The organism is Streptomyces qaidamensis (assembly GCF_001611795.1).
Lineage (GTDB): Bacteria > Actinomycetota > Actinomycetes > Streptomycetales > Streptomycetaceae > Streptomyces > Streptomyces qaidamensis.
The window spans coordinates 3,077,085-3,192,427 of the sequence record NZ_CP015098.1 but is presented as its reverse complement, the minus strand read 5'-3'; the positions used below and the strand labels follow the sequence as shown (position 1 = coordinate 3,192,427).

The 115,343-nt window shown below is 70.7% G+C and carries 95 protein-coding genes, 4 tRNA genes and 2 pseudogenes (2 of these 101 cut by a window edge); 71 read left to right on the top strand and 30 right to left on the bottom strand.

The annotated features are described in order from the left end of the window. Window positions 1-503, bottom strand: partial view of an aminopeptidase N gene (gene pepN / locus A4E84_RS13950; RefSeq protein WP_062926885.1) — the 5' portion only. The gene continues 2,077 nt to the left of window position 1, outside the view; 503 of the gene's 2,580 nt are visible here — the first part of the coding sequence; its start codon is at window positions 501-503; its stop codon lies off the left edge, out of view. A 240-nt stretch (window positions 504-743) separates the two neighbouring features. On the opposite strand from pepN (A4E84_RS13950), the gene A4E84_RS13945 reads away from it, so the two are divergent. Further along, a complete protein-coding gene (locus A4E84_RS13945) occupies window positions 744-1,241 on the top strand; it encodes a DUF1203 domain-containing protein (protein WP_062926884.1) in 498 nt (165 codons plus the stop codon). On the opposite strand, the gene A4E84_RS13940 is transcribed toward A4E84_RS13945, so the two are convergent. After that, a complete protein-coding gene (locus A4E84_RS13940) occupies window positions 1,238-2,254 on the bottom strand; it encodes an aspartate-semialdehyde dehydrogenase (RefSeq protein WP_062926883.1) in 1,017 nt (338 codons plus the stop codon). The genes A4E84_RS13945 and A4E84_RS13940 overlap by 4 nt on opposite strands. 349 nt (window positions 2,255-2,603) lie before the next feature. Here A4E84_RS13940 and A4E84_RS13935 point away from each other — a divergent pair, with 349 nt between their 5' ends. Together A4E84_RS13935 and A4E84_RS13930 are read left to right on the top strand one after the other, a co-directional pair. Further along, window positions 2,604-3,224, top strand: coding sequence for a sigma-70 family RNA polymerase sigma factor (locus tag A4E84_RS13935; protein ID WP_418082259.1), 621 nt, complete (start codon window positions 2,604-2,606; stop codon window positions 3,222-3,224). A 1-nt stretch (window position 3,225) separates the two neighbouring features. Then, on the top strand, window positions 3,226-3,984 hold the full coding sequence (locus A4E84_RS13930) for a hypothetical protein (RefSeq protein WP_062926882.1): 759 nt from the start codon (window positions 3,226-3,228) through the stop codon (window positions 3,982-3,984). Window positions 3,985-4,053: 69 nt separating this feature from the next. On the opposite strand, the gene A4E84_RS13925 is transcribed toward A4E84_RS13930, so the two are convergent. Next, window positions 4,054-7,365, bottom strand: coding sequence for a S8 family serine peptidase (locus A4E84_RS13925; RefSeq protein WP_062926881.1), 3,312 nt, complete (start codon window positions 7,363-7,365; stop codon window positions 4,054-4,056). Window positions 7,366-7,590: 225 nt separating this feature from the next. Here A4E84_RS13925 and A4E84_RS13920 point away from each other — a divergent pair, with 225 nt between their 5' ends. Continuing rightward, window positions 7,591-8,049 (top strand): NUDIX hydrolase, encoded by a 459-nt coding sequence (locus A4E84_RS13920; protein WP_237304905.1) that lies wholly within the window; start codon window positions 7,591-7,593, stop codon window positions 8,047-8,049. 242 nt (window positions 8,050-8,291) lie between these two features. Beyond that, window positions 8,292-10,052, top strand: coding sequence for a TIGR03767 family metallophosphoesterase (locus A4E84_RS13915; protein WP_062926879.1), 1,761 nt, complete (start codon window positions 8,292-8,294; stop codon window positions 10,050-10,052). Window positions 10,053-10,318: 266 nt separating this feature from the next. Here the strand turns inward: A4E84_RS13915 and A4E84_RS13910 are convergent, their stop codons facing one another. Both A4E84_RS13910 and pepN (A4E84_RS13905) read right to left on the bottom strand, forming a co-directional pair. Beyond that, window positions 10,319-11,356, bottom strand: coding sequence for a hypothetical protein (locus A4E84_RS13910; protein WP_062926878.1), 1,038 nt, complete (start codon window positions 11,354-11,356; stop codon window positions 10,319-10,321). A 196-nt stretch (window positions 11,357-11,552) separates the two neighbouring features. Then, window positions 11,553-14,132, bottom strand: coding sequence for an aminopeptidase N (gene pepN / locus A4E84_RS13905; protein WP_062926877.1), 2,580 nt, complete (start codon window positions 14,130-14,132; stop codon window positions 11,553-11,555). 137 nt (window positions 14,133-14,269) lie between these two features. Between pepN (A4E84_RS13905) and A4E84_RS13900 the strand changes: the two genes are divergently transcribed. Next, window positions 14,270-14,908 (top strand): mycothiol-dependent nitroreductase Rv2466c family protein, encoded by a 639-nt coding sequence (locus tag A4E84_RS13900; protein WP_062926876.1) that lies wholly within the window; start codon window positions 14,270-14,272, stop codon window positions 14,906-14,908. Window positions 14,909-14,911: 3 nt separating this feature from the next. Here A4E84_RS13900 and A4E84_RS13895 read toward each other — a convergent pair whose 3' ends face one another. The 10 genes from A4E84_RS13895 to A4E84_RS13850 all read right to left on the bottom strand — a co-directional run bounded on the left by A4E84_RS13895 (window position 14,912) and on the right by A4E84_RS13850 (window position 24,906). Beyond that, window positions 14,912-15,139: a hypothetical protein gene (locus tag A4E84_RS13895; protein WP_063827497.1), complete on the bottom strand. Its 228-nt coding sequence runs from the start codon at window positions 15,137-15,139 to the stop codon at window positions 14,912-14,914. Next, complete coding sequence (locus tag A4E84_RS13890) at window positions 15,139-16,176, bottom strand: glycerophosphodiester phosphodiesterase family protein (RefSeq protein ID WP_062926875.1); 1,038 nt, start codon at window positions 16,174-16,176, stop codon at window positions 15,139-15,141. The genes A4E84_RS13895 and A4E84_RS13890 overlap by 1 nt, the downstream gene beginning before the upstream one ends. Window positions 16,177-16,202: 26 nt before the next feature. Continuing rightward, a complete protein-coding gene (locus A4E84_RS13885) occupies window positions 16,203-17,627 on the bottom strand; it encodes an FGGY-family carbohydrate kinase (protein WP_062926874.1) in 1,425 nt (474 codons plus the stop codon). 19 nt (window positions 17,628-17,646) lie between these two features. Then, a complete protein-coding gene (locus A4E84_RS13880) occupies window positions 17,647-18,678 on the bottom strand; it encodes a 2-hydroxyacid dehydrogenase (RefSeq protein WP_062926873.1) in 1,032 nt (343 codons plus the stop codon). Next, window positions 18,675-19,763 (bottom strand): ABC transporter ATP-binding protein, encoded by a 1,089-nt coding sequence (locus A4E84_RS13875; protein WP_062926872.1) that lies wholly within the window; start codon window positions 19,761-19,763, stop codon window positions 18,675-18,677. Before A4E84_RS13875 ends, A4E84_RS13880 begins: the two co-directional genes overlap by 4 nt. Window positions 19,764-19,880: 117 nt before the next feature. Continuing rightward, the gene (locus A4E84_RS13870; RefSeq protein WP_062926871.1) at window positions 19,881-20,690 is read right to left on the bottom strand and encodes a DeoR/GlpR family DNA-binding transcription regulator; all 810 of its coding nucleotides are present in this window, start codon (window positions 20,688-20,690) and stop codon (window positions 19,881-19,883) included. Continuing rightward, window positions 20,687-21,778 (bottom strand): ABC transporter ATP-binding protein, encoded by a 1,092-nt coding sequence (locus A4E84_RS13865; RefSeq protein WP_062926870.1) that lies wholly within the window; start codon window positions 21,776-21,778, stop codon window positions 20,687-20,689. Before A4E84_RS13865 ends, A4E84_RS13870 begins: the two co-directional genes overlap by 4 nt. Next, window positions 21,775-22,599: a carbohydrate ABC transporter permease gene (locus A4E84_RS13860; protein ID WP_062926869.1), complete on the bottom strand. Its 825-nt coding sequence runs from the start codon at window positions 22,597-22,599 to the stop codon at window positions 21,775-21,777. Before A4E84_RS13860 ends, A4E84_RS13865 begins: the two co-directional genes overlap by 4 nt. Further along, a complete protein-coding gene (locus A4E84_RS13855; protein WP_062926868.1) occupies window positions 22,596-23,480 on the bottom strand; it encodes a carbohydrate ABC transporter permease in 885 nt (294 codons plus the stop codon). Before A4E84_RS13855 ends, A4E84_RS13860 begins: the two co-directional genes overlap by 4 nt. Window positions 23,481-23,484: 4 nt before the next feature. Further along, the gene (locus tag A4E84_RS13850) at window positions 23,485-24,906 is read right to left on the bottom strand and encodes an ABC transporter substrate-binding protein (protein WP_062926867.1); all 1,422 of its coding nucleotides are present in this window, start codon (window positions 24,904-24,906) and stop codon (window positions 23,485-23,487) included. Between the two features lie 156 nt (window positions 24,907-25,062). Between A4E84_RS13850 and A4E84_RS13845 the strand changes: the two genes are divergently transcribed. Genes A4E84_RS13845 through A4E84_RS13835 form a run of 3 tightly spaced genes read left to right on the top strand, consistent with a single transcriptional unit; the run spans window position 25,063 to window position 27,956 of the window. Continuing rightward, window positions 25,063-26,547: an FGGY-family carbohydrate kinase gene (locus A4E84_RS13845; RefSeq protein WP_062926866.1), complete on the top strand. Its 1,485-nt coding sequence runs from the start codon at window positions 25,063-25,065 to the stop codon at window positions 26,545-26,547. Further along, on the top strand, window positions 26,544-27,167 hold the full coding sequence (locus A4E84_RS13840; protein WP_062926865.1) for a histidine phosphatase family protein: 624 nt from the start codon (window positions 26,544-26,546) through the stop codon (window positions 27,165-27,167). The genes A4E84_RS13845 and A4E84_RS13840 overlap by 4 nt, the downstream gene beginning before the upstream one ends. A 12-nt stretch (window positions 27,168-27,179) precedes the next feature. Next, window positions 27,180-27,956: an SAM-dependent methyltransferase gene (locus A4E84_RS13835; protein ID WP_062926864.1), complete on the top strand. Its 777-nt coding sequence runs from the start codon at window positions 27,180-27,182 to the stop codon at window positions 27,954-27,956. Between the two features lie 118 nt (window positions 27,957-28,074). On the opposite strand, the gene A4E84_RS13830 is transcribed toward A4E84_RS13835, so the two are convergent. Further along, window positions 28,075-28,722: a superoxide dismutase gene (locus A4E84_RS13830; RefSeq protein ID WP_062926863.1), complete on the bottom strand. Its 648-nt coding sequence runs from the start codon at window positions 28,720-28,722 to the stop codon at window positions 28,075-28,077. A 148-nt stretch (window positions 28,723-28,870) separates the two neighbouring features. Between A4E84_RS13830 and A4E84_RS13825 the strand changes: the two genes are divergently transcribed. Together A4E84_RS13825 and A4E84_RS13820 are read left to right on the top strand one after the other, a co-directional pair. Beyond that, window positions 28,871-29,290 carry a hypothetical protein gene (locus A4E84_RS13825; protein ID WP_062926862.1) on the top strand — a complete coding sequence of 140 codons (420 nt, stop codon included), beginning with the start codon at window positions 28,871-28,873 and terminating at the stop codon, window positions 29,288-29,290. Continuing rightward, on the top strand, window positions 29,287-30,129 hold the full coding sequence (locus tag A4E84_RS13820) for a tetratricopeptide repeat protein (protein ID WP_079128962.1): 843 nt from the start codon (window positions 29,287-29,289) through the stop codon (window positions 30,127-30,129). Before A4E84_RS13825 ends, A4E84_RS13820 begins: the two co-directional genes overlap by 4 nt. On the opposite strand, the gene A4E84_RS13815 is transcribed toward A4E84_RS13820, so the two are convergent. Continuing rightward, complete coding sequence (locus tag A4E84_RS13815; protein ID WP_062926861.1) at window positions 30,130-31,515, bottom strand: amino acid permease; 1,386 nt, start codon at window positions 31,513-31,515, stop codon at window positions 30,130-30,132. It lies immediately after the preceding gene. A gap of 90 nt (window positions 31,516-31,605) precedes the next feature. After that, window positions 31,606-31,740, bottom strand: a pseudogene (locus A4E84_RS44450) (TauD/TfdA family dioxygenase); the annotation flags it as partial. A gap of 279 nt (window positions 31,741-32,019) precedes the next feature. Between A4E84_RS44450 and A4E84_RS13810 the strand changes: the two are divergent. From A4E84_RS13810 to A4E84_RS13800, 3 genes are all read left to right on the top strand, one after another. After that, on the top strand, window positions 32,020-32,601 hold the full coding sequence (locus tag A4E84_RS13810) for a biotin transporter BioY (RefSeq protein ID WP_062926860.1): 582 nt from the start codon (window positions 32,020-32,022) through the stop codon (window positions 32,599-32,601). Between the two features lie 133 nt (window positions 32,602-32,734). Then, complete coding sequence (locus A4E84_RS13805) at window positions 32,735-34,210, top strand: NF041680 family putative transposase (RefSeq protein WP_237304718.1); 1,476 nt, start codon at window positions 32,735-32,737, stop codon at window positions 34,208-34,210. 32 nt (window positions 34,211-34,242) lie between these two features. After that, window positions 34,243-34,509: a hypothetical protein gene (locus A4E84_RS13800; protein ID WP_062924574.1), complete on the top strand. Its 267-nt coding sequence runs from the start codon at window positions 34,243-34,245 to the stop codon at window positions 34,507-34,509. 96 nt (window positions 34,510-34,605) lie between these two features. Here the strand turns inward: A4E84_RS13800 and A4E84_RS13795 are convergent, their stop codons facing one another. Continuing rightward, window positions 34,606-35,331, bottom strand: coding sequence for a hypothetical protein (locus A4E84_RS13795; RefSeq protein WP_062926859.1), 726 nt, complete (start codon window positions 35,329-35,331; stop codon window positions 34,606-34,608). A 197-nt stretch (window positions 35,332-35,528) separates the two neighbouring features. Between A4E84_RS13795 and A4E84_RS13790 the strand changes: the two genes are divergently transcribed. Beyond that, window positions 35,529-37,478, top strand: coding sequence for a serine/threonine-protein kinase (locus tag A4E84_RS13790; protein WP_470661504.1), 1,950 nt, complete (start codon window positions 35,529-35,531; stop codon window positions 37,476-37,478). Between the two features lie 95 nt (window positions 37,479-37,573). Here A4E84_RS13790 and A4E84_RS13785 read toward each other — a convergent pair whose 3' ends face one another. Continuing rightward, window positions 37,574-39,064 carry an amino acid permease gene (locus tag A4E84_RS13785; protein ID WP_062926857.1) on the bottom strand — a complete coding sequence of 497 codons (1,491 nt, stop codon included), beginning with the start codon at window positions 39,062-39,064 and terminating at the stop codon, window positions 37,574-37,576. A gap of 278 nt (window positions 39,065-39,342) precedes the next feature. On the opposite strand from A4E84_RS13785, the gene A4E84_RS13780 reads away from it, so the two are divergent. Then, window positions 39,343-39,828: a ribose-5-phosphate isomerase gene (locus A4E84_RS13780; protein ID WP_033314244.1), complete on the top strand. Its 486-nt coding sequence runs from the start codon at window positions 39,343-39,345 to the stop codon at window positions 39,826-39,828. A gap of 748 nt (window positions 39,829-40,576) precedes the next feature. After that, window positions 40,577-41,386, top strand: coding sequence for an Fpg/Nei family DNA glycosylase (locus A4E84_RS13775; RefSeq protein WP_062926856.1), 810 nt, complete (start codon window positions 40,577-40,579; stop codon window positions 41,384-41,386). Between the two features lie 28 nt (window positions 41,387-41,414). Here the strand turns inward: A4E84_RS13775 and A4E84_RS13770 are convergent, their stop codons facing one another. Next, window positions 41,415-42,674: a GNAT family N-acetyltransferase gene (locus A4E84_RS13770; RefSeq protein WP_062926855.1), complete on the bottom strand. Its 1,260-nt coding sequence runs from the start codon at window positions 42,672-42,674 to the stop codon at window positions 41,415-41,417. Between the two features lie 162 nt (window positions 42,675-42,836). Between A4E84_RS13770 and A4E84_RS13765 the strand changes: the two genes are divergently transcribed. The 4 genes and pseudogenes from A4E84_RS13765 (at window position 42,837) to A4E84_RS13750 (ending at window position 47,979) form a co-directional block, all read left to right on the top strand. Continuing rightward, window positions 42,837-44,015, top strand: a complete 1,179-nt coding sequence (locus A4E84_RS13765; protein WP_062926854.1) for a PP2C family protein-serine/threonine phosphatase — start codon at window positions 42,837-42,839, stop codon at window positions 44,013-44,015. 120 nt (window positions 44,016-44,135) lie between these two features. Beyond that, a pseudogene (locus A4E84_RS13760) lies at window positions 44,136-44,828 on the top strand (ABC transporter ATP-binding protein); the annotation flags it as partial. A 275-nt stretch (window positions 44,829-45,103) separates the two neighbouring features. Continuing rightward, a complete protein-coding gene (locus A4E84_RS13755) occupies window positions 45,104-47,527 on the top strand; it encodes an ABC transporter permease (RefSeq protein ID WP_062926853.1) in 2,424 nt (807 codons plus the stop codon). A 14-nt stretch (window positions 47,528-47,541) separates the two neighbouring features. Continuing rightward, window positions 47,542-47,979, top strand: coding sequence for an HD domain-containing protein (locus A4E84_RS13750; RefSeq protein WP_062926852.1), 438 nt, complete (start codon window positions 47,542-47,544; stop codon window positions 47,977-47,979). A 15-nt stretch (window positions 47,980-47,994) separates the two neighbouring features. On the opposite strand, the gene A4E84_RS13745 is transcribed toward A4E84_RS13750, so the two are convergent. Then, a complete protein-coding gene (locus A4E84_RS13745) occupies window positions 47,995-49,107 on the bottom strand; it encodes an acyltransferase family protein (protein ID WP_237304904.1) in 1,113 nt (370 codons plus the stop codon). Window positions 49,108-49,806: 699 nt separating this feature from the next. Here A4E84_RS13745 and A4E84_RS13740 point away from each other — a divergent pair. Together A4E84_RS13740 and A4E84_RS13735 are read left to right on the top strand one after the other, a co-directional pair. Further along, on the top strand, window positions 49,807-50,001 hold the full coding sequence (locus A4E84_RS13740) for a hypothetical protein (RefSeq protein WP_030836210.1): 195 nt from the start codon (window positions 49,807-49,809) through the stop codon (window positions 49,999-50,001). 107 nt (window positions 50,002-50,108) lie between these two features. After that, window positions 50,109-52,487, top strand: coding sequence for a protein kinase domain-containing protein (locus A4E84_RS13735; protein WP_062926850.1), 2,379 nt, complete (start codon window positions 50,109-50,111; stop codon window positions 52,485-52,487). Window positions 52,488-52,577: 90 nt separating this feature from the next. Here A4E84_RS13735 and A4E84_RS13730 read toward each other — a convergent pair. Next, window positions 52,578-52,651: transfer RNA gene (locus tag A4E84_RS13730), tRNA-Gly, on the bottom strand. 164 nt (window positions 52,652-52,815) lie between these two features. On the opposite strand from A4E84_RS13730, the gene A4E84_RS13725 reads away from it, so the two are divergent. The 5 genes from A4E84_RS13725 (at window position 52,816) to clpX (ending at window position 57,726) form a co-directional block, all read left to right on the top strand. Continuing rightward, window positions 52,816-52,892: transfer RNA gene (locus tag A4E84_RS13725), tRNA-Pro, on the top strand. 192 nt (window positions 52,893-53,084) lie between these two features. Beyond that, window positions 53,085-54,479, top strand: a complete 1,395-nt coding sequence (tig, locus tag A4E84_RS13720; RefSeq protein WP_062926849.1) for a trigger factor — start codon at window positions 53,085-53,087, stop codon at window positions 54,477-54,479. A 356-nt stretch (window positions 54,480-54,835) separates the two neighbouring features. After that, window positions 54,836-55,441 (top strand): ATP-dependent Clp protease proteolytic subunit, encoded by a 606-nt coding sequence (locus A4E84_RS13715; RefSeq protein ID WP_062931438.1) that lies wholly within the window; start codon window positions 54,836-54,838, stop codon window positions 55,439-55,441. Window positions 55,442-55,551: 110 nt separating this feature from the next. Next, the gene (locus A4E84_RS13710; protein WP_062926848.1) at window positions 55,552-56,259 is read left to right on the top strand and encodes an ATP-dependent Clp protease proteolytic subunit; all 708 of its coding nucleotides are present in this window, start codon (window positions 55,552-55,554) and stop codon (window positions 56,257-56,259) included. Window positions 56,260-56,439: 180 nt separating this feature from the next. Beyond that, window positions 56,440-57,726: an ATP-dependent Clp protease ATP-binding subunit ClpX gene (gene clpX, locus A4E84_RS13705; protein ID WP_062926847.1), complete on the top strand. Its 1,287-nt coding sequence runs from the start codon at window positions 56,440-56,442 to the stop codon at window positions 57,724-57,726. Window positions 57,727-57,792: 66 nt separating this feature from the next. Here clpX and A4E84_RS13700 read toward each other — a convergent pair whose 3' ends face one another. Then, entirely contained in the window at window positions 57,793-58,761 is a 969-nt protein-coding gene (locus A4E84_RS13700) for a hypothetical protein (protein ID WP_062926846.1), read from the bottom strand. Between the two features lie 138 nt (window positions 58,762-58,899). Here A4E84_RS13700 and A4E84_RS13695 point away from each other — a divergent pair, with 138 nt between their 5' ends. From A4E84_RS13695 to A4E84_RS13645, 11 genes are all read left to right on the top strand, one after another. Then, window positions 58,900-61,530: a valine--tRNA ligase gene (locus tag A4E84_RS13695; protein ID WP_062926845.1), complete on the top strand. Its 2,631-nt coding sequence runs from the start codon at window positions 58,900-58,902 to the stop codon at window positions 61,528-61,530. A gap of 167 nt (window positions 61,531-61,697) precedes the next feature. Beyond that, window positions 61,698-63,221 (top strand): bifunctional tetrahydrofolate synthase/dihydrofolate synthase, encoded by a 1,524-nt coding sequence (folC, locus tag A4E84_RS13690; RefSeq protein WP_062926844.1) that lies wholly within the window; start codon window positions 61,698-61,700, stop codon window positions 63,219-63,221. 5 nt (window positions 63,222-63,226) lie between these two features. Next, window positions 63,227-63,583, top strand: coding sequence for a DUF4233 domain-containing protein (locus A4E84_RS13685; RefSeq protein ID WP_062926843.1), 357 nt, complete (start codon window positions 63,227-63,229; stop codon window positions 63,581-63,583). Between the two features lie 65 nt (window positions 63,584-63,648). Next, window positions 63,649-64,062 carry a nucleoside-diphosphate kinase gene (gene ndk / locus A4E84_RS13680; protein WP_062926842.1) on the top strand — a complete coding sequence of 138 codons (414 nt, stop codon included), beginning with the start codon at window positions 63,649-63,651 and terminating at the stop codon, window positions 64,060-64,062. A 275-nt stretch (window positions 64,063-64,337) separates the two neighbouring features. Next, the gene (locus tag A4E84_RS13675) at window positions 64,338-65,357 is read left to right on the top strand and encodes a rod shape-determining protein (protein ID WP_006133575.1); all 1,020 of its coding nucleotides are present in this window, start codon (window positions 64,338-64,340) and stop codon (window positions 65,355-65,357) included. A gap of 144 nt (window positions 65,358-65,501) precedes the next feature. Next, window positions 65,502-66,449 (top strand): rod shape-determining protein MreC, encoded by a 948-nt coding sequence (mreC, locus tag A4E84_RS13670; RefSeq protein ID WP_062926841.1) that lies wholly within the window; start codon window positions 65,502-65,504, stop codon window positions 66,447-66,449. A 13-nt stretch (window positions 66,450-66,462) separates the two neighbouring features. Further along, window positions 66,463-67,134 (top strand): rod shape-determining protein MreD, encoded by a 672-nt coding sequence (gene mreD, locus A4E84_RS13665; RefSeq protein WP_062926840.1) that lies wholly within the window; start codon window positions 66,463-66,465, stop codon window positions 67,132-67,134. 148 nt (window positions 67,135-67,282) lie between these two features. After that, window positions 67,283-69,529 carry a penicillin-binding protein 2 gene (gene mrdA, locus A4E84_RS13660; protein WP_062931437.1) on the top strand — a complete coding sequence of 749 codons (2,247 nt, stop codon included), beginning with the start codon at window positions 67,283-67,285 and terminating at the stop codon, window positions 69,527-69,529. Then, window positions 69,526-70,728 carry a rod shape-determining protein RodA gene (gene rodA / locus A4E84_RS13655; RefSeq protein ID WP_062931436.1) on the top strand — a complete coding sequence of 401 codons (1,203 nt, stop codon included), beginning with the start codon at window positions 69,526-69,528 and terminating at the stop codon, window positions 70,726-70,728. The genes mrdA and rodA overlap by 4 nt, the downstream gene beginning before the upstream one ends. Before the next feature lie 53 nt (window positions 70,729-70,781). Next, on the top strand, window positions 70,782-72,284 hold the full coding sequence (locus tag A4E84_RS13650) for a CYTH and CHAD domain-containing protein (RefSeq protein WP_062926839.1): 1,503 nt from the start codon (window positions 70,782-70,784) through the stop codon (window positions 72,282-72,284). An 87-nt stretch (window positions 72,285-72,371) separates the two neighbouring features. Next, window positions 72,372-74,336: a TIGR03960 family B12-binding radical SAM protein gene (locus tag A4E84_RS13645; RefSeq protein ID WP_062931435.1), complete on the top strand. Its 1,965-nt coding sequence runs from the start codon at window positions 72,372-72,374 to the stop codon at window positions 74,334-74,336. 158 nt (window positions 74,337-74,494) lie between these two features. Here the strand turns inward: A4E84_RS13645 and A4E84_RS13640 are convergent, their stop codons facing one another. After that, the gene (locus A4E84_RS13640; protein ID WP_062926838.1) at window positions 74,495-74,707 is read right to left on the bottom strand and encodes a cytochrome c oxidase assembly protein COX20 family protein; all 213 of its coding nucleotides are present in this window, start codon (window positions 74,705-74,707) and stop codon (window positions 74,495-74,497) included. A 112-nt stretch (window positions 74,708-74,819) separates the two neighbouring features. On the opposite strand from A4E84_RS13640, the gene A4E84_RS45475 reads away from it, so the two are divergent. Beyond that, window positions 74,820-75,239, top strand: a complete 420-nt coding sequence (locus tag A4E84_RS45475; protein ID WP_335340830.1) for a DUF397 domain-containing protein — start codon at window positions 74,820-74,822, stop codon at window positions 75,237-75,239. Here the strand turns inward: A4E84_RS45475 and A4E84_RS13635 are convergent. After that, complete coding sequence (locus tag A4E84_RS13635) at window positions 75,224-76,078, bottom strand: helix-turn-helix domain-containing protein (protein WP_079128960.1); 855 nt, start codon at window positions 76,076-76,078, stop codon at window positions 75,224-75,226. The genes A4E84_RS45475 and A4E84_RS13635 overlap by 16 nt on opposite strands. Before the next feature lie 695 nt (window positions 76,079-76,773). On the opposite strand from A4E84_RS13635, the gene A4E84_RS13630 reads away from it, so the two are divergent. The 14 genes from A4E84_RS13630 (at window position 76,774) to A4E84_RS13565 (ending at window position 94,660) form a co-directional block, all read left to right on the top strand. After that, complete coding sequence (locus tag A4E84_RS13630) at window positions 76,774-77,271, top strand: DUF2975 domain-containing protein (protein ID WP_062926836.1); 498 nt, start codon at window positions 76,774-76,776, stop codon at window positions 77,269-77,271. Continuing rightward, window positions 77,271-77,525: a helix-turn-helix domain-containing protein gene (locus tag A4E84_RS13625; RefSeq protein WP_062926835.1), complete on the top strand. Its 255-nt coding sequence runs from the start codon at window positions 77,271-77,273 to the stop codon at window positions 77,523-77,525. Before A4E84_RS13630 ends, A4E84_RS13625 begins: the two co-directional genes overlap by 1 nt. Next, window positions 77,525-77,992, top strand: a complete 468-nt coding sequence (locus A4E84_RS13620; protein ID WP_062926834.1) for a GNAT family N-acetyltransferase — start codon at window positions 77,525-77,527, stop codon at window positions 77,990-77,992. The genes A4E84_RS13625 and A4E84_RS13620 overlap by 1 nt, the downstream gene beginning before the upstream one ends. A 99-nt stretch (window positions 77,993-78,091) precedes the next feature. After that, complete coding sequence (locus tag A4E84_RS13615; protein ID WP_174569428.1) at window positions 78,092-79,297, top strand: phage tail tape measure protein; 1,206 nt, start codon at window positions 78,092-78,094, stop codon at window positions 79,295-79,297. Window positions 79,298-79,345: 48 nt separating this feature from the next. Then, complete coding sequence (locus A4E84_RS13610) at window positions 79,346-80,122, top strand: TIGR03936 family radical SAM-associated protein (protein WP_062926833.1); 777 nt, start codon at window positions 79,346-79,348, stop codon at window positions 80,120-80,122. 260 nt (window positions 80,123-80,382) lie between these two features. After that, on the top strand, window positions 80,383-84,573 hold the full coding sequence (locus tag A4E84_RS13605; protein WP_062926832.1) for an Rne/Rng family ribonuclease: 4,191 nt from the start codon (window positions 80,383-80,385) through the stop codon (window positions 84,571-84,573). Between the two features lie 228 nt (window positions 84,574-84,801). Continuing rightward, the gene (gene rplU / locus A4E84_RS13600) at window positions 84,802-85,122 is read left to right on the top strand and encodes a 50S ribosomal protein L21 (RefSeq protein ID WP_030836278.1); all 321 of its coding nucleotides are present in this window, start codon (window positions 84,802-84,804) and stop codon (window positions 85,120-85,122) included. Window positions 85,123-85,136: 14 nt separating this feature from the next. Beyond that, complete coding sequence (gene rpmA, locus A4E84_RS13595; RefSeq protein WP_062926831.1) at window positions 85,137-85,391, top strand: 50S ribosomal protein L27; 255 nt, start codon at window positions 85,137-85,139, stop codon at window positions 85,389-85,391. Window positions 85,392-85,493: 102 nt separating this feature from the next. Further along, on the top strand, window positions 85,494-86,930 hold the full coding sequence (gene obgE, locus A4E84_RS13590; RefSeq protein WP_062926830.1) for a GTPase ObgE: 1,437 nt from the start codon (window positions 85,494-85,496) through the stop codon (window positions 86,928-86,930). A 75-nt stretch (window positions 86,931-87,005) separates the two neighbouring features. After that, window positions 87,006-87,308 carry a hypothetical protein gene (locus A4E84_RS13585; RefSeq protein ID WP_159029572.1) on the top strand — a complete coding sequence of 101 codons (303 nt, stop codon included), beginning with the start codon at window positions 87,006-87,008 and terminating at the stop codon, window positions 87,306-87,308. Window positions 87,309-87,487: 179 nt separating this feature from the next. Beyond that, the gene (locus A4E84_RS13580; protein ID WP_062926828.1) at window positions 87,488-89,038 is read left to right on the top strand and encodes an alkaline phosphatase D family protein; all 1,551 of its coding nucleotides are present in this window, start codon (window positions 87,488-87,490) and stop codon (window positions 89,036-89,038) included. Window positions 89,039-89,461: 423 nt separating this feature from the next. Continuing rightward, window positions 89,462-90,958, top strand: a complete 1,497-nt coding sequence (locus A4E84_RS13575) for a bifunctional cytidylyltransferase/SDR family oxidoreductase (protein WP_062926827.1) — start codon at window positions 89,462-89,464, stop codon at window positions 90,956-90,958. A 205-nt stretch (window positions 90,959-91,163) separates the two neighbouring features. Further along, a complete protein-coding gene (locus A4E84_RS13570; protein ID WP_062926826.1) occupies window positions 91,164-93,248 on the top strand; it encodes a hypothetical protein in 2,085 nt (694 codons plus the stop codon). A 203-nt stretch (window positions 93,249-93,451) separates the two neighbouring features. Then, window positions 93,452-94,660, top strand: coding sequence for a glycosyltransferase family 2 protein (locus tag A4E84_RS13565; protein ID WP_062926825.1), 1,209 nt, complete (start codon window positions 93,452-93,454; stop codon window positions 94,658-94,660). 16 nt (window positions 94,661-94,676) lie between these two features. Here the strand turns inward: A4E84_RS13565 and A4E84_RS13560 are convergent, their stop codons facing one another. Continuing rightward, entirely contained in the window at window positions 94,677-96,710 is a 2,034-nt protein-coding gene (locus A4E84_RS13560) for a hypothetical protein (protein WP_062926824.1), read from the bottom strand. 353 nt (window positions 96,711-97,063) lie between these two features. On the opposite strand from A4E84_RS13560, the gene proB reads away from it, so the two are divergent. The 5 genes from proB to A4E84_RS13535 all read left to right on the top strand — a co-directional run bounded on the left by proB (window position 97,064) and on the right by A4E84_RS13535 (window position 102,049). Beyond that, entirely contained in the window at window positions 97,064-98,170 is a 1,107-nt protein-coding gene (gene proB, locus A4E84_RS13555) for a glutamate 5-kinase (protein WP_062926823.1), read from the top strand. A 126-nt stretch (window positions 98,171-98,296) separates the two neighbouring features. Continuing rightward, window positions 98,297-98,764: a hypothetical protein gene (locus tag A4E84_RS13550; protein ID WP_174569427.1), complete on the top strand. Its 468-nt coding sequence runs from the start codon at window positions 98,297-98,299 to the stop codon at window positions 98,762-98,764. 72 nt (window positions 98,765-98,836) lie between these two features. Next, on the top strand, window positions 98,837-100,123 hold the full coding sequence (locus A4E84_RS13545) for a glutamate-5-semialdehyde dehydrogenase (protein WP_062926822.1): 1,287 nt from the start codon (window positions 98,837-98,839) through the stop codon (window positions 100,121-100,123). 193 nt (window positions 100,124-100,316) lie between these two features. Continuing rightward, window positions 100,317-100,889 carry an SCO2584 family spore wall biosynthesis protein gene (locus A4E84_RS13540; RefSeq protein WP_470661501.1) on the top strand — a complete coding sequence of 191 codons (573 nt, stop codon included), beginning with the start codon at window positions 100,317-100,319 and terminating at the stop codon, window positions 100,887-100,889. Between the two features lie 89 nt (window positions 100,890-100,978). Next, window positions 100,979-102,049, top strand: coding sequence for an SCO2583 family membrane protein (locus A4E84_RS13535; protein ID WP_062926820.1), 1,071 nt, complete (start codon window positions 100,979-100,981; stop codon window positions 102,047-102,049). A gap of 15 nt (window positions 102,050-102,064) precedes the next feature. Here A4E84_RS13535 and A4E84_RS13530 read toward each other — a convergent pair whose 3' ends face one another. Beyond that, window positions 102,065-103,186: a M48 family metallopeptidase gene (locus tag A4E84_RS13530; protein ID WP_062926819.1), complete on the bottom strand. Its 1,122-nt coding sequence runs from the start codon at window positions 103,184-103,186 to the stop codon at window positions 102,065-102,067. Between the two features lie 124 nt (window positions 103,187-103,310). Here A4E84_RS13530 and A4E84_RS43430 point away from each other — a divergent pair, with 124 nt between their 5' ends. The 10 genes from A4E84_RS43430 to A4E84_RS13495 all read left to right on the top strand — a co-directional run bounded on the left by A4E84_RS43430 (window position 103,311) and on the right by A4E84_RS13495 (window position 108,517). Next, complete coding sequence (locus A4E84_RS43430; RefSeq protein WP_033306370.1) at window positions 103,311-103,472, top strand: hypothetical protein; 162 nt, start codon at window positions 103,311-103,313, stop codon at window positions 103,470-103,472. A 164-nt stretch (window positions 103,473-103,636) separates the two neighbouring features. Beyond that, the gene (locus tag A4E84_RS43425; RefSeq protein ID WP_003990192.1) at window positions 103,637-103,801 is read left to right on the top strand and encodes a hypothetical protein; all 165 of its coding nucleotides are present in this window, start codon (window positions 103,637-103,639) and stop codon (window positions 103,799-103,801) included. Between the two features lie 85 nt (window positions 103,802-103,886). Beyond that, window positions 103,887-104,630 (top strand): nicotinate-nucleotide adenylyltransferase, encoded by a 744-nt coding sequence (nadD, locus tag A4E84_RS13525; RefSeq protein ID WP_062926818.1) that lies wholly within the window; start codon window positions 103,887-103,889, stop codon window positions 104,628-104,630. Between the two features lie 16 nt (window positions 104,631-104,646). Beyond that, a complete protein-coding gene (locus tag A4E84_RS13520) occupies window positions 104,647-106,350 on the top strand; it encodes an LCP family protein (RefSeq protein WP_062926817.1) in 1,704 nt (567 codons plus the stop codon). A 103-nt stretch (window positions 106,351-106,453) separates the two neighbouring features. Next, window positions 106,454-106,900, top strand: a complete 447-nt coding sequence (rsfS, locus tag A4E84_RS13515) for a ribosome silencing factor (RefSeq protein ID WP_062926816.1) — start codon at window positions 106,454-106,456, stop codon at window positions 106,898-106,900. Continuing rightward, window positions 106,891-107,565, top strand: a complete 675-nt coding sequence (locus A4E84_RS13510) for a histidine phosphatase family protein (RefSeq protein WP_079128958.1) — start codon at window positions 106,891-106,893, stop codon at window positions 107,563-107,565. The genes rsfS and A4E84_RS13510 overlap by 10 nt, the downstream gene beginning before the upstream one ends. A gap of 98 nt (window positions 107,566-107,663) precedes the next feature. After that, window positions 107,664-107,736, top strand: a tRNA-Ala gene (locus tag A4E84_RS13505). A 200-nt stretch (window positions 107,737-107,936) separates the two neighbouring features. Next, window positions 107,937-108,110: a hypothetical protein gene (locus A4E84_RS43420; protein WP_106974245.1), complete on the top strand. Its 174-nt coding sequence runs from the start codon at window positions 107,937-107,939 to the stop codon at window positions 108,108-108,110. A 3-nt stretch (window positions 108,111-108,113) separates the two neighbouring features. Further along, window positions 108,114-108,347 (top strand): hypothetical protein, encoded by a 234-nt coding sequence (locus tag A4E84_RS13500; protein WP_006136074.1) that lies wholly within the window; start codon window positions 108,114-108,116, stop codon window positions 108,345-108,347. 97 nt (window positions 108,348-108,444) lie between these two features. Further along, window positions 108,445-108,517, top strand: a tRNA-Ala gene (locus A4E84_RS13495). A gap of 100 nt (window positions 108,518-108,617) precedes the next feature. On the opposite strand, the gene A4E84_RS13490 is transcribed toward A4E84_RS13495, so the two are convergent. Further along, window positions 108,618-110,228, bottom strand: a complete 1,611-nt coding sequence (locus A4E84_RS13490; protein ID WP_062926814.1) for an NADH-quinone oxidoreductase subunit NuoF family protein — start codon at window positions 110,226-110,228, stop codon at window positions 108,618-108,620. Further along, window positions 110,225-111,490 carry a ferric reductase-like transmembrane domain-containing protein gene (locus A4E84_RS13485; protein ID WP_062926813.1) on the bottom strand — a complete coding sequence of 422 codons (1,266 nt, stop codon included), beginning with the start codon at window positions 111,488-111,490 and terminating at the stop codon, window positions 110,225-110,227. The genes A4E84_RS13490 and A4E84_RS13485 overlap by 4 nt, the downstream gene beginning before the upstream one ends. 470 nt (window positions 111,491-111,960) lie before the next feature. Here A4E84_RS13485 and leuS point away from each other — a divergent pair, with 470 nt between their 5' ends. Beyond that, the gene (gene leuS / locus A4E84_RS13480; protein WP_062926812.1) at window positions 111,961-114,840 is read left to right on the top strand and encodes a leucine--tRNA ligase; all 2,880 of its coding nucleotides are present in this window, start codon (window positions 111,961-111,963) and stop codon (window positions 114,838-114,840) included. Between the two features lie 208 nt (window positions 114,841-115,048). Continuing rightward, window positions 115,049-115,343 carry the start of a hypothetical protein gene (locus A4E84_RS13475; RefSeq protein ID WP_062926811.1) on the top strand. It continues 551 nt past the right edge of the window, so 295 of the gene's 846 nt are visible here — the first part of the coding sequence; its start codon is at window positions 115,049-115,051; its stop codon lies off the right edge, out of view.

Below are 115,343 nucleotides of genomic sequence, written 5' to 3'. Positions count from 1 at the left end.
GGCGAGTTGGAGATGACCGTCCAGCCCTCGGGCGCCCGCACGGTGAACTGGAAGGTCGCCTTGAGGTCCGGCTGCTCGAAGCTCGCGAACACCCGGCGGGCGTCCGGCACCTCGAACTGGGTGTAGAGGTACGCCTGTTCGTCGACCGGGTCGACGAACCGGTGCAGGCCCTCACCCGTGTTGGTGTAGGCGCAGTCGGCGACGACCCGGAGGATGTTGCGGCCCTGGAGCAGACCGGGCAGGGCGATCCGCGAGTCCGCGAAGACCTCGGCCGGGTCGAGGGAGTCCCCGTTCAGGGTCACCTCGTGCACGGCCGGCGCCACCAGGTCGATGAACGACTCCGCGCCGTTCTCGGCCGTCACGTCGAAGCGCACCGTGGTCACGGACCGGTAGGTGCCGCCCTCCTGCGCGCCGGAGAGATCAAGCTCGATCCCGTACGACTCAACGGCGAGCAGCTGCGCCCGCTGCTGCGCCTCTTCGCGGGTCAGGTTTGTGCCAGGCACGCGGTCATCTCCTCGTTATGGGTGGGTTGCGCCATCTTTCCACGGCGGATCGGCGTCAGGCGACGACCCGGGCGTCTCCTAGGGATACCCCTCGGCGGGGACCTTCGAGGGCGACGGTGCACCGGTGTCCAGCGCTCCCGGGGAGCGGTGCCCGGCCTGCCCGCCGGCCGTGCTGAGCGCGGGAGCGCGACGTCCGCATTCCGCTGGTGAGAGCGGATCGCGCGAGTAAGTCTGGTGACCATGACGACCACCGCGTACACCGCACGCCCCATCTCCCCGCGCGCCCTGAAGGAACTGCGTACGACGGACGACGCGGGCCGCCGGACCGACGGCTTCACCGACACCGAGGGCGGCAGCCCGTTGCGCTGCTGCCTGCGCCACAGCGAGCCGGGCGAACGCGTGGCCCTGGTCTCCTACGCCCCCCTCCGCCGCTGGGCGTCGGAAACGGGCGCCGCCCCGGGCCCCTACGACGAACAGGGCCCGGTCTTCATCCACGCCGAGGAGTGCGAGGGGCCGGAGACCGGCGCCCTCCCGTTCACCGGCAGCCATCGCACGTTCCGCCGCTACTCGGCCGAGGGGCACATCCTGGGCGGCCGGCTGGTCGAGGGCCCCACCGGTTTCGACGAGGCCTTCACAGAAGCATTCGACGACCCGGCCGTGGAGCTCGTCCACGTCCGGGCCGTCGAGTACGGCTGCTTCCTCTACGAGGTGCGCAGGGAGGAAGAGGTCGGGGACTAGCCCTTCAGCTCCGCCGCCACCAGTTCCGCGATCTGGATCGCGTTCAGCGCCGCGCCCTTGCGGAGGTTGTCGTTGGAGACGAAGAGGGCCAGGCCGTTGTCCACCGTCTCGTCACTGCGGATGCGGCCGACGTACGACGGGTCCTTGCCGGCGGCCTGGAGGGGGGTCGGGATCTCGGAGAGCTCGACCCCGGGGGCGTCCTTCAGCAGCTCCGTCGCGCGCTCCGGGGAGATCGGGCGGGCGAAGCGGGCGTTGATCTGGAGGGAGTGGCCGGAGAAGACCGGGACGCGCACGCAGGTGCCGGAGACCTTCAGCCCGGGGATCTCCAGGATCTTGCGGGACTCGTTGCGGAGCTTCTGCTCCTCGTCGGTCTCGTTCAGGCCGTCGTCGACGATGCTGCCCGCCAGCGGCAGCACGTTGAAGGCGATGGGGCGCTTGTAGACGCCCGGCTCCGGGAAGTCCACCGCTTCACCGTCATGGGTGAGCTTCTCGGCCTCGGCGACGACCTTCTGCGTCTGGCCGTGCAGCTCGGCGACGCCCGCGAGGCCGGAACCGGAGACCGCCTGGTACGTAGCGACGACCAGGGCTTCCAGGCCCGCCTCGTCGTGCAGCGGACGCAGCACCGGCATCGCGGCCATCGTCGTGCAGTTCGGGTTGGCGATGATGCCCTTGGGGCGGTTCGCGATCGCGTGGGGGTTGACCTCGGAGACGACCAGGGGGACCTCCGGGTGCTTGCGCCACGCGGAGGAGTTGTCGATCACGACCGCGCCCTGGGAGGCGACCTTTTCGGCCAGTGCCTTGGACGTGGCACCGCCCGCGGAGAACAGCACGATGTCCAGGCCGGTGTAGTCGGCGGTCGACGCGTCCTCCACCGTCACGCCGTCCAGCTGCGAGCCCGCCGAGCGGGCCGAGGCGAACAGGCGCAGCTCCGTGACCGGGAAGTTCCGCTCCGTGAGGATCCTGCGCATGACCGTGCCCACCTGTCCGGTGGCTCCGACGATTCCGACCCTCACGGTGACTCCCTCTCGTGCGTCTCTTCACGTACTCGTTGCTTGGCCGAGGCTTTTCCATCATGCGGCCGACCACGGCCCGCCTGTCCACTTCTTTCCCCGTACTGCCCGGAGAGTGGGACGGCGTGTCCCGCCCCATGGTTGCGGACCTGCGGTGTCGACCCCGCTGAGCTGGAGGAATTCGTCCGGCAGGGGTCGTGCGCCGCAAGCTCGCCTGCCCATGCCGGACCCGGACACACGGAAGTGTGATGTACGCCTCGGCGGAGGTCGCCGGAACGTGCCGGGCAGACGGCCGAACGTTCCGGGCCGTCCCGGCGTCGTAGGGGAAACAAGGCGAGGGGGGTGGCTTGTGCTGCTGCGCGGAAGGGCCCGGCGCGGCCGGGAGGCGCACGCCGGGACCGGCGACGATCCGCGGGACGCGGCTGAGCCGCCGAGCGGGGCCGATACGCCGAGTACGTCGAGCGAGGCCGGTCCGCCGACCGCGGCCGATCCGCTGGACGCGGCGCAGGAGCGCCGGGTGCGGGCCGTGCTCGCGCTCGGCGGGGTGCCGCAGGCGGACCTGCCGGACGGGGTGCAGCAGGTCCGCCTGCGGCTGCTGGAGCGGGCCGCGAGCGGCCGGGAGGCGCCGCGGGACGTCTCGGCGTGGGCGGCGGTCGTCGCCTCCAACCTGGCCATGGACTGGCACCGGGCCAAGCGCCGCCAGGAGCGGCTCGGGGAGCGGCTGGCCGCCCTGCGCCAGCCGGCGGAGCATCCCTCCGGCGAGGACAGCAGCGTGCTGTCCGTCGCGGTCGCCCAGGGCCTGGACGAGCTGCCCGACGCCCAGCGGCAGGTCGTCGTCCTGCGCTTCTACGCCGACCTGCCGGTCCGGTCCATCGCCGAGCAGCTGGGCGTCCCGGAGGGCACGGTCAAGAGCCGGCTGCACACGGCGGTACGGGCCCTGCGAGCCCGCCTGCACGAGGACGAGGTGGTGTGACGTGACCGCCGGCCATGACAAGGACGGGCGCGACGAGGCGGCGCTGATGGCGGTGATCACCGGCGATGCGCCACCGGACGACGCCCTCGCGGACGACGCCTTCATGACGGAGTACCGCTCCGCGACCGCCGACGTGGCGCTGCTGCGCGAACAGCTGGACCTCATCGGGCAGACGCTCGCCGAACCCCCGGGGGCTCCCCGACTCCGGACCGGTGGCGGCGCCTCCGTGACGTCGCTGTCCGCGCGCCGCGACCGGCGCAAGCCCTGGGACCTGGCCCTGAAGGGCCTCGTCGCGGCCGTCGGTGCCGGTCTGGTGATCGGTATGGGCTGGCTCGTCGTCCAGAGCGGCGGCATGGACGCCGGGGGCGACCAGGGCGCGTCGTCCGCCGCCGACGGTTCCGCCGGCCGGGAGCACGCCGACGAGGACGCCAAGCTCAGTGATGCCGGGTATCTCGCCTGTGCCCGGATCGTCGTCGAGGGCATCGTCACCGGGGTCGAGACCGTTCCCGGTACCGGCCAGGACCGGATCACCCTGGACGTGACGCGCTACTACAAGCCCGACAAGGGCCGGAAGCGGATCACCTTCCCCCTGGAGACCGGCGCCGAGCCCGCGCTCCGAGCCGGTGACCACATGCTCGTCGGCGTCTCCGGAGAGCAGGCCCACCCGGACATGTGGACCACGGGGGAGAAGGAGATCGCCCGCGACCGGGCGTGGATCACCGAAGCGCTGCCCGCCTCGCGCACGCTCCCGTGCCCGTAGGAACGTGCCCTGGGGAACGGCAGGGGGCGGGCGCCCCAACGGACGCCCGCCCCCAGTGCCGCGATACCGCTACGGCAGGACCTTCTCGATCTTCACGCTGCCCAGGCCCGCGACCGTGCCGCGCGCGTTGACCAGCTGGACCTGGCCGAAGAACTCACGCCCCTCGGGAGCGGCCGCCGCGGCGGTGACGCTGCCCGAGACCGTCGCGGAGTCGCCCGTGCCGAGCTTCACCGGCGCCGACCCGTCGACGCTGACGCTGCCGAGGGAGGGGGAGAAGAACACGTCCTGGTAGTCGTACTCCGTGGTGCCGGCCGGCACCGAGTAGCCGACGACCTCGATCGAGTACTTCCCGGCGGCCGGGGAGGGGAGGGAGACCGACTCCTCCGAGTCGCCGTCGGCGGAGCTGCCGACCTGCGTGCCCGACGCGTCGTACACGGCGAGGTCCAGGTCCGCGGCGTTGTCCGAGACGCCGCCGATCGCGACGTCCAGCGACTTGGCGCCGGCGGGCACCTCGACCGTCGTGGTCTGCGTCTCGCCCTGCTTGATCGAGGGGCGGGTCACGTTGGCCGAGCCCAGCGGGCCGCCCACCAGCTTGCCGTCGAGCGCGGCGAAGCCGTTCGTCACCTTCCAGGAGGCGGTGGCCGGGGTGCCGACCTTCGCCTCGGGCACGGTCACGGTCTCCGGGTCGAAGGCCGCGCCGAGGACGGCGACGTCCAGCTTGTACGGGTTGTCGAGCAGCGGCGACGTACGGCGCGACTCGACCTCGATCTCCCACACGCCCGGCTGCGGGTTCGCGTACGAACGCAGGTCGGGGCGGCAGGTGTTGGCCGGGTTGGAGTAGTTCGGGTAGCAGTTGATCGTCGACGTCGGGTCGGACGGGACGCCGTACGGGTGGATGGAGATGAACCGGGTCTGGCTCTTGTCCTTCAGCCCGCTCATCGCGACCTCGAGGGTCTTCGCGCCCTCCGGGACGGTGACGAAGTAGTGGTGCGAGCTGTTGCGCTGCACCGAGTCCTTCGCGGAGGTCGTGAACTTCAGCGGCGTGGAGACCACGACCGTGCTGAGGACCTGGCGGTCGATGCCCTCGGTCTTCGGGTCGTCGACCTCGAGGATCGCGCTCTTGATGCCCGCGGACTTCGGCGCCGCCTGGACCTTGACGGTCACCGGCTGGTTCAGCGGCAGCTTCACCTCGTCGGAGCCGACGATGCGGAACGTGCCGCCCGCGTTGTTCTCGAAGTGCAGCTCGTGCCGGATCGCCTTGTCGGCGCCGGACGTACGGGTCAGGGTGATCTCGTACGTCTTCTTCTGGCCGGCCTTCAGGCCGCCCTCACGGTCGTAGAGGCCCGTGCCGTAGCCCGGGGTCTTCAGGAACTGGTCGATCGCGGTGTCGACCGGCGCCTTGACCGTGTAGGAGTGCGAGGTGGCGTCGTCGCGGATGGCGTCCCAGGCGTCCTCGATGTTCATGAGGCCCGCGCCCTCCTCGTACGCCTGCACACCCTTGATGTGGTCGGCGGTGGAGGTGAGGGCCGTGCGCAGGGTCGCCGGCGTGAGGTCGATCTTCTTCTGCTTGGCGGCGGAGATCAGCAGCGCCGAGGCACCGGCGGCCTGCGGGGAGGCCATCGAGGTGCCCTGGAGCATGCCGTAGCCGGCCGGCAGGGTGTAGCCCGCCTCGGCGACCGGCTGGCCCGGCATCCAGGTCTGGATGGTGTTGATCGCCGCGCCCGGGGCGACCAGGGTCGGCGTGAAGCCGCCGTCCTCACGCGGGCCGCGGGAGGAGAACGGCATCATCGCGTACTTCTTCTTCACGACCGAGCCGTAGTTGGCGGCCCAGGTCTCCTTGGAGACGGACGCGCCGACCGAGATGACCTTCTCGGCCAGGGCCGGGTCGCCGATGGTGTTGGCGCCGGGGCCGGAGTTGCCCGCGGAGATCACCAGCTGGACGCCGTAGGTGTCGATGAGCCGCGTGTACAGCTCGGCGCGCGCGTTGTTGCCGTCGTTCAGCGCCGGCAGGCCGCCGATGGACATGTTGACGATGTCGACACCGCGCTTGGTGACGAGGTCGATCATGCCCTCGGTGAGCGCCACGTTGGTGCAGCCGCCGGACCAGGTGCAGGCGCGCGAGGAGACCAGCTTGGCGCCCGGAGCGGCACCGTCCATCTTCCCGCCGAACAGGCCGTTGGCGGCGGTGATGCCGGCGACGTGCGTGCCGTGCTCGGACTCGATGACGCCGATGTTGACGAAGTCGGACTTCTTGTCGACCCAGGTGCCGCCCAGCGGGTCCATCGGGACGTCCTTGCGGATCTCCACGACGAACGGCTGCCGCTCGGCGACGTCGGTGGCCGGGTTGTCGGTGCCGAAGTACCCGACCTGGTGGCCGTCCTTGTACGGCTTCATCGGGGCGTCGTCGCCGAAGTCGTTGTTGTTGTTCAGGTCGACCCGGACCGTGCCGGCCGCCGCGTCGTAGAGCACGCCCCAGACGTCGGTGGTGTCGCCGTCCCGGTTGGCGTCGCCCGCCGCATCTCCGCCGGTGGTGTACGACTCCTTGAAGAGGCTGACGGCGTAGGAGCCCGCCGGCGCCTTGTACGACTGGCCCTGGTAGGTGAAGGCCGGGCCGGACACGGCCGAGACCATCGGACGCCAGGTGTTGTCGTTGTCGATGATCGGGTCGGTCGCCGTCACCCAGTCGACGATCTTCCGCTCACCGGTCGTCGTCTTCTGCAGCGCCGGGTGGCCGAGGTCCACGCCGGAGTCCAGGATGCCGATGGTGACGCCGCGGCCGTCCGCCTTCGGGTGGTCCTCGACGAAGTCGACCGCGCCCGTCTCGAAGGACGGGTTGTACGGGTTCTCGGCCGGGGTCTTCTTCCCCGGCGCCGGGTACGTCCCCTTCGCGGCCTTGGCTCCCTTGGCGGTGTCCGCGCTCGGCGTCGGGTCGTCGAGCGGGATCTCCTCGCGCAGGTCGATGCCGTGCACGGAGGACAGCTTGGCGGCGGCGGCGATCGCCGAGTCGGCCTTGGCCGTCGGGACGGTGGCGCGGACGTAGCCGAGCTTGTCGTCGGCCCGGCCGACCGAGCCGCCCTTGACCGCGTCCAGCTGCCCGGCGACCTGCTCGGTCTTCCCGGGCGCGGTGGCGATCATCATCGTGACGGTCTTGTCGCCGTCGGCCTTGGCCTCCGCGAGCAGGTCCGCGTCGTCCGAACCGAGCTTGGCGTGCGCGGACTTGACGCTCGGCTCGGCCGGGGCATCCGCGCCCGGTCCGTCGGCGGAGAACGCCATGGGGATCGGCCCGGCCGCGGAGAGCGCGGCGACGAGACCGGCGGCCACGGCGATGCGTGCCACACGTCTCGGGCCCGATATCTGATCGCGCGGGGTGGGAGGGGTCATCGGCATCCCTTGTAGGTAAAGGAACGAGCGGGAAGCGACCGGGGCCCGATCGGTCCTGGTCGCAGATGGTCCGAACGGCAAGCCCGGACGATCGCACAGCCTTACGCAAGGTGAAGTCCTTTGGGGAGCGTTGACCGAAACGAGATGGATGTATGGGGAAAACCCGCGATGCGATTTGTGAGCATCGGTCCTGAAGGTGGCAAAGAAATCGGTTAACGTCCCGGAGTGCGACAGAAGTTGAGGGTGGCGGCCTACGCCATATGCGTCCGGGACGGACAGCTCCTGCTCGCCCGCTCACCCGCCCAGGACGGCACGCCCGAGTGGGTCGTGCCGGGCGGCGGCATGGAGCACGGCGAGGATCCCTACGACACCGTCCGGCGGGAGGTGGAGGAGGAGACCGGCTACCGCATCGAGGTGACCGGCCTGCTCGGGGTGGACTCCTCCCACCGCGTCTTCCGCAACGGCTTCGGACCCGCCGTCGACCATCACGGCGTCCGGTTCGTCTACGAGGGCCGCATCACCGGCGGCGAACTGCGCAACGAGGTGAACGGCTCCACCGACCTCGCCGCCTGGCACGACCTGGACGCGGTGCCCGGGCTGGTGCGGATCTCGATGGTCGACATCGCCCTGCGGATGTGGCGCGAACGCCCGGTCACCGGACGGCTGGCCGACGTCCCGGAGTAGCACGCCCCCGGGACCGGTACCCCGGAAGGTGAACGCCGCGTGACCGGCTCCGGGCCGTATCCGGAGCAGGCGACGACGCGCAGGGTAGTCCAAGATCCACGTACGGTGATCGGCGCTGCGCGTTGCCGCCTCGTTTACGCGCAGGTCATTCCCGGTGCCAACGATCCAGTACGAGCGGGGTGTTCACGACGTGAACGCCCCGCGACCACTGCCGACGCGTTCGCACTCGGGGAGAGAAGCGCATGTCGCGCACACGCTCAGTCGCCGGCTCCGGCCGGGGCATCCACCGTCGTTCCGTCCTCGCCGCCACCGGCGCGGTCGCCCTCTCCGGGGGCGTCGGCTACGCCCTGCGGCCCAGCGACAGCCAGGCCGCCACGGTCAAGGAGAGCACCGACGCCGCCGTGGCGGCGTCCTCGCGCCGGGCACCGGCCGCGCCGCTGGCCCCCTACACCAAGGGCACCACCCTGGCGTCCGTCGCCGCCCCGCGCGGCAGCTCCGGCTACCGCCGCCTGAACGACGGACCCGGCTGGCGGCGGGTCGTCCGCTCCGACCTGGCCGTGCCCAAGCCCGGCCGGGCCGGCCGCCGTACCCCGCTCGCCGCGTTCGTGCAGCTCACCGACCTGCACATCATCGACGCCCAGCACCCGTTGCGTCTGGAGTACCTGCGCTCGGCCGACATCCACGCCTGGCGGCCGCACGAGGCGCTGACCGTGCAGGGCGCGATCGCGCTGGTGGAGCGGATCAACGCGCTGCGCGGCGCCCCCGTCACCGGCGCCCCGCTGCACTTCGCCATGACCACCGGCGACAACACGGACAACAACGCCAAGTCCGAGCTGGAGTGGTTCCTGAAGATCATGAGCGGTGGGCGCATCACGCCCAACACCGGTGACCCGCGCCGGTACGAGGGTGTCCAGAACAGCGGCCTCAAGCAGTACTGGCAGCCGGACGCCGCGGTTCGCGACAGCGACAAGCAGGCGGGCTTCCCCCACCTCGACGGCTTCCTGAAGGCCGCGATCCGCGAGGTGCGCAGCCCCGGCCTCAACCTGCCCTGGTACTCGACGGTCGGCAATCACGACTCGCTGCCGATGGGCTGCTACGCCTCGCACGGCGACTCGTACCTCACCGAACTCGCCGTCGGCGGCAAGAAGCTGATGGACGTCTCCGCGGCCGAGGCGCGGCGGCTCCAGGCGCAGATCAAGAAGGCCCGCGATCCGCAGGGCGTCCGCTACCACGACTTCCTCACCTCCCAGGCCCGCCGCATGCGTTCGGTCACCCCCGACGAGAGGCGCGCGCCCTTCACCCCGGCCGAGTACCTCCAGGCGCACCTGGACCCCGCCCACCGCGGCGTCGGCCCGGCCGGCCACGGCTACTCCTCCGCCAACCTGGACGCGGGCACCCAGTACTACGCCTTCCGCATCTCCGACGACGTCATCGGCATCAGCCTGGACACCACCGACTCCGGCGGCCACTACGAGGGGTCCATCGGCACCGCCCAGCTGAAGTGGCTCGACAAGACACTGCGGGACAACAAGGACTCCTACGCGGTGATCTTCAGCCACCACACCAGCAAGACGATGACGAACCTCCGCCGCGACCCCGCCCGTCCCGCCGAGCGCCGCCACGACGGCCAGGAGGTCCTCGCCCTGCTCGGCAGCCACCCCAGGGTCCTCGCCTGGGTGAACGGCCACATCCACAAGAACGTCATCACCCCGCACGCCCTGGCGGGCGGCGGCTCCTTCTGGGAGGTCTCCACCGCCTCCCACGTCGACTTCCCGCAGTTGGCCCGGGTCATCGAGCTGACCGACAACAAGGACGGCACGATCTCCCTGTTCACGACACTGGTGGAGTCCTCGGCCCCGCACCGTACGGACTTCTCCGACCTCTCCCAGACCGGCCTCGCGGCCCTCTACCGCGAGTTGTCCCTCAACGCGCCGGGCGCGAGCACGACCCTCGGCGGCGACCCGAGGGACCGCAACACCGAACTGGTGCTCAAGAAGCGCTGAGACCAGCCCAACCTGCCCGGCCCCTCTCAACCCCGGGCAGAGCGGCCCGGGTTCCTTCCCTCGACGCAACTCGACACGCCACGCGGACATGACCAGACGAGCACGGACGACCCTGACGGCCACGACGGCCATGGCCCTGGCCGGGCCCGCGTCGCGATCATCGAGGCGGAGTTCTGCGGCCGGTAACGACGCACGGCGCGAGGAGGGGCCGCCGGTGTGGCCCGGCGGCCCCTCCTCTCCCCTCCTGGTGCTGCCCCGGTCCGTCACTACCGGGGCAGCACCACGACATACGCCGCCGGTTCGCGGTCGGCCGAGGCCATCAGGGCCGTGCGGAGCACCGTCGCCTGCTGCTCGGGGGAGTCGCGGAGCTTGCGCGGCGTGATGTGCACGACCGTGATGCCGAGCCGCTCCAGGTGCTCGCGCTTGCGGGCGTACTCGGACCACAGGGCGTCGTCGTCCTGCCGGGGCGCCCGGGTGTCGAGTTCCACCGCCACCGCCTGGTCGGGCCAGTACGCGTCGAGGCCGCCGAGGTAGGGGCCGCCGGGCAGGCGCAGGTCGACGTTCCAGACCGGGTCGGGCAGGCCGTACTCGCGGACCATCCGGTACAGGCGGTCCTCCGCGCGGGCCCGGCCCTCGGCGAGCAGGGAATCCACCGCGTCCACGACGTGCGGGCGGCTCAGCAGCCGGGCCTGGTTCAGTTCCCGGACGACCGCCGCCGGGTCGCAGTGGCCGCCGCGGACCGCCTCCGTGAGCAGCCGGCGGACGGTGCCGGCGTCCGCGAGTTCGGCCACCGCGTCGGCCAGCGCGCGGGCGACCGGTGCCACGGGAACTCCCGTGACCTGCTCGGGGTCGGGCATGACGGGCGTGCGGACGATGCGCGCGCAGCCCGTGGAGCGCAGCCTCCGCAGCCGCGGGACCAGGACGTCGAGGGTGTCCAGGGACGGCAGCGGGGGAGTGGAGGAGAAGCCGTGCAGGGTCAGCGCGGCCAGGCCCGTGATCATCGCCTCGGGGTAGGCGGGGGTGTGCGGCCGGCTCCCGCCCGGCTGGGCGGGGACCCCGGTGCCGCGCTCCCGCGCCGCGTACATCAGCACCGCGTGCAGCCGCTCCTCGCTGGTCGGCGGGCCCGGGTGGAGCAGGACGACGCCCGGGAGGAGTTGCTGCCAGGGGCCGCCCGCGCGGCACTGCTCGTTCGTCTCGGCCGTGGAGACGCCGTGCGAACGGAGCCGGGCCGTCGTCGTCACACGGGGGCGGCCGCCGGACAGGTCGTGCAGCGGGCGGGGGGAGAGCGGGGTGTTGTGGGTCATGCCCCGCAATTTCCCGCGCTCCGGCCCTCTTTGAACCGCTGTTACAGGTCCGTCGACACATACGGACAATCCGGCCCTAAAGGACGGGTGTTCGGATGCCGAAAGCCCCTGGTCCGTTCGGGTGCGGGCCAGGGGTTACGGCTCACGGGGCGATCGTCTCGTAACGAAGGCGGAACGCCCGAATCTCAGGCCAAAGCTACTGGTCAGGGGCCTCGTCGCACGCCTGTCCGCGCAACGCCCGTGCCAGATCGTCACGGGACTCCAGCACCAGCCGGCGCAGCGCCGGGGCCGCCTCCCGGTGCGCGTCCAGCCAGGCGTCCGTGGCGTCCAGCGTCTCCTTCGACTGCTGGAGCGACGGGAACAGGCCCTGCACCACGTGCATGCCGATCTGGATCGACCGCTCGGCCCAGACCCGCTCGATCGCCGCGAAGTACTTCTCGGCGTACGGCGCGATCAGCTCCCGCTGCGAGCCCTGGGAGAAGCCCGCGATGGTCGCCTCGACCATGGCGTTGGACAGCGCGTCCGACTCCACGACCTGCGCCCACGCCTGCGCCTTCACCGCCTCGGACGGACGGGCGGCCAGGCAGCGCACCTGGTGGCGCTTGCCGGAGGCCGTGTCGTCCCGGGCCAGCTCCTCGGCCAGCGCCTTCTCGTCCACCGCCCCGTGCGCGGCCAGCGGCTCCAGGAAGACCCAGCGCAGCTCCTGGTCCAGGTCCAGGCCCTCGACCGTCGCCGTGCCGGCGAGCAGGTCCCGGAGCAGCTCGAAGTCGGCCCCGGCGGTGGCCGTCCGGGCGAAGAAGCGCGCCCACGCGAGCTGGTGCTCGCTGCCCGCCCCGGCCGCGTACAGCTCGCGCCGGGCGCCTTCGGCGAGCAGCCGGGCGGCCGTCTCACGCCGGGCGGGCGCCGTGTAGTGGGTGACCGCCGACTCGGCCCAGGCGTGCAGCATCTGCACCACGCCGATCTCGGACTCGCGCCCGCCGAACCGCAGCACCAGGTCCACGAAGTCCCGCGCCGGGAGCAGCGCGTCCCGCGTCATGTTCCACAGCGCCGACCAGCACAGGGCGCGCGCGAGCGGGTCGGTGACCGAGCCCAGGTGCTCGCGCAGGGTCGCCAGCGACGTCGCGTCGAAGCGGGTCTTGCAGTACGTCAGGTCGTCGTCGTTGACCAGGACCAGGTCCGGTGCCTCGGCTCCGGCCAGTTCCGCCACGACCGTCCGGGCGCCGTCGACGTCGGTCTCCACGCGTGCGCAGCGCTCCAGCGTCCCGCCGTCCGTCACCCGGTACAGGCCCACCGCGACCCGGTGCGGGCGCAGCTCGGGGTACGCCTCCGCCGCCTCCTGCACCACCGCCAGCTCCTCGACGCGGCCGTCCGCGCCCAGCAGCACCTGCGGCGTCAGCGCGTTCACCCCGGCCGTCTGCAGCCAGGACCGCGACCAGGCGCTCATGTCGCGGCCGCTGGTCTCCTCCAGCACCGACAGCAGGTCACCGAGGCGCGTGTTGCCGTACGCGTGGCGCTTGAAGTAGCGCCGGGCGCCCTCCAGGAACGCCTCCTCGCCGGCGTACGCCACGAGCTGCTTCAGCACCGACGCGCCCTTGGCGTACGTGATGCCGTCGAAGTTGAGCTTGGCGTCCTGCAGGTCGCGGATGTCCGCCGTGACCGGGTGCGTGGAGGGCAGCTGGTCGGCGCGGTAGGCCCAGGCCTTGCGGCGGTTGGCGAAGGTGATCCAGCCGCCCGCGAAGCGGGTCGCGCCGACGAGCGAGAACGCGCCCATGAAGTCCGCGAAGGACTCCTTCAGCCACAGGTCGTCCCACCACTCCATGGTGACCAGGTCGCCGAACCACATGTGCGCCATCTCGTGCAGGATGACGTTGGCCCGGCCCTCGTAGGACGCCTGCGTCACCTTCCCGCGGAAGATGAACTCCTCCCGGAACGTCACCAGGCCCGGGTTCTCCATCGCGCCCAGGTTGTACTCGGGCACGAACGCCTGGTCGTACTTCCCGAACGGGTACGGGTAGTCGAAGTGGTCGTGGAAGAAGTCCAGGCCCTGCTTGGTGACGAGGAACACGTCGTCGGCGTCGAAGTAGGGTGCGAGGCCCTTGCGGCACAGGGCGCCGAGCGGGATCTCCAGCGTCGTGCCGTCCGCGAACGTACGCGAGTAGGAGTCCGTCACGTAGTGGTACGGGCCCGCCGCCACACAGGTGATGTACGTCGAGATCGGCTTGGTCTCGGCGAACCGCCATACCCCGTCGGTCTGCTCACCGGCCCCGTTGCTCCACACCGTCCAGCCCTCGGGGGCCCGTACCTCGAAGCGGTAGGGGGCCTTCAGGTCGGGCTGCTCGAAGTTGGCGAAGACCCGGCGCGCGTCGGCCGGCTCGTACTGCGTGTACAGGTACACCTCGCCGTCCTGGGGGTCGACGAAGCGGTGCATGCCCTCGCCGGTGCGGGAGTAGGCGCACTGGGCGTCGACCACCAGCTCGTTGTCCGCCGCCAGGTCCTCCAGCGTGATCCGGCAGCCGTCGAAGACCTCGCCGGGGTCCAGATCACGGCCGTTGAGTGAGACGGCCGTCACACTCGGCGCGATGAGGTCCGCGAAACTGCTCGCCCCGGGCTCGTTGCAGCGGAAGCGGACCGTCGTGACGGAGCGGAAGGTGCGGGGCCCGTCCCCCGAGTCCTCGCCGACCGCGGACCGCAGGTCGAGGGACACCTCGTACCCGTCGACGCTCAGCAGGGCGGCCCGCTCCCGGGCCTCGTCGCGGGACAGATTCTCACCGGGCACGGGCGGCACTCCTCAGAAGTCGTGGGGTACGGCTGAACAGGACCGATCCTGCCACGTGCACCTGACACGGGGCAGCCGGGAATGACGGCAGCGCACACCGGCGTTGCCGGAGAAACGGTTTCCTCTTGAGGAGAGACATGTCGGACAAGACACCTGTCGACTTCTGGTTCGACCCGCTGTGCCCCTGGGCCTGGATGACCTCCCGTTGGGTTCTGGAGGTGGAGAAGGTCAGGGACATCGAGGTCCGCTGGCATGTCATGAGCCTCGCCGTCCTCAACGAGGACAAGCTGGACGAGCTGCCCGAGGAGTACCGCGAGCTTCTGGAGACCAAGGCGTGGGGGCCCGTCCGGGTCGTCATAGCCGCGCAGCAGGAGCACGGCCCCGAGGTCCTCGGCGACTTCTACACCGCGCTCGGCACCCGCATCCACAACCGGGCCGAGGGCCCCGGCAAGGAGACGGTCGCCGCCGCCCTCAAGGACGCGGGCCTGCCCGAGTCCCTCCTGGAGCACTGGGACGCCACCCCGTACGAGGCCGAGCTGCGCGCCTCCCACAAGGAGGGCATCGACAAGGTCGGCCAGGACGTGGGCACCCCGGTCATCGCCGTGCCCGGCTCCGACGGCGAGCAGATCGCCTTCTTCGGCCCGGTCGTCACCCCGGCCCCGCAGGGCGAGGAGGCCGGCCGCCTCTGGGACGGCACCCTCGCCGTGGCCTCGGTCCCCGGCTTCTACGAGATCAAGCGCTCCCGCACCAAGGGCCCGGACTTCTCCAACCTGTAGGGATCACTCCGCGGGGACGGCCTGGATCTTGAGTTCCTCCGGGAGCAGGCCGTCCTCGCCACGGTTGAGGTAGCGCTGGTACCACCGGCAGCCGACAGCGGTGCAGCGCCAGTAGTCGTCCACGAAGTGCCCGTGCCCCTTCTCCGCCCGGACCACCGCCCGCTCGGCGGCGTTGAACCTCCGGAAATCCTGCATGGTGCCGCAGGTCCGGCACGCCCGGCTCACCGTCATCAGCTCCTCCTCGCGATCACCGCCAAGTCCGGGAAGTCGGTTACGACCGCATCGACCCCCATGCGGTAGTACAGCGCGTATTCCGCGAACGCGTCCCCGAAATCGTTCGCTCCGCTCCCGCGCCGGAACCGCTCCGGCAGGAACTGGTTCTCCGCGCGGAAGGTGTACGGCCCGATCCGCAGCCCCGCCGCATGCGCGTCCGCGACGAGGGCCGTGCCCGCGACCGAGGACTTGTCCGGCCCGATCCAGTCCGCGTACTGCGCGATCCCCGCCAGTCCCGCCGGCGTCATCATGTCCCGGTAGGTCACCGAGGGCAGGTCGTACGGCCCGCCCGTCGTCCCCAGCGCCTGCCACAGCGGCACACCCAGGCCCGCCATGCGCCGCAGGCTCGTCGGTTCGAAGGACTGCACGACGCACTCACGCCGCCCGAGCCGGTTGCGGCGGATCGAGGCCGCCACCTTCGGCTCCAGCGGCAGTCCGATCGAACGGAAGTACGTGGGGTGCTTGGTCTCCGGGAAGACCGCGATCGTCCGGCCGTGCTCCCGCGACAGCCGCCGCGCCAGGTCCACGACCTCCTGGAAGGTCATGACCTCCGCACGCCCGTCGAAGACGGTGTTGCGGTTGCGGACCGCGGGCAGCCGCTCCACCGCCCGCAGCGTCTTCAGCTCGGCCAGCGTGAAGTCCTCCGTGAACCATCCGGTCACCTGCCGCCCGTCGACCGTCTTCGTCGTCCGGCGGTCCGCGAACTCCGGATGGCGGGCCACGTCGGTCGTCTGGGAGATCTCGTTCTCGTGCCGGACCACCAGCACATGGTCCTTCGTCGGCACCAGGTCCGGCTCGATCCAGTCGGCGCCCGTCTGCACCGCGTACGTGTACGAGGGGGCCGTGTGCTCCGGGCGCCAGCCGGCCGCGCCGCGGTGGCCGATGACGACCGGGCCGCCGCCCTTGCGGGGTCCGGCCGCCGCCGGGCCCGCCGTGGCGGCTGCGGCGGTTCCCGCGGCCGCCGTGAGCAGGAGGGATCTCCGTCCGAGTCGCATGCGACTCCCTTTCGTCGACAGTGGGTTCACTTCCGCGCCCGGGCCCGTGCCCCGGCCAGCCGGTCCAGGTGTTCCTCGTAACCCCTCGTGTAGAACGCGGCCCGGTCCGGGTCCGGCTCGACGACCGCCGTCGGCCGCGTCCACACCTCCGCGTCCAGCGGCACCCCGTACCGCTCGGCCGCCGCCAGGACCGCGCCCCGCGCGCCCACCTCGCCCTCGACGACCCGCAACGGCCGCCCGAGCACATCGGCCAGCAGCCGCATCCAGGCGGAACTGCGGGTGCCGCCGCCGCAGACGGCCAGGCTCCCGGTGAGGCCCGCCGCCGCCAGGCAGTGCCGGGCCGCGTACCCGATGCCCTCGCAGGTGGCGCGGACCAGATCGCCCCGGCTCGACTCCAGGGACACGCCCGTGAGTTCGGCGCGCAGACGCGGTTCGACGAAGGGGGCGCGTTCACCGGAGGGCGCGAAGTACGGCAGCACCCGGACGCCGTTCGCGCCCGGCGGCGTCCCGGCCAGCAGGCCGTCCACCTCGTCGTGCCGCACCCCCGTCGTCGACAGCACCCAGTCCAGCGCAGCCGTGCCGACCATGGCGGGCATGGCGCGCAGCCAGTGCCCGGGCCGGTCCGTGGAGATGTACAGCCCGGCCGGTTCGCCGGTCAGGTCGAGCTCGGTGGTGGCGACCAGACTGGCCAGACAGGTGCCGACGATCAGCAGACCGTCCCCGGGGGACGTCACCCCGGCGCCCAGCGCACAGGCCGGCAGATCATAGGGCCCGTTCGCGATCCGGGTCCCGGGCGGCAGGCCCTCGCCCCGCGTCCCGGCCGTCGCGACCGGGTCGCTGACCGGGGCGAGCAGCCCCCTGCGGTGCGCCAGCCCCAGCAGTTCGACGACCCGGTTGTCGTAGGTCCGGGTGCGCGGGTCCAGGAACGGCATCGACGCGTCCGACACGTCCGTCGTCAAACCGGCGCCCGTCAGCCGCTGGAACACCATGTCCTTGCAGTACAGAGCGGCCTTCGCGGCATCCAGCGCCTTCGGCTCGTGACGTTCCAGCCACGCCAGCAGCGGGCCCGGGGAGCCCGGGAACATCGCGCCGCCCGTCCGCCGGAACACCGTCTCGAAGGTGCCGTCCGCCAGCCACCGGTCGACCAGTTCGTGCGCCCGCCCGTCCATCCAGGAGGCGGCCGGCCGCACCGGCCGGCCCTCGCCGTCGACCAGCCACACCCCGTCACCCTGCCCCGTGAGCCCGGCCAGCTCGACGGGCTCCTCCACGGCGGAGGTCAGCGCTTCGAGCACCGCGACGACCTCCCCGTACACCTCCTCCATGTCCTGCTCGACCAGCCCGCCGTGCAGTTTCAGGCCCACCGGGCGGGACTCCACCGCCAGTTGGCGGCCCGTGGCGTCGAAGGCCGCCGCCTTGACCATGGACGTGCCCACGTCGATCCCCACGTACATGCGGCTCTCCTCCCGGTCCTCAGGTCAGGCAGTGCGCGAGCGGCTCCCCGCGCACCCAGCGGCCCACCTCTTCGGCGGCGATCCGGGCGGCCTTCTCCGCGACCGCGCGCGACGCCCCGCCCAGGTGGGGGGTGAGGACCACGCGGTCGGCCAGCCCCGGCAGCCGGGACTCCGCCGGCAGCGGCTCCCGCTCATAGGTGTCCAGCGCCGCCGCCGACACCCGGCCGCTCTCCAGCGCGTCGCACAGCGCACCCTCGTCCAGCAGCGGTCCCCGGGCCACGTTCACCACCACCGCGCCGGACGGCAGCAGCCCCAGCTCCCGGGCGCCGATCAGCCCCCGTGTCTCGGGCGTGAGCCGGGCGTGCAGGGTGATCACCCGGGAGCGGCGCAGGAGGTCGTCGAGCGAGGTCACGCGCAGGCCGTGGATCTCGCCGTGCACATACGGGTCGTAGACCATCACCCGCGCCCCGAACGCGCACAGCACGCGCGCGACCCGGCTGCCGACGGCCCCGTACCCGACGAGGCCGACGGGCAGGTCCTCCAGCTCCAGTCCGCTCCGCTCGTACGTGTAGTACGTCGCCCCCTCCCAGCTGCCCCGCCCGGCGAGCGGGGCGTGGGCCTGGGGGATGCGGCGCAGGGCCGCCAGCATCATGCCGACGGTGAACTCGGCGGTGGCGGCGGCGTTGCGGCCCGGCGCGAAGCACACCCGCACGTCACGGTTCTTCGCCGCGTCCAGGTTGACGTTGACCGGCCCGCCCCGGCAGACCACGACCAGCCTCAGATCCGGGCAGGCGGCGAGGACCTTCTCGGTGACCGGCCCCATCTGCGTGACCAGCACCTCCGCCCCAACCAGCGCCTCGATCATCTCGTCCTCGGCGTCACTGGCCTCCTGCACCTCGGCGACCGGCCCGAACGGCTCCAGCGGCCAGCCGAGCCGCACTTCGTGGACGTCGGCCCGCTCCACCTCGTGCTCCACCGCCCGCGCGATCAGCGACGGCAGGACGAAGTGGTCACCGGCGGCCACGACACGCACGCTGTTTCCGTCAGTCATCGCAGGGCCTCTCCTGTTTCGGCGTCGAAGACATGGGTGTGCCGGGGGTCGGCGGCGACCCGGACCCGGTCGTCGTGGGCGAGCCGTACCTCGGGGCCGGTGAGGACGACCAGATGCCGTTCGACCCCGTCCAGGGCGAGGGTCGCGAGGCCCGACTCCAGGAGCGGTTCATGGGCGACGACCCGGGCGGGCAGGCCGCCTTCGGCGGTGAGCCGGACGTCCTCGGGGCGGATGCCGACCACGACCTCACGCCCCCCGTCCACCGGCACGGGCAGGGGGATCCGCACCGCGTCGGAGAGGCGGGCGTGGCCGTCGCCGCCGGAGATGCCCGGCAGCAGGGTGATCGCGGGCTCGCCGACGAAGTCCGCGACGAACACGCTGGCCGGGCTGTCGTAGATCTCGTAGGGGGTGCCGAGCTGCTGGATGACGCCGTCCTTCATCACGGCGATCCGGTCGGCGAGGGAGAGGGCCTCCTCCTGGTCGTGGGTGACCAGGATGGTGGTGTGGCCCAGGTCCTTCTGGATGCGCTTGAGTTCGCGGCGGGTGGAGTCGCGCTGGGCCGCGTCCAGGTGGGAGAGCGGCTCGTCGAGGAGCAGCACGTCGGGTTCGCGGATCAGGGCCCGGGCCAGGGAGACGCGCTGCTTCTGGCCGCTGGAGAGGCCGGCCGGGCGGGCGCCGAGGAGGCCGGTCAGGCCCACCCGCTCGGCGATGTCCTTCACCTTGCGCTCGACGTCCCCCCTGGAACCGCGGGCGGCCCCCCGCCGGGCCTTCAGCCCGAACGCCAGGTTCTCCGCGACCGACAGCGGCGGATACAGCGCGTAGTTCTCGAACGCCACCCCGATGTTCCGCTCCTGCGCGCGCCGTTCGACGACCGACGCCCCACCGACGAGGATGTCCCCGCCGGTGACGGATTCGAGACCGGCGATCATCCGTAACGTGGTCGACTTGCCGCACCCGGACGGGCCGAGGAGCCCGAGCAGCTCCCCGGACCGCAAGGTCAGGTCGATCCCGCGGACGGCGTCCACCCCTGGCCGCCCCCGCGCCCGGTAGGTCTTTCTCAGCTCACGTAGTTCCAGTCCCGTCATGGCCGTCCCCTTTTATGGCTCGTTCGCCTCCAGGGCGCTTTCAGCCGATGCCGAGACCGCGACCGTGCTCGACCCTTCGGGCCTCCGCGCGCTCGCACCCTCGACACCGGCGCGCCCTTACGGCTCACGAGCGGTCATCGCGCAAACCTCGTAACGGACCTTGTGTTCGTCCAGATCCCGCAGTGCCTCCGGCGACGCCCCGTCGTCCACGAGGAGCGTGTCGAAGCGGGACAGCGGGACGACCCGGTGCAGGGCGACCCGGCCGAGCTTGGTGTGGTCGATCAGCAGGACGTTCCGTGCCGCCGCGTCGAGCATCGCCCGCTTCACCGACACGATGTGCTGCTCCTGGTGGTAGGCGTAACCCCCGTGCACGGCCGACGTCGACGCGAAGCACACGTCCACCCGGAGCTGCTCGACCGCCTCCACGCACGACACCCCGAGGAACGAGGAGTGCAGCGGGTCGTAGTCGCCGCCGAGCGCCATCAGGTGGATGCCCCGCTGGCCGGACAGGAGGTTGATCGCCTCCAGGAAGTTGGTGACGACCGTCAGCGGCGTGATCTCGGCCGTACGCAACCGCCTGGCTATCTCCAGCGTGGACGTCGAGTCGTCCAGCAGGATCGCCATCCCTGGCTCCACCAACCGCAGCGCGTGCTCCGCGACGGCGGCCTTCTCGGCGCGCATCGTCTTCAGCCGGTACTGCACGTTCGACTCGAAGACCCCCGACGGCTGCGCGGTCACCCCGCCCCGGAACTTCCGTACGATGCCCTGCCGTTCGAGCTCGTCGAGGTCCCGGTGGATGGTCATCAGGCTCACCCCGAACCGCTCGGCGAGCTCCGCCGCGGTCGCCGAGCCGTCGGCCAGCACCTGCTCGGCCATCGCGGCCTGCCGTGCCGCGGGCCCCTGCTGTCCACCACTGCTGTTGCTCATGACTGCGTCTCTATCCGTCGTCCCGGTCGCTCCGGCCGGTCGGCCTCGAACAGCAGCAGGTTCTCAGGCCGGACGACGAGCCGTACCGGATCGTCCGGACGAAGGCGCGCCGCGTCCCCCCGGGGTGCCACCAGCGACACGCGCTGCTCCCCGCTCCCGAGCCGGACGGTGACCTCCACGGACCGGCCGAGCACCTCGGTGACGTACACGGTCCCGGTCAGCCCGTGTCCCTCGCCGCCGTGCAGGGCGATGTCCCGGGGGCGCAGGCCCACCAGTACCTCCGTGCCCGGTGCGGCCTGTGCCCGGACCGGCAGTTCCACACCGCCGTCCGAGCGCACGCCGCTCTCCGTCACCACGCCCGGCAACAGATTGATCCGGGGCCGGCCGAAGGCCCGCGCGACCTCCGTGTCGTACGGCTCGTACCAGATCTCCTCCCGCGTGCCCGTCTGCACGATCCGGCCCTGGCGGATGACCCCGATCCGGTCGCCGAGCGCCAGTGCCTCGACCGAGTCGTGGGTGACGTAGAGGGTGGTGGTGTGCTGCACGGCCCCGATCGCCTTCAGCTCGGCCCGCATCTGCTGGCGGAGCTTGGCGTCGAGGTGGGAGAGCGGCTCGTCGAGCAGGAAGGCCCGGGCGGGGCGGACCAGGACCCGGCCGAGGGCGACGCGCTGCCGCTGCCCGTTGGACAGCTGCCCGACGGGCCGGTCCAGCAGCCCGGAGATGCCGAGCAGTTCGGCGATCGCGCCGATCCGCTGCCGGGCCTCGGCGGCGGGCAGCCGGTGCCGGGGCGAGCGCAGCGGTGAGGCGAGGTTGTCGTAGGCCGAGCGGTGCGGATAGAGGGCGTAGCTCTCGAAGCACATCGCCACGCCCCGGTCGTACGGCTCGACCCCCCGCATGTCCTCGCCGTCGAGCACGACCGTGCCGGAGTCGGGCTGTTCCAGCCCGGCGACGGTTTTCAGGGTGGTGGTCTTGCCCGCGCCGGACGGTCCGAGCAGACAGAAGAACTCGCCCTCGCGCACCTCCAGTTCGAGCTCGTCGAGGGCGAGGGTCTTCCCGTACGCCTTGCGTATCCCGCTCAGCCGGATCATGACTTCACCGCCCCGAACGACAGACCCCGCACCAGGTAGCGCTGGATCGTCAGCGCCAGCAGCAGCGGCGGTACGACCGACACCAGCGCGGCGGCGGCCGTGAGGTTGTACTTGGGCCGGTCCCCGCCGAGGAACGACAGCGCGCCGACGGTCACCGTCTGGGCCTCGTTGGAGGTGAGGATCAGCGGGAAGACGAAGTTGTTCCAGGCGAAGATGAACGCCAGCAGCGACACGGCCGCGATGCCCGGCTTGACCAGCGGGAGCGCCACCTTGAAGAACGCCTGCTTGCGGGTGTAGCCGTCGAGCAGGGCGGCCTGCTCCAGCTCGGGTGTGAGGTCGGCGAAGTAGGACCGCATGATCCACACGATCAACGGCAGGGTGACGAGCTGCAGCACCCACACCATGCCGACGTACGTGTCGAACAGGCCGAGCTTCTGGTAGAGCACGAACAGCGGGATGATGACGGTCAGTTCGGGTGCGAAGCGGAACGACAGCAGCGTGAACATCAGGTTCTCGGAGCCCTTGAACCGCCAGCGGGCCGAGGCATACGCCGCCGGAAGGCCCACCACCAGCGACAGTACGACCGCCCCCACCGACACCACCAGGCTGTTGACGAAGAACCGCACGAACGGGATGCCCTCGCTGTCGCCGAGGACCGTCCGGTAACCGTCGAGGGTGGGGGAGAAGGAGAAGTAGGTGGAGAACAGCTGGTCGGCCGGCTTCAGCGACAAGATCACCATCCAGGCGATGGGGAACAGCGCGAAGACGAAGTAGAGGATCAGGGCGGTGTCGCACAGCCACCCCACCAGGCGTTTCCTCACGTGGTCACCTCCGCGGCCTTCCGCTGGATCTTCCCCAGGTGCTTCACCAGCACCATCGCGGCCAGGTAGACCACGGCCCACAGCACGATCGTGTAGCTGATCCCGAAGGAGTACCGCTGGAAGCGGATGGCTTCGAGATACGCCCGGATCTGGAGCACCACCGTCGAGTCGCCCGGCCCGCCTTCCGTCAGGGCGTAGATGATGTCGAACACCTTCAGCGAGTCCATGAACCGGAAGATCACCGCGACCAGGACGTAGGGCCACAGCATCGGCAGGGTCAGCCGGCGGAAGGTGTACCACCAGCCCGCGCCGTCCACGGCCGCCGCCTCGAACGGGGAGGTGGGCAGCGACCGCAGACCGGCGAGGGCGAGGATCGCCACGAACGGGGTGTAGACCCACACGTCCACGGCGATCGACGACAGCAGCGCGCCCGTCGGGGTGTCGGTCCACTGCACCCCGCCCAGACCGAAAGGCCTCAGCAGGTGGTTGACCACCCCGACCGACGGCTGGAGCATCAGCTTCCAGATGATCGCCGCGATCACCGGGGCGATCATCAGCGGCAGGATCAGGATCTTCTCCAGGACCCGGCCGATCAGTGTCGAGCGGTGCAGCAGCAGGGCGACGGCCACGCCGAGCACGGTCTCGGCGAGCGCAGCCCCGACGGCGTACAGCACCGTCACCCACGCCGAGTTCCAGAACGCCTCCTGAGTGAAGACGGCTCTGTAGTTCTCGAAGCGCACCATGTCCGGCTGCGGTTTGCTCGCCGAGAAGTCGAACAGCGTGTAGTACAGGCCGAGCCCGAAGGGGTAGAGGATCCCGCAGGTCAGCAGGAGCGCTGGGACGATCAGGACGTACGGGCGCAGGGTGATCCGCCACCCCATCGCTCTAGCCCACCTTGCCGGCGAGGTCGTCCGCCAGCCCGTCCAGGACCGGCTTCGCACCCTTGCCGCCGTAGATCTCCTGGAGGGCCGAGGCCCAGCTGGTCGTCGCGTCGAAGAACTGGGCCTGCGGGGTGAACTGGATCTTCGTCTGGTCGACGACCTTCTCGAAGGTCTCCAGGAAGCCCGGCAGATGCCGCATCTTGTCCTTGTACGCGGCGTCGTCGGCGACGGACTTGCGCACCGGGTCGATGTGGTTGTGCGTGATCGCGCTCTTGCGCAGGTGCTCCTTGCCGGTGGCCCACTGCAGGAACAGCCAGCTGGCGCTCTTCTTCTTGCTCTTGGCGTTCATGCCGAGCGACCAGATCCACATGTTGGTGGCGAGCGACCCGCCCGGCCCCTGCGGCCCCGGGTGGAAGGCGATCTTCCCGGAGGCGGGGCTCGCGCCCTTCACCGCCTGGAAGTAGGCGGCCGTGTCGGCGTCGAACAGCATCCCGGCCTTCTTCGCACCCAGGTCGCTGGAGCACTGGTACCAGGTGTACGACGTCCAGGACGGCGGCCCGCCCCGCTTGACCATGCGGGCCCAGTCCTCGGTGAAGGCGACGGCCTCGGGGCTGTTCATGGCGGGGGTGAGCTTCCCGCCGTCGACCGTGAAGTCCTTCAGCCCGTTGCGGGCGTACATCGTCATGAAGCCCGGGTGGATGGTGGCCCAGCTCCGGGAGCCGCGCACGGCGATCCCGTACATGCCGTCGAAACCCGCGCCCGGCGCCTTCCGCTTGATGGTCCCGGCGAGTTCGGTCAGCTCGTCGAAGGTCTCCGCCGGTTTCACGCCGAGCTTGCGGAACACCTCGGTGTTGTAGGCGACGACGTTCGTCTCCCAGCCCCACGGCAGCGCGTACTGTCCGCCCTGGCCGAGCGGGGCGCCCGCCTTCAGGGACCACTGGTCGGCCTGGAGCAGGTTCGGGAAGAAGTCCGCCTGGTCCCATTCGGCGCCCGTGGCCGAGGAGTTGCGCATCCAGGGGCCGAGGTCCTCCAGCCAGTTCGGCGGCCCGTACTGCCACACCATGTACGCGCCGAGCATGAAGACGTCGTAGGAGGCCCGCCCGCTGGACAGGTCCACGGTGAGCTTGTCGAAGTAGTTGTCCTCGGGGAAGACGTCGTACTCGACCTCGATGCCGGTCTTCGCGGTGAAGGACTTCAGGTCGGCGATGAGGGCGTCCGTGTACGGGTGCTTGTTGAGCAGGGCCTTGACGGTGGTGCCCTTCTCCCGCTTCCAGTCGAAGGAACCGGTGACGTCGTCCGCGGCGGAACCGTCGCTCTTGTCGTCGTTCCCGCCGAAACCGGCGCCGCAGGCCGTGAGTAACGGGGCCGCCGCCGCCCCGGCGGCGAGGGCGAGGAAGCGCCGGCGGTCGTGCACGTGCGTGTCCATCCGTACCTCCGCGTGGAGCCTGGCTAACACGTCGAGTCGACTCGTTAACAGAGGGTGGAACGGCTGAAGTTGGGCGTCAATCCCTCGCGCACGGGAAAATATCGGGGCACAGTGAGAAGTTCACAGATCCGGCTGCGACGGCGTGGGAGGTTCCGGATGGTGGACGAGGGTGCGGGCGAGGGCGCGGCCTGGCTGGGCGTCGACCTGGGCACGCAGAGCGTCCGCGTGCTGCTCGTCACCGCCGACGGCACGGTCCTCGGCAGCGGCTCGGCCCCGCTCACGGGGCGGCGGGACGGGGTGCGGCACGAGCAGGACCCGCTGCGGTGGTGGGCGGCGCTGTGCGAGGCGTCGCGGGCGGCCCTCGGCTCCGCGCCGCCCGGCCTGCCGGTCGGCGGACTCGCGGTGTGCGGCACGTCCGGCACGGTCCTGCTGACGGACGGCTCGGGCCGCCCGGTGAGCCCCGCGCTGATGTACGACGACGGGCGGGCGCAGGCGCAGGCGGGGCGGGCGCGGCAGGCGGGGATCGCGGTCCAGGACACCTGGGCGCTGCCGAAGGCGCTGTGGCTGCTGGGCGAGTACGGCGGCACCCCGCTGCGCCTGACGCACCAGCCCGACCTGATCGTCGGCCGGCTCACGGGCGAGCCGCCGCCGGCCGATTCCAGCCATGCCCTGAAGACGGGCTACGACCTGGCGGGCGACCGCTGGCCGGAGGCCGCCCTGGCCGAACTGGGCCTGCCAGAAGGCCTGTTGCCGAGCGTCGTCCGCCCGGGGACGCGCCTCGGTGAGGTGTGCGCGGCCGCCGCCGACGCCACCGGCATCCCCGTCGGCACGCCGGTGTTCGCCGGGATGACCGACGGCTGCGCGGCCCAGATCGCGTCGGGCGCACTGCGGCCCGGCTCCTGGAACTCCGTGCTCGGCACCACGCTCGTGCTGAAGGGCGCCGCCCGCGACCCGGTCGGCGACCCCACCGGCGTGGTCTACAACCACCGTGCCCCGGACGGCACCTGGCTGCCCGGCGGCGCGTCGAGCGTCGGGGCCGGGGCGCTCGCGGCGCACTTCCCGGGGGCCGATCCGTCCGAGATGGACGCACAGGCCAGGGCGTACGAGCCGTCGAGTGCGGTCGCCTATCCCCTGGTCTCGCCGGGGGAGCGGTTCCCGTTCCGGGCGCCGGAGGCGACCCCGTTCGTCCTGGGCGACCCCGTGGAGGACGCCGACCTGTGGGCGGCGCTCCTCCAGGGGGTCGGCCTCACCGAACGCCTGTGCCTGGACTACCTGCACCATCTCGGCGCGCCCCTGGACGGCCCGCTCACCTTCACGGGCGGCGGCGCCCGCAGCCCGTACTGGAACCAGCTGCGCGCCGACATCCTGGGCCGCCCGGCCCGTGTCCCCGAACAGACCGAACCGGCCCTGGGCATGGCGGCACTGGCCGCGTACGGGGCGTCGGGGGCCGGCGCGCTCGCGGACGTCGCCGAACGCATGGTGCGCGTCCGGACCGTCGTCGAACCCCGCCCCGGCCGCACCGCCGCCTTCGCCGAGCCGTACGCGCGTCTGGTCGACGCCCTGCGGGACCGCGGCTGGCTGCCCGGCCCGGTCGCCGCGCACGCACACAGCCGGCTGAGCGGGGATACTTCCGCATCATGAGTACGACCCTCCTGCTGGTCCGCCACGGGCAGACCGTCTGGCATGCCGAGAACCGCTACGCCGGCATCAGCGACATCGACCTCACCGACACCGGCCGCGCCCAGGCCGAGGCCCTCGGCCGGTGGGCCGCCGCCCATCCCGTCGACGCGGTCTGGACGTCCCCGCTGTCCCGTGCCGTCGCCACCGCCGAGCCCGCCTGCCGTGCCCTCGGCCTCACCTCCCAGAGCGAACCGCACCTGCGCGAATGCGACTTCGGTGTGCTGGAGGGCCGCACGCTCGCCGAGTTCGAGGCCGAGGACCCGGAGTGGGCCGCGGCCTACCGGGCCGACCCGGTGGAGCACTCCTTCCCCGGCGCCGAGGACCCGCGGGCGGCGGCGGCCCGCGGCGTGCGTGCCCTCAGGGGCATCGCCGCCGCCCACCCCGGCGAACGCGTCCTGGTGGTCGCCCACAACACCCTGCTGCGCCTGGTGCTGTGCACTCTGCTGTCGATCCCGGTCGGCGAGTACCGCAGAGTGCTCCCGCGGTTGCGGAACGCGGCGATCAGCGAACTGCGCGTGAACCCCGACGGTTCCGCCGCACTCCTTTCACTCAATGTGCCGTGCGAGGCCGATGTGCCGTAGCAGGATGAGCACATGACGCAGATCGACACGTCGGTGCCGCACTCGGCCCGGATCTGGAACTACTGGCTGGGCGGCAAGGACAACTACCCGGTGGACGAGGCGGCCGGTGACGCGTACACCGCCGTCTTCCCCGGCATCGTCACCATCGCCCGCAGCAGCCGCGCCTTCCTCGGCCGCAGCATCCGGTACCTCGTCCAGGAGGCCGGTGTACGGCAGTTCCTCGACGTCGGCACCGGCCTGCCGACCGTCGACAACACCCACGAGGTCGCCCAGCGCCTCGCCCCCGAGGCGCGGATCGTCTACGTCGACAACGACCCGCTGGTCCTCGCCCACGCCCGCGCCCTGCTCACCTCCACCCCCGAGGGCGCGACGGCGTACGAGCCCATCAGCCTCCACGAGCCCGAGCAGATCATCGAGGCCGCGGGGAAGACCCTCGACCTCACCCGGCCCACGGCCCTGATCCTCAGCGGCATCCTGGGCCACGTGGCCGACTACGAGCAGGCCCGCGACCTGGTCCGCCGCCTCCTGGCCGGTCTGCCGCCGGGCAGCTACCTCTCCCTCAACGAGGGCTCCCGCGGCACGGACCCTGCCTACGAGCAGGCCCAGGACGCCTACAACGAGACGGGCGCGGTCCCGTACTTCCTGCGGCCGGCCGAGCAGATCGAGGCGTTCTTCGAGGGCCTGGAGCTGGTGGAACCCGGCGTGGTCTCGGTGCCGTTGTGGCACCCCGAGCCGGGTGTGCCGGCCGAGCCGATCGGCCAGCACGGCGGCCTCGGCCGCAAGCCGTAGCGCACGACGGGAAACCCCCGCGAGTCCTGTCCTCGCGGGGGCTTCCTTCTTTCCGCCTGCCGTTCGTGAAGGGTGAGAAGACGATCACGAGGCAGGACGACTCAGCGGCGGGCCGCCGTCAGGGCGCCAGCAGCAGCACATCCGCTCGGGACTTGGCTGCCTCGTAACGGCGGGCGACGTCCTGCCAGTTGACGACCTGCCACATCGCCTCGATGAAATCGACCTTCTGGTTGCGGTACTGGAGGTAGAAGGCGTGCTCCCAGGCGTCGAAGACGAGGATCGGGGTGGCGCCCTGGCCGACGTTGCCCTGGTGGTCGTAGACCTGCTCCACGATCAGCCGCCCGCTCAGCGGCTCGTACGCGAGCACTCCCCAGCCCGAACCCTGCGTCGTGGCCGACGCCTTGGACAACTGCGCCTTGAAGTGTGCGAAGGACCCGAAGGACTCGGTGATCGCGTCCGCGAGCTCACCCACCCCGTCCTGCGCCAGCGGCTCGCCGCCGCCGTCCTTCGGACCGGTCATGTTCTGCCAGTAGATGCTGTGCAGGATGTGCCCGGAGAGATGGAAGGCCAGGTTCTTCTCCAGCCCGTTGACCGACCCCCACGTCCCCTTGTCCCGCGCTTCGGCCAGCTGCTCCAGCGTGTCGTTGGCGCCCTTCACATAGGCGGCGTGGTGCTTGTCGTGATGCAGCTCGATGATCTCGGGGCTGATCACGGGGGCGAGCGCGGAGTAGTCGTACGGCAGTTCGGGCAACGTGTAGACGGGCATGGGCGGGATCCCCTCCGGACCTTATTGCAATCGACTTGCAAGTACACGCTAACAGCAAGAAGGGCGCCAGGCCGGGCGAACGCGCGGAACGGCGGTGCGCGGGGGGTGGGCGCGACCTACTATCGGTTCTCGTAGGAAGGGGGCGGCCATGGGGCCCGAGATCGCCGAACTCGCCAGAACCGCGGGAACGACGATGGTGACGCTGATGGCCGGCCAGGCCTGGGAGTCGGCCCGCGAGGGCCTCGTCTCCCTCTGGCAGCGCTTCCAGCCCGACCGTGCCCAGGCCGTCGGCGGCGAACTGGAGGCCACCCGCGAGGACCTCCTGCTCGCCCGGCAGACCGGTGACGCCGACACCGAGTCCGAACTCACCGCCGAGTGGCAGGCGAAGGTCCGTCGGCTCCTGGTCGCCCGGCCCGAGGTGGCCGACGAACTCCGCCGCATACTCGCGGAGTTGAACCCTCATCCCGCGGAGGCACAGTCCTCGGTGGAGGTTCGGCTGCGCGCCGAGGTATCCGGCAGCGGCCGGGTCTACCAGGCCGGACGCGACCAGCACATCACCGAGCGATGAGCGAGCTCGGCGCCCGGGCCTCGGGGCAGGGGCGCATCTTCCAGACCTCCGGCGACCAGCAGACCTACGAATCCGGGGACTACGCGGCGGCACTGGCGCTCGCGCCCACGGTCGTCGAGGCGGTCCGGGGCGTCCTGGGCGCCGAGCACCGGCTGGTCCTGGAGGCCGAGCACCTCCAGGGCACGGCGTTGTTCCGGATGGGTCGGTTCGCCGAATCGGAGCAACTGCACCGCCGGGTGCTGGAACGCCGGGAGACCCTCCTCGGGGCCGATGACGTGGACACGCTCCACAGCTGCGCCGCGCTGTCGCAACCGCTGGATCTCCTCGACCGCGACGAGGAGTCCGAACGCTGGAAGCGACGAGCCCTCGACGGCTACCGGCGAGTACTGGGGGAAGACAGCCGGGAGGCGTTGTTCATCTGGTGCGGGCTGATTGAGGTCCTGCCGCAACTGCGCAAGGAACAGGAACTGGCGGAGGAAGGCCCCGCACTCCTGAGGGCGTGCGAGCGTGCCCTGCCACCGGACCATCCCACGATGATTCTCGCCCGTCACAACTACGCCTACGGCCTGTTCGAGTTCGGCCGCCACGCAGAGGCCGAACCCATGGCCCGCCAGGTGCTGGCCGACCGGATCCGGCTCCAGGGCCCGGACCACCCCCTCACCCTGTCGGCGACATCCCTCACCGCCCGGATCACCCATGCTCTGGGCAGAACCGACGAAGCCATCAGGATGATGAAGGAGCTGTCCGAACACCGGGCACGGGTGCTCGGCCACGAGCACCCGTTCGCCGCCCACGACCGGGCCTGGGTCACCACCTGGCAGGCCGCGGCCCGGGGCTGATCAGACCTGGTGCCTGGCCCGCACCCGCTGCCACGCGTACCCGGCCACCGCCAGGGCCAGGATCATCCCGCCCGTCGAGTACAGCTGCACCCGCGTGTCCGGCTCCCGGGCCATCAGGACGAAGACCGCGGCCATGCCGGCCAGGGCGACCCAGGTCAGCCAGGGGAACGCCCACATACGCACGGCCAGCTTCTCGGGGGACTCGCGCTCCAGGCGGCGGCGCAGGCGCAATTGCGAGACGGCGATGAAGATCCAGACGGCCAGGATGACCGCACCGATCATGTTCAGCAGCCAGGCGAAGACGTCGTCGGGCCGCCAGTAGCTCAGCAGCACGCACAGGAACCCGAACACCGAGGACGCCAGCACGGCGATCCGCGGCACCCCGCCCGAGACCCGGCCCAGCCCCTTCGGGCCCTGGCCGCGCTCCACCAGCGAGTACGCGATGCGGGAGGCACCGTAGATGTTGGCGTTCATCGCCGACAGCAGGGCGACCAGCACGACCACGTTCATCAGCTGGCCGGCGCCCGGGATGCCGAGTTCGTCGAGGGCGGCGACGTACGGGCCCTTCTCGACGACCTCCTTCGAGTCCCAGGGGACGAGCGTGACGATGACGGCCATCGAGCCGATGTAGAACAGAGCGATGCGCCACATCGCCGTGCGGACCGCGCTCGCCACGCCCTTGACGGGGTTCTCCGACTCGGCCGCAGCGATGGTGACCGTCTCCAGGCCGCCGTAGGCGAAGACCGAGGCCAGCAGGCCGATGACCAGGCCCTCTCCGCCGTTGGGCAGGAAGTCCGTGAGGTGGCTCGTGCCGGGCGATTCCGTGCCGGGCAGAACGCCGAGGATCGCCAGGACGCCGAGCACGAGGAACAGACTGATCGCGGCGACCTTCAGGGCCGCGAACCAGAACTCGAACTCGCCGAAGTTCTTCACGGCCGCGAGGTTCGTGCCGCAGAAGACGACCATGAACAGTGCCACCCACGCCCACTCCGGCGTACCCGGCAGCCAGCCGCTGACGATCTTCGCGGCGCCGATGCCCTCCAGGCCGACGGCCGTGCAGAGCAGCACCCAGAAGGACCAGCCGGCGGTGAACCCGGCCCACGGGCCGATCGCCCGCTCGGCGTGCGCCGAGAACGACCCTGACGACGGATACGCGGCCGACATCTCGCCGAGCATCCGCATCACCAGCATCACGAGGACACCGGAGAGGGCGTAGGCGACCACGATCGACGGACCGGCCGCGGCGATACCGGCACCGGAGCCGACGAACAGACCGGCTCCGATCACGCCGCCGAGGGCGATCATCGACAGGTGGCGCTGCTTCAGGCCGTGGGAGAGGGAGACGTCGTCCGTGCCGGTCGGCGTCTGGGTGGTGCTGCTGGGCATGGGCGCGGCTCGTCCTATGCGTGAGGGCGTACGAGGGCAAAAACGCCGCCAGTCTCGGTTGCCTCTCCGCTCACACGAAGAGTCATCCCACTATCCGGACAGTAGCGTCGCTCTGTGTGGCTGGGCGGCGACCGGCATGCAGCGCGAGGCGTCGCCCTCGATGGCGTGGCTCTCCTTGCCTTGGACGCCGACGGGGATGTCCCCGGCGACCGGCACCCGGTGCAAGAACGTCCCGGCCCCGGGCCGCCCGGACGGCGGCCGGCGGGCGAGACGGTGGGCTCAACGCTTTGGGGGAAACCTACAGATGACCGGTCTCGCCCTCACGTGTCACATGGCACCTCATCACCGTGACCGGCGTCACGCCGTACCGCTGGAACCCGCACTCTTTGTTCGAAGCCGACCAACGGCCGGTCCACGCCTTTGTGGACGGCTGACGGTGATCGGGACGAGGGCGCTGGGATAGCGTCACCGTGTCCCACCGGCCCTCACCCTCGCGGAGTCCCCATGAGCACCGCTGCCGCCACACCCGCCCGCGCCGGGCAGGTCCTCGCCGACCTGCTCCCCGCCTCCCGTGTCCGGGACGCGGCCCTCGTGCTCGGCGGCGCCGCGCTCACCGGCCTCGCAGCCCAGATCTCCATGCCCGTGCCGGGCTCCCCGGTGCCGGTGACCGGCCAGACCTTCGCCGCTCTGCTCGTCGGCACGTCCCTCGGCGCCGGCCGCGGCTTCCTCGCGCTCGCGCTGTACGCCCTCGCGGGCATCGCCGGGGTGCCGTGGTTCGCCGGCGCCTCCTCCGGTGTCGCGCCCTCCTTCGGCTACATCCTCGGCATGATCCTCGCCTCCACCGTCGTCGGCGCCCTGGCCCGCCGCGGCGCCGACCGCTCGGTGCTGCGCATGGCCGGCACGATGCTGGTGGGCGAGGCGATCATCTACGCCATCGGCGTGCCCTACCTGGCCCTCGCCACCGGCATGTCCGCCACCGCCGCGATCGCGGCCGGCCTCACGCCCTTCCTCATCGGCGACGCGCTCAAGGCGGCGCTGGCGATGGGCGCCCTGCCGACGGCATGGAAGTTCGCGAACAAGCGCTGACCTTGTCGTTTAACGTCCAGCGTCGAACGCGGCTCGAACTTGATCAGCGTTCTCGCAGTTCGGCGGACGTGTAGGCGGCCTTCGTCTGATCCTGTGCTCCGTCACAGAGTGGATCAGCGCGAAGGCCGTGGTCGTGAGTTTGGTGCATCAGGGCGTCCTGCGGGATGCGTTCGCGGAAGTGTCACGCTTCCGGTCGGAGTTGTACGCGTGTCTGACCACGCGGGGCGACGCGTTGTTCGAGTTGTGCGACGCGCTGCTGTGCACGGACGGGCCGGTTCGGACGCTGGTTGATCTCGCGCTCGCGCCCGAACACCGCCGAGGTCACGGGGCTCTGTACGGCGGACTCAACCAGGGCCGGATCGACGTCGCACGGCTGCGTCGTGCCCTGACCGAGGTGCCGCTGCCGAGGGCGGCGGACGGTCGGCTCGTACTGGCCGTCGATGTCTCGCCGTGGCTGCGACCGGACGCCAACACCTCTGCCAACCGTGCCTTTTGCCACACCTTCGGCCGGGGCGAGGGCAAGCATCAGATGGTGCCAGGCTGGCCGTACTCGGTGGTGGCTGCGCTGGAGACCGGCCGCACGTCCTGGACGGCGGTGCTGGACGCTGTCCGCCTGGAGCCCGGCGCCGACGTCGCCGCCGTGACCACGGTGCAGATCCGCGAGGTCGTCGAGCGGCTAGTCACCGCCGGCCAGTGGCGACCGGGTGACCCGGAGGTCCTGGTCGTGCTGGACGCCGGATACGACGCCCCGCGCATCGCCCACCTGCTGAGTGACCTGCCCGTCGAGATCCTCGGCCGACTCCGTTCAGACCGGGTGATGCGGCGTCCGACACCCTCCCGCGAAGAGTTCCACCTGGCCAACCCCAAGGGCGGCCGGCCACCCAAGCACGGCGGCGAGTTCGTCTTCGGTGACGCCGCAACCTGGGGCACCGAGCAGGCCGTGACCGCCACGGCCACCCGGCTCTATGGGAAGGCGACCGCGCAGGCATGGGACCGGCTGCACCCGCGGCTGACCCACCGGGCCGCATGGCTCGACCACAACGGGCCGCTGCCCATCATCGAGGGCACCGTCATCCGCCTAGCCGTGGAGAAGCTGCCCAGCGGCGGAGTCAACAGGCCGGTCTGGCTGTGGTGGTCGCGAATCGGCGCCACCGAAGCGGACGTCGACCGCTGCTGGCAGTCCTTCCTCCGCCGCTTCGACATCGAGCACACATTCCGCCTGTTCAAGCAGACCCTCGGGTGGACCAAGCCCCGGCTCCGCAGCTCGGAAGCGGCCGACCGGTGGACCTGGCTCGTCATCGCCGCCTATGCCCAGCTCCGGATCGCCCGCCCGCTGGCCACCGACCTTCGCAGGCCCTGGGAAAAGCCGACCGAGCCGAACAAAATGACACCCGCCCGCGTCCGCAGAGGGTTCAGAAACCTGCACGCGAAGACCGGCTCACCCGTCGGCGCACCGAAACCCTCCCGTCCCGGCCCAGGCCGACCGCCCGGCTCGAAGAACCGCTATCCGGCTATCCGTCATGACGTGGGACGCGTCCTCGCCACCGGCGAGGCATACAGCCGTCCCGCCCACCACAAGGTGGGCACCAAACCCCGCAGAACAGGCTGACGAGTGACACAGAGGGCCAGCACACTGAGCGCATGCGCTATGAGGAGAGAGCCAAGCTCACAGTCGTGAAAGTCCTGGTCCAGCTGGCCGTCCTTGTCGCCTCACCAGTGCTGCTGATAGCAGGAGCACCGATCCGCCGCCGCTATCTCCGCTACGTCTACCGCGATGAGGCCCCGCAGATCCTGGACAAGGAGCGAGGTCGGGTCAGCGCCCACTACTTCGTGGTCACCAACCCAGTTCTGCAGTGGCTCTGCTGGCCCACAGAATCACTCGCCCGTCTCATCGAGAGCCGAGGTTAAACGACAAGCTGACAGCGCAGGCGTTGCGGAGAGGCCCGCCGGGGCGATGCCCCCGGCGGGCCTCTCCGCGTTCCGCACGGCGCGACAGCGGCTGGTTCAGCCCTCCTGAGCCCCCGGCCGCCGCCGCTGCGACCACCACATTCCGGCCACGCCCGCCGCGAGCAGCGACGCCCCGGCCGCGCCCAGCGGCAGCAGATCACGGGCCGGACCGGTCTTCGGCAGCTCCTTGCCGCCCGGGCCCGCCGGCTCGTTGTCGGTGCCGAGCAGCAGCGGCGTGGCCGGGGCGTCCGGCGACGGGTTGCTCGTGCCGAACGGCACCGGGCCCTGCTGCCAGAAGGTCTTCTTCCCGTCGCCCGTCTGCACGGGCAGGCAGATCTTCCCGGTCTTGCCGAGGTCGAACGTCGCGTCGACGGCGTACGACTTCGACTCACCGGCCGCGAGATTATCGATCGGGCATGCGAATCCGCTGTTCGACCCTTCCGGAAGTCCGTTCTCGGGTATCGCCGAACATCCCTCGACGCCCTTGACGACAAGCCCGTCGAAACCGACGACCAACAGCCTGATCTTCCCGCTGTCCTTGCTCCCCTCGTTCTTCACCGTGGCGGTAATCGCCGTCTTTTCCGAGCCGTTGTCGACCGAGATCTTCCCGGGCAGCAGCGTGGTGAGCTTCACTCCCGCCGGTGCCTCGTCAACTGCCTTTCCCCCCTTGCCGCTCGGCGGCCCTTCGTCCTCCGCCCCGGCTGTGCCGGAAAGGATCAACACCGCCGAGAAAGATGCCATGACCAGCGATCCCGCGACCGCTGTCGAACGACGAGAACTCATGTTCGTCCCCCCTTGCGTCCCCCTGGACTGCGCCTGAATTCGCAGCACTGAAAGAGGTACCACAAGATTTCACCGCACTATCCTGGTGCGGCACGAAGTGTGACCGTTGTGTTTCACTGGAGTCGGTCGCGGTGTCGTGGAGGGGGTGCAGCGAATTGCCGGGGAATGCGAACAGCGGCGGTGTTCCAGGGATATTGGTGACGGGGCGCTATCGGTTGGTCGAAAGTATCGGCCAGGGGGGAATGGGGCGGGTGTGGCGAGCCGCCGACGAAATACTCGACCGGCCCGTCGCCGTCAAGGAAATGCGGATCGACGGTCTCGACGCGGAGGACAGCAGGACCCGCCGCGAACGCACCCTGCGCGAGGCCAGGGCCACGGCCCGGATCGACCACCCCAACGTGGTACGGGTCTACGACGTGGTCGACGAGGGCGAACGCCTGTGGATCGTCATGGAGTTGGTCGCGGGCCGCTCCCTCGAACGGACCCTCGCCGAGACGGGCCCGCTGAGCCCCGGCGAGACGTCACGCATCGGACTCGGCCTGGTCGCGGCGCTGCGGCAGGTGCATGAACGGGGCGTACTGCACCGGGACATCAAGCCCGGCAACGTACTTGTGGAACACGCGGACGGGGTGGCCGGATCCGGGCGCGGCAACGGCACCGGTCCCGGCCGCGCAGGGCGGATCGTCCTCACGGACTTCGGGATCGCCGCCATCCAGGACGCCAAGGCGCTCACGATGGTCGGCATGCTGGTCGGCTCGCCCGACTACATGGCCCCCGAGCGCATCTCCGGCCGCCCCCAGGGCCCGCCGTCCGACATCTGGTCCCTGGGCGCGACCCTCTGCGCGGCCCTGGGCGGCCGCTCCCCGTTCTCCCGCGACACCACACTGGCGACACTGCACGCGGTCCTGTACGAGGAGCCGGAACTCCCCGCCGCGGCGGGGCCGTTGCGGGACATCCTGACGTCCCTGCTCGCGAAGGAGCCGATGGCCCGCCCGGACCTGGAGGCGCTGGAGACGGCGCTGCGACCGGTGGCGTTCCCCACCCCGACGCCGACGGTCGCGGTGGTGCCGCGGGACGCGGAGCCGCCAGGAGTACGGGAGCCGGAACCGGAACAAGTACCGGAGCCGGAGCCGGAGTCCGAGACGGACGGGGAGTCCGCACCGGGTCTGCCGCCGGAGCCCGCCCCACACCTGGACACCACCCTCGGAGGGCCACAACCGGCCCTGGACCAGCAGTCGCGGGCACCTGCGCCCACACCCCCGCAGGAGTCACCGACCCCCGCCTACCTCCCGGCGCCCCGGGACCCCCGTCGGCCCGCCCCCGTCCCGGGCCCGCACCCCGCACACACCACACCTACGGAGGCGTCCGCGCAGCCCAGGGGCCCACGCCCCGTCTCCCTCACCCGCGCACAGGCGGAGACCGAGCGCCGCCCCCACTCCGCGCCCACGCCGATGCCGCCGGGCGAACTCCCCGGACCGGCCATCCCGGCCGCGCCCGGCGCGCGTCCCCGCCCCGGCGCGGGCCGTCGCCGTACCGTGCTCACCGCCGCGGCAGCCACCCTCGCCACCGCCGGCACCGTCGTCGGCATCCTGCTGGCGACGTCAGCAGGCTCACCGGGAGACGACGACACTCCCCGCGCCGGATCCTCCGCGTCCGCGCCGGCCACCAGCGGCGGCACCACCGCCCCCTCACTCACCGTCGAGGGCACCACCCGGCCGCAGACCCTGCCGCCCGGCACACACCGGGAAGCCGGCGGGTTCGCCTGGGCGACACCGGACGGCTGGCGGCGGGACGTGAAGACGGGCGCGGAAGTGCACTACACCTCCCCGGACGGCGCCCAGGAACTGGTCGGCAAGTCCTCCCTGGCCCGCGGCGACCTGCTGGAGACCTGGCAGACCTCGGAGCGCAACGCCCACCAGGGCCAGGACTACCGCAAGATCCGCCTGGAGGAGACCACGTTCCGCGGCCACCCGGCGGTGGTCTGGGAGTACACGTTCACGCTGAAGGGCGTCCACTGGCACGCCCGTCTGCTCGGCTTCAACGTGACCGGCAAGTCGTACCAGGTCAACACGTGGTACGACGCCGGGATCGAGCAGGACGCACTCGCCACCTACAAGAAGGTCAGGGACAGCTTCACGGTGCTGTAGGCGGCCGTGGGAAAACGAGAGGGGCCTGCGGCGCGTGCGGCGGCACGCACCACAGGCCCCCGTCACGACGAACGGTGAGGCGGTGGCCGGAAGGGTCAGCCGGCCGACACCTCGCTGCGCTCCTCGCCCTGAGCCTGCGGGGCGTCGGCGGCCGGCCGGCCCCCACGCAGTCCCTTCTTCACGAAGGCGATGACGAGCACCACCGCGGCGACGAGCAGCGACAGCAGGATGGTCTGGCGCCCGTCGTGCTCGGTGTCGGTGAGCATGTAGCCGAGGATGAACACGATCAGCGCGGCGGTCGCCCAGGTCAGATACGGGTACAGCCACATCTTCACCACGAGCTTCTCGGGCGCCTCGGCCTTGATGATCTTCCGCATGCGCAGCTGGGAGAAGCAGATCACCAGCCACACGAACAGGGCGACCGCACCACTGGAGTTCACCAGGAACAGGAAGACGGAGTCCGGGAACTTGTAGTTGAAGAAGACGGCCACGAAGCCGAAGGCGACGGAGGCGAGGATCGCCGTGCGCGGCACGCCGTTGGAGGTCGTGCGGGCGAAGGCCTTCGGCGCGTCGCCGCGCTGGCCGAGGGAGAAGGCCATGCGGGAGGCGGTGTACAGGCCGGAGTTCAGACAGGACAGCACCGAGGTCAGCACGATGAAGTTCATGATCTGACCGGCGTGCGCGATGCCGAGGGAGTCGAGCGCGGCGACGTAGGAGCCGTCCTTGGTGATGGCCTTGCTGTCCCACGGAAGCAGGCACACGACGACGGCGATCGAGCCGAGGTAGAAGACGGCGACACGCCAGATGATGCTGTTGGTGGCCTTGGTGACGGCCTGCCGCGGGTTCTCGGACTCACCGGCGGCCAGGGTGGCGATCTCGCTGCCCATGAAGGAGAAGACGACGAGCAGCACACCGGTGAGGATGGCGCCGGCCCCGTTGGGCAGGAAGCCGCCGTGCTCGGTGAGGTTGCTCAGCCCGGCCTGCTCACTGTCCACACCGGGCAGCAGCCCGAAGACGGCCAGCCCGCCGATGACGATGAACGCGGCGATGGCGACGACCTTGATGCCCGCGAACCAGAACTCGAACTCGCCGTAGGAGCCCACGGAGACCAGATTGGTGGCGGTCAGCACCACCATCACGATCAGGGCCCAGCCCCACTGGGGCACGGCCGGGATCCAGCCCTCCAGGATCACGGCACCGGCGGTCGCTTCGACCGCCAGCACCACGACCCAGAAGAACCAGTACAGCCAGCCGATGGAGAAACCGGCCCAGGACCCGAGGGCCCGGTCGGCGTGTGCGGAGAAGGAACCCGAGGTCGGGTTGGCGGCCGACATCTCACCGAGCATCCGCATCACCAGCACCACGAGCGTGCCGACGAGCGCGTACGACAGCAGGATGCCGGGCCCGGCGGTGGCGATACCGGAGCTGGACCCCACGAAAAGTCCGGCGCCGATGACACCGCCGATGGCGATCATCGAAAGGTGCCGGTTCTTGAGCCCGGCCTGCAGCCCGGAGCCCTCGGCTCCGGGCTCTCCGGGGCCTCCGGGGTCGTTTCCGGTCTTGTTCAGAGTCGGCTGCGAGGTCATGGAACGGATTTCCTTTGCGCCGGGGAGCTGTACTTCCGTACGAAACGCACGAGCCGCACGAACGGGGTGTTTCGCGGCATGGCGGTGCACGGGGGGCTCGTACGAGCGGTGTACGAGCCGGTCCAGTGAATCGGAGGCGAACGAATCGGAGAACCTTTGAATCCAGATTGTTACTTGAGGTTTTCCTGAGGTTCAGTAATGTGGCTCACATTTGCCTCGGGTTTTCAGGAGCGACACCCCGCGCGCCTTCCCCGAAACACCCGTGTCACACTCGTCCCATGCGCGTGTACCTCGGCTCGGACCATGCGGGCTACGAACTCAAGAACCACCTCGTCGAGTGGCTGAAGCAGGCGGGTCACGACCCCGTCGACTGCGGCCCGCACATCTACGACGCTCAGGACGACTACCCGCCCTTCTGCCTCCGCGCAGCGGAGCGCACGGCCGCGGACCCCGACGCCCTCGGCGTCGTCATCGGCGGCTCGGGCAACGGCGAGCAGATCGCCGCGAACAAGGTCAAGGGCGTCCGTGCGGCCCTCGCCTGGAGCGAGGAGACGGCGTCCCTGGGCCGCCAGCACAACAACGCGAACGTCGTCGCGGTGGGCGCGCGCATGCACTCGCAGGACGAGGCGACGAAGTTCGTGGAGACGTTCCTCGGCACGCCGTTCTCCGGTGACGAACGCCACATCCGCCGGATCGACATGCTGTCCGCCTACGAAACGACCGGCGACCTGCCTCCGATTCCCCCGCATCACCCGCAGCAGTAGCCGCCCGACCCGGCCTTGAGAAGCCGGGTCGTGCAGGAGCCACGCAGTAGGTGGGGCGGAGCTGTCGCCCGGTGTGGAGTGCCGAGCGGGCTGCGCCCCCCTGTCGCGAGCGGGAGTTGCGCCCCTCTGCGTCGAGCGAAAGCTCCACTCCTCTGCCGCGAGCGGAGCCGAGTCCCCTGCCATGAGCGGGAGCTGTGCTCCCTGCGATGAGCGGGAACTCGGCCCTTCTGCCGAGAGCGGGAGCTGTGCCCCCTGCGTTGAGCGGGAACTCGGCCCTTCTGTCGAGGGCGGGAGCTGTGCCCCCTGCGTTGAGCGGGAACTCCGTCCCCCCTGCCGCGAGCGGGAACGCCGCCCCCTGGCAGGGCCGGAGCTCTGCTGGGGAGGGCTGGGGCAGACCCCGCGGGGGTGCCGGGGGCGGAGCTCCCGAGAGGGGTGCAGGGGACGAAGTCCCCGCCGGGGTTCGGGGCGGAGCCCCGAGGCGTTTCGACCTGGTCTCTCGACCGACCGTGTCGGGTGGGCGGGTGGGCAAGGCCGCCTGGGGCGGAGCCCCGAGGCGTCTCGACCTCGAATCCTCGATCGACCGCGTCGGGCGGGTGGGTGGGAAAAATCCACCGGGGCGGAGCCCCGAGGCGTCGGCCTCGGCCTCTCGACCTCGGTCTCTCGACCGACCGTGTGTCGGGCGGGCGGGTGGGCAAAGCATCCCGTTCCAGCCACCGGCAGGCAACCGAACCGACCCAGGGGAGACCCCGTGCCCGAAGGCCACACCATCCACCGCCTCGCCCAGGACTACGCCACCGCCTTCCTCGGCACAAAGCCCCGCACCACCAGCCCCCAGGGCAAGTTCACCCCCGCCGCCACCCTCCTCACCGGCACGGAACTCACCCACACGGAAGCTCACGGCAAACACCTCTTCCTCGGGTTCCGCGACACCGACTGGATCCACATCCACCTCGGCCTCTTCGGCAAGGTCACCTTCGGCCCGGCCCCCGAGCCACCCCCCCCCGACACCGTCCGCCTCCGCCTGGCGAACGACACCGCCTACGTCGACCTCCGAGGCCCCACCACCTGCGCCCTCATTACACCCCCGGAGAAGCAGGCGATACACGACCGCCTGGGCCCGGACCCCCTCCGCGACGACGCCGACCCGGACACCGCGTACCGCCGCATCACCCGCAGCCGTACGACGATCGCCGCCCTCCTCATGGACCAGAAGGTCATCGCCGGCGTGGGAAACGTCTACCGCGCGGAGGTCCTCTTCCGGCACCGCATCGACCCGTACCGCGCCGGCAAGGACATCACCCCCACCGAGTGGCACGCGATCTGGACCGACCTCGTCGACCTCATGCACGAGGGCGTCCGCAACAACCGCATCGACACCGTCCGCCCGGAGCACACCCCGGAGGCGATGGGCCGCCCGCCCCGCGTGGACGACCACGGCGGCGAGGTGTACGTCTACCGCAGGGCCAACCTGCCCTGCCACATCTGCGGCGGCGAGATCCGCACCGCCGACCTCGCCGCCCGCAACCTCTTCTGGTGCCCGTCCTGCCAACGCCCCTGAGCCCCGCGGCCGGTGAGGACCCCCGCCCTCAGAAACCGTGCGGCAACCACGGAGCCACGCCGGTCCCGAACCCCAGGGAAGCCTCCGCCAGCGCCCCCCGCCGTACCTCCCGCACCCGCCCGGCCACCCCCAACGAGGCCAGCGACACACCCCCGAGGTACGCGGCCCCCAACTCCCGTACGCACAGCACGAGATCCGCCGCATCCGCCGTACGCCCGCAGGACGCCCCCTTCGCATCCCCGCTGAGCCGCCAACGCCCGGAGTTCCAGGGGCAGAACGCGTCCTCCACCTCGAACACCACGTCCACCGGCGCCTGATACGTCCGCGCCTCCAGTGCGGCCCCCAGGTCCACCGGCCGCAGGTACAGCGAGTCCAGAACTCGCGGCCGGCACCGCCGGATGTCGGACACCCAGTGCCGCCACGCCTCGTCCACCGGCCGGCCCCGCCCCCGCACCACCAGCGACGACGTCAGGTCGATGCCGAACAGGAACCGCCACAGCGCCGCGTCCGCCGCGGGGTCCAGCGCCGCCGAGCTCTCCAGGATCACCGTGCCGTCGGGCCCGGCGGCATCCCAGTCCGGTTTGACGCGGAACCGCGCGTACCCGACCGTCTCGCCGTCCCGCTCGGCGAGGACGCACTGCAGGGGCGACGCTCCTCCCCGGTCGCTCTCCGGGTCGAGCAACTCGAGCCGCTCCCAGCCGGGCTGCCGTGCCAGCATCCCGGGCCGTGACGGGACCAGCCGGGCGTACACCGCCTCGCACGCGTCGAGCACATCGGCAGGTACGGCGTAGCGCACGCGCACGTCATCCGTGCCCGCCGGCAGCGACGTGAGCCGCACCCGGGTCGTGTCGATCTCGGCGCTCAACTGGAAGGTGGCGGCCCCGTACCCGAACCGGCCGTAGATCGCCGGTTCGGAGGCCGTGAGCACGGCCAGCGGCTCACCCGAGGCCCGGACGTCGTCCAACTGCCGCCGCATCATCGAGGTCAGCACCCCGCGCCGGCGATGGGTGGCGGCCACGCTGACCATGGTGACGCCCGCGGCCGGTACCGAGGCGCCGCCGGGCACCGTGAGCCGGAAGCTGAACGCCCCGGCCGTCCCCACGCACTCGTCCCGGTCCCAGGCGCCGAGGGAACGGTCGACCTCGGTCAGCGAGTTCCACAACTCCCGCTCCTCGGCGGACTCCGGCACCCCGCCGAAGCCCCGGATCAGGGTGTCGTACCACTTGTCCCACTCATCCCGCCGAAGTACCCGAAGGCCGGGCGCGGAACCGGTCGCGTCAGTCGCCATGGGCCATGCCTACCAGGGAGATGCGGGACGAGCGAGGGAATTTCTCCCGGGTGGCGGCGGAGCGGCGCACCGTGAAGTTCACTGTGAAGTCGGCCCTCGGACGGGGGACAAGTGGGACCTCACGTGCCAAGCGGCTGGTCCGATGGATAGGGTCCCGAACTAATGGCATCAGGACGAGAGCGGCGCGCGGAAGCCGAGACGTTCACGGCCCGGTTGAAGAAGCAGTGGCACCGGGTCCGCGTCGGCGTGCGCCGAGCGGCCGTGGACTACTTCCGAGGCAACGGTTCGGACTGGATCGCCCTGGTCGGTCTGCTCCTGACCGTCCCGCTGATCGCGGCGGCCACCCTGGCGAACTCGGTGTGGTTCTCACCGTCCGCGCTGGTGCTGCCCGTCGTCGTGGGCGGGCTGCTGCTGCGCCCGGCGAGTCTGCTCGGCCTGTACGCGGCCGCGGCCACCGCGCTGATCGTGGAGTCGGTGCAGCTCGGCCCGTACACGGAGGGTCCGTCGCGGGTCACCCCCGGCGTCGTCCTCGTGGTCGCGGCCTGCGGCTTCTTCGGGCTGCTCCTCGCCCAGTTCCGCAGCCGGGTCGGTGTGCCCTGGCGGCGCGGCGGCACGATGCTCTTCGACCTGCGTGAACGCATCCGGGTGCAGAGCAAGCTGCCCGACCTGCCGGGCGGCTGGCACCGGGAGATGGCCCTGCGCCCGGCGGGCGGTCAGTCGTTCTCGGGCGACTTCGTGGTGGCGGCCCGTACCAACGGCGGCCGCACGCTCGAGGTCGTCCTCACCGACGTCTCCGGCAAGGGCATGGACGCGGGTTCGCGCGCCCTGCTGCTGTCCGGCGCGTTCGGCGGCCTGCTCGGCTCCCTTCCGCCGCACGCCTTCCTTCCGGCCGCCAACGGCTACCTCCTGCGCCAGGACTGGGACGAGGGCTTCGCCACCTCCATCCACCTGGTCCTCGACCTGGACTCCGGCGACTACGAGCTCTACTCCGCGGGCCACCCGCCGGGCCTCCAGCTCAGCGCCGGCACCGGCCGCTGGGAGGAGAAGGCGGCCGAGGGCCCGCTCCTCGGGGTGTACGACGGCGCCCAGTTCGACCCGGTGAAGGGTTCGCTGCGGCCGGGCGACGTGCTGATGCTGTTCACGGACGGCCTGGTGGAGACCGCCGACCGCGACATCGTCGAGGGCATCGACCGCCTCACCGGCGAGGCCGACCGCTATGTGGCCGGCGGCTTCCACGGTGCCGCCTGGCATCTCATCGAGGCGGTCGCCAAGGACGTCAACGACGACCGGGCCCTGCTGCTGATCTGCCGCGAGGGACCGACGGCGGCCACCCCCCGCTGAGGTGGGGTTTTCCCCAGGTCGGTTGGGCGGTCGTCCTCATGGTCCGGCCGCACTCCGGTTCCGTACGTTCGAGACGCACCGGCGCACCGGTGCGGACGACTCGGATCCGGAAGGACACACATGTCAGGCGACTGGGCCGTGGAACTGCACGGCATCCGCAAGCGCTACGGACGCGGCCGCAACGCCGTGCACGCCCTGCGCGGCGTCGACCTCACCCTCCGGCACGGCAGTTACACCGCGGTGATGGGCCCCTCGGGCTCCGGCAAGTCCACGTTCCTCCAGTGCGCGGCCGGCCTCGACCGCCCCACGGCCGGCACGGTCCGCCTGGGCGGCACGGAGATCACCGGCATGAAGGAGAACAAGCTCACGGCCCTGCGCCGCACCCGGATCGGTTTCGTCTTCCAGGCCTTCAACCTGCTGCCCTCGCTCACGGTCGAGCAGAACGTCGTCCTGCCGATGCGCCTGGCCGGGCACCGTCCCGACCGCCGCCGGGCCGCCGAGGTGCTGCACCAGGTCGGCCTCGCCGACAAGGCCCGCCGTCGCCCGGGCCAGCTCTCCGGCGGCCAGCAGCAGCGGGTGGCCATCGCCCGCGCCCTGGTCACGCGCCCCGACGTCGTCTTCGCGGACGAGCCGACGGGCGCCCTGGACACCACCACGGCCACCGAGATCCTCACCCTTCTGCGCGGGGCCGTCGACACCCACGGCGCCACGGTCGTCATGGTCACCCACGACCCTGCCGCCGCGGCCTGGGCCGACCGCGTCCTGTTCCTGTCGGACGGCGAGATCGTCGACCACCTGGACCGCGAGGGCGCCGCCGGTCACCACCTGGACCGCGAGGGCGCTGCCGGTCACCACCTGGACCGCGAGGGCGCTGCCGGTCACCACCTGGACCGCGAGGGCGCCGCCGGTCACCACCTGGACCGCGAGGGCGCTGCCGGTCACCACCTGGACCGCGAGGGCGCTGCCGGTCACCACCTGGACCGCGAGGGCGCCGCCGGTCACGACCCGGGCCGCGCCCACGCCGACCGCATCGCCGCCCGGATGTCCTCCCTGGCCGCGCCGCGCGCCCACACGAAGGCGGCCGCCTGATGCTCGCCCCCAACGGCCTCGCCCGGGCGGCCCTCCGGTTCCGTCCCGCCGCGTTCGTGGGCACCTTCGTCGCCCTCGTACTGGCCGCCACGATCGTGTCGGCCTGCGGCATCCTGCTGGAGACGGGCGCGCGCGCCACGGTCCCACCCGAGCGCTACGCGCGCGTCCCCGCCGTGGCCGCCGCCGAGCAGCGGGCCGGAAAGCCGGACGAGAGCGACGCGGTGCCGGACCGGGCCCGCCTCGACGACTCCCTGGTCGCGAAGGCCGCCGCGGTCCCTGGAGTGCGCGCGGCGATCCCCGACGTCACCTTCCCGGTGCTCACGCCCGAAGGCAGGCTCACCGCCCACGGCTGGGGCTCCACCGCCTTCACCGGTGAACGCCTCACCACCGGCCGCGCCCCCGGCCCCGGCGAGGTCGTCCTCGCCCAGCGCGGGCACGCCTCGACCGGTGACACCGTCACCCTCACCCTCCCGGAGGGCCCCCGCACCTACCGCGTCTCCGGTACGGCCGCCGCCCGGAACACCGTCTGGTTCAGCGACGCCGAAGCCGTCCGCGCCTCCGGCCACCCCCACCGCGTCGACACCATCGCCGTCCTTCCCGACCCCGGAGTCAGCGCCGCGGCCCTCGACTCCCGCCTCACCCGCGCCCTGGGCGGCCGGGCCGAGATCCACACCGGCGACGACCGGGGCACCGTGGAGGACCCCGCCCTCGCCGAAGCCCGCGAGGTGCTCATCGGGATCGGCGGCTCCTTCGGCGGCGTCGCCGCCATGGTCGCCGTCTTCACCGCGGCCGGCACCGTCGCCCTCGCGGTCGGCCGCCGCGCCCGCGAGTTCGCCCTGCTGCGCGCTGTCGGCACCACCCCGCGCCAGATCCGCCGCACCATCGCCACCGAGGCGCTGCTCGTCGCGCCGGTCGCGGGCGCACTCGGCTGCCTGCCCGGAATCGCCCTGGCCGCCTGGTGGTTCGGGCAGCTGAAGAACAAGGGCGCTGTTCCGGAACCCGTCCATCTCACCGTCTCCTGGATCCCCCTCACCGTCACGGCCGGGACCGTCCTGCTCACCGCCCTGCTCGCCGGATACACCGCGGCGCACCGCAGTTCGCGCATCAAGCCGGGCCAGGCACTGAGCGAGGCGTCCGTGGAGCGGCTGCGCCCGGGCTGGATCCGCACACCGCTCGGCGTGGCGGCGGCGGCCGGCGGCTTCGTGTGCGCGGGCCTGGCCGCCTCGGAGTCGGGCGAGGACGCGGCCAACGCCGCCCTCGGCGTCGTCATGCTGTTCATGCTGGCCGTCGCCCTGCTGGGCCCGCTGATCGCCCGCGCCTGCGCGTCCCTGCTCGGACTGCCGCTGCGGGGCGCGGGGGCCCCCGCAGCCCTGGCCGCCGCCAACTCCCGCACCAACGCCCGGCGTCTGGCCTCCGCGATCACCCCGATCGTGCTCGCCATGGCGTTCTCCTCCGTGCTGGTCTTCCTGCACACCAGCGAGGACCGGGCCACCGCCGAGCAGCAGCGGGCGGGCATCGTCGCCGACCACATCGTCACGGCCGACGAGGGCGCCCTGCCCCCGGACTCCGTACGACGGGCCGGGCAGACCCCGGGGGTCACCGCGGCCGTCGGCCTGCTGAAGACGTCCGTCCTCGTCCGCAGCTCGGGAGTCCTGACCCCGGTCTCCGCGCAGGGCGTCACGGGCTCGGCCCGAGACCTGGCCGCCGTGCAGGACCTGGACGTCGAGAAGGGCCGGCTGTCGCTGAAGCCGGGCGAGGTCGCCCTCGACGCGTCCGTCGCCGAGAACGCGAACGTCGGGGTCGGCGAGCGCATCCGCATCCATCTGCCCGACGGCACCAGGGCCACCCCGCTGGTGGCGGCGGTGTACGGCCGCGGCCTGGGCCTGTCCCAGGTCACCCTGGACCGCGGTGACCTGGCCCGCCACGTCAGTTCCGCGTTCGACACCGAACTGTGGGTCAAGGGCGGTACGGCGAAGGCGCTCGCCCCGCTCGGCCGTGTCATGGACCGCGCCGACCACACCGCCGCCCAGTCCCTCGACCGCGAGCTCAACGCCTGGGCGAACACGGTCATGGCGGCCGTCCTCGGCGGCTTCGCGGCGGTCGCCGCCGTCAACACCCTGGTGATGACGGTCCTCGACCGCCGTGGCGAACTCGGCACGCTCCGCCTGCTCGGTTCCACCCGCCGCCAGGTGCTGCGCATGGTCCGCTGGGAAGCGCTCCTGGTCGCCGTCGCGGGCATCGCGCTCGGCACGGCGATCGCCCTGGCCACGCTGGTGCCGATGATGAGGGGCCTGACGGGCCGGGGACCGTACATCCCCCCGCTCGTGTACGGCTCGTTCGCCGCCGCGATCCTCGTCCTCGGCCTGGCCGCGGTCACCCTGCCGGCCCGGGCGGCGCTGCGCGGGGAGACACTGGAGCAGTGACCGAGACATCCCGTATGACCCTGGCCCAGGTCGAGGCCACCGCCCGCGCCGCACACACCGGCCAGACCGACAAGGCGGGACGGCCCTACGCCGAACACCTCCGGGCGGTGGCGGAGGGCGTCCGGGCGCGGGGCGGCGACGACGAGCAGATCGCGGCGGCCTGGCTGCACGACGCCGTCGAGGACGACGCCCTCTCCGCACAGTGGCTGCGCGAGGCCGCGCTGAGCAGCCGTACGAAGGACATCGTCCTCGCGGTCACCAAACGGGCGGGGGAGCCGCCGGAGGCGTACGCCGCGCGGATCCTCGCCACGCCCGGAGCGCTCCTGGTGAAGGAGTCGGACCTGGCGCACAACGCGGACCCTGCCCGTCTCGCGGTCCTCGACGCGGCGACCCGGAAACGACTGACCGAGAAGTACGCACGGATGCGCGCACTTCTCGGTCTCGTCGGATGAATTGCGTTGTGAGGGTCAGGCGTTGACCTTCTCGGGCTCGCGCTCGCGCCGCTCGGCGCCCTGGCGTTCGCGGGCGAGTTCGGCGGCGTCCTTCTTGAAGGCCCAGTCCATCTTCGGCTCCATCGCGAACCGGAACATGCGCTGCACCGGCTTGGTGCACAGCACCGTCACGACGGCGGCCGCGAGGGCGGTCACGAGGATCTCACCGGCCGGGTGGTGCAGCCAGGACGCCTCGAACCAGCCCTGGTAGTCGCCGGCCTTCACCAGGAAGCCGTGCAGCAGGTAGCCGTAGAGCGTGCCGGCGCCGAGGGCGGTGAACCACATCTGGCGGCGCGGCACCCAGGCGAAGAAGCAGGCCGTCAGCACCAGGGAGCAGCCGAACATCGCGAGCACCATGACGGGGCCGGTCCACCACGGGGCGCCCAGCTCCTGCGCGGCGTCACGGTGGTAGAACCACGCGGTGTTCATACGCGGCACCGCCCACCAGCTGAAGGCCAGCGCGACGGCGAACAGCGGCACCGAGGCGATCCGCACCGAACGGCGGCGCACCATGTGGAAGTGCTCGGGCTTCATCACCAGGCCCAGCACGAAGAACGGCAGGAACTGCAGGACGCGCTGGAGGTCCAGGTCGTCACCGATCTCCGGGGTGACGGTCGCCAGCATGGCGAGACCCAGCGCCAGCGGCAGCGGCCAGCGCACCAGGTTCCAGATGGGAGTGGTCAGACGCCAGATGAACAGCGCGACCAGGAACCAGGTCAGGTACCAGGGATCCAGGAGGCTGATCTCCTGGTGCGGGTCGTTGTCGATGACCCGCTTGAAGAGCGGATAGGCCGTCTCGAAGATGATGTAGGGCACGGCCACGCCGGTGATCAGGCGCTTCAGCCGGTCGGGCCGCATGTCGAAACTGCGGGAGAAGTAGCCGGAGATGAGGATGAACGCCGGCATGTGGAACGCGTAGACGACCTGGTACGCCGCCTCCAGTATCCGGCTGTCGCCCTTGAGCGGCTCCCAGGCGTGACCCATGGCCACCAGCACGATCGCGAGGTACTTCGCGTTGTCGAAGAACGCGTCGCGCTGCTTGCCGTTCTGCTTCTTCTGCGTGCTGTGCGGCGAGCGGGGGCTCGGCACTCCGTCGGCCGGTGACTGTGCCGGGGGAAGTGGCGCCCTGCGGTCGCCGTTCGGTCGCAGCGAGTTCGTCACAGACCCTCCCACCAGGAGCTCGGGGAGACGATCCGGGACCTCGCTGCGCGTGCGGGGGACGAGGCAGCGTGGAACATCTGAGGCACCCTAGCGTTCCCAACAGCTATTCGTAAAACGCCGGAAGTGATTCCTGGCTATTCGCTGCGGGTACCCCGGATTACGGGTGGTTGACGTCACTGCCGGAGTGATGGCCGACACATCATCCGAGGGCGGATTGTGTGCACCGCCTGGGTCCTGCTTGTCATGATACTTCCGGACTAAGCGACGCATAAGACCAGCAGGCGACTCCAGCGGAATGTCCGCTTCAGCCCTCTTCGGGCCCCTGCTCGAACGTCCGTTGAGGGGCTTGTGGTGGCAATTCGCATTAGCTGCGAACACGTTGTGTGGAGACGGAAACGATACGGCCGAATTCCCTGTGCGGGTGGCTCGTCGAATTGCCGTGCGACTCTTCGCCGTTGAGACCTTGCACACAAACGTCCCCGCGTGGCTGAGTGCGACACGTGTGTGGTCGATGCGTCACCGGCCGCATAGCCCGGCCGTGTTGGTGGCACGATGGTTCTGGCGGGGGTGCGCGGGGTCGCGTCCCCGGGCCGGGAGAGCGGACCGACCGAGGGTGTGTGATCAGTTGTGGCCATTTCACTGTCTGTGGTGCTGCTGTTGGCGATCATCCTTGTGGTGTTGCTGAGAGGGGGATCCCTCAAGGCAGGGCCGGCGATCGTGGCGGTCCTGTTCGGCTTCTTCCTCGCCTCGACCGGCATGGCCGACGACATCCAGCGGTTCCTCAACTCGATAGCGCAGACCATCAACTCCATCAGCTTCTGACCGGGACGCCGACGCCCCCTCCCGCGCCCCGCGCTTCGGGCCCGGCGCAGGGGCGGTTACGCTCGCCCCGACCACAGGACGGTGCGTGACGGGGGGAACGTACAGGGATGGCGCTGCGCGACTCTGACCCGGCGGAGGTCGGCGGCTACCGCACCGAGGACCGCCTCGGATCCGGCGGCATGGGCGTGGTCTACCTGGCCCGCTCCGCCTCCGGCCGACGCCTCGCGATCAAGGTCGTGCACAGCCAGTACGCCGACGACGACGAGTTCCGCACCCGCTTCCGCCGCGAGGTCGCCGCCGCCCGCCGGGTCAGCGGCGCCTTCACCGCCCCCGTCGTGGACGCCGACGCCGACGCCCCGCACCCCTGGATGGCCACGCTCTACATCCCGGGGGCGGACCTCGGCACGCACGTCCGCGAGCACGGCCCGCTCCCGCTGCCCCGCCTGCGCGGCCTGGCCGCCGGCCTCGCCGAGGCCCTGCGCGACATCCACCGTGCCGGAGTCGTCCACCGCGACCTGAAGCCGGCCAACGTGATGCTCGCCGAGGACGGCCCGCGCGTCATCGACTTCGGCATCTCCCGCGCCGCCGACCACGCCGCCTCCGACGTCCTCACCCAGACCGGCCGCGTGATGGGCACGCCGCCCTTCATGTCCCCGGAGCAGTTCGCCTCCCCGCAGGACGTCGGCCCGGCCGCCGACATGTTCTCCCTCGGCTCGGTCCTCACCCACGCCGCCACCTGCCGCGGCCCGTTCGACAGCCCGAGCCCCTACGAAACGGCCCTGCGGGTCGTCGAGGGAGAACCGGACCTCACCGGCGTCCCCGCCGAACTGCTCCCCTTCATCCGTCTCTGCCTGGAGAAGCACCCCAAGGACCGCCCCGCCGCGGACGAACTGTTCACGCTGCTCCGCGACGGCGGCACCCCCGGTCCGCTCCTCGTACCCGGCACCCGCGCGCCGCGCCCCGTACGTCCGTGGCCGGGCGCCCGGCCGACCGAGCCGGCCGGCACGGCATGGCCCGACGCGGCCCGCACCGGGCGGGGTGAAACGTCCCACGCGCTGCCCGAGGAGGCGGACGGCGAGCCCGGCGCCGAGCGGCACGAGGCGCGGCGCCCCCAACCCGACAGCACCCCGACGGAACAGCGCCGGCCGCCACGGGACCCGGACGGCGCACCCGGGCCCGGAACGGAGCGCACCCGTAGCCGCCGCAGACACGGGCTGCTGCTGATCTCGGCCGCAGCGGCCGTGGCACTCGCCGCGATCGTCACCACCACCGTCACCCTGATCCGCGACAACGACCGCCCGCCCTCCTCCACCGCCAGGGCGGCCGACCTCCCCGACGGCTGGAAACCGTGGGCCGCCAGGGCGAAGGTCCCGAAGGACATCGGCAGTGGCATGGGCCGCGAGTCCTTCCAGAACTGCGCCGTGGTGGACACGTCCCTGCTCTGCGCCGGTGCCCAGGTCATGGCGACCCGCTTCGACCTGGCCGGGGGCCGCAACACCTGGACCCGGCCGGTGGACGCCACCGCACCGCGGACCCTGACCAGCGACCAGGGCTCGATCATCGGCACGGGCCGCGGCCGCGTCTACGCGTACCAGGTGGACGAGAGGGAGATGGCGGACGGAGCCGGGCCGCTGTTCACCTACACGGTCTCCGCCCTGGCCGCCGGCACCGGAAAGGTGCTGTGGCGGACCGAGACGGCCGACGGCCAGATGGCGAGCGCCCCCGACGGCGAACAGGGAGGCGCCGTCGCCGTCCCCGAAGGCGTCGTCACGTCCTACGGCGCCCAGGGAGAGCAGTACGCCCTGCTCGACAGCGGCACGGGCGAAATCCGCTGGAAGCGCCCCGAGCCGCAGGGCGCGGACAACTGCCTGCTGCGCGCCGCGGCCGAACGCGCCTACCTGATCTGCACCACCGGCAGGTGGGAGCAGGGCACCGCCAGGACCACCGTGTCCGAGATCGGCACGTCCGACGGCAAGCTCCGCTGGTCGGTCGAGGCGAAGGGCGCCCAGGACCTGCTCGGCCGGGACGGCGACAGCCTGGTGCTGTCGAACACGTACTCGCCCGGCAAGGGCCTGACCCTGCTCGACGTCTCCTCGCGCGAGCTCACCGCCGTGCGGGTCTCCGGCAAGCAGGCCGAGGCGTCCGGCGCGTACCTCCGGCGCGGAACCGTCTACTTCACCCGGGGCAGCGGCGGCGTCAGCGCGGTCTCGCCCCGCACGGGCCGGACCCTCTGGGACAGCAATTCCAGCGTGGAGCAGCAGGGCCCGCCGGCCGCCTCCGCCACGCACGTCTACTTCGCGTCCCCCAGTGGCCGGGTGGCCGCCCTGAACGTCTCCACCGGCAGGATCGAAGGCACCCGCGACGGCCGCGACGACAGCGGCGATCCCGACAACACCTCCGGCGCCCCCCTCACCCTGGTCGGGGACGCCCTGTACATCCCGTACGGCGACCGCTCCGTCTACACCCTGGACGTCCGGACCCTCTGAATCAGCGGGCCTGACACAGGAACGATCCCCGGCCGGGAAACGATCAGGGCCAGGCGGAGGAATGATCCTCTGACCTGGCCCTGAGCCGTATGGAGCGGGCGACGGGAATCGAACCCGCGTAGCTAGTTTGGAAGACTAGGGCTCTACCATTGAGCTACGCCCGCACAGCACGCGCCGCAGGTCGGGTGACCGCGGCACTGAAGGCATCGTAGCGGGTCGGCCCCCTCGGTCGCACACCGCATTCCCGCCGGAGCCGACGCGGCACGGACCCTGTGGAAAAGCGGCCGCCGCACCGCTCGTCGGCATGTACCCTACGTGTCGCACCAGACGGGGTGTGGCGCAGCTTGGTAGCGCGTCCGCTTTGGGAGCGGAAGGCCGTGGGTTCAAATCCCGCCACCCCGACCAGCCACCCGATCATTCGCGTGATCGCCCATCCGATCATTCGCGTGATCGCCTTTTGGGCGGTGTAGGCGCTGCCGTTACTATGCAAGCTGCACGCCCGTGTGTCTCAGCGTCTGAAGTCTCCGGGCGGCGAAATCCGCCGGGCCGTTCTGGCCCCGGCAGAAACCAAGAAGTCAGCCACAAGGAGACCGAACCGTGAAGAGCGCCGTGGAGACCCTGAACCCGACCCGGGTTCGGCTGACTGTCGAGGTGCCCTTCGAGGAGCTCAAGGACAGCCTCGACGCGGCGTACAAGAAGATCAACCAGCAGGTCACGGTGAAGGGCTTCCGCAAGGGCAAGGTCCCGGCCCGGGTCATCGACCAGCGGTTCGGCCGCGGTGCGGTTCTGGAGGAGGCGGTCAACGACGCGCTTCCCAAGTTCTACACCGACGCGGTCAACGAGGCCGAGCTCAGCGTGCTGGGCCAGCCCGAGGTCGACATCACGGAGCTGAAGGACGGCGAGACGCTGAACTTCACCGCCGAGGTCGACATCCGCCCGGCCATCGAGATCCCGGACTTCTCCGGCATCGAGGTCGAGGTCGACGCGGTCGAGGTCACCGACGAGGACGTCGACAAGGCCGTCGAGGAGCTGCGCGAGCGCTTCGCCTCCACCGCCCCGGTCGAGCGTGCCGCCGAGGACGGCGACGTCGTGACGATCGACCTGCAGGCCAAGGTCGACGGCGAGGTCCTGGAGGACGGCGTCGCCGACGGCGTCTCCTACACCATCGGCTCCGGTGAGCTGCTGGAAGGCATCGACGACGCCGTGAAGGGCCTGGAGGCCGGTGGCGAGGCCACCTTCACCTCCGAGCTCAAGGGCGGCTCCGCCGCCGGCAAGGAGGCCGAGGTCACCGTCAAGGTCACCCAGGTCGCCAAGCGTGAACTGCCCGAGCTGGACGACGAGTTCGCTCAGCTCGCCTCTGAGTTCGACACCATCGAGGAGCTGCGCGCGGACAGCCGCAAGCGCCTCGAGAACATGAAGCAGTACGACCAGGCCACGCAGGCCCAGGAGCGCGTCCTGGAGAAGCTGCTCGACCTGGTCGAGGTCCCGGTCCCCGAGAAGCTGCTCGAGGACGAGATCAACACCCGCAAGCACAACCTCGAGCACCACCAGCTGGGCCAGATGGGCCTCGACCTCCCGAAGTACCTGGAGATCCAGGGCAAGAGCGAGGAGGAGTTCGACGCCGAGACCAAGGAAGCCGCGGTCAAGGGCATCAAGACCCAGTTCGTGCTCGACGAGCTCGTCAAGCAGGAGAAGCTGAACGTCAACCAGGAGGAGCTCACCGAGCACCTCATGCGCCGTGCGGCCTCCTCCGGCATGTCCCCCGACCAGTTCGCCCAGGCGGTCGTCGAGGGCGGCCAGGTTCCGCTCCTGGTCGGCGAGGTCGCCCGCGGCAAGGCCCTGGCCGTCGTGGTCGAGAAGGCCACGGTCAAGGACACCAACGGCGAGGTCATCGACCTCGACGACGAAGAGGACGAGACCGGGACCGCCGAGACCGAGTCCGCCGAGGCCGAGGCCACGGAGGCCTCCGCCGAGGAGAAGACCGAGGGCTGAGCCCCGGCAGCGGTGAGTCCGTGAAGAAGGCCCTGGGGCATGCCCCAGGGCCTTCTCGCCACCCAGGGGGGCAAGCGCACTCCAGGGGCGCGGGGAACTGCGCGACAAGCCCGCACCCGCCCGCGGTCGGGCGATTTCCGCACCACCCACGACGAGACCGCACGGCGCCCCGGCGGAGCCCACCGCGCTACGCCCCCGGCGAACACTCCCATCTCCGGGATTCCCCGAAGGGACCCGCGCGTTAGGGTCCATGAATACGAGGGCAGTGGAGTCCCCGAACGGCTCCTAGCCCCTAGGGAAACGTGAGACGGCCCGGCGCCGTCGTAAGACGAGCAGGTGGATACGTGACGAATCTGATGCCCTCAGCCGCCGGCGAGCCCTCTATCGGTGGCGGCCTCGGCGACCAGGTCTACAACCGGCTGCTCAACGAGCGGATCATCTTCCTCGGCCAGCCGGTCGACGACGACATCGCGAACAAGATCACCGCGCAGCTGCTGCTCCTTGCCGCCGAGCCGGACAAGGACATCTACCTGTACATCAACAGCCCCGGCGGTTCCATCACGGCCGGTATGGCGATCTACGACACCATGCAGTACATCAAGAACGACGTGGTGACCATCGCCATGGGTCTCGCGGCCTCGATGGGCCAGTTCCTGCTCAGCGCGGGCACCCCCGGCAAGCGCTTCGCGCTGCCGAACGCCGAGATCCTGATCCACCAGCCCTCCGCCGGCCTGGCCGGCTCGGCCTCGGACATCAAGATCCACGCCGAGCGGCTGCTGCACACCAAGAAGCGCATGGCCGAGCTGACCTCGCAGCACACCGGCCAGTCGGTCGAGCAGATCACCCGCGACTCGGACCGCGACCGCTGGTTCGACGCCTTCGAGGCCAAGGAGTACGGCCTCATCGACGACGTCATGCCCACGGCCGCCGGTATGCCGGGCGGCGGCGGCACCGGGGCCTGAGCGGGCCCCACGGGGCCTGTGGGGCCCCGTGAGGCCCGCGGAGCCCTCCCCGGGCCCCAGCGACCCCAGCCAGCCCCAGCCGACCGCCTCAGCCCATTTCAGGAGACACCGTGAACCAGTTCCCCGGCAGTGGGATCTACGACCGTATGCACGCCGTGCAGGACATGAGCGCCTCGCAGGGCCGCTACACCGGCCCGCAGGCCGAGTCCCGCTACATCATTCCCCGCTTCGTCGAGCGCACCTCCCAGGGCATCCGCGAGTACGACCCGTACGCGAAGCTCTTCGAGGAGCGCGTGATCTTCCTCGGCGTCCAGATCGACGACGCCTCCGCCAACGACGTCATGGCGCAGCTGCTGTGCCTGGAGTCGATGGACCCCGACCGTGACATCTCGGTCTACATCAACAGCCCCGGCGGCTCCTTCACGGCGCTCACGGCGATCTACGACACGATGCAGTACGTGAAGCCGGACGTCCAGACGGTCTGCATGGGCCAGGCCGCCTCCGCCGCCGCCGTCCTGCTCGCCGCCGGGACGCCGGGCAAGCGCATGGCCCTGCCGAACGCGCGCGTGCTGATCCACCAGCCGTACAGCGAGACCGGCCGCGGTCAGGTGTCCGACCTGGAGATCGCCGCCAACGAGATCCTCCGGATGCGCTCGCAGCTGGAGGAGATGCTGGCCAAGCACTCCACCACGCCGGTCGAGAAGATCCGCGAGGACATCGAGCGCGACAAGATCCTCACGGCCGAGGACGCGCTGAGCTACGGCCTGATCGACCAGGTCATCAGCACCCGGAAGATGGACAACTCGAGCCTGCGCTGAGGCGAGAGGCTGTATCGTCTGCCGCCCCTTGGCATGGTTTGGCTCGGTTCACGTCAAAGCGAACCGCGCCAAGGGGGGCCGGACGGGTGGCCCGGCAAGGTACCGTCGGACATAAGGCAGCACCAGGAGTCCGCTGGACGTCGACGTCCAGGAGTCTCCCAGGCGAAGGGGAAGCACACCGTGGCACGCATCGGTGACGGCGGCGATCTGCTCAAGTGCTCGTTCTGCGGCAAGAGCCAGAAGCAGGTCAAGAAGCTCATCGCAGGGCCCGGTGTGTACATCTGCGACGAGTGCATCGACCTCTGCAACGAGATCATCGAGGAAGAGCTGGCGGAGACCAGCGAGGTCCGCTGGGAGGAACTCCCGAAGCCCCGCGAGATCTACGAGTTCCTCGAGGGCTACGTGGTCGGCCAGGAGGCTGCCAAGAAGGCCCTGTCCGTAGCGGTGTACAACCACTACAAGCGCGTCCAGGCCGGCGAGAACGGTGGGGCGAACGGCCGTGACGACGCCATCGAGTTGGCGAAGTCCAACATCCTGCTCCTCGGCCCCACCGGCTCCGGCAAGACCCTCCTCGCGCAGACCCTCGCGCGCATGCTGAACGTCCCCTTCGCGATCGCCGACGCCACGGCCCTCACGGAGGCCGGTTACGTCGGCGAGGACGTCGAGAACATCCTGCTCAAGCTGATCCAGGCGGCCGACTACGACGTCAAGAAGGCCGAGACCGGGATCATCTACATCGACGAGATCGACAAGGTCGCGCGGAAGAGTGAAAACCCCTCGATCACGCGCGACGTCTCGGGCGAGGGCGTGCAGCAGGCCCTGCTGAAGATCCTGGAGGGCACCACGGCCTCGGTCCCGCCGCAGGGCGGCCGCAAGCACCCCCACCAGGAGTTCATCCAGATCGACACGACGAACGTGCTGTTCATCGTGGGCGGTGCCTTCTCCGGGCTGGAGAAGATCATCGAGTCCCGGGCGGGTGCCAAGGGCATCGGCTTCGGCGCGCAGATCCGCTCCAAGCGCGAGATGGAGTCCAAGGACCAGTTCCAGGAGGTCATGCCGGAGGACCTGGTCAAGTTCGGCATGATCCCCGAGTTCATCGGCCGCCTCCCGGTCATCACCTCGGTCCACAACCTCGACCGCGAGGCCCTGCTGCAGATCCTCGTCGAGCCGCGCAACGCGCTCGTCAAGCAGTACGAGCGCCTCTTCGAACTCGACGGGGTGGAGCTGGACTTCGAGCGCGAGGCCCTCGAAGCCATCGCCGACCAGGCCATCCTCCGCCAGACCGGCGCGCGCGGCCTGCGCGCCATCATGGAGGAAGTCCTCCAGGGCGTGATGTACGAGGTCCCGTCCCGCAAGGACGTGGCCCGGGTCGTCATCACGGCGGACGTCGTCCAGTCGAACGTCAATCCGACCCTGATTCCGCGGGATGCGCGGGGACGCGGGCCGGGCGAGCAGAAGACGGCGTGACACAGACGTGAAGGGAAGGGCCCCGGTCATCGACCGGGGCCCTTCCTCTTTGTGCCTTCGGAGTCGTCAGACCTTGACGCGGATCTCCGGGCGGATCTTGGTGGTGACGTCGACGGCGGTGTCCTTGGACGTGTCCCCGGCGGCGGTACCCGAGGAGACCACCGCGATGGTGCTGTAGTCGGCCCAGGCGCAGAACCAGTTGGTCTGCTCCTTCTTGGTCATGACGTTCGGGCCCTTGACCGCCTGGCACTTCATGACCGCGCCGTCGAGGTCCGCCTCCTCCGGCTCGCCGATCAGCTCGGTCTTGCCGCCGCTGCTGCTGGAGGAGTCCTTCTCGGCGGACTTCTTGAAGTTGGCGAAGAAGGTGTCCAGGGACGCCTCCGGGTCGGAGACCTCGCCGTAGACACCGAAGAAGTTGACGCTCTTGGCCGTGGCCATCTCGGCGGCCGAGGACGGGTCCGTGGGGTCGTACGTGGTGGGGTCCACCGTGGAGTAGGTGCCCAGAACCGACTTGCCGTTCTTGACGCCGCTCTTCTCCAGTTCCTTGGTGGAGTCGTCGCCTGCGGTCGCCCCGTCCTTCGAGATGCGGTTGTACTCGCTCAGCACCTTCGCCGGAGTCGCCAGCTTGTGCGGGCCGTCGTCCTCCAGGGCGCCCGCTCCGCCGCCCCCGCCGATCACGAAGTACGCGCCCACGCCGATCGCCGCCACGACCGCGACCGCGCCGATGATGAGGCCGGTCTTCTTCTTGCCGCCGCCCGGGGCGGGAGGCTGGGGGACGCCGTACGGGGCCTGGCCGTAGGGCGGCTGCGGCTGCTGGCCGTACGGGGGCTGCTGGCCGTACGGCGCCTGCTGGGGCGGGACGCCCTGCGGGGGCTGCTGCGGGTAGCCGTAGCCGGGCTGGGGCGGAGGGGCCTGCTGGGGGTAGCCGTAGCCGGGCTGGGGAGCCTGCGGCGGCTGACCGTACGGGCCGGGCTGACCGTACGGACCGGGCTGCTGGGGCTGCCCGCCGTACGGGCCCGGCTGGTTGTAGCTCATGTTCTGGGTTCCCCTCCAGATGCTTATGTGTTCCGGACATCCTGGCGCAGACCCGCCGTGTGCATGGCATCGGGGCCCCCACCGTTACGAAGCAAACGCGTTTCGGTACGAGCCGGTGACACCTCTAAACTGACCCCCGTGACCGAGAACGCTCAGCAGCAGCCACCAGCGCCCAGCACCGACCTGCCGACCCAGTACGCGCCGGCCGACGTGGAGGGGCCGCTGTACGAGCGCTGGGTAGAGCGGGGTTACTTCGAGGCGGACGAGAAGAGCCAGAAGCCGCCGTACACCATCGTCATCCCGCCGCCGAACGTCACGGGCTCGCTCCACCTGGGGCACGCCTTCGAGCACACGCTCATCGACGCCCTGACGCGCCGCAAGCGCATGCAGGGCTACGAGACGCTGTGGCAGCCCGGCATGGACCATGCCGGCATCGCCACGCAGAACGTCGTCGAGCGGGAGCTCGCCAAGGAGGGCAAGTCCCGCCACGACCTGGGCCGTGAGACGTTCGTCGAGCGCGTCTGGCAGTGGAAGGGCGAGTCCGGCGGCCAGATCAGCGGCCAGATGCGGCGGTTGGGCGACGGTGTCGCCTGGTCGCGCGAGCGCTTCACGATGGACGAGGGCCTGTCCCAGGCCGTCCAGACCATCTTCAAGCGCCTCTACGACGACGAGCTGATCTACCGCGCCGAGCGCATCATCAACTGGTGCCCGCGCTGTCTGACGGCCATCTCGGACATCGAGGTCGAGTACCAGGACGACGACGGCGAGCTCGTCTCCATGAAGTACGGCGACGGGGACGACACCATCGTCGTCGCCACCACCCGCGCCGAGACGATGCTCGGTGACACGGCCGTCGCCGTCCACCCCGAGGACGAGCGGTACAAGCACCTGATCGGCAAGCTGGTCAAGCTGCCGCTGACCGACCGCTCCATCCCGGTCGTCGCGGACGAGCACGTCGACCCGGAGTTCGGCACGGGCGCCGTCAAGGTGACCCCGGCGCACGACCCGAACGACTTCGAGATCGGCCAGCGCCACGACCTCCCGGCCCTGACGGTCATGGACGAGCACGCGGTCATCACCGCCCACGGCCCCTTCCAGGGCCTGGATCGCCTGGAGGCCCGCTCGGCGATCGTCGCCGCGCTGCGCGCCGAGGGCCGGATCGTGGCGGAGAAGCGGCCGTACGTCCACTCCGTCGGCCACTGCTCGCGCTGCAAGACGACGATCGAGCCGCGCCTGTCCATGCAGTGGTGGGTCAAGGTCGGGCCGCTCGCGAAGGCCGCCGGTGACGCCGTCCGTGACGGGCGCGTCAAGATCCACCCGCAGGAGATGGAGAAGCGCTACTTCGACTGGGTCGACAACCTCCACGACTGGTGCATCTCGCGGCAGTTGTGGTGGGGCCACCGCATCCCGGTCTGGTACGGCCCGAACGGCGAGGTCGTCTGCGTCGGCCCCGACGAGGAGGCGCCCGGCACCGAGGCCGAGGGCTGGCGTCAGGACACCGACGTCCTCGACACCTGGTTCTCCTCGGGCCTGTGGCCGTTCTCCACCCTCGGCTGGCCCGAACAGACCGAGTCGCTCGCGAAGTTCTACCCGAACTCGGTCCTGGTCACCGGCTACGACATCCTCTTCTTCTGGGTCGCCCGGATGATGATGTTCGGCCTGTACGCGATGGACGGCACCCCGCCGTTCCACACCATCGCCCTGCACGGCATGGTCCGCGACCAGTTCGGCAAGAAGATGTCGAAGTCCTTCGGCAACGCGGTCAACCCGCTGGACTGGATGGACAAGTACGGCAGTGACGCGCTGAGGTTCACGCTCGCTCGTGGTGCGAACCCCGGCGTCGACGTCCCGATCGGCGAGGACTGGGTCCAAGGCTCCCGGAACTTCGCCAACAAGATCTGGAACGCGACGCGCTTCGCGATGATGAACGGCGCGACGATCGAGGGACCGCTGCCGGACGTCTCGAAGATGTCGGCGACCGACCGCTGGATCCTGTCCCGCCTCAACTCGGTGGTCGCCGAGGTCGACGCGTTCTACGAGGACTACCAGTTCGCGAAGCTCTCCGACGCCCTGTTCCACTTCGCGTGGGACGAGGTCTTCGACTGGTACGTCGAGCTGTCCAAGACGACGTTCCAGGCGGGCGGCGAGGCAGCCGAGGTCTCCCAGCGCGTCCTCGGTGAGGTCCTCGACGTCACGCTGAAGCTGCTGCACCCGGTGGTCCCGTTCGTCACCGAGACCCTGTGGACCACGCTCACCGGCGGCGAGTCGGTCGTCATCGCCGACTGGCCGAAGGACAGTGGCTTCCGGGACGCCGACGCCGAGCGCGAGATCGAGTCCCTCCAGTCGGTCATCACCGAGGTCCGCCGCTTCCGCGCCGACCAGGGCCTCCAGCCCGGCCAGCGGGTCCCGGCCCGGCTGACCCTGGACGGCACGCGGTTCGCGCCCCACGAGGCCGCCATCCGCCAGCTGCTCCGGCTCCAGCCGGAGGGTGAGGCCTTCACGGCCACGGCCACCCTCCCGGTCGCCGGCGCGGAGGTCGCCCTCGACCTCTCCGGCACGATCGACGTGGCGGCGGAGCGCAAGCGCCTGGCCAAGGACCTGGCGGCGGCCGAGAAGGAGAAGGCCCAGGCGAACGCCAAGCTCGGCAACGAGGCGTTCCTGGCGAAGGCCCCCGACCACGTCGTGGACAAGATCCGCACCCGCCTGGCAAAGGCGGAGGAGGACATCGCCCGCATCCAGGCGCAGCTGGAGAGGCTGCCGCAGGCGTAAGGGTCCGTACGGTCGTGGAGGCCCCGGTGCTGCTCAGCGCCGGGGCCTCCACGTACGTGCTTCCGAGGGGCGCGGGGACTGCGCGACGAGCCACGGACGACCCGCACACACACGACGACACAAACCACCCCCGACCGATGTCACTGCCCCTCCGTAGACTGGGCCCCGTGAGCGAGCTCCCTCCAGACCACAACGCCGACGACCAGCCCGATCCCCTCAACGCCTTCGACGAGATCATCGCGGAGGAGACCACCCGCGACCCCGACCTCGCGGTCATCGAGGCCGGCAGCCGAACCCTGCGCACCCAGGGCGGCCCGCCCGACGCCGACATCCCCACGCGCCCCGCCGACCCCGAGGTCGACAAGGCCCTGCGCGAGGTCGAGACCGAGCTCGCCACCCGTTGGGGCGAGACGAAGCTGGAGCCCTCCGTCAGCCGTATCGCCGCGCTGATGGACGTGCTGGGGGAGCCGCAGCGGTCGTACCCGTCGATCCACATCACGGGCACGAACGGCAAGACCTCCACGGCCCGCATGATCGAGGCCCTGCTCGGCGCCTTCGAGCTGCGCACCGGCCGCTACACCTCGCCGCACGTGCAGTCGATCACCGAGCGCATCAGCCTCGACGGCGCCCCCATCTCACCCGAGCGGTTCATCGAGACGTACCAGGACATCAAGCCGTACGTGGAGATGGTCGACGCCTCCCAGGAATACCGGCTGTCCTTCTTCGAGGTGCTCACCGGCATGGCGTACGCGGCGTTCGCCGACGCCCCCGCGGACGTCGCCGTCGTCGAGGTCGGCATGGGCGGCTCCTGGGACGCCACGAACGTGATCGACGGTGACGTCGCCGTCGTCACGCCCATAGACCTCGACCACACCGACCGGCTCGGCACCACGCACGCCGAGATCGCCACGGAGAAGGCCGGCATCATCAAGCAGGGTGCGACGGTCATCATGGCGCAGCAGCCGGTCGACGCGGCGCAGGTGCTGCTGAAGAAGGCCGTCGAGGTGGACGCGACCGTGGCCCGGGAAGGGCTGGAGTTCGGTGTCGTCGAGCGGCAGGTGGCCGTCGGCGGGCAGCTGGTGACGCTGCGCGGGCTCGGCGGTGAGTACCCCGAGGTGTACCTGCCGCTGCACGGCGCGCACCAGGCGCACAACGCCGCCGTGGCGCTCGCCGCCGTCGAGGCGTTCTTCGGCGTCGGTGCGCAGCGGGCCGACGCGCTGGATCCGGACACCGTCCGCAAGGCCTTCGCCGCCGTGGCCTCGCCGGGCCGGCTGGAGGTCGTGCGCCGGTCGCCGACGGTCGTGCTTGACGCCGCCCACAACCCGGCGGGTGCCCGGGCGGCGGCCGAGGCGATCGGGGAGGCGTTCCAGTTCAGCCGCCTCATCGGCGTGGTCGGCGCGAGCGGCGACAAGAACGTCCGGGGGCTGCTGGAGGCCTTCGAGCCGGTGTTCGCCGAGGTCGTGATCACGCAGAACTCCAGCCACCGCGCGATGGACGCCGACGAGCTCGCCGGGATCGCCGTGGAGGTGTTCGGCGAGGAGCGCGTCCAGGTCGAGCCGCGGCTGCCCGACGCGCTGGAGGCCGCCATCACGCTGGCCGAGGAGGAGGGCGAGTTCGCCGGCGGCGGTGTGCTCGTCACCGGTTCGGTCATCACCGTCGGCGAGGCCCGACTGCTCCTGGGGAGGGGCTGAGTCCCGTGCGCACGCTCTGTTCTTCGACGCTGATCGGCGAGTTCTTCGTCATCGGGTTCGCCGGTCTGGTCGCCATGAAGGACCCTGACCTGTCCATGGCGACAGTGTGGACGGTCAGCGGCATCGCGATGTTCCTGTGTCTGGTGCTGTGCGGCCTGGTGACCCGCCCGGGCGGGGTCGTCCTCGGCTGGGCGCTGCAGATCGCGCTCATCGCGTCGGGGTTCGTCGTCCCGAGCATGTTCTTCCTGGGGGCGATCTTCGCGGCCCTGTGGTGGGCGTCGGTGCACTACGGCCGGAAGGTGGACGAGGCGAAGGCGAGATTCGCGGCCCAGGCGGGCTCCTCCACACCTGACGCTGCGTAACAGGCGCCCCGACACGCCGGGTAACCTCGTCCCACCGCTAAACCTTTACGTACAAGGAGCCCGTCGTGAGCCAGCGCACCCTCGTCCTCCTCAAGCCCGACGCCGTCCGTCGCGGCCTGACCGGCGAGATCATCAGCCGCATCGAGCGCAAGGCGGGCTGGACGATCACCGCGCTGGAGCTGCGCACGCTGGACCAGGACACGCTGGAGCAGCACTACGGCGAGCACAAGGGCAAGCCCTTCTACGAGCCGCTGGTGGAGTTCATGGCCTCCGGGCCGGTCGTGGCGCTGATCGTCGAGGGCGAGCGGGTCATCGAGGGTGTGCGCGCGCTCGCCGGCCCGACCGACCCGATCGCCGCCGCCCCCGGCTCCATCCGCGGCGACTTCGGCGTCATCGTCCGGGAGAACCTGATTCACGCCTCCGACTCCGAGGAGTCCGCCGAGCGCGAGGTGAAGATTTTCTTCCCCGGCCGGGCGTAGCCCCCGCACCTCACCAGCACATTCGGCAGGCCGGGGGCCCCAGGCCCCCGGACTTTGCGGCATATGCGTGGCGATCGAGGGAACGATGGTCCCCGAACGCCCGTCTCCAGAAGCGAATGCGGACGGCATCTGCTGACAATGGCGGAGACCCTCCCGCAGTGTTCGCGAAGGCGCGTCTACGATGGAAGCCTTCACGTCACAGCACCCACCTTTGCCTACCTGAAAAGCCCTCAAAAGCCAGTGGGAAGGCCAGACGAATCCTGATGGGGAACTCAATGTCGTTCATCGGCCGTGACATGGCTGTCGACCTCGGGACCGCCAACACGCTGGTGTACGTCAGGGGTCGCGGGATCGTACTCAACGAGCCGTCCGTCGTCGCGATCAACACCAACACCGGTGGCATCCTCGCGGTCGGCGCCGAAGCGAAGAAGATGATCGGGCGCACGCCCGGCAACATCGTTGCCGTGCGTCCGCTGAAGGACGGCGTGATCGCCGACTTCGAGATCACCGAGCGGATGCTCCGTTACTTCATTCTGAAGATCCACAAGCGGCGGTATCTGGCTCGTCCGCGGGTCGTCGTCTGTGTGCCCTCGGGCATCACGGGCGTCGAGCGCCGCGCCGTCATCGAGGCGTCGTCCCAGGCCGGCGCCCGTCAGGTGCACATCATCGAGGAGCCCATGGCCGCGGCCATCGGCTCCGGCCTGCCGGTCCACGAGGCCACGGGCAACATGGTGGTCGACATCGGCGGCGGCACCACGGAGGTCGCGGTCATCTCCCTCGGCGGCATCGTCACCGCCCAGTCCATCCGTGTCGCGGGCGACGAACTGGACAACGCGATCATCCAGCACATCAAGAAGGAGTACTCCCTCCTGCTGGGTGAGCGCACGGCCGAGCAGATCAAGATCACGATCGGTTCGGCGTACGACCTCGACACCGACGAGCACACCGAAATCCGCGGCCGGGACCTCGTCTCCGGGCTGCCGAAGACCGTCGTCATCTCCGCCGCCGAAGTCCGCAAGGCGATCGAGGAGCCGGTCAACGCGATCGTCGACGCCGTCAAGACGACCCTCGACAAGTGTCCGCCGGAGCTGTCCGGCGACATCATGGACCGAGGAATCGTTCTGACCGGCGGCGGAGCGCTGCTGCGCGGTCTCGACGAGCGGCTGCGCCGGGAGACCGGCATGCCGATCCACATCGCCGAGGACCCGCTGGACAGCGTGGCGCTCGGATCCGGAAAGTGCGTCGAGGAGTTCGAAGCGCTCCAGCAGGTGCTGGACGCCCAGCCGCGCAGATGACATAACTCTTCGATTCCGCCGTACGGGACGATCTCCTCTCGTACGGCGGATCGTTGATACAGCTGCATAAGCTCCCACATAGCAGCCCCTCGGGTTTCCCTGGGGCTTCCCGAATTCCTATGAGGAAGGGCACGGCCGCCGCACGTGAGGGACACACGAGAGAGCCGGCTGCTCCTGGTGCTGCTGATCGCCATCGCGTTCGCGTTGATCACGGTGGACATCCGCGGTGGGGAGGACTCGCCCGTCGACGGGGCCCGGCAGGGCGCGGCAACGGTCTTCGGCCCGATCGAGAGCGGCGTCTCGGCCGCGGTCGACCCGGTCGGCAACGCGGTCTCCGCCATCCGCGACTCCGGTGAGCGGCACGACCGGCTCGCCGCGCTGGAGCAGGAGAACGCGGCCCTGAAGGCGCGCCTCGGCAGCGACGACCGCAGCCGCAGCCGCCTCAAGCAGCTCGACAAGATGCTGAAGATCGCCGGCCAGGGCCAGTACGGCATCAAGGGCGCCGAGGTCATCGCCATCGGAGCCGCACAGGGCTTCTCCTGGACCATCACCATCGACGTCGGCGCCAAGGACGGCATCAGGCGCGACATGACCGTCCTGAACGGGGACGGGCTCGTCGGCCGCGTCACCACCGTCGGGCCCAACACCGCCACGGTCCTGCTGGCCAGCGACCCCGACTTCACGGTCGGCACCCGGATGGAGTCCGGCGACGAGCTCGGCTTCGCCTCGGGGCAGGGCGACCGCCCGCTGCGCGTCGAACTCCTCAACGGCAAGGCCGAGGTGAAGAAGGGCGACCGCCTGGTCACCTTCGGCTCCCAGGCCGACCGGCCGTTCGTGCCCGGCGTGCCCGTCGGCGTGGTCTCCCGCGTGGACCCCTCCGGCGGCGGCCTGACCCGCACGCTCTACGTCACGCCCTACGCCGCCTTCACCAAGCTCGACATCGTCGGTGTCGTCGTCGAGGCCCCGAAGAAGGACCCGCGTGACACGGTGCTCCCGCCCAAGCCCAAGCCCACCCCGAGGCCGACGGTGACGGTGACCGTGACGCCGTCCCCCGAGGCGCCCGTGGACGGCCAGAACCAGCAAGAGCAGTAGGAGCTGTCACCCCATGCGCGTCAACCGGATCCTGCTCTCCTCCGCCCTGGTCGTCGTCGCCCTGGTGATCCAGGTCAGCGTCCTCGCCCGCCTGCATCTGCCGGGCGCCGTGCCCGATCTGCTGCTGCTCACCGTGCTCGGCCTCGCGCTGGTGTACGGGCACGTGGGCGGCGCCCTCGTCGGTTTCGGCGCGGGCCTGCTCGCCGACCTGGCCCCGCCCGCCGACCACGCCGCCGGGCGCTATGCCCTGGTGCTGTGCGTCATCGGCTACCTCGCGGGCCTGGTGAAACCCGAGACGGGCCAGCTGAAGTCCGCGACCGGCCCGATGGCCGTGGTGGTCGCCGCCGCGGTCGGCTCCACCCTGCTGTACGCCGGGGTCGGTGCCCTCGTCGGGGACACCGCCGCCCGCCATGTGGGCCTCGGCGGCCTGCTGTTCACGGCCGCCCTGTACGACCTGCTGCTCGCCCCCTTCGTCGTGCCGGGGGTCATGGCCCTGGCCCGGCGCGCCGAGAACGATCCGCTCGCCGACACCGGCTCCGCCGCCAAGGCCACGGACATCTCCTCCGGCTGGCTCTCCGGCGGCACCGGACTGAAGATCGGCAGCCAGCGCAACGGGCTGCGCGTGAAGGCCGCCCGGGCGCGGATGGCACGCGCCGGGCGCATCAAGGGGGTCAAGCGGCTGTGAACGCAGGGAAGTTCACCCGAACGGGTCGGTCCAGTAGGAACGTCGGCTCGTGGGCCCGTCGTTCATCACCCGTATCCGCACATCCGTGCCCGGACGCACCGTCGCACCCGCACATCCGTACGCGCACCGAGAGGAGGAGGCAGCCGCAGTGACCAACATTCCCGAGACCGGCCGGAATCCACGGGTCCAGATCCGGCTCGTCGTCATCCAGGTCCTCGTCCTCTCCCTCCTGCTCACCCTCGGCGGGCGTCTGTGGTACCTCCAGATCCGTGAGGGCGCGGCCTACGCCAAGGAGGCGTCGGGGAACCACGTCCAGCAGGTCGTCGAGCCGGCCGTCCGCGGCTCGATCCTGGACGCCCGCGGCGTGGCCCTCGCGGACAACGAGACACGGCTGGTCGTCTCCGCCTCGCGCACCGACCTGCTGAAGATGAAGGACGACGGCAAGGACGTCCTCACCAAGCTCGCCGGGGTCCTGGGCATGACGCCCAAGGAAGTCCAGGGGAAGGTCCGGCTGTGCGACGCCAAGACGCCGCAGCCCTGCTGGAACGGCTCGCCCTACCAGCCCATCCCCATCACCGACGAGGCCACCCCCAAGCAGGCCCTCCAGATCCGCGAGCGCGCCGAGGACTTCCCCGGCATCACCGCCGAGCCGGAAGCCGTGCGCCGCTACCCGAGCCCCGGCAAGGCCAACACCGCCCAGGTCCTCGGCTACCTCTCGCCGGTCACCGACGAGGAGATCAAGAAGGCGCAGAACACCAACTCGCCGTACCTGCGCTCCGACCAGGTCGGCCGCTCGGGCCTGGAGCGCCAGTACGACAAGGCGCTGCGCGGCAAGGCGGGCGTCACCCGCTACGAGGTCGACAACCTCGGCCGGGTCATCGGCCAGGCCGAGGCCGACCCGGCCCACCCGGGCGACAACCTCGTCACCAGCATCGACTCCCGGGTCCAGCGCATCGCCGAGTACCAGCTGAACGAGGCCATGAAGGAGGCCCGCAAGCAGCACGACCGCAACACGGGCACCAACTACAAGGCCGACTCCGGCGCGGTGGTCGTCATGGAGGCCAAGACCGGCCGCGTCGTCGCCATGGCCTCGAACCCCACCTACGACCCGAACGCCTGGGTGGGCGGCATCTCCGCCAAGGACTACACCCGCCTCACCGGCAAGAGCTCCAACTACCCGCTGCTGAACCGCGCGATCCAGGGCCAGTCGGCCCCCGGCTCGATCTTCAAGGTCATCCCGACGGCCGCCGCGGTCAACGCCGGATACTCCTTCAACGGCCCCTACAACTGCTCCAGCTCGTACTCGATCGGCGGCCAGGTCTTCAAGAACTTCGAATCCCAGAGCCACGGCCCCATCAGCCTCGGCCGCGCCCTGGAGGTCTCCTGCGACACCGTCTTCTACCGGCTCTCCCACGAGGAGTGGAAGAAGGACGGCGGCACCAAACCGAAGAAGAAGACCAACGACTGGTTCTACAAGACCGCCCACCAGTTCGGCCTCGGCAAGGAGACCGGCATCGACCTGCCCAACGAGGTCACCGGCCGCGTCCCCGACCGCCAGTGGAAGCTGAACTACTGGAAGGCCAACAAGGACGCCTGGTGCCGCACCGGCAAGCGCAACGGCAGCTACGCCGAGAAGATCGCCTACGAGAACTGCCTCGAAGGCAACCGCATGCGCGCCGGTGACTCCGTCAACTACTCCATCGGCCAGGGCGACACGCTCGTCACGCCCATCCAGATGGCCACCATCTACTCGGCCATCTCCAACGGCGGCACCCTCTACAACCCCTCCGTCGGCAAGGCCGTCATCAGCGCCGACGGCAAGACCGTCACGCCGATCAAGCCCGAGTCGCACGGCAAGCTGCCGATGACGCAGAAGACGCGCAACGAGATAGACGAAGCCCTCGCGGGAGTCGCCACCCGCGGTACGGCCGCCTGGAGGTTCGGCGGCTGGCCGCAGGACAAGATCCCGATGCACGCCAAGACGGGTACGGCGGAGGTCTACGGCAAGCAGACGACCTCCTGGTTCGCCACGTACACCAAGGACTACTCGATCGTCATGACGATCTCCCAGGGTGGTACGGGTTCCGGCGCCTCGGGCCCCGCCGTCCGCAACATCTACAACGCGCTGTACGGCGTCTCCGAGGACGGCGACATCGACTCCAAGAAGGCGCTGCTGCCGACCCCGCAGAAGAACCTGCCGAAGGTCAGGACGGACGGCACCATCACCTCCCCGAAGGTCTCCAAGGACCCGGCCAAGGACCAGCAGGCCAAGAAGAAGGACCCGAACGCGCCGGCCGACCCGCTCCAGCCGGCGACGGCCGCCCCGCCGACGCCGGAGAACCGTGACACCCGAAGGCGGCGCCGCCGCCGGGGAAGCCGGAGGTGCCCCGCATGACCGGCGGAGTGAACAGCTTCCAGGTCTCCGGCTACGGACCCGAGCGCTCCGGCTGGACCCGACTGCTCGCCCGTGACTCGGTGGCCCGGCGCCTCGACTGGCCGATCCTGCTGTCGGCGGTGGCCCTGTCGCTGCTCGGCACGCTCCTCGTCTACTCGGCGACCCGCAACCGCACGGAGCTCAACCAGGGCGACCCGTACTACTTCCTCGTCCGGCACCTGCTCAACACCGGCATCGGCATCGTCCTGATGGCCGGCACGATCTGGCTCGGCCACCGCGCCCTGCGCACGGCCGTCCCGGTCCTGTACGGCTTCTCGCTGCTGCTGATTCTGCTGGTGCTGACCCCGCTCGGCTCCACGATCAACGGCGCCCACTCCTGGATCAAGCTGCCCGGCGGCTTCTCGCTCCAGCCCTCGGAGTTCGTCAAGGTCACGATCATCCTGGGCATGGCGATGCTGCTGGCGGCCCGGGTCGACGCGGGCGACAAGCAGTACCCCGACCACCGCACGGTCGTGCAGGCGCTCGGCCTGGCCGCCGTCCCCATGCTGATCGTCATGCTGATGCCCGACCTCGGGTCGGTCATGGTGATGGTCATCATCGTGCTCGGCGTGCTGCTCGCCTCCGGAGCGTCCAACCGCTGGGTGTTCGGCCTGCTCGGCGCGGGCACCCTCGGCGCGGTCACCGTCTGGCAGCTCGGCGTGCTCGACGACTACCAGATCGCCCGCTTCGCCGCCTTCGCCAACCCCGCACTCGACCCGGCCGGTGTCGGCTACAACACCAACCAGGCCCGCATCGCCATCGGTTCGGGAGGCCTGACCGGCTCCGGCCTCTTCCACGGCTCGCAGACCACCGGCCAGTTCGTCCCCGAACAGCAGACGGACTTCGTCTTCACCGTGGCAGGGGAGGAGCTGGGCTTCCTCGGCGGCGGCCTGATCATCCTGCTGCTCGGCATCGTCCTGTGGCGGGCCTGCCGCATCGCCCGGGAGACCACGGACCTGTACGGCACGATCGTGGCCGCCGGCATCGTCGCCTGGTTCGCCTTCCAGACGTTCGAGAACGTCGGCATGACGCTCGGCATCATGCCGGTCACCGGCCTGCCCCTGCCGTTCGTGTCCTACGGCGGATCATCGATGTTCGCCGTGTGGATAGCGGTGGGGCTGCTGCAGTCGATCCGGGTGCAACGACCGATGTCGGCCTGACCCCGCGGGGTGGCCCTCTGCCGCCCCGCGCCCCGGCCGACTAGATTCGGTTCATGACGGACAGCAAGCGCGAGATCGAGCGGAAGTACGAATCGGCGGACAGCGGACTGCCCGACCTGACCGGAGTCGCCGGGGTCGCGGCCGTCGTCGACAAAGGTGTGGCCCACCTCGACGCCACCTACTACGACACCGGCGACGAACGCCTCGCAGCGTCGTCCGTCACCCTGCGCCGCCGCACCGGCGGTTCCGACGCCGGCTGGCACCTGAAGTTCCCGGTCGCCCCGGGCGTCCGCGACGAGATCCACGCCCCGCTCTCCGACACCCTCCCCGACGACCTCGCCGCGCTCGTCCGCTCCCGGGTCCGCGACAGCGAGCTGCTGCCGGTGGTCCGGCTGCGCTCCGACCGCGACGTACGCCATCTGCTCGACGCGGACAGCAGGCTGCTCGCCGAGATGAGCGTGGACACCGTGCACGCCGAGCGGCTCACGGGGGGCGGAGAAGCGCGGTGGACCGAGATCGAGGTGGAACTCGCCGACGGAGGAGACCCGGCCCTCCTCGACAAGGTGGAGAAGCGGCTGCGCAAGGCGGGCGTACGGCCCTCGGCGTCCTCGTCGAAGCTGGCCCGCGCCCTGGAGGAGACGGCACCGGGCAAGCGGCGTAAGTCCCCGCACCTCCGTCGACCGGTGACGGCCGGAGACCATGTACTGGCATACGTGCGCACCCAGCGGGACGCGATCGTCGAGCTCGACCCCGCCGTCCGCCGGGACGCCGAGGACTCCGTGCACAGCATGCGCGTGGCCACCCGCCGGCTGCGCAGCACCTTCAAGTCGTTCGGCAAGATCCTCGACCGGACCGTCACCGACCCCGTCGGCGACGAGCTGAAGTGGCTCGCCGGCGAGCTCGGCCTGGACCGGGACCGCGAGGTGCTGACCGACCGCCTGACCGCGGCCCTCGACGAGGTGCCCGACGGCCTGGTCCGCGGTCCGGTCGCCAAGCGCCTGCACTCCTGGTCCAGCGCCGAGCACCACGGCGCCCGCGGCCGCCTCCTCGGCGTCCTGGACTCCCGCCGCTACCTGGCCCTCCTCGACACCCTTGACACGCTGATCGCCGACCCTCCGCTGCTGAAGGCGGCCGGCAAGGAGCCCCGCAAGCCGATCGCCAAGGCCGTGCGCAAGGACTTCCGCAAGGTGTCCGGGCTGATCGGGCAGGCGGCGGACCTGGAGCCCGGCACCGACCGGGACCTCGCGCTGCACGAGGCCCGCAAGAAGACCAAGCGCACCCGTTACGCCGCGGAGGCGGCCGAGCCCGTCCTCGGCAAACGGGCCAAGACCATGGTCAAGTCCATGAAGTCGCTGCAGAACCTGCTCGGCGAACACCAGGACAGCGTGATGGCCCGGCAGGCCCTGCGCGAGCTGTCGGCGGTCGCCCACGCTGCGGGAGAGAGCGCCTTCACCTACGGCCTGCTCCACGAGCGCGAGGAGCAGCGGGCGGCCCGCGTGGAGGCCGAACTGCCCGGGCGCTGGGACGGGATCAAGGACAGTGCGGCGGACCTCTGACCTTCCGGCGTACGGAGGCGCCCCGCGATCGCGTTAGTCTGGATGGTCACCCCTGTCAGTTCAGTCCAGCTCACGAAGGTGCGCGACATGCCTGCCGAAGTCGCTGCGTCGGTCTTCCCGCAGCTCGAAGCTCTGCTCCCGCATGTGCAGAAGCCGATCCAGTACGTCGGCGGAGAGCTCAACTCCACGGTCAAGGACTGGGACTCCTGCGACGTCCGCTGGGCGCTCATGTACCCGGACGCCTACGAGGTCGGTCTGCCCAACCAGGGCGTCATGATCCTCTACGAGGTGCTCAACGAGCAGCAGGGCGTCCTCGCCGAGCGCACGTACAGCGTGTGGCCCGACCTCGAGGAGCTCATGCGTGAGCACCGGGTCCCGCAGTTCACGGTCGACAGCCACCGGCCCGTGAAGGCCTTCGACGTGTTCGGCCTGTCCTTCTCCACGGAGCTGGGCTACACGAACATGCTGGCCGCCCTCGACCTGGCCGGCATCCCGCTGGAGTCCAAGGACCGCGGTCTCGACGACCCGATCGTCCTGGCCGGCGGCCACGCGGCGTTCAACCCCGAGCCGATCGCCGACTTCATCGACTGCGCGGTGATCGGCGACGGCGAGCAGGCGGTCCTGGAGATCACCGCGATCGTCCGTGCCTGGAAGGCGGAGGGCCGCCCCGGAGGCCGCGAGGAGCTCCTCTTCCGCCTGGCGAAGACGGGCGGGGTGTACGTCCCCGGCTTCTACGACGTCGAGTACCTGCCGGACGGCCGTATCGCCCGCGTCGTGCCGAAGCGCAGCGGGGTCCCGTGGCGCGTGTCCAAGCACACCGTCATGGACCTCGACGAGTGGCCGTACCCGAAGCAGCCCCTTGTCCCGCTGGCCGAGACGGTCCACGAGCGCATGTCGGTGGAGATCTTCCGCGGCTGCACCCGCGGCTGCCGCTTCTGCCAGGCCGGCATGATCACCCGCCCGGTGCGCGAGCGCTCCATCACGGGCATCGGCGACATGGTCGAGCAGGGACTGAAGGCCACCGGCTTCGAGGAGGTCGGCCTGCTGTCCCTCTCCTCGGCCGACCACACGGAGATCGGCGACATCGCCAAGGGCCTCGCCGACCGCTATGAGGAAGACAAGATCGGCCTGTCGCTTCCCTCCACCCGCGTGGACGCCTTCAACATCGACCTGGCGAACGAGCTGACGCGCAACGGCCGCCGCTCCGGTCTCACCTTCGCCCCCGAGGGCGGCTCGGAACGCATCCGCAAGGTCATCAACAAGATGGTCTCCGAGGACGACCTGATCCGCACGGTCGCCACCGCCTACGGCAACGGCTGGCGCCAGGTGAAGCTGTACTTCATGTGCGGCCTGCCGACGGAGACCGACGACGACGTCCTGCAGATCGCCGACATGGCGACGAAGGTCATCGCCAAGGGCCGCGAGGTCTCCCGCTCCAACGACATCCGCTGCACGGTCTCGATCGGCGGCTTCGTCCCCAAGCCGCACACGCCCTTCCAGTGGGCCCCGCAGCTCTCCGCCGAGGAGACGGACGCCCGGCTGCAGAAGCTGCGGGACAAGATCCGCGGCGACAAGAAGTACGGCCGCTCGATCGGCTTCCGCTACCACGACGGAAAGCCCGGCATCGTCGAGGGCCTGCTCTCCCGGGGCGACCGCCGCATCGGCGCGGTCATCCGCGCGGTCTACGACGACGGCGGCCGCTTCGACGGCTGGCGCGAGCACTTCTCGTACGACCGCTGGATGGCCTGCGCCGACAAGGCGCTGGCCCCCTTCGGCGTCGACGTCGACTGGTACACCACCCGCGAGCGCACCTACGAGGAGGTCCTCCCCTGGGACCACCTCGACTCCGGCCTGGACAAGGACTGGCTCTGGGAGGACTGGCAGGACGCCCTCGACGAGACCGAGGTCGACGACTGCCGCTGGACGCCGTGCTTCGACTGCGGGGTGTGTCCGCAGATGGACACGAGCATCCAGATCGGCCCGACGGGCAAGAAGCTGCTGCCCCTGACGGTCAAGAACGCGGCGCCGGCGCCGAGCGGGCACTCGCACTGACGTGAGTGGCGCACCGCCCCGGTAATGGAGGCCTGAAGCAGGTGATCACTGAGCCCCCTTCGACCCGGAGGGGGCTCAGTCGTGTCGGGCCCCGATGGCGTCCTGGCGTACTGGTGCTGCCTCTGGCCGCTGGTAACCCGGCGATCTCGATGTGGGGTTCACCGCAAGAGTTCGCAGATCTTGAACAGCAGCATGGTGATGGCGATGAAGGTGCCCCCTGCCCAGGTGGCCGCGCCGAGGATCGTCGCGTGGAGGAGTACGGCCAGTACGCCCGCTGCCAGGCCGGTGAGCAGGCCGGTCAGTAAGGCGATGACGATGAGCAGGGCTCGCTGCGACAGTCCTCCGGCCGGAGGGGGCGGCGCCTGAGTCATGACGTGCCTCCGCCCGGGCTCTCTATTCGCGGGGCCTGGCCGGTGACACAACTCGCGTTACTATCTGCCATGAGGCTTCCTGGTTGAGTCGAGTGGACGAGGTTGCTTCGCGGTGGGGGAGTACTCGGACGATGCTTGCCGGCTGACCGAGCGCTCCCCTTCTTGCTGTTCTTGGCCGAAAAGAAGCTTGCCGCTCTACGGGGCAGGGCACCCCCTTCTTCGGTTTCCGGTGTCGAGATCATCGGTATTCGGCGGCCTTGGCAGTCATGCTTCCTGCCGTCATACTGACGGCGAGAGGCTGACTGTGCCGTGGGTGCTGCAGTGCGGGATTGGGGGAGTCGTGACCTTTCCGGATCCGACATCGGAGTGGCGGAAGAGTTCTGCCAGTGGGCCGGAAAACTGCGTCGAAGTCTCTTTGGGTCGTCCCGTCATGGTCAGGGATTCGAAAGTTTCCGAGGGGCCTTGCTTTTCGGTCGGTTCGACGGCATGGGCGTTGTTTCTGGATTCCCTGTCACGCTATGCCGCTAGCTGAGGAGAATGTGGACTCCACTCGGTGATGGGCTGGGCGTAGCGGTTCTCGATCTCCCAGAATGCTTCGAGGTAGGTCTCGACGCTCCGTTGCACGCCGACGATCGCCTTGTTGTTGAGGATGACACTCCCGTCGGGATTCTCGAGGTACACCACCCGCTCCTGATCGGCCTTGGCGAACTCGAAGATGACATACGGTGAACGCAGCAGTGGGTACAGGCCGCTGCTGAACGGCACCACTCCGATGCTCACGTGATCCAGGGCGCTGACCTGTTGCAGATGCCGGATCTGGGCTTCCATCAACTCGGCCGTGCCCACGACGCGTCGGAGCGCCGCCTCGTCGATCAGGAACCGCAGCTCCGTTTTGGATTCACTCAACATGCGTTCCTGGCGCTTCATGCGGAGGTCGAGCAGTTCCTCCTTCTCCGGGACCACGGACTGCTGCAGGGCGACGTGCGCGTACTCCTCCGTCTGCAGCAGGCCGGGGATGAACAGCGCCTCGAAGTTGCGGATCACGGACGCGGACGCCTCGTAGCCCAGGTAGGACTGAAAACCCTCCGACAGCAGGGAGCGGTACTCGTACCACCAGGGCTGCCGTCGTGCCTCCTCCGCCGCGCGACGCAACTTCTCCGAGTCGTCGGATGAGAGTCCGTAGAAGCTGATCAATGCCTTGAGGTCCGTCATGGAGATCTTCACCCTGCCTGACTCCAGGCGCATGACTTTGGACAGGGACCATCCCGTCTCCCGCGCAACATCAGGCTGTGTGTAGCCCGCCTTTTTGCGTGCCTCTTGAAGCTGTGAGCTCAGACGGTGTCGGTGAACCATCGGGTCGGCGTCGGGCATGGATTTCTCCTTCTGGTGCCACAGGTCGTACCGCCGCCTGGCATTTCGACCGTGTTCAAGACGACCAGTTTCGCAAGGCTACGGGGATTTTTGCTAGGTGTCACTATGCCTCACGGCTCTTCGCCGGCGCCGCCAACTCGGAAGAGATGCACGGGATGAGTGGGAAGGAATGAAACATCGATACGGTTTGCAGGGACGTTTGATCGATGTATTCACTCGCTTGAGTGACTTCAGTTTGTCGGCCCTCGGGAATTGCCGAATCCACTCACCTTGCTCATGTGAAAGATCGAGCAACAGGGACCCCGGGAGGTGAGAGGCCCGCCCTGCGGGGGACCCGCTCAGCAGGCCCGGTTGGCGACGCTCCCCCGGGGGGCCGACCCGGTCAGGTTCCCCCAGTTCGGAATGTGTGCTGGGGGAGCCGTCAGGTCAGGCGGCCCTCTTCGCAGACCCGCCGGGCAACCTCGCGCTGCTTGCTGTCCTTGCTGTCCTTGTCTGGGTGTAGTGGCGCGGCTCGTCGAAGGCCCGCTCCTCGGTGAGGCGGCGGCTGCCCATGAGGATGCCCATGCCTCCCCGATGGCGTGATGCGGGGCCATGGAGCAGGAAGCCCATCGTTGATCCGTGCCGGCGCGGGCCGCTCTTGCATCACCTATCGAGTTTCGATAGATTTCCATCGTGGTTCGATCGAAGGAGTGGTGATGGGGAAGCTGGCCGTGGCGGGACTGCGTGGGGTGCTCGTGGTGCTGCTCGCAGGATCGCTGTTCGTGCAGGGGGTGATGGTGCCGCTGCTGGCCGTCGACATGAACGGGCTCAGGCCCGAGTACGCGTATCTGCGCACGCCGATCCTGGTGATCACGATCCTGGGTATCGTGACGGCCCAGGTCGTCGTGGTCTGCGTGTGGCGGCTGGTGACGATGGTGCGTCGCGGGACGGTGTTCTCCACCGCCGCCTTCCGCTACGTGCACATCGTGATCGGCGCGTTCGTCGCGGCCGCCCTGCTGGTCTTCGCGCTCGCGGTCGTGCTCGCGCCGGGCGAGGCCGTGGCTCCCGGGGTGGTCCTGCTGCTGTGCGGGGTCGTCGTGGCCGTGCTGGGCGTCGCGCTGATCGTGCTCGTGCTGCGGATGCTGCTCGCGCAGGCCGTAGCACGCGACATCGAGGCGGCCCAGATGCAGGCCGAGCTGGAAGAGGTCATCTGATGCCCATCGCCGTCGACATCGACGTGATGCTGGCCAAACGCAAGATGTCCGTGGGCGAACTGGCGGAACGCGTCGGCATCACCCCCGCCAACCTGGCGGTCCTCAAGAACGGCCGTGCCAAGGCGGTCCGCTTCTCGACCCTCGCCGCGCTGTGCGAGGTGCTGGAGTGCCAGCCGGGCGATCTGCTGCGCTGGGAGACGCAGGAGGCGGCCGGCCCTGTGTCCGGCTCGACGGCCGACTCGACAATGGCCTGATGGACAACATCAGCATCCGCCCGGCCCGGCCCGCCGAGCTCTCCGCAGTGGCCACCCTCCGCTGGGAGTGGCTCGTCGAGAACGGCTTGGAGGACCTCGGCGAACGCGAGGACTTCGTACGGCACTTCGTCACCTGGGCGGAGGAGAACGCGAACTCCCACCGCTGCCTGGTCCTCGTCCGGGACGACCGGGTCATCGGCATGGCCTGGCTCGCGGTGGTGCAGCGGGTGCCCACGCCCCGGGCGCCGCGGCGGGCCTCCGGCGATCTCCAGTGCGTGTACGTCGTACCCGAGGCGCGGGACGGCGGGCTGGGCGGGCGGCTCATCCAGGCCGTCCTGGACGGAGCACGCGAACTCGGACTGGAACGCGTGACCGTGCACTCCAGTCCGCGGGCCATCCCCGCGTACGCCCGCAGCGGCTTCCAGGAGTCACCCCGGCTGCTCCAGGCGCAGGTCACCCGCGCGTGAGCCGTATGATCTTGCGGCTGAGCGGGGGAACTGCGGGAGAACGGGGCGGGACGATGCGGTGCTGGATCCGGACGGGGCACTGAAGGCGTCTACGACGGTATGGATCTGGAGAAGCGACCCCATGAGGGTTCCGAGACGCGGGTCGATCCGCGAGAGCGGCCGACCGGGCCGACGGCCCGGCGCGAGCCCGAGGCGGCGGAGGGGTGTCTCGCCGTCGCGATCCGGATTCCCGTGCGGATCGTCGTGCTCGTCCTGGTCGTCCCCGTGCGGATGCTGTGGGACGCGCTCGTCGTGGCCGGACGGTTCCTGAACGACACGCTGCTCCGGCCGCTCGGCCGGGCGCTGCTGTGGCTGGGGCGGGCGGTGTTCGTCTGGCCGTTCGTGGGGCTGTGGCGCTACGTCGTCGTCCCGCTGGGCAAGGCCCTCGGATGGCTGGGTCACGTCCTCGTCGTCGTGCCCCTGGTCTGGCTCTACCGGTATGTGCTGACCCCTGTGGGGCACGCGATCGCATGGGCCGCCCGGGGCGTCGGCGCCGGGGCCGGCTGGATCGCCAGGGGGGTGGGAGCCGCGCTCGGCTGGGTGTACGCCTGGCTGCTCACGCCCGTCGGGCACGCGGTGACGTGGGTTCTGAAGGGGATCGGCGCCGGGCTGGCCGCGCTGGGCTTCGGCGTCTGGACGGCCCTGGCATGGCTCGCTGAGCACCTCGTCGTCGTACCCGCCCTATGGCTGTACACCTGGGTGCTCGCGCCCGTCGGCCGCGCGGTCGCCTGGTGCTGCAAGGGGCTCGGGTGGCTGGTGAGCATGATCGTCACCGGGATCGGGATGGCCCTGTACTGGATCGCCCGCATCCTGCTCGTCCTGCCCGCGCTCGCCCTGTGGCGCTGGATCCTCACGCCGGCCGGACGCGTCCTCGCCGTCATCGGCCGGGAGGTGTGGGACGCCCTCGGTCACGCCTGGCGCGTCGCCGGGCACATCTCCCTCGCGGTCGGGCGCCTGCTCGGCACCCTCTTCCGGTGGATCTTCGTCGAACCGGTGCGGTGGGTGTACCGCAGCGTGCTGACGCCCGTCGGGCACCTCGTACGGGACGCCGTCCTGCGGCCCGCCGCCGAGGCCGCCCGCAGTGTGCGGCGGGCCACCCGGCAGGCGCTGGCCGCCGCCCGGGAGTCCGTACGCCAGGCCCGCGCCGACTTCCGGCGGATGCTCCTCGGCGAGCCGCGGCAGCCGCGGCCGGTCGACCGGAGGGAACCTTCGGGGCGCGAGCCACGTACTCTTGATAGCAGTACGACCGCTCTCACGAAGGACTGAACGACACTGGGCAAGCGACAGCCCGAAGGCCCGCCGCCCGCACCCGCGGTGCAGCGCATCCGTCTGCGCTACACCAAGCGCGGCCGCCTCCGGTTCACCAGCCACCGTGACTTCCAGCGCGCCTTCGAGCGTGCGTTGCGCCGTGCCGAGGTGCCGATGGCCTACTCGGCGGGCTTCACACCGCACCCGAAGGTGTCGTACGCCAATGCCGCACCCACCGGCACGGGCAGTGAGGCGGAGTACCTGGAGATCGCCCTCACCGCGCCCCGCGACCCGGAGCAGCTCAGGGCCCTCCTCGACGAGTCGCTTCCCACCGGCCTCGACATCACCGAGGCGGTCGAGGCCCGCACCTCGGGGCTCGCCGACCGGCTGACGGCTTCCGTCTGGGAGCTCCGGCTGGACGGAGTGCCGCCGGAGGAGGCCCGCCGAGCGGCGGACGCCTTCAACGCGGCCGAGGCCGTCGAAGTCCAGCGCCTCGCCAAGAACGGCGTCCGCACGTTCGACGCCCGCTCCGCGGTTGCGAGCCTGGAGGTCCACGACCTCACGGAAACGCACAGTTCGCAGGCTGATAGGCCGACCGACCAGCCCTGTGCGATACTGCGGCTGGTTGTTCGGCACGTGACGCCTGCCGTACGACCCGACGACGTCCTGTCCGGTCTCCGCGCCGTGGCCGACCTGGCGCCGCCGGTCCCCGCAGCGGTGACCAGGCTGGCGCAGGGGCTGTTCGATGAAGAGACCGGCACGGTGACCGACCCGCTCGCGCCCGACCGCGAGGCAGTCGAGGCCCCGGCCGAACCGACTGCCGCCGCGACGGCGCCGGCGTAAGGAAGGTCCCGCGTAGGGACGGACGTCGTAGCGCCGCCCTCGGACTCGGGAGCCACCTGGGTCGGGCAGCGCACCGACCAGAAGACTTTCGCCAGGCCGTACGCATTCGGCGTACGGAACCGGCGAGACAGGACACAGAGAGCTCCCGTGCGGCGCCCGCGCCCCGGACGGCGGCGAACGCGCACAGCGCGCGCCGCGGACGTCACCGGCATCGCCGGACCAAGCGCGGCGCCCGGGAGCCTGACGGGAGATAAGCCCGCATGCTCGAACCGACCGAACCCACAGAGGGTTCCGAACAGAACACTCCCAGCGACACCCTGCCGCCCCGCCGGCGGCGGCGTGCTGCTTCCCGCCCGGCGGGTCCGCCCACCGGGGCCTCCTCCGACGCGCCGGCGGAGACCGTCGCGCCGGCCATACCGGTCGCCGAGGCCGAGGATCTCGCGGCTGACGTCGTAGAGGCCGACGAGGTCGAAGAAACCGTTGCCGAGGCGGAGCAGGCTCCCGAGGCCGTCGAGACCGCTGCCGCGCCCGCGCCGCCCAAGCGGCGTCGCGCCGTGCGCCGTGTCTCCGCACCCGCCGGCGCTCCCGAGGCCGAGGAGACCGCCGAGACCGTGGTCCCGGTGACCGCCGTCGCCGAGCCGGCCGAGGCCGCCCCTGCCGCCTCCGCCGAGGTGTCCGAGGACGCCGCCCCCAAGCGCACCCGGCGCCGCGCCACGCGCACCGTCACCTCGCCCTCCGCCGCCCCGGCGGAGGCCGCCGCCGAGACGGTCGCGGCCCCGGCCGAGGCCGACGGTCCGGAGCCGGCCGTCGTGGCCGAGGGCGCCGCCGAAGGTGCCGAGGCCGCTGAAGAGGCTGCTCCGCGTCGGACTCGCCGGCGTGCCTCGCGGCGGGCGTCCGCGCCCGCCGGGGCGCCTTCCGCCGCGGACGCGGTGGAAGGGAACGCCGAGGAGGCGAAGGCACCTGTGACCGAGAACCCCGCCGCCGAGCCCGCCCGCGCGTCCGAGGCCACCGCCTCCGAGACCGCTGCCGCCGAGCCCGCCCCCGCTGCCGAGATCCCGGCCGAAACCGCCGCCGAAGCTGCCGAACCGGCTGAGGAGACGGGTCCGCGGCGCCGCCGCCGGGTCGTGCGCCGGGCCGCCGGCGGCTTCGCCGAGCCCGCCCAGCCCGCCAAGGGCGCGCGGGCCTCGAAGGCCGCCGCCCGGGCGTCCGCGGACGCGGCCGACGGCGAGAGCGAGCCGCCCTCGCGTCCGAGGCGGCCCGCCGTCGCGCTGTTCCAGGCGCCCGTCTTCACCGAGCCCCAGTTCCAGACGCCGGAGCGGGCCGCTGCCGCTGCCGCCGCCGAAGCGGTCGGGGCGGAGGAGCCCGAGGAGACCGAGGAGTCCGTGCCGGCCGAGGCCCCGCGTGAGGAGCCGACCGGCGGTTCGCGTCGCCGGCGTCGGCGCCGGGGTGCCGCCGACGACGCCGAGGCCCAGGCTCCCGAGACCACCGCCGTCGGCACCACCGCCGACGACATCACCGACGACGAGGTGGAGGAGGCCGACGAGTCCGCCGAGGACCAGGCCGACGGTGACGACCAGGAGGAGTCCGAGGGCACCGGCTCGCGCCGTCGCCGTCGCCGGGGCGGCCGCCGCCGCAGGCGCGGTGAGTCCGCCGACTCCGACGGTGAGGGCGGCGAGGACGCCGAGTCCGAGCAGGGTGCCGCGCAGGACACCGAGGACGGCGCCGAGGAGGACGACGAGGACTCCGACGACGCCACCGACCGCGACGAGTCCGGCGGCTCCAGCAGCAGCCGCCGTCGCCGTCGCCGCCGTCGCCGTGCCGGTGACTCCGGCACCGAGTCCGAGCCCTCCGACGGCGACCCCGAGCGCACGGTCGTCAAGGTCCGCGAGCCCCGCCCCAAGGCCGAGCCGTCCGACGAGGTGCAGTCCATCAAGGGCTCGACCCGTCTGGAGGCCAAGAAGCAGCGCCGCCGCGAAGGCCGCGAGCAGGGCCGCCGCCGCGTGCCGATCATCACCGAGGCCGAGTTCCTGGCCCGCCGCGAGGCCGTCGAGCGTGTGATGGTCGTGCGCCAGCACGGCGACCGCACGCAGATCGGCGTCCTCGAGGACAACGTGCTCGTCGAGCACTACGTCAACAAGGAGCAGTCGACCTCGTACGTCGGCAACGTCTACCTCGGCAAGGTGCAGAACGTGCTGCCGTCGATGGAGGCCGCCTTCATCGACATCGGCAAGGGCCGCAACGCGGTGCTGTACGCCGGTGAGGTCAACTTCGAGGCGCTGGGCATGGCCAACGGGCCGCGGCGTATCGAGTCCGCCCTGAAGTCCGGGCAGTCCGTGCTCGTCCAGGTGACGAAGGACCCCATCGGTCACAAGGGCGCCCGTCTGACCAGCCAGGTCTCCCTGCCGGGCCGTTACCTCGTGTACGTGCCCGAGGGCTCGATGACCGGCATCAGCCGCAAGCTGCCCGACACCGAGCGGGCCCGGCTGAAGACCATCCTCAAGAAGATCGTCCCCGAGGACGCGGGCGTCATCGTGCGCACCGCCGCCGAGGGCGCGAGCGAGGACGAACTGCGCCGGGACGTCGAGCGGCTGCAGCAGCAGTGGGAGGAGATCCAGAAGAAGGCCAAGAACGGCAACGCGCCGACGCTGCTGTACGGCGAGCCGGACATGACCGTCCGGGTCGTGCGCGACATCTTCAACGAGGACTTCTCCAAGGTCGTCGTCAGCGGCGACGAGGCGTGGTCGACCATCCACGGGTACGTCTCGCACGTCGCGCCGGACCTCGCCGAGCGGCTGTCGAAGTGGACCTCCGAGGTCGACGTCTTCGCCACGTACCGGATCGACGAGCAGCTCGCCAAGGCCCTCGACCGCAAGGTCTGGCTGCCCAGCGGCGGTTCGCTGGTGATCGACCGGACCGAGGCGATGGTCGTCGTCGACGTCAACACCGGCAAGTTCACCGGCCAGGGCGGCAACCTGGAGGAGACGGTCACCAGGAACAACCTGGAGGCGGCCGAGGAGATCGTGCGTCAGCTGCGGCTGCGCGACCTCGGCGGCATCATCGTCATCGACTTCATCGACATGGTGCTGGAGTCCAACCGGGACCTGGTGCTGCGGCGCCTGCTGGAGTGCCTGGGCCGCGACCGTACGAAGCACCAGGTCGCCGAGGTGACCTCGCTGGGGCTCGTGCAGATGACCCGCAAGCGGGTCGGGCAGGGCCTGCTGGAGTCCTTCTCCGAGACGTGTGTCCACTGCAACGGCCGTGGTGTCATCGTGCACATGGAGCAGCCGACGGCCCCCGGGGGCGGCGGCAAGCGCAAGAAGCGCGCGCGTGCCGGTGCCGCCGAGCAGCCGCACGTGCACGAGGCCGCCGTCGAGACCGCCGAGCAGGAGGCCGAGACCGAGGCGGAGGTCGGAGCCGAGGTCGCCGAGCCGATCGCGCTGCCCGAGCCGTCCTTCGAGCCCGACGAGGAGCTGTACAGCAGCGCCGCCGAGGCGGAGGCCGCTGCCGGCCGTGGCCGGTCGCGACGCCGGGCGAGCCGGCGGGCGTCGGCTCCGGCGGGTGCCCCGCGGGGTGAGACGGCGGAGCCCAAGGCCGAGCAGGGCAGGGACAAGGCCCGGCGCGGCCGGGGCCGGGCCGGGCAGGCCGAGGCCGAGGTGCCGACGGCTCAGGACGTGACCGCCGAGCAGGAGGTCGCCCGTCCGGTGCAGCCGGAGCCGGCCGCCGAGGCGCAGGCCGAGCCGATGGCCGTGGAGGACCCGGTGGTCGAGACCGCGGCCGCGCAGGCCGCGCAGGTCGCTCCGGCCGCTCCGGCCGAGGACGCCGCGCCCAAGGGCCGTACCCGGCGGCGGGCCACCCGCAAGGTGTCCGCTCCGGCCGGTTCTCCGGCAGGGGCCGAGGCGGCGGTGGTGACGGTCGCGGAGACCGCACCGGCGGTGCCCGAGGCCGAGGCCGCCGAGGTGCCGGAGCCGGCCGTTCAGCCCGAGGCGCCCGCAGAGAGCGCCGCCCCGGCCCGTCCGCGGCGCCGTGCGGTGCGCAAGCCCACCGTGTCCACGGCGTCCGAGGAGACGGCCGTCGTGGTCGTCCCGTCGGCCGCGTCCGAGGAGGCCGCGTCCAACGAGGCCGCGTCCGCGGAGGTCGCGTCCGGGGAGCACGTGTCCGCGGAGGCCCCGCAGGCGCCCGCGTCCGACGGTGCCGTCACGGAGGAGGCCGCCGAGGAGTCGGCCCCCGCCAAGAAGGCGGCCCGCAAGACGGCGAAGAAGGTCACGGCGAAGAAGGCCGCCACCACCAAGAAGACCGCGGCGAAGAAGACCGCCGCCAAGAAGACGACGGCCAAGAAGGCGGCGAAGACGACCAAGACCGCCGTCAAGAAGACCGCGTCGAAGAAGACCGTGGCGGCGGAGCAGTCGGCGTCGTCCGCGTCCTCCGTCTCGGCCTCCACCGACGAGGGCTGAGATCCACTGCCTGTGCGACCGGCGTGACCGGTCGCACAGGCGGCGGGCCGGGCTCGGTTTGACCCCTTCGGCCGCGGCCCCGTAACCTTGACCGTCGGCGTGTCGACTGACACGTCACATCCCCGTAAACCTCCTCCTCCGGGCGCCGGGCGCCAGGAGAGGCCGCTCGCTGAGTCGGGCGGCTGGCCTGCGGGGGTGCCGTTTCCCGAGCTAGAGAGTGAGTTCCGCGTGTACGCCATCGTGCGCAGCGGTGGTCGCCAGCACAAGGTTGCTGTCGGCGACATCGTTGAGGTTGACAAGATTTCCACTGCCAAGGTTGGCGACTCGGTCGAGCTCTCGACCCTGCTCGTTGTCGACGGCGACGCCGTGACCAGCGACCCGTGGGTGCTGGCCGGCATCAAGGTCCAGGCCGAGGTCGTGGACCACCACAAGGGCCAGAAGATCGACATTCTGCGCTACAAGAACAAGACGGGTTACCGCCGTCGCCAGGGCCACCGCCAGCAGTACACGGCGATCAAGGTCACTGAGATCCCCACGGCTGCGAAGTAAGGGACTGAGGAGAAATGGCACACAAGAAGGGCGCATCGTCCACCCGGAACGGTCGCGACTCCAATGCCCAGCGGCTCGGCGTGAAGCGCTTCGGCGGTCAGGTCGTCAACGCGGGTGAGATCCTGGTCCGTCAGCGTGGCACCCACTTCCACCCGGGCTCCGGCGTCGGCCGTGGTGGCGACGACACGCTGTTCGCGCTCTCGGCGGGTGCGGTGCAGTTCGGCACCCACCGTGGCCGCAAGGTCGTGAACATCGTTCCGGTCGCCTGATCGGAAACTTTCGCGAGGCGGACCTCACTTCCCTCACGGGAAGCGGGTCCGCCTTTCGCGTGTTAACCCAAGACATTCCCGCAGTAACTGGAGGCACATCCCATGACCACCTTCGTGGACCGCGTCGAGCTGCACGTCGCCGCGGGTAGCGGAGGCCACGGCTGTGCCTCCGTCCACCGTGAGAAGTTCAAGCCCCTCGGCGGGCCGGACGGCGGCAACGGCGGGCGCGGCGGGGACGTGATCCTCACCGTGGACCAGTCGATCACCACGCTGCTCGACTACCACCACTCCCCGCACCGCAAGGCCACCAACGGCAAGCCCGGCGAGGGCGGCAACCGCTCCGGCAAGGACGGTCAGGACCTCGTCCTGCCGGTGCCGGACGGCACCGTGGTGCTGGACAAGGCGGGCAACGTCCTGGCCGACCTGGTCGGGCACGGCACGTCGTACGTCGCCGCGCAGGGCGGCCGGGGCGGGCTCGGCAACGCTGCGCTGGCCTCCGCGCGGCGCAAGGCACCCGGTTTCGCGCTGCTCGGTGAGCCGGGGGACATGCGGGACGTCGTCCTGGAGCTGAAGACGGTCGCCGACGTGGCACTCGTCGGGTACCCGAGCGCCGGCAAGTCGTCGCTGATCTCGGTGCTGAGCGCCGCCAAGCCGAAGATCGCCGACTACCCCTTCACCACGCTCGTGCCCAACCTCGGCGTCGTCACGGCCGGTTCGACGGTCTACACGATCGCCGACGTGCCCGGGCTGATCCCCGGAGCCAGCCAGGGCAAGGGCCTGGGCCTGGAGTTCCTGCGGCACGTGGAGCGGTGCAGTGTCCTCGTGCACGTCCTGGACACCGCGACGCTGGAGTCGGAACGCGACCCGGTCTCCGACCTCGACATCATCGAGGAGGAGCTGCGGCAGTACGGCGGGCTGGACAAGCGGCCGCGGATCGTCGTCCTGAACAAGATCGACGTACCGGACGGCAAGGATCTGGCCGAGATGGTGCGGCCCGACCTGGAGGCGCGCGGCTACCGCGTGTTCGAGGTGTCGGCCGTGGCGCACATGGGCCTGAAGGAGCTGTCGTTCGCGCTCGCGGAGGTCGTGGCGCAGTCGCGGGCCGCGAAGCCGAAGGAAGAGGCCACCCGGATCGTGATCCGGCCGAAGGCCGTGGACGACACCGGCTTCACCGTGACGCAGGAGGCCGACGGCCTGTTCCGGGTGCGCGGTGAGAAGCCCGAACGCTGGGTGCGCCAGACCGACTTCAACAACGACGAGGCCGTCGGATACCTCGCTGACCGGCTCAACCGGCTCGGTGTCGAAGCGGAGCTGATGAAGGCCGGCGCCCGAGGCGGCGACGGCGTGGCCATCGGACCGGAGGACAACGCGGTCGTCTTCGACTGGGAGCCGTCCATGACGGCCGGGGCCGAGATGCTCGGCCGCCGCGGTGAGGACCACCGGCTCGAGGGGGAGCGGCCGGCCGCGCAGCGCCGCAAGGACCGGCAGGCCGAACGGGACGAGGCGCAGCAGGAGTTCGACGACTTCGAGCCGTTCTGAGTCGACAAGAAGCACTTACGCAGCGGACTCGGGTGCGACCAAGCCGTTCTCCGGTGAGTCGTACAGGGCGGCGCCGTGAGGGTCTTGTTCCTCGCAGCCGAGAAGGGCACCTGTGACGGCCTGAGCGCCCCCGCCCCGGTGAACAACCCGGACGGCGCGCGCACGCGCGACGGCGAGAGCGTCGGCGACGTCAACGGCGAAGACCGGGCCGAGCTGTTCACCGGCGCCACCGGCGAGAACCGGACGGCGGGGGGCTGGGCGTTCCCCAACCCGGTCGACGCTCCCACCGCGACCGACTCGGGCAGCTTCGGCGCGGGCACTCTCGGCACGGTCAGGAGCGGTTCCGGCTCCGGACTCGGCTCGGCTTTCGCCCCCTGACCCGGTTCTGATCACCTGTCAGACTCGCCCCGGCAACGGCTTGTTCCGATGCCGGCGGCGAGTCTCTCTTTGTCTGCTTGGTTGTCATGTACGTGAACCCCGGCGTTCAGCGGGCGGACCGCCCGCGAGCGTGAAGCTTCACCGTGTCCAAGTGGCCAGCGAGGTAAGGGAGTCAGCCGATGACCGGAGCAGTATCCCCCGACCGACGCCGCTTTCTGACCGCGGGTGCCGCGGTCCTCGGCGCCGCCGCCTCCACCCAGCTGTGGCTTCCGGCCGCCGCCCACGCGGCCGGGACGCCGCTGCCGGATGGCGTGTTCAGCCTCGGCGTCTCCTCGGGCGACCCGCTCCCGGACGGCATCGTGCTGTGGACCAGGCTCGCCCCGGACCCGCTGAACGGCGGCGGAATGCCCGACCGGGTCGTGCCGGTCGAGTGGCAGCTCGCGGAGGATCACCGGTTCAGAAAGCTCGTCCGGCGGGGCACCGCCCAGGCCCGGCCCGAGTACGGGCACAGCGTTCACGTGGACGTACGCGGGCTGCGCGCGGGCCGTACCTACTGGTACCGCTTCCGCACCGGCGGGCAGCTCTCACCCGTGGGCCGCACCCGCACCGCCCCCCACCCCTACAGCTCCGGTGGCTCCCTGCGCATGGCCCTCGCCTCCTGCCAGAACTGGCAGCACGGCTACTTCACGCCCTACGCAGACATGCTCGACCAGGACCCCGACGTCGTGGTGTTCGTCGGCGACTACATCTACGAGTCCACGCCCTCGGCGACGGCCCTGCGGCGGCACGAGGGCACCGGCGAGCCGTTCAGCCTCGTCCAGTACCGCAACCGGTACGCCCAGTACCGGACGGACCCCGACCTCGCGGCGATGCACGCGAACGCGCCCTTCGTGGTGACCTTCGACGACCACGAGGTGGACAACGACTTCGCCGGCGAGATCCCCCAGGACCCCGACAAGCAGCCGCACGACGCGTTCGTGGCCCGGCTCACCGCCGCCTACCAGGCGTTCTACGAGCACATGCCGGTCCGCGCCACCGCCGTCCCGGACGGCCCGCACATCCGGATGTACCGCCGCCTGGAGTTCGGCCGCCTGGCTCGGCTCAACGTCCTGGACACCCGTCAGTACCGCAGTGACCAGGCCACCAGCCAGGAAGGCGCCCAGGATCCGTCGCTGACCATGCTGGGCGCGCGGCAGAAGGGGTGGCTGCTGGACGGGCTCAAGAACTCGCCCGCCCGCTGGAACCTCATCGCCTCCCAGATCATGATGGCCGAGACGGACCTCAAGGTCGGCGAGGGCAAACTCTGGTTCTACGACGCCTGGGACGGCTACCAGGCCGAACGCAACCGGTTCCTCCAGGAGTTCCGGCAGGTCCGCAACCCGGTCGTGCTCTCCGGCGACCGGCACCTGACGATGATCAGCGACCTCAAGGCGGACTACGCCGACCCGGACTCGGACGTCGTCGGAGCCGAGTTCGTCGGCACGTCCATCTCCAGCAACGGGGACCAGGACCAGGCGGCCTTCCGCCGGGAGTGGGACCCGCGGCGCCCGGACAACCCGCACTGGAAGCTGCTCGACGCGCACCGCGGCTACCACCTCTTCGACGTCCGCCGCGACCGCATCGACGCCCAGGTCCGGGTGGTCGACACGGTCCGGCAGCCCACGGCGACCCCGAGCACGCTGGCCCGGCTGAGGGTCCGGGCGGGCCGCCCGGGCGTCGAGGTCGTCTGACCCGGCCCGCGTGGCGCGTGAGCCCGGGACTCCTCGGAGTCCCGGGCTCACGGCGTATTTGCTCCGGCCGAGACCGAAATGCTGCGGAATCTTGACCAGGAATTCCGCGGGCGCCGCCGTCGCCGTGGCGCCGGGCACACCCGCAAAGCGCGTACCGTGCACCGGACATCGTCCAAGGAACTCGGACAGGTCCTCGGTCGCCGCCGGCGCAAGCGGCTTCGGCACCGCTGCGCTGCTGTGGAGTTACTCACAGCAATTCCCGGGGCGCCTGCATCGCCGGCGGAACCGTCTTGCCAATCACCGGCGTCACCAGGTGAATGAGGGGTTGCGTGCACATATGCGGTGGAGGTCGCTCACCTTGCATTGCGGTAACCACAAGTGGGACCATTTCCAAGTTCCCTGTCGCCCCAAGGTAGGTCACCTGTGTCCCAGCACATAGCCAAGCCCCGTACCACCGCAGTGATCCTGGCCGGTGGCACCGGCCAGCGCGTGGGTCTGTCGATCCCCAAGCAGCTGCTGAAGATCGCCGGCAAGGCAGTCATCGAGCACACGCTGACCACCTTCGAGAACGCCGACTCGATCGACGACATCATCGTGCTGATGGCTCCGGGTTATGTGCCCGACATCGAGAAGATCGTCGCGAAGGCCGGATTCAAGAAGGTCTCGAAGGTCATCGAGGGCGGCTCCACGCGGAACGAGACCACCGAGCGCGCCATCGCCGCGCTGGGCGAGGGCCTGGCCGAGGGCGAGGACGCCAACGTCCTCTTCCACGACGCCGTGCGCCCCCTGCTCTCGCAGCGCGTCATCGACGACTGCGTCGTCGCCCTGGAGCGCTACCAGGCCGTCGACGTGGCGATCCCGTCCGCGGACACCATCATCGTCACGCGCACGCACGGCGAGGACGGCGAGTTCATCACCGAGATCCCGGACCGCTCCCGGCTGCGCCGCGGCCAGACGCCGCAGGCGTTCAAGCTGTCCACGATCAAGCGGGCCTACCAGGTCGCCGCCGGCGACCCCAACTTCCAGGCGACCGACGACTGCTCCGTCGTGCTCAAGTACCTGCCGGACGTGCCGATCCACGTCGTCGCGGGCGACGAGTACAACATGAAGGTCACCCAGCCCGTCGACGTCTTCATCGCCGACAAGCTCTTCCAGCTCGCCTCCACGGCCGCGCCCGAGCAGGTCTCCGAGGAGGCCTACCGCGAGCTGCTGACCGGCAAGACCATGGTCGTCTTCGGCGGCAGCTACGGCATCGGCAAGGACATCGCCGAGCTGGCCGAGGCCTACGGCTCCAAGGTCTACGCGCTGGGCCGCTCCACGACCGGCACCCACGTGGAGAACCCGGAGGAGGTCGACGACGCCCTGTCCAAGGCCTACGCCGAGACGGGCCGCATCGACTACGTGGTCAACACCGCCGGCGTGCTGCGCATAGGCAAACTCGCCGAGACCGACAACGCCACCATCGAGGAGGCGCTGAAGGTCAACTACCTGGCCCCGGTGCAGATCGCCCGGTCGTCGTACAAGTACCTGTCCGAGACCAAGGGCCAGTTGCTGCTCTACACCTCCAGCAGCTACACGCGCGGCCGTGCCGAGTACAGCCTGTACTCCTCCACCAAGGCCGCCATGGTGAACCTCACCCAGGCGCTGTCCGACGAGTGGGCCGGCGACGGCGTCCGCGTCAACTGCATCAACCCCGAGCGCACCGCCACCCCGATGCGCACCAAGGCGTTCGGCCAGGAGCCCTCGGGCTCCCTGCTGTCCTCCGAGGCCGTGGCCCGCACGTCGCTCGACGTGCTGCTCTCCGAGCTCACCGGCCACGTCATCGACGTCCGCCAGCAGGACCCGACGGCCGGTGCGGCCCGGGCCTCCGGCTTCGAGCAGGCACTGGCCACGGTGCTGGACCGGCAGGACGGCGTGTAATAATTGGCGCCAAATAGACTTCGGTAATTCAGGCCTCTGCGCCCTCCTGTTAACGGGTTTTCGTCGACAGGAGTGTTCGCAGGGGCCTGAATCCATACAGTCTCGCGAATATTCACAGACCAGCCGCATTCTCGAACCAAGACCCGGCATACCCCTCCCAAGAGCAGGTTTCTCCGTGATATCCACCGCTATTCGCGTCGCCCGGGTGGGCAGCGCGGCCGAGCTGGCCGCGGCGGTCCTCATGGTGGCGGGCTTCCCCGCCCTCATGCTGGCCGCGCTCGTCCCGAGCGTTCCCGCCTTCGCGGCAGCGGCCGCCGTGACGTACCTGGCGGACCACTATCTGCACCGCAAGGGCAGCTACCTGATCAACCGCCTCGGCAAGGTCCGGGCCGGCCTGTCCATCCGCTTCCTCATCCGGCAGCTGCTGCTGGTCCTGCTGCTGGCCCGGCTGTCCCTCGCGGACAACCTGATCTACTACGGGGCGATCGCCTGCTTCATCGCCTTCTACGGGTTGCAGGCCCCGCACGGCGCGCTGGTCCAGCTGATACGCAACCGCCGCCGCATGCCGGTCGCCACCCGCAACGTCGACCTGGCCTCCCGCATCCGCATCCCGGACGCCCCGCCCCGCGGGCTGCTGCACCGCTCCGCCGAGAAGATGCTCCACCTCGACCTCGCGGCAGTCGTCGGCATCCTGGTCGCGGCGCAGGCCAAGTCGGCCCTGATCGGCTTCATCGGCATCGGCATCACCGTGGCCCTGGCCACCCTGTACGTCCTGGCGCTGGTGCCCTTCGTACGCGGCCGGAAGATCCCGCCGAACGCCGAGAAGGTCCTGGCCGCCGTGGACGACTGGCTGGGCGAGTACAAGCCGGAGACGGTCCTGTACTTCTCCGGTTCGAAGGACTCCGCCTACCAGGTCAACATGTGGCTCGACACCATGGAGAAGCTGGAGTCCAAGCCGCTGATCATCCTGCGTGAGCGGGCCATCCTGAACAGTCTGGCGCCCACCACGGTCCCCGTCATCTGCGTGCCCGGAGGGGTGCACCTGATGAACATGGACCTGTCCACCGTGCGCGTCGCGCTCTACGCGGCCAACGTCGGCAAGAACATCCACATGCTGCGCGTGCCCACCATCAAGCACGTCTTCATCGGCCACGGCGACAGCGACAAGCTCGCCAGCGTCAACCCGTACAGCAAGGTCTACGACGAGGTGTGGACGGCCGGCCGCGCGGGCCGCGACCGCTACGCCATCGCCGACGTCGGTGTCCGCGACGACGACATCGTCGAGGTCGGCCGCCCCCAGCTCGCCCCGATCCAGACCTGGCAGGGCGTGCCCGAGGGGCGTATCCCCACGGTTCTGTACGCCCCCACCTGGGAGGGCTGGGACGGCAACCCGGGCAACACCTCGGTCGTGCTGGCCGGCGAGAACATCGTGAAGCAGCTCGTGCAGGCCGACCCGCCGGTCCGCGTCCTGTACAAGCCGCACCCGTTCACCGGCAACGTCAGCAAGGAGGCGGGCGCCGCGCACCGGCGGATCACCGCCCTGGTGCAGAAGGCCGCCGCGGAGCGCGCCATCAACAGCCGGTTCATCGCCGACACCACCGCTCAGGCGCAGGCCAAGGCCGAGCTCGACCGCATCCAGGCCCGGCTCGCGCAGCTGTCCGGCTCCGGCGGCGACCGTGGCGACGAGGCCGTGGCCACCCGTGACGGGCTGACCGACGTCGCCCGGCACGAGGAGGCCGCCCGGCTGCGCGCCGAGTGGAACGACGCCTACTGGCGCTCCTTCCCGTCCTGGGAGCACCGCGTCATCACCGGTGCCGAGCCCCGGCTGTACGACTGCTTCAACGTCTCCGACGCGATGGTCTCCGACATCTCCAGCGTGGTGTCCGACTTCATCGCGAGCGGCAAGCCGTACGCGGTGACGGACTCCGCCGGGGTGGGCGTCGAGGAGTTCAAGCGGAACAACACGGCGGTGCGTGCCGCGGTGATCCTCTCCAACAGCGCGTCCGAGCTGGGCGAGCTGCTCGGCGCGGTCCGTGCCCCGGAGGCCGACCGGCTGGCCGAGGACCGCAAGGAGCTCAAGCGGTACCTGCTGGGCCCGGACGAGCCGACCTCGTTGGAGCAGTTCAACACCGCCGTCGCGAACCTCGCCCTCAAGGCCGAGACGCGCAACGTCGGCCAGCAGTCACGGGACGCGGCCGCCCTCGCGGAGAGCGAGGCCGAGCTGGCGAACGCCGTGCCCGGGCAGCGGGTGCCCACGGCCGGTGACACGGACGGGGTCGGCACCGGCTGAACTACCGCCGCTGGCTGAAGAGTTCGGCCCCGAGGAGCTTCTCCTCGGGGCCGAACTCTTTCTGCTTCCCGGGTCCTGTCCGCTCAATGTGTGACCTGTCCCACTAACACCCATGTGCGAGGCAACCGCTTGCCTCGATCACCCGTCTACCAAGTAGCGAATGAGGCGATACGGGGGGAATATCCCATTGACTAGGGGGAAACGTGACCGTGGCGCAGCCTGATGTGAGTGTGATCATCGGGGCGTACGAAGCGATGCCGTATCTGATCGAGTGCCTCTCGTCCGTCGAGGCACAGACCATCGATCCGACACGCGTCGAGGTCATCGCGGTGGACGACGGTTCGACGGACGGAACGGGGGAGTACCTGGAGGAGTTCGCCGAGCGGGCTCCCATGCACGTGCTGGTGATCCGTCAGGAGAACTCCGGCGGCCCCAGCGGCCCGCGCAACGTCGGCCTGGGCAAGGCCACCGGGCGCTACGTCTTCTTCCTCGACGCCGACGACCGGTTGGGCCCCGAGGCCCTGGAGCGCATGGTCGGCATGGCCGACCGGGCGGGCACGGACGTCGTGCTCGGCAAGGTCGAGGGCGTCAACCGCTCGGCGCCGAAGTCCATGTGGGGCAAGACGGTGGAGCGGACGGACGTCTTCTCCTCCAACATCAAGTTCACGCTCAGCGCGCAGAAGCTGTTCCGCCGCGAACTGCTGGACCGGCACGGCATGCGCTTCGACGAGTCGCTGTTCACCGGCGAGGACGCGCTGTTCACCATGGAGGCGTATCTGCGGGCGGACGGCGTCTCCGTGGTCGCCGACCACACCTGCTACTACCTGGTCGGCCGCGATGACGGCAAGCATGTGACGAAGAGCGGCAGTTACACGCTGCGCTTCGACTCCGCGCGGGCCCTGATGGAGCTCATCGCCGAGCTCGTCCCCGCGGGCGGCCGGCGCGACCAGCTGATGGTCCGGCCCTTCCTGGTCACGCTGCTGCCGCAGTTCGGACCGAAGTACCTGACGGACAGCGAGGAGATACGCCGGCACAAGTTCGAGCTGGCCAAGCCGCTGATGGACGCCCACTGGACCGAGGGCGTCGCCCACCGCCTCAAGGTCCACGAGCGGCTGCGGCTGCACCTGGTCGCCGAGCAGCGCCCGGAACTGCTCCTGGACGTGGTGAAGTTCGTCAAGGCCAAGAAGCAGGCGGCGGCCCTCCTGGAGAGGAAGGGCCGCCGGGTGTACCTGGCCTACCCGCACTTCCGGGACCGCGCCGCGGGCGTCCCCGACTCCGTCTACCTCGCCGAGCCCCGGGAGGCCCGGGCCTTCCCGGGCTACCGCGAGGGCGGCGTCGACACGTTGGTACGCCGGGCGGTGCGCAAGGCGCGGCGGGTCATCAGCTCACGAGAGGTGCGGCACGCGGCCTGACCGCGCCTGCCGCGGCTCAGCGCGGCGCGGTCGGGACCTCAGCCGCGGTGCGCTGGCCGGGCACCGCGGCCAGCCGCTCCGCCACCCGTGCCCGGTGGTCCCGGGCCTCCCCGCACAGCGCCCGGACGGCGTCGTTGAAGCGTTCCTGCGACGACGGCTCGGCCGGACCCAGCAGACGCAGCTTCAACTCCGCGCGCGCCTCGGCCAGTTCGTCGCTCTCCGGGCGCCGGACCGTCTCCAGCAGGCCCGGCACTCCGGAGGCGTCGGGGGTCAGCACCGTAGCCGCCACCACCGTCGGGAACGCCGTACGGAAGGCGTCCTCCGGCAGCCCGCTGGTGTTGGCCACCGCGTACGGCTTCTCGCTCGCCAGGAAGTCGCTGATCACGCTCGACACGTCACTGATCAGCAGGTCGGCCACGTTGAAGCAGGAATACAGCGTCGGCCGGGCGTCCGTGATGATCTGGTGCTCGCCCTCCGGCAGCGAGGCCCAGTACGCCTCCTCCCACGCGGCGGTCGCGCGCGCCACCGCCGCCGCCCGGCCCGGCTCCGGCGCCGACTGCACCAGCATCCGCTCCACGGTGTCGGCCCCGGCCCGGAAGGCCGACGTCGTGAGCCGGTCCAGCTCGGCGGTGCAGCGGGCGAGTTCCGCGCCGTCCGAGGGGCCCGTCGCCGCCCGCTCCCGGTTGGCCGCCCGGATCAGCTCCCGGATCCGCAGATCGGCCGCGCCGGCGCGCGGGTCCACCGAGCCCGTCAGCGGATGCGGCTTGTACAGCAGCCGCACACCGGGGTCCGCGAGCAGCGCCCGCACCAGGTTCTCGCCGGCCGCGATCACCGACGTGTTGCCGGGGTTGCCGTCCCAGCCCTCCCAGGTGGGCGCGTACAGCACGGTCGTGCGCGCCCCGGCCGGCGGACCCGCGTACGGCAGCACGCCGTCCAGCTGCGGGCGGCCCGTCTCCACCACGTCCTTGTCCTCGACCCCGACCTCGGCCAGCGCGTACCGCTCGCGCGCGGCGGGCCCGGCCACCCACACCTCGTCGTACGCCTTCGCGTAGGGGTTGCAGGAGGAGAGCTTGTCGCTCTCGCCGTGGTTGACGAAGGTGTGCTTGATCGTGGGGATGCGCAGCACCTGGGAGGTCTTGCCGGAGTTCGACGGGTGGATGAGGACCTGGAGCGTGGAGTGCTCCAGGCGCATCAGCGTCGACACCTTCGGCAGGCACACGATCGGGATGTCCGTCGCGGCGATCTTCTGCACCATGAACCGCTCGCGCAGCACGATGACCGGCCTGCCCTCCAGCCCGGCGAGCGGCTCCAGCCACATGTTCGCCTGGTAGGCCGAGGCGGCACCGCCGGAGAAGTACAGGCCGACGGTCGGCCGGTAGGCGGCCAGCCACGCGTCGAACCAGTCGAGCACCTCCTGCTCGCCGGCCGGACGACGGCCCGGCAGCAGCCGCAGGAGCAGCACGCCGAGACCCGTCAGCCCGAGGGCGAGGGACAGGGCGATGCCCGCGGCCGCGTACACCGGCCGGTCGCCCGGGGCGCTGGCCAGCAGCCCGGCCGTCGCCGGCAGACCGAACACCAGCAGCCGGTGCCCGGGACGGCGCAGCAGCACGGGCGGGGCCGGGGACAGCCGCAGCGCCGAGGCGTCGATGTTCCGGGTGACCACCGGCAGGGTACGGGTGCGGCGCACCAGCACGGAGAGCGCCTGGATCGCGCAGTGCAGCACGTAGAAGACGAGCAGCCCGGCCACCAGCGGGGCGTACACCGTCTCCCGGTCCTGCTCGCCCAGCCGCAGCAGGGCCACGACCAGCAGCAGGTCCCGCAGGACGTGCCGCACGGTGATGTCCGCGTGCGACTTGGCGAACAGCGACAGCACCCCGCGCTGCCACCGGTACAGGGCGCCCTCGGTGGCCAGGGAGACGACCGTCGCGGCGATCAGCAGCGGAACGTCGGGCAGCAGCGCCGCGACCGCCTGTGCGGCGAACGCGGCGGCCAGGACGACGGTGACCAGCCCCTTGAGAAGGGCCTGCGGGCGGGGGAGAGGTACGGGCACTGCGGTCACTCCAGGAGCGTCGGGTCGGCGCAGGTCGGCCGTCCGGGTTAACGCGCGGCGGCCTCCTGACGACACGCGCGTGTCGTCAGGGTGTGGGGAGCGGTCGCCGTCGCGTGTCGTCGGACCGTAGCGGAAGGCGGCGTTCCTGTCGTCGGTGAGGGCCGGAAAAGGAAGATCGGATTCCCGGCGCGCGGCGGGACCGGACGAGGGCGCGCCCCGTCCCGTGACACGGGCGGCACCGTCCGTAACGTGGACCGGCGCCGCAGCCCTTCCGGCAGTCCCGTAGATTTCCTGGTGAGGGAGCGAATCGACGCGAGGGGACGGACGGCGACGTGGCAGGGGCAAGGCAGGCCGTGGGCGAGGCCCGCAGGATCGTCGTCAAGGTCGGGTCCTCCTCGCTGACCACCGCCTCGGGCGGCCTGGACGCGGACCGCGTGGACGCGTTGGTCGACGTCCTCGCCAAGGTCCGCAGCGGCGGCGAGCGCGAGATCGTCCTGGTCTCCTCGGGCGCCATCGCCGCCGGCCTCGCCCCGCTGGGCCTGCGCCGCCGCCCGAAGGACCTCGCCCGCCAGCAGGCCGCCGCCAGCGTCGGCCAGGGCCTGCTGGTCGCCCGCTACACCGCCTCCTTCGCCCGCTACGGCGTCCGCGTCGGGCAGGTCCTGCTGACCTCCGACGACATGAGCCGCCGCTCGCACCACCGCAACGCCTCGCGCACCCTCGACAAGCTGATCGCGATGGGCGCCGTCCCGGTCGTCAACGAGAACGACACCGTCGCCACGGACGAGATCCGCTTCGGCGACAACGACCGCCTCGCCGCCCTCGTCGCCCACCTCGTCCACGCCGACCTGCTGGTCCTGCTGTCCGACGTGGACGGCGTCTACGACGGGGACCCCGCGAAGCCCGGCACCTCCCGCATCGGCGAGGTGCGCGACCCCTCCGACCTCGCGCACGTCGAGATCGGCAGCACCGGCAAGGCCGGCGTCGGCACCGGCGGCATGGTCACCAAGGTCGAGGCCGCCCGGATCGCGGCCGCCGCCGGCGTTCCCGTCGTCCTCACCAGCACCGTCCACGCGGCCGACGCCCTGACCGGCCAGGACACCGGCACCTACTTCCACCCCACCGGCAAGCGCTCCGCCGACCGGCTGCTGTGGCTCCAGCACGCGTCCACCCCGCAGGGCGCGCTGACCCTGGACGACGGCGCGGTGCAGGCCGTCGTGGACCGCCGCAAGTCGCTGCTGCCGGCCGGGATCGCCGCCGTCGAGGGCGAGTTCAGTGCCGGCGACCCGGTCGAGCTGCGGGACGGCACGGGGCGGGCGGTGGCCCGCGGACTCGTCAACTTCGACGCCAAGGAGATCCCCCGGCTCATCGGCCGCTCGACCCGGGAACTGGCCCGCGAACTCGGACCCGCGTACGAACGCGAGGTCGTACACAGGGACGACCTGGTGGTTCTGCACCCGTAATATGCCGAAACGTCCGCCCCCGGTGGTGGACGTTCCGCAAAACCGCCACGCGATCCCTTGCGGCCTGCTCAACTTTGTCTCGGGGACCTATTCCGCAGCAGCGCCACTGTGCAAAAGGAGGCCGTCGTGCGACGAGTGCGCCCTGGGACTCAGGCGTCCCGCGGTGGTGCCGGCTCCCGCGCGGCCGGTGAGGAGCGCGCCCTGACGAGCGTGGCGGCCGGGGACCGGTTCCAGGGCGAGGAGCCCGGCGACACCCCGCGCCTGTGGCACGTCACCCTCAGCGTCTCCGGCAAGGAGGCCCCGCTCCCGGAGGTCCGGCGCGCCCTGGAGCAGCTCGCCCACGACCATCCCTTCTTCCTGACCAGCCGGTACGCGGTCGACCACGCGGAGATCCGCTACTGGGAGGAGGCCCGCGACCTGCACGACGCGGCAGCCGTCGCCCTGCGCCTGTGGGGCGAGCACCGGCAGACCGCCGGGCTGCCACCCTGGGAGATCGTCGGCCTGGAGGTCATCGACCGCGCGACGTACCACCAGCGCATCGCCGAGGGGTACGGACCGCCGCCGGCGTCCCCGGTCGGCGTTCACCCGTTTTGACCCGTTCCACGAAGTGTCTCGCGCTGTGGAACGAACGATGAACCGAGCCGCCCGGCGCACTACCCTTCCCTCATGACCACGCTCTCTCCGTACGACTCCATGTCACCGGTCACCGAGGCCGCCTACCGCGCCAAGGCCGCCGCAGCGACCCTCGCGCCGCTGCCCCGGGCCGAGAAGGACGACGCGCTGCTCGCCATCGCGGACGCGCTGGAGGTCCGTGCGAGCGAGGTCGTCGAGGCCAACGCCAAGGATGTCGCCAAGGCCCGCGAGGCCGGCATCAGCGAGGGCATGATCGACCGGCTCACGCTCACCCCCGAGCGGATCCGCGCCATCGCCTCCGACGTGCGCGACGTCGCCGCCCTGCCCGACCCGGTCGGCGAAGTCGTCCGCGGCTCCACGCTGCCCAACGGCATCGACCTGCGCCAGGTCCGCGTGCCGCTCGGCGTCGTCGGCATCATCTACGAGGGCCGCCCGAACGTCACCGTCGACGCCGCCGCCCTCTGTCTGAAGTCCGGCAACGCGGTCCTGCTGCGCGGCTCTTCCTCGGCGTACCAGTCGAACACCGCCCTGGTACGCGTCCTGCGCGACGCCGTCGGCGGGGCCGGGCTGCCCGCCGACGCCATCCAGCTCGTCCCCGGCGAGAGCCGCGACAGCGTGCGCGAGCTGATGCGCGCCCGCGGCCTGGTCGACGTGCTCATCCCGCGCGGCGGCGCCTCCCTGATCAACACGGTCGTCCAGGAGTCCGTCGTCCCGGTCATCGAGACCGGCACCGGCAACTGCCACGTCTACGTCGACGCGCAGGCCGACCTCGACATGGCCGTCGAGATCCTGATCAACTCCAAGGCTCAGCGGGTCGGCGTCTGCAACGCCGCCGAGACCCTCCTGGTCCACCAGGACATCGCCGCCGCGTTCCTGCCCCGCGCCCTGGACGCCCTCGCTGAGGCCGGGGTCACCGTGCACGCCGACGAGCGCGTGCAGGCCTACGCCGAGGACTCCAAGGCCACCGTCGTCGAGGCGACGGCCGAGGACTGGGAGACCGAGTACCTGTCGTACGACATCGCCGCCGCGGTCGTGGACTCCCTGGACAAGGCCGTCGAGCACATCCGGCTGTGGACCTCCGGCCACACCGAGGCCATCGTGACGACCTCCCAGCAGGCCGCCCGGCGCTTCACCCAACTGGTCGACTCCACCACCGTCGCCGTCAACGCCTCCACCCGCTTCACCGACGGCGGCCAGTTCGGCTTCGGCGCGGAGATCGGCATCTCCACGCAGAAGCTGCACGCCCGCGGCCCCATGGGCCTGCCGGAACTGACCAGCACGAAGTACATCGTCACCGGGGACGGGCACATCCGGCGCTGACCACGTTCGGCGTAGGGCGGTATGCGGGCCGGCGCATGACTGTGCCGGTCCGGGCGGCGCAGGCGCGTCGGTGTGCGGCGGGGGGCGAACCGTGTCGGCGTGCGCCCTCACGGACCCGTGGGAGCCGTCCCGACCGGTGGATGAATTTCCATACCGTCTGCCCAAAATGACCCCCCAGGTCTACTCTGGATGCGTGCCGGAGGACGTGGGGGGCACGCCGTTTCCGGACGGCCGGGAGCCCGACGACGACCACGACCGCGGGGTGTCGGACGAAGAGTTCGCCTCCGTGGTCTTCGACGAGGCCTTCGTACGCGCGGCCGTGGTGCACGAGCCGACCGCAGTGGAGCGCCTCCTGGCCGCGGCCCAGGCGAGAGCCGAGGCCTCCGAGGCGGAGGCGCGCCGCGCCCACACCAGAGGCGACCGGTTCGACGACGGATACGGTTCGGACGGCCGTGGCGGTTTCGGCCGCGATCCCGCGCTCGACGAGCTCGACGACCCCGACGTCATCGAGGACCACTACGGCGCGGGACCGTACTCCAAACAGGTCCGCTGGCACCGCCCCGTCGCCTGGATGCTCGCCCTCGTGATGGGCATCGGCATGGTCGCGCTGGCGTTCGCGGCGGTCTACCGCGGAGCGTCCTCCAACCGCGACGAGCCCGCGCCGCCGCCCGCCTCGACAGGACTGGAACAGAGCGGCGGAGCCTCCCCCTCGGCCTCCGCCGACTACTCCCAGCCGGCCGTCTCGGTGATCCCCCGCAGCCCCTGACCGGAACCCGCCCATCCTGGTGAGAACCTGTCAGAACTTGTGGTGCAGCGGGGCGTTTACCCGAGCTTCCGGCGACCTACCCTGAAGATATGGGCGGGCCTGGAAACCCACCTGAGGGGACTCCCGAGGGCGCCCCCGGAGGTGGTGAGGACGAGTACCGATCCGTCGTCTTCGACGAGTCGTTCGTCCGTGCTGCCCGCCTCCAGGAGTTCTCCGCGCAGGAGCGCATCGCCGACCACGCGCCCGCCGTGCGGCGCCGGCCGCCCCTGCGCCGGCGTCTGTCCCGGCAGGCCCTCGTCCTGGTCCTGCTGATCGCCGTCGCCTTCGGCACCGCGATCTACATGGGCGTACGGCACCCCTACCAGGCCCCTGCCGCGCGGGAGCCCGTCGAGCCCCTGCGGATGACCGTCATCCCGCTCGTCCCCGAGGACAAGGTGCCCGGCACGGCCGACCTGGAGTACCTGTACGAGCACAGCCCCGCCGCACAGTTCAGGACCGGCGCGGAGGGCGTGCCGCTGCCCGCCTCGCGGCGCACCGAGCACTTCTCGGACAGTCAGGTCGTGAGCGCCCTGACCACCGCCAAGGACTACATCGTCCGGTCGGCCCTCGACCCGGAGGTGCTCACGGGCGGTGAGGTCCGCGCCGTCCGCGTGCTGCTCGACTCCGACCAGCTGGAACAGTTCGACCAGAGCTTCGCCCGCCCCACCGCCGACGGACGCCATGCCCCCACCGGCTGGCTCGTGCGCTTCGACCCCTCGCGCGCCGAGCTCGCCGACCGCAGGGTCCGGGTCCAGGGCACGCTGCAGGCCGCCGAGGCCGACTCGTCCACGCTGGAGGTCACGGCCGACCACACGTTCGTGTACGCGCTGCGGCCGGCCGGGGCCGGAGGCAAGGACGAGGTGTCCCTGTTCACCCTCCGGCGCGAGCTGCACTTCCGCTTCGACCGGGACGACCTGCGGCTGCACCAGGCCCAGCTCGTCGTCTCCTACGTCCAGGCCGGCCCGCTCTCCTGCGCGGAGGACTCCACGAACCACCTCCGGCCCCTCCTCGCCGGCCAGACGGCCAAGGAGGGCGGCCCCGCAGGCACCGACCCCTACGCCACGGGCAGCGCGACGGCCCTGTGCGGCACCCTGGCGACGAGCGCGCAGCCGAAGGTCTGAGGGGCTCCGAGGGGCCTAGTTCCCGTCGCGCGGCGGCCGGTCGTCCCCCGAGGGGTCCGGCGAGCCCGACTCCGGGTCCTGGGGCGGCTTCGGGGACGGGCCGGTGAAGCCGCCGAAGCCGCGGCGGACCCGGTCGCCCAGGTCGCCGGCGCCGCCCGCGAGGTCCGTGACCAGCTTCATCAGCGGGTCCTTCGAGCTCTTCACATGGGTGCTGTAGTGGTTCGCCGACTCCCGCCAGGAGTCCCGGACCGATGTGTCCTGGTCCTCGTCGCGGCGCGGGTAGTGGCCGTCCATGATCCGCTGGTAGTCCCGCGACTCGGCCCACTTCTTCAGCTCGGCCGCCCGCACGGTGGTGAAGGGGTGGGAGCGGGGCAGCACGTTCAGGATCTTCAGCACGGAGTCGCGCAGGTCGCCCCCGGCCTCGTACTCCTCGGCCTGGGCGAGGAACGCGTCCACGTTCATCTCGTGCAGGTGGTTGCCGCCCGCGATCTTCATCAGACCCCGCATGGAGGCCTGGAGGTCCTGCCCGACCAGCAGTCCCGCGCGGTCCGCGCTCAGCTCCGACTTGCGGAACCACTCCCGCAGCCCGGTCACGATCGCCATGATCGCGAGGTTGCCCAGGGGGATCCAGGCGACCCGGACGGCGAGGCTGGTCAGGAACAGCAGGATCGTCCGGTAGACGGAGTGCCCGGACAGCGCGTGCCCGACCTCGTGGCCGACGACCGCCCGCATCTCCTCCTCGTCGAGCAGCTCGACGAGGCCGGTGGTGACGACGATGATCGGCTCGTCCAGGCCGATGCACATCGCGTTCGGCTGCGGATCCTGGTTCACGTACATCGGCGGGACCTTCTCCAGGTCCAGGATGTAGCAGGCGTCCCGCAGCATCACGTTCAGATGGGCGAACTGCTGGTCCGACACCCGTACGGAGTCGGACAGGAACAGCAGCCGCAGACTGCGCTCGGGCAGCAGACCGCTGAGCGCCTTGAACACCGTGTCGAACCCGCTCAGCTTGCGCAGTGCCACCAGGGCGGAGCGGTCGGCCGGGTGTTCGTACGTACGCGAGGAGATCCCGGGGAAGCGCCTGCGCTGCCTGCTCGGCACGTGCTCGTGCCCGTTGTGCTCGTGGCCGTCGGACATGTCTTCCCCCATGCGTCTGTTGTGACCTTTGCGGCCCCTTGTGCGGCCTTTTGCTTCCCCGAGGCAGAGCCCAGCCTAGGCGGAGTTACGGTGGTCGGGCAGTACAGCGAAGGAGACCACCGCCATGGAGCACCACCCCGCATCCGCCTGGCTCGCCGAGGCCGCGAGCGCCGCCGAGAGGCAAGGGGGGCCGGGGATGCTGCGGTACGTACTGCTCGTGATGATCGTGGGCTGTGTGCTGACCGCGTGGTTCCTGCTGCGTGGCTACAGACGGAAGGACGACTGAGGCCACACGAAGGTTCCCCGCCGGGCCCCGGGACCGGGCCGGGCGGCGGCGCGTGTGACCGCCCGCGGGACGAACAGGCGGAGTCGGGGTGATCGCGCGGCGGGCGCCCGCTTACGATGAGCCGACGTCTTTAACCCGCCCACACGCGATAGGTCCTGCCGAAGATGAGCTTCCACAGCACCGCTGCCCAGTTGGTCACCCTCGCCGCCGAGGGCGAGGAGCACGGCGGAAACCACGAGAGCCTCAGCCCCTACCTCACCGGCGGCGGCGCGCTCTTCATCCTGCTGCTCCTGCTGTGGATCACCACCCGCTTCAACCGCGACCGCTGAGACCGGCGGGGCATCCCGCCGAGGATGCCCGGGGGACCACGGGGGCGGCCGGAGCCCTCAGGCAGGGCCGGTAGGGTCTGCACGCATGGGAGAGCAGGACATGCCTACCGGTCCGGCGCACGAGACGCCGCACGACCCGGCACAGGACACGGCGAGCGGAACCGAGCCACACTCGGAGCCCCGCCGTGCCTCCGCGGTGGCCGGCCGGACCGACGGCCCCGGAAAGAGCCCGTCGCGACCGGGCAAGCGCCGCCTCGGTGTCATGGGCGGCACGTTCGACCCGATCCACCACGGGCACCTGGTGGCGGCCAGCGAGGTCGCCGCGGCGTTCCACCTGGACGAGGTGGTCTTCGTGCCGACCGGCCAGCCCTGGCAGAAGACCCACCGCAGCGTCTCCCCGGCCGAGGACCGCTACCTGATGACGGTCATCGCGACCGCCGAGAACCCGCAGTTCTCCGTGAGCCGCATCGACATCGACCGCGGCGGCCCCACCTACACCGTGGACACCCTGCGCGACCTTCGCGCGCTCAACCCGGACACGGACCTGTTCTTCATCACCGGCGCCGACGCGCTCGCACAGATCCTCACCTGGCGGGACAGCGAGGAACTGTTCTCCCTGGCGCACTTCATCGGAGCCACCCGGCCCGGTCACCACCTGGACGACTCCGGCCTCCCCGAGGGCGGTGTCTCACTGGTGGAGGTTCCCGCTCTGGCCATCTCCTCCACCGACTGCCGTGCGAGAGTCGCCAAGGGCGATCCCATCTGGTACCTGGTGCCGGACGGAGTCGTGCGCTATATCGACAAGCGCGAGCTGTACCGCGGCGAGTGAGCCGAGAGGGGCACCGGTGAACGACCGATACGACGCGGGGGCTGCGGACCACGGCGCCGACCAGTACGAGCTCGTCGGCTACGACGAGTACGGTCAGCCTGTCTACCGGCAGGTCCGGCCCCAGCAGACCCAGCAGCAGACGTACGACCCGTACGCCCAGCAGACCCAGCAGTACGGTCAGGGCTACGGCTACGACCCGTACGCGCAGCAGGGCACGCAACCGCCCGCCTACGACTACGGCGCCTACGACCCGTACGCCACCGGCTCGCACCAGGGCGGCGGTCCCGCGCCGGGCACCGCGCACGACCCCTACGGCCAGACCGCCGCGACGGGAGCCACCGGCCGGCAGCCCCTCGCCGCCGAACAGACCGCGCAGCAGACCGCCCGCATCCCGCAGCAGGCCGGCCCGACGCACGACCAGGAAGCCCCCGCCGAGCCGCAACGGGATTACCACACCGAGCAGTTCGCCTTCGTCGAAGAACCGGACGCCAACTCCGAAGACGTCATCGACTGGCTGAAGTTCACCGAGAACCGCACCGAACGCCGCGAGGAGGCCCGGCGCCGGTCCCGCAGCCGGATCGTCGCCCTGGCGGTCGTGTTCGCGCTCGTCGCGGCCGGCGGCGTCGGCTACCTCTGGTACGCGGGGAAGCTGCCCGGCCTGTCCTCCGACGGCTCCGCGACCGGCACCGCGACGACCGCGGGCGCCCAGAAGCGCGACGTGATCGTCGTCCACCTGCACGACGTCAAGGGCGACGGCACCGCCACGGCCCTCCTGGTCGACAACACCACCACCCGGCGGGGCACCACCGTCCTGCTGCCCAACTCGCTCGCTCTGACCAGCGACGACGGCACCACGACGACCCTTGCCAAGTCGGTCGAGGACGACGGCTCCGACGGCACCCGCGAGGCGCTCGACACGGTCCTCGGCACCGACATCGAGGGCACCTGGCGCCTGGACACCCCCTACCTGCAGAACCTCGTCGACCTCGTCGGCAACATCGACGTGGACACCGATACCGACGTTCCCGACCCCAGCGCCAAGAAGAAGGGCACTGCCCCCCTGGTCAACCAGGGCCGGGACCAGACCCTCAGCGGCAAGATGGCCGTCGCCTACGCCACCTACCGCGCCCCCGGCGAGGCCCAGGACGCCCAGCTGGAGCGCTTCGGGCAGGTCCTGCAGAGCGTCCTGCGCAAGCTGTCCTCCGACCCGCAGGCCGCGACGACCACGATCCAGACGCTGCAGCAGATCCTCGATCCCTCCCTCACCGACAAGGACCTCGGCACCTTCCTCGCCGGGCTCTCCGACCTCGCCAAGGGCGGCGACTACAAGACGGACCTGCTGCCCGTCCAGAGCGACGGCACGCTCAGCGCCCAGACCGGCGCGGGGATCGTCAGGAACGTCCTCGGCGGCACCGCCAAGAGCCCCGACAAGGACGCCGCCGTCAGCGTCTCCGTCCAGAACGCCACCGGCGTCAAGGACAACACCGAACAGGCCCGCGTCGTGCTCCTCAACGGCGGCTTCACCTTCCTGGAAGGCGGCACCGGCACCGCCCGGGCCACCTCCGAGGTCGTCTACGCCGACGCCGCCGACAAGGCGAACGCCACCGAGGTCGCCAAGACCCTGGGCCTGCCCGCGGGCTCCGTGACCAAGGGGAAGATCTCCGGTGGCGCCGACGTCTCCGTCGTCCTCGGCCAGGACTACAAGCCGTCGTCCGACTAGACGGCGAGAGGGCGCCCCCACGTGATCCCCGTTATCGCGTAGGGGGCGCACGGCGGTCCGTGAGACCCTTGGTGGCAAGTGTCCGCCGACCGAAAGCCTTGCAGTGACCGTGACCGACCGCTCTCACGAGCTGATCAACACCGCCGCCCAGGCGGCTGCCGACAAGCTGGCCCACGACATCCTCGCCTACGACGTCAGTGACGTGCTGTCCATCACGGACGCCTTCCTGCTGGCCTCCGCGCCCAACGACCGCCAGGTCAAGGCGATCGTCGACGAGATCGAGGAGCGCCTCTCGAAGGAACTCGGCGCGAAGCCGGTCCGCCGCGAGGGCGACCGCGAGGCCCGCTGGGTGCTCCTCGACTACGTCGACATCGTCGTCCACGTGCAGCACAGCGAGGAGCGTGTCTTCTACGCCCTGGAGCGGCTGTGGAAGGACTGCCCCGAGCTCGAACTGCCCGAGGAGGCCAAGGCCACCCGCGGCAAGGCCGAGGAGCACGCCAAGCTGCGCGCGGCCGAGGAGGCGGCGGAGCTGGACGGTGACTGGCGGTGACCTCCTTCAGTGAGGCGTCCGCCGGAAAGGGCCGGGGCCGTCGCATCATCCTGTGGCGGCACGGCCAGACCGCGTGGAACGTGGAGCGCCGCTTCCAGGGCAGCACGGACGTCGAGCTGACCGAGACCGGGCTCGCCCAGGCCCGCCGCGCCGCCCGGCTGCTCGCCTCCCTGAAGCCGGACGCGATGGTCGCCTCCGACCTGCGGCGCGCCGCGGCCACGGCCGCCGAACTCGCCACGCTCACCGGCCTCGACATCACCCACGACGAGGCGCTGCGCGAGACCTACGCGGGCGTCTGGCAGGGCCTGACGCACGAGGAGATCATCGCCCGGCACGGCGACGAGTACGCCGCGTGGAAGCGCGGCGAGCCCGTACGCCGTGGCGGTGGCGAACTGGAGAGCGAGGTCGCCGACCGCGCCGCCCCCGTGGTGCTCCGGCACGCTGAGAAGCTCCCCGAGGACGGCACGCTCGTCGTGGTCAGCCACGGCGGCACGATCCGCACCACGATCGGCCGCCTGCTGGGGCTCGATCCCCGCCACTGGGAGAGCCTCGGCGGACTCTCCAACTGCTGCTGGTCCGTGCTCGGCGAAGGCGCCCGCGGCTGGCGCCTGCTGGAGCACAACGCCGGCACCCTGCCGGAACCGGTGCTCGGCGACGACGACTGACCCCGGATTTCACTTTCCGGCAGGTCGCAGGCTAAAGTTCTTCTTGTTCGCCCCGCCAGCGGGGAGACAGATAAACCATGCGGCTCCGCCGCGTGGGAGGGGCTATAGCTCAGTTGGTAGAGCGCCTGCATGGCATGCAGGAGGTCAGGAGTTCAATTCTCCTTAGCTCCACGTCAAGATCCCGTTCCCGGCCAGGGGGCGGGATTTTTCGTGCTCCGGCTTGAGTCACTCGGCCTTGCTGAGGCGTATACCTCTACGGCCCCGCCGGGTGCCGTGTCCGGACTGGTACTGAGGCGTCGCTGACCGTATTGGTCCGGCCGTGGCAGAATCAAACGGCCGGAAGGGGGCGCGGCCCGACGGGAGGAGTAGCGATGCCTGCGAGCATCCGCGAGGAGGTCGACCACCTCCTCGGAGCAGCATTCACACGGGACATGTCCACCCGCCTCAGCTGCCCTTCCTGCGGTTCCGCGCACGTGGCCCAGATGCTCGGCGACAACGGCGGGGTTTCCTACGTGTGCACGGCCTGCGGCCACAGCTGGAGCTGATCGATGGGTGCACACAGGCGGAAGTGCGACTGGTGCGGCAGCGGGACTCCGATCGTCCGCGACATGGAACCGATCAATCCCGACTACCAGTACTGGTGCGAGGAATGCGCGCGGGCGCTGATCATAAAAGGCGACCCGATCGAGACGTACCGCGAGTTGGAGGGGGAGCCGATCTACGGGCGGCTGCTGGAGGAGCACTGCACGCTCAAGCGGTTCTACTCGTTCGTCACGGCATAACGGGCATTTCGGGCGAAGTGAAACCGATTTGGTGTTGGGGCTGATGGGCCAGTAATGTTGGCTTCGCCGCCGGGGAAACCCGGCGGAGCACCGGCAAGGGGCTATAGCTCAGTTGGTAGAGCGCCTGCATGGCATGCAGGAGGTCAGGAGTTCAATTCTCCTTAGCTCCACAGAAGTTGAGAAGGCGGGCCATCCCATCGGATGGCCCGCCTTCTTGTCGTGGGTATGCGTACGGCGGGCCCCCTGGAAGGGAGCCCGCCGTACGTGTGCTCAGCGGCCGAGAGCGCGGCGGCCGCGGCCCTGGGAGAGGACCGGCAGGTTGCGGGACGGCGCACCCGGCGCGCCCGCCTCCTCGATGCGCAGCGCCAGCGCCGGGCAGCGACGCACCGCGCGTAGAGCCTTCGCCTCGGCGTACCGCGGCACCTGTGCCTGCGCCACGGTCGGGAAACCGTCGGCCCCCAGCTGGAACACCTCCGGGAGGATGTCCGCGCACAGTCCGTGGCCCCGGCACAGCGTCCAGTCGACGTAGATCTTCTGGCGGCTGGGGCCGTTCTCATCGGACTCGCCGCCGCCCGGGATGCCCGTCGGGGCCCTGCCGCCCTCGAAGAGCGGCAGAACGCCCTCCACGGGCCGTCCGCAGCCGTTGCCGAGGACGTGGGCGGCCAGGTCGTCCGTGAACGCCTTGATGGTCGATTCCAGGAACATCGCGGAGCCGTCCGGGTGCGAGCACGCGCCGCGCCGCTTCACGTTCTTGGCGACCTGCTTGAGCGCCTCCAGGGCGGCCGGTCCGCCGCCGTTGAGGATGTCCTCCAGGCCGCGCGCGGCGGCCGGCAGGCCGAGGTAGCAGGGGCCGCACTGACCCGCGCTCTCCTCGGCCAGCCACTGCGCCACCCGCAGCGACTCGCCCAGCGGGCAGGTGTCCTGAGTGATCGGCAGAATCGCGCCGGCGCCGAGCGCGCCGCCCACGGCGTCCAGGGAGTTGCGGGAGACGATCGCCTCGTTGACCGTCGCCGCGTCGATCCACTTGCCGTGGTAGCCGCCGGTGAGCACGCCCTGCGGTACCGGCGGTGCGCCGGCGAGCTGCAGGACGTACCGCAGGGGCACGCCCGTCGGGACCTCGATCACCATGGGGCGGGCGACCGCGCCGGACACCGTGAGCATGACGGTGCCGGGCTCGTCGTACAGGCCGGTGTTGCCGTAGCGCTCCGGGCCGATGCGGGCGGCGATCGCCAGCTGGGCGAAGGTCTCGGCGTTGGACAGCAGGGTGGGTGCGCCGCCGACGCCGTTCTGCGAGGCGCTGACCTTGCGGCCGGGCGGGATGGCCGGCCCGCCGTCGATCGAGCGGATCAGCGAGGCGGCGGCACCGGTGACCATGCGGACCGGATTGCGCTGGACACGCGCGCGCAGCGCCGAGCGGCGGCCGTTGTTGAGGCCGCGTTCGGCGAGCGCGGCCTCCATGGAGCGCTGGGTCGACTCACGGGTGACCCCCACCACGAGCGTGCGGGCACCCAGGGCCTCGGCGCACAGCAGCGCGCCGTCCAGGATCAGATGAGGAGCACGGTTGATCAGCACCGTGTCCTTGCGGCAGGCCGGCTCGTCCTCGCTGCCGTTCACGACGACGACGGGCCGGACGCCGCGCTTGATCGCCGCCTCGGCGACCGAGCGCAGCTTCTTGTGGAAGGGGAAGCCCGCGCCGCCGCGGCCCTTCAGGTTGATGCGTTCGGCGAGTTGCGCGAGCTGCTCGCCGCCCATCGGTTCGAGCGGCCCGTGCACCTTGAGGTGCATGGGCAGATCGAGCCGATCGACAAGGTCGAAGCCCGACGTGAGCTGAGGAAGGCCGACGACGCGGACTTCGGGTACGTCGGGCAGGGCCTCGTTCACTTAAAGCCTCCGGAAGGCGTGTTCCAAGGTTCGCCCGATCCCGGAGCGTCGAAGTCATAGGACGCACCGGGCGTTGTTTCAGTGGCGGGACCGCTGTTGTACGTGTCGTTCGGGTAGTACGTGTCGTAGACGGCATTCGTCTCACCCGTGTCGTACACGTCACTCGATCCAAAGCCGGAGACGCCTGGATTGCCATAGGCCGGGATGCTTTGTCCCGTGTCCTGCAGGGGGTCGTAGGGCGGGATGTTGAAGCCCGTGTCCTGGAGCGGGTCGTAGGCCGACGGCGGGGCCTCGCCGACCGGCGGCGGGGACGGTATCGGCCAGTTGCCCGAGGTGCTGGAGGGGCCGTCCACGGTCGGGATGGTCTCGGTGGGCTGCAAGTCCAGCGGCAGCTGCATGCTGGTGGTCGGCCCGGGCGCGAAGGCCTGCTGCCCCTGAGGCGGGCCCGAGACGGCCCGGTAGGCGGCGGCGAAGCCGTTCGCCGGTTCCTTGGCCGCGGGGCGTTCCGCCTTCTCGTACAGCGGCCCGGACGGGGACGCCGATGGGCGGGCGGCTGCCTCCCGGCCGTCGTAGCCGGGCAGCGCGGAGCCGCCGCCGGCCCGGGCCCGGCTCTCCTCCAGATCCCTGCGGCCCAGGCCCTCACCGGGCCCGATCAGCGAGGCGACCTTGTCGGCGACCTGGCGCTTGACCTGGCGCGGAGCCGCGCGCAGGGCGAGGGCGCCGGCCACGCCGGCCAGGGACAGGCAGTACAGGATGACGAAGATCGGCTTGGCCGGGCGACCCGCGTAGAGGCCGTGGACCAGGGCGGCGCACCAGGCCGGGTAGGCCAGCATGTGCATGGCCCGCCAGCGGGCCGCGACAGGGGCGGGGGACGCGAAGCGGTTGCGCAGCACGCCGGTGATGCCCACGAAGATCATGAGCATGCCTGCCAGGGTGCCCAGGCCGATCAGGAACGACCTGCCCCCGACCAGCTCCTCGTCGGTGAACACCAGCCCGAAGGGGATCACCGCCGCGATCCACGAGGTGTGGGACAGCGCCAGCTTCACGCCGATGTGCACCAGCAGGAAGAGGATCGAGGCGACGGCCGTGGTCCGGTGCACGGCCTGCGCCAGGATGCGGCGGCGGGCGTCGAGGAGGACCCGGTCCTGGGCGACCAGCCCCCAGATCACCGAGCACGTCAGACACACGAGGGACAGCACACCCGCACCGAAGTTGAGGAACTCGGCGAACGAGTCGTCTGCCGTGGAGTCGTAGGGGTTCACGACTTGCCTCCCCACGTCCCGGCGACCGGGGGTAGGGAGGTGTTACTGCGATGAGGGTTCATGGGGGCAACTCCGAGCGGTTCGGGAAAGCAGCGGTCCCGCTGCCGAACTCTAAGCGGAGTCATACCGGTGGGTACGAGGTTTGAGTTATTGCGCTGTTATCAAAGGACAATCTGGCTGCTGCGATGTCCTTTAGTGGCTGTTACGCGAAGTAACCATTGACCTTGGTTCAGCTTGTTTGACACCGAGACGGCCCCTCGGCAGCGCGTCGCGACGCGCTGGGGGCCTGCGGTACCCTAGCGCCATGCGTGCCGTACGCCTTCTGCTTAGCGGGCCGCGCTGATCAGTCCCGGCCACCGGACGAACCGAGTGGCCGGCATCGGCGCGGCGTCCCCTCCTGTGCGAGGGGATTTTTCGTTTCTCGAACCAGACAGCCGCAGGCAGAGACGATCGATGGAGCTTTGAGGATCATGAGCGAGACGAACCCCGCCGCCACCTCCGAGGTGGCGGCGCCGCACCGCTACACGGCCGCCATGGCTGCCGAGATCGAGGCACGCTGGCAGGACTTCTGGGACGCCGACGGCACCTACGCCGCACCGAACCCCAAGGGCGACCTGGCCGGTGACCGGGAGACCGTCGACCGCCCCAAGAAGTTCATCATGGACATGTTCCCGTACCCCTCCGGTGCGGGCCTGCACGTCGGCCACCCGCTGGGCTACATCGCCACGGACGTCTTCGCCCGCTTCCAGCGGATGACCGGCCACAACGTCCTGCACACCCTGGGCTTCGACGCCTTCGGCCTGCCCGCCGAGCAGTACGCGGTGCAGACCGGCACGCACCCGCGCGTGTCCACCGAAGCCAACATGGAGAACATGAAGTCCCAGCTGCGCCGGCTGGGCCTGGGCCACGACAAGCGCCGGTCGTTCGCCACGATCGACCCGGACTACTACAAGTGGACCCAGTGGATCTTCCTGAAGATCTTCAACTCCTGGTACGACCACGAGGCCGGCAGGGCCCGCCCGATCGCCGAGCTGGTCGCCGCGTTCGAGTCCGGTGAACGGCCCGTACCAGGGCACACGCGCGCGTGGAGCGAGCTGAGCGCCGCCGAGAAGGCCGACGTCCTGGGCGAGTTCCGGCTGGCCTACGCCTCCGACGCGCCGGTCAACTGGTGCCCCGGGCTGGGCACCGTGCTGGCCAACGAGGAGGTCACCGCCGAAGGCCGCTCCGAGCGCGGCAACTTCCCGGTCTTCAAGGCCAAGCTGCGCCAGTGGAACATGCGCATCACGGCCTACGCCGACCGGCTGCTGGAAGACCTGGAGGAGCTGGACTGGCCCGAGGCCATCAAGCTGCAGCAGCGCAACTGGATCGGCCGCAGCGAGGGTGCCCGCGTCGACTTCCCCATCGACGGCGAGCGCATCACCGTCTTCACCACCCGCCCCGACACCCTGTTCGGCGCCACCTACATGGTGCTGGCGCCCGAGCACCCGCTGGTGGAGAAGTTCACCCCGGCCGCCTGGCCCGAGGGCACGCACGACGTCTGGACCGGCGGTCACGCGACCCCGGGCGAGGCCGTCGCCGCCTACCGCGCCCAGGCCGCCTCGAAGTCCGACGTGGAGCGCCAGGCCGAGGCCAAGGACAAGACCGGCGTCTTCATCGGCGCGTACGCCACCAACCCGGTCAACGGCGAGCAGGTCCCGGTCTTCATCGCCGACTACGTCCTGATGGGCTACGGCACCGGCGCGATCATGGCCGTCCCGGCCGGTGACCAGCGCGACTTCGAGTTCGCGCGCGCCTTCGAGCTGCCGATCACCTGCATCGTCGAGCCGACCGACGGCCGCGGCACGGACACCTCCACCTGGGAGAACGCCTTCTCGTCGTACGACGCGAAGATCATCAACTCCTCGAACGGCGAGGTCAGCCTGGACGGCCTGGACGTCGCCGGGGCCAAGGCGCGCATCACCGAGTGGCTGGAGCGGTCCGGCGTCGGCGAGGGCACCGTCAACTTCCGGCTGCGCGACTGGCTGTTCAGCCGCCAGCGCTACTGGGGCGAGCCCTTCCCGATCGTCTACGACGAGGACGGCATCGCCCACGCGCTGCCCGAGTCGATGCTGCCCCTGGAGCTGCCCGAGGTCGAGGACTACTCGCCGCGCACCTTCGACCCGGACGACGCCGACACCCAGCCCGAGACGCCGCTGTCCCGCAACGAGGACTGGGTGAACGTCACGCTGGACCTGGGTGACGGACGGGGCCCGCGCCCGTACCGGCGCGAGACCAACACCATGCCCAACTGGGCCGGTTCCTGCTGGTACGAACTGCGCTACCTGGACCCGCACAACTCCGAGAAGCTGGTCGACCCCGAGATCGAGCAGTACTGGATGGGCCCGCGCGAGGGCCGGCCGCACGGCGGTGTCGACCTGTACGTCGGCGGCGCCGAGCACGCCGTGCTGCACCTGCTGTACGCGCGCTTCTGGTCCAAGGTCCTGTACGACCTGGGTCACGTCTCGTCCGCCGAGCCGTTCCACAAGCTGTTCAACCAGGGCATGATCCAGGCCTACGTGTACCGCGACAGCCGTGGCATCGCGGTGCCGGCCGCCGAGGTGGAGGAGCGCGACGGCGCGTACTGGTACCAGGGCGAGAAGGTCTCCCGGCTGCTGGGCAAGATGGGCAAGTCCCTGAAGAACGCGGTCACTCCGGACGAGATCTGCGCCGAGTACGGAGCCGACACGCTGCGCCTGTACGAGATGGCGATGGGCCCGCTGGACGTCTCCCGGCCGTGGGACACGCGCGCGGTGGTCGGCCAGTTCCGGCTGCTGCAGCGGCTGTGGCGCAACATCGTCGACGAGGCGACCGGCGAGGTCACCGTCGTCGACACCGAGCCCGGTGAGGAGACGCTGCGTGCCCTGCACAAGGCGATCGACGGGGTCGGCGGCGACCTGGAGGGCATGCGGTTCAACACCGCCATCGCCAAGGTCACCGAGCTGAACAACCACCTGACCAAGGTGGGCGGGCCCGTGTCCCGCCCGGTCGCCGAGGCCCTGGTGCTGATGGTCGCGCCGCTGGCCCCGCACATCGCCGAGGAGCTGTGGCGCCGGCTGGGGCACACCGACTCGGTGGTGCACCAGGACTTCCCGGTGGCCGACCCGGCGTACGTCGTCGACGAGACCGTGACCTGCGTCGTGCAGATCAAGGGCAAGGTCAAGGCGCGGCTGGAGGTCGCGCCGTCGATCTCCGACGACGAGCTGGAGAAGGCCGCGCTGGCGGACGAGAAGGTCGTCGCCGCGCTGGGCGGTGCCGGGATCCGGAAGGTGATCGTGCGCGCGCCGAAGCTGGTGAACATCGTTCCGGCGTAGCTGCCGGGGCGGGCGAACCGCTCTCTGTGCTGTCCCTTGTGGGCGGGGCCCCTCGGGGCCCCTTATGGGCCGTCCCCTCGCGGGGTGGTCCCTCTCGGGGTGGTCCCCTACGGGCAGGTTCGGGGTTTTACTGGAACTCCGGACCTGCCCGTTGCGTTTACCGTTGAAGAGCGACGCGAAGCGCCGTGACGTCCGAGGAGGAGCCCTTGTGGATGCAGTGATCGCCGTCTTCGCCCTGCTCTTCGTGCTCCTGTTCGGGCTCGGGGCGTACGCCACCGTGAAGGCGGTCGGCGCCGCCAAGCGCGGCGTGGACCGCGGCATCACCCAGGCCCGCCGCACGGTCGAGGAGCACACACTGCGCGCCAAGTCCTTCGCCCAGCCCGGCGCCGCGGGCGAACTCGCCCAGCTCCGGCTGAAGCTGCGCACCTCGATGCGCGCCACGCAGGACGCGCTGCACGCGGCCGTCGCCGAGGACGAGTCCCTGAAGGAGTCCGTCGGCCTCT

Bases quoted from the DNA above. Each gene is read 5' to 3' on its own strand.
- A4E84_RS13945 (WP_062926884.1), top strand. From the start codon at position 744: ATGACGACCACCGCGTACACCGCACGCCCCATCTCCCCGCGCGCCCTG.
- A4E84_RS13925 (WP_062926881.1), bottom strand. From the start codon at position 7,365: ATGACCCCTCCCACCCCGCGCGATCAGATATCGGGCCCGAGACGTGTG.
- A4E84_RS13915 (WP_062926879.1), top strand. From the start codon at position 8,292: ATGTCGCGCACACGCTCAGTCGCCGGCTCCGGCCGGGGCATCCACCGT.
- A4E84_RS13910 (WP_062926878.1), bottom strand. From the start codon at position 11,356: ATGACCCACAACACCCCGCTCTCCCCCCGCCCGCTGCACGACCTGTCC.
- A4E84_RS13900 (WP_062926876.1), top strand. From the start codon at position 14,270: ATGTCGGACAAGACACCTGTCGACTTCTGGTTCGACCCGCTGTGCCCC.
- A4E84_RS13895 (WP_063827497.1), bottom strand. From the start codon at position 15,139: ATGACGGTGAGCCGGGCGTGCCGGACCTGCGGCACCATGCAGGATTTC.
- A4E84_RS13890 (WP_062926875.1), bottom strand. From the start codon at position 16,176: ATGCGACTCGGACGGAGATCCCTCCTGCTCACGGCGGCCGCGGGAACC.
- A4E84_RS13885 (WP_062926874.1), bottom strand. From the start codon at position 17,627: ATGTACGTGGGGATCGACGTGGGCACGTCCATGGTCAAGGCGGCGGCC.
- A4E84_RS13880 (WP_062926873.1), bottom strand. From the start codon at position 18,678: ATGACTGACGGAAACAGCGTGCGTGTCGTGGCCGCCGGTGACCACTTC.
- A4E84_RS13875 (WP_062926872.1), bottom strand. From the start codon at position 19,763: ATGACGGGACTGGAACTACGTGAGCTGAGAAAGACCTACCGGGCGCGG.
- A4E84_RS13870 (WP_062926871.1), bottom strand. From the start codon at position 20,690: ATGAGCAACAGCAGTGGTGGACAGCAGGGGCCCGCGGCACGGCAGGCC.
- A4E84_RS13865 (WP_062926870.1), bottom strand. From the start codon at position 21,778: ATGATCCGGCTGAGCGGGATACGCAAGGCGTACGGGAAGACCCTCGCC.
- A4E84_RS13855 (WP_062926868.1), bottom strand. From the start codon at position 23,480: ATGGGGTGGCGGATCACCCTGCGCCCGTACGTCCTGATCGTCCCAGCG.
- A4E84_RS13850 (WP_062926867.1), bottom strand. From the start codon at position 24,906: ATGGACACGCACGTGCACGACCGCCGGCGCTTCCTCGCCCTCGCCGCC.
- A4E84_RS13845 (WP_062926866.1), top strand. From the start codon at position 25,063: ATGGTGGACGAGGGTGCGGGCGAGGGCGCGGCCTGGCTGGGCGTCGAC.
- A4E84_RS13840 (WP_062926865.1), top strand. From the start codon at position 26,544: ATGAGTACGACCCTCCTGCTGGTCCGCCACGGGCAGACCGTCTGGCAT.
- A4E84_RS13835 (WP_062926864.1), top strand. From the start codon at position 27,180: ATGACGCAGATCGACACGTCGGTGCCGCACTCGGCCCGGATCTGGAAC.
- A4E84_RS13830 (WP_062926863.1), bottom strand. From the start codon at position 28,722: ATGCCCGTCTACACGTTGCCCGAACTGCCGTACGACTACTCCGCGCTC.
- A4E84_RS13825 (WP_062926862.1), top strand. From the start codon at position 28,871: ATGGGGCCCGAGATCGCCGAACTCGCCAGAACCGCGGGAACGACGATG.
- A4E84_RS13820 (WP_079128962.1), top strand. From the start codon at position 29,287: ATGAGCGAGCTCGGCGCCCGGGCCTCGGGGCAGGGGCGCATCTTCCAG.
- A4E84_RS13815 (WP_062926861.1), bottom strand. From the start codon at position 31,515: ATGCCCAGCAGCACCACCCAGACGCCGACCGGCACGGACGACGTCTCC.
- A4E84_RS13810 (WP_062926860.1), top strand. From the start codon at position 32,020: ATGAGCACCGCTGCCGCCACACCCGCCCGCGCCGGGCAGGTCCTCGCC.
- A4E84_RS13800 (WP_062924574.1), top strand. From the start codon at position 34,243: ATGCGCTATGAGGAGAGAGCCAAGCTCACAGTCGTGAAAGTCCTGGTC.
- A4E84_RS13795 (WP_062926859.1), bottom strand. From the start codon at position 35,331: ATGAGTTCTCGTCGTTCGACAGCGGTCGCGGGATCGCTGGTCATGGCA.
- A4E84_RS13785 (WP_062926857.1), bottom strand. From the start codon at position 39,064: ATGACCTCGCAGCCGACTCTGAACAAGACCGGAAACGACCCCGGAGGC.
- A4E84_RS13780 (WP_033314244.1), top strand. From the start codon at position 39,343: ATGCGCGTGTACCTCGGCTCGGACCATGCGGGCTACGAACTCAAGAAC.
- A4E84_RS13770 (WP_062926855.1), bottom strand. From the start codon at position 42,674: ATGGCGACTGACGCGACCGGTTCCGCGCCCGGCCTTCGGGTACTTCGG.
- A4E84_RS13765 (WP_062926854.1), top strand. From the start codon at position 42,837: ATGGCATCAGGACGAGAGCGGCGCGCGGAAGCCGAGACGTTCACGGCC.
- A4E84_RS13755 (WP_062926853.1), top strand. From the start codon at position 45,104: ATGCTCGCCCCCAACGGCCTCGCCCGGGCGGCCCTCCGGTTCCGTCCC.
- A4E84_RS13750 (WP_062926852.1), top strand. From the start codon at position 47,542: ATGACCCTGGCCCAGGTCGAGGCCACCGCCCGCGCCGCACACACCGGC.
- A4E84_RS13735 (WP_062926850.1), top strand. From the start codon at position 50,109: ATGGCGCTGCGCGACTCTGACCCGGCGGAGGTCGGCGGCTACCGCACC.
- A4E84_RS13715 (WP_062931438.1), top strand. From the start codon at position 54,836: ATGCCCTCAGCCGCCGGCGAGCCCTCTATCGGTGGCGGCCTCGGCGAC.
- A4E84_RS13700 (WP_062926846.1), bottom strand. From the start codon at position 58,761: ATGAGCTACAACCAGCCGGGCCCGTACGGCGGGCAGCCCCAGCAGCCC.
- A4E84_RS13675 (WP_006133575.1), top strand. From the start codon at position 64,338: ATGTCGTTCATCGGCCGTGACATGGCTGTCGACCTCGGGACCGCCAAC.
- mreD (WP_062926840.1), top strand. From the start codon at position 66,463: ATGCGCGTCAACCGGATCCTGCTCTCCTCCGCCCTGGTCGTCGTCGCC.
- rodA (WP_062931436.1), top strand. From the start codon at position 69,526: ATGACCGGCGGAGTGAACAGCTTCCAGGTCTCCGGCTACGGACCCGAG.
- A4E84_RS13650 (WP_062926839.1), top strand. From the start codon at position 70,782: ATGACGGACAGCAAGCGCGAGATCGAGCGGAAGTACGAATCGGCGGAC.
- A4E84_RS13645 (WP_062931435.1), top strand. From the start codon at position 72,372: ATGCCTGCCGAAGTCGCTGCGTCGGTCTTCCCGCAGCTCGAAGCTCTG.
- A4E84_RS13640 (WP_062926838.1), bottom strand. From the start codon at position 74,707: ATGACTCAGGCGCCGCCCCCTCCGGCCGGAGGACTGTCGCAGCGAGCC.
- A4E84_RS13635 (WP_079128960.1), bottom strand. From the start codon at position 76,078: ATGCCCGACGCCGACCCGATGGTTCACCGACACCGTCTGAGCTCACAG.
- A4E84_RS13630 (WP_062926836.1), top strand. From the start codon at position 76,774: ATGGGGAAGCTGGCCGTGGCGGGACTGCGTGGGGTGCTCGTGGTGCTG.
- A4E84_RS13625 (WP_062926835.1), top strand. From the start codon at position 77,271: ATGCCCATCGCCGTCGACATCGACGTGATGCTGGCCAAACGCAAGATG.
- A4E84_RS13620 (WP_062926834.1), top strand. From the start codon at position 77,525: ATGGACAACATCAGCATCCGCCCGGCCCGGCCCGCCGAGCTCTCCGCA.
- A4E84_RS13615 (WP_174569428.1), top strand. From the start codon at position 78,092: ATGGATCTGGAGAAGCGACCCCATGAGGGTTCCGAGACGCGGGTCGAT.
- A4E84_RS13605 (WP_062926832.1), top strand. From the start codon at position 80,383: ATGCTCGAACCGACCGAACCCACAGAGGGTTCCGAACAGAACACTCCC.
- rpmA (WP_062926831.1), top strand. From the start codon at position 85,137: ATGGCACACAAGAAGGGCGCATCGTCCACCCGGAACGGTCGCGACTCC.
- obgE (WP_062926830.1), top strand. From the start codon at position 85,494: ATGACCACCTTCGTGGACCGCGTCGAGCTGCACGTCGCCGCGGGTAGC.
- A4E84_RS13580 (WP_062926828.1), top strand. From the start codon at position 87,488: ATGACCGGAGCAGTATCCCCCGACCGACGCCGCTTTCTGACCGCGGGT.
- A4E84_RS13545 (WP_062926822.1), top strand. From the start codon at position 98,837: ATGACCACGCTCTCTCCGTACGACTCCATGTCACCGGTCACCGAGGCC.
- A4E84_RS13535 (WP_062926820.1), top strand. From the start codon at position 100,979: ATGGGCGGGCCTGGAAACCCACCTGAGGGGACTCCCGAGGGCGCCCCC.
- A4E84_RS13530 (WP_062926819.1), bottom strand. From the start codon at position 103,186: ATGTCCGACGGCCACGAGCACAACGGGCACGAGCACGTGCCGAGCAGG.
- A4E84_RS43430 (WP_033306370.1), top strand. From the start codon at position 103,311: ATGGAGCACCACCCCGCATCCGCCTGGCTCGCCGAGGCCGCGAGCGCC.
- A4E84_RS43425 (WP_003990192.1), top strand. From the start codon at position 103,637: ATGAGCTTCCACAGCACCGCTGCCCAGTTGGTCACCCTCGCCGCCGAG.
- nadD (WP_062926818.1), top strand. From the start codon at position 103,887: ATGGGAGAGCAGGACATGCCTACCGGTCCGGCGCACGAGACGCCGCAC.
- A4E84_RS43420 (WP_106974245.1), top strand. From the start codon at position 107,937: ATGCCTGCGAGCATCCGCGAGGAGGTCGACCACCTCCTCGGAGCAGCA.
- A4E84_RS13500 (WP_006136074.1), top strand. From the start codon at position 108,114: ATGGGTGCACACAGGCGGAAGTGCGACTGGTGCGGCAGCGGGACTCCG.
- leuS (WP_062926812.1), top strand. From the start codon at position 111,961: ATGAGCGAGACGAACCCCGCCGCCACCTCCGAGGTGGCGGCGCCGCAC.